The organism is Emticicia aquatilis, from assembly GCF_014644295.1.
Taxonomy (GTDB): Bacteria; Bacteroidota; Bacteroidia; order Cytophagales; family Spirosomataceae; genus Emticicia; species Emticicia aquatilis.
Window position 1 is genome coordinate 115,344 of sequence record NZ_BMKK01000005.1, and the last position, 115,343, is coordinate 230,686.

Genomic DNA, 115,343 nt, shown 5'->3' on the forward strand with positions numbered 1-115,343 from the left:
ACCTCGAACTGGAAAAGAAAAGAATTGGCGAAAAATTTACTTTTTTTCAAGAAATTGAAGCCAATATCAAGACCGAGGCGATTCAAGTAAAACCTTTGTTTGCTTTCAAGCAAGTGGAAGAAATTATCAGAAAACAACAAAATCAGCTAAAATTATATCTGATTATCAAGCAAGTAGGCGAAAAGCTTAATTGTAAAGTAGAAAACGATGCTTCGAGTACAAGTTTTGTGATTGAGATTCCGAGTAAATGAAATTCAAGTTCGACTCTTTCAGAGTCGATTACTACGTTTCAAACATTTATTCCTCGAATTACATTCGAGGCTACTCAAGTTCGACCACTTCGTGGTCATCTAATCATACAAAACTCTTGACCATAAAGGTAGTCTTGATTCCACATTTTAATGAGACCACAAAGTGGTAAAACATGAATAGCCGTGAATGAAATTCATGGAAACTATTACGATGTAGTAAACGACTCTGAAGGAGTCGAACTTCAAATAATAATTTCTTCCTTATTTCTTCTTCGGACCAGCTTTATTCACTTGAATTTTCAATGAAGTTTCGGCACTTTCGCCTTGACTGTCGCTCGCTTTAAGTCTCACTTCATAATTACCTACTTTTGTAAATGTGTATTCGGGGTTTTGCTCTTTGATTTTTACAGTAGTAGTACCAATGATGCTCCATTCAAAACTCAAGCCATCTTTTGCATCATAATCGACCGAACCTTCTGACGATAATTTTACTTTCAAAGGTGCATTTCCCGACAAAACATCGGCCGAAGCAATGGCAATTGGCTTTCGGTTTTTCTCAGCGTAATCAATCTTCGATAAGCGACTATTTTCTAAAAGATATAATTCTCCATCTGCCCCAAAAGCCATGTCTTTGATAAAATCAAAACGAGTATTCGATAAAAACGGCTCGACGTTCTTCACATTGCCATCTTCATCAAGTGTCTCTACCACAAAACCTTGTTCGTTATCAAATCTGAATGATTTTCCTGCAAAATATTTGGGTAAACGATAAGCCTCGCTGTTATATTTATCAAATTCGTACGTAATACTCTTCGACAAAGGCGTAGTTGATTGACTCGAAAAATCGCTCATTGTCGCAATGCTGTCGCCCATGAGTTGCATTCTGCCGATTTTATATTCGTTAGCAACGGTTTCTGAAAAAGTATAAACATAACCATTTTCGGCAAATTCGGGGTCGAGTTTGATGGCTTTCAGATTCGTCGCATCAATTTTTCCGATTTGATTGGTTTTGCGTTTTTGAGTATCAAAAATCTTTACTTTACCATTTTGTTCAACCCAAACCACGTTTCGAGTGGGCAAAGTGGCCAAAGCCAATGGGTTTTCTAAATTATCAGATAATATTACTTTCAAAAAATTACTTTCTGACGGTAAAGCCGTATCAGCAATTTTGGCGTAATCAGGTAAGTTTTTAGAGGAAACTTCTTCAATACCTGACCAAATATGAGCCAATAAATTTGGATTCTGAAAGGCAGAAGGCTCGCCACCCAAAGCCGTATAAAACATTTTTCCGCCCTCTTCGGTCGTGTAATACCACGCCCAAGTCTTGCCCATTACATCCAACAAAACTGGCTTGCATCTAACAGGCACACTGCTCATTACCAAAGGTTTATCATCTATTTTCCAAAGTGGAGGCAGTTCGCTTTTTCCGATTGCAGCATTGGTAATGAGGCTCAATTGCACTTTATCGGTAAATTGATTTTCGGCCAAAACGCCACCAATCATTTTATTATACCAAAGCCATTTGTAGTTTTTTTCGATAGCTCCTCCTACTCCTACAAAACCGCCTCCTGCCTGCAAAAAACGCTGCAATTCGGCTGATTGTTGAAAACTGAGGGCATTTACCGAAGTATTTAAAAACACTACGGCATTATAACTTTTGAGGTTTGAATCGCTGATTTTTGCAGGATTTGAAGTAGTATCAATCAAGCGTTTTTTAATTTGGGCATCATCCCAAAGTGCCTTTGCTTCTGTCGAATTTGAAACTGGATAAAAAAATAAGGTTTTACTCTGCCCAAACACAACATAAGTACTCAGAAAAACAAAAGCTAATGATATAATTTTCTTCATTCTTTGGGCAAGCAAATTTAATACTTCAATATTTTCCCTTAAAATTAATCAAATTTGACTTTATTCCCTGCTATTTTTTTCATCGAAGCCTTCATTTCTTCAATTTTCTGCGGAAACTGCTTCGCTAAATTGTTTTTCTGAGCCAAATCTTTCGATAAATCATATAGTTGATATTCGGACGAATTTCCTAACTCTATTCCCTCTTCTTTCGATACCGCCGAGCCTTTGTACGGTGGAATCATCACGAAATTACCTTCTCTGAATGCCAATCTACCCGATGCTTCAAGCACTAAATTGGCTCGCCCTTGCTTCGATTTCCCGAGCATTACGTTGAGCAAATTTTGGCTATCGGTCGAATAACTTTCAGCACCAATCAATTGAGCAAACGATGACGCAAAATCTAACTGACAAAGCATCGCATCCGATACAGCAGGTTTGATTTTACCTTTCCAATAAGTAATAAAAGGTACTCTCGTACCTGCTTCGTATAAACTATATTTTCCGCCACGAAGTCCACCAGCGGGTGTATGATTACCCAGTTTTTCGGCGGCATCATCATAATAACCATCATCAAGCACAGGGCCGTTATCGCTCGAAAAAATCACGAGTGTGTTTTCGAGTAAACCATCCTTTTCTAACTTTTTTATGATTTCACCTACACACCAATCGGCTTCTAAAATGGCATCGCCACGAGGCCCCATACCCGATTTTCCAACAAACCGAGCGTGCGGAACTCGTGGCACATGTGGCTCGTGCAAGGCATAATATAAGAAAAACGGCTTACCAGTTTTGCTCGGTTGATGATTATCAATAAATGCTTTTGCTCTTCCAAAAAAAATATCGGCCATGTCTTCATCAACCCACAGTGCAGACTTTCCGCCTTTCATATAACCAATACGTGGAACGCCATTCGTAACGCTAAAGTTATGCCCAAAATGCCATTTTAGTTTGGTCATTAGTTCGGGATTTGTGATGGCAGTTGGTTCGCCTTCAAAGTTTTGTTTGTAATTGACATAAATCGGGTCGGCGGCTTCAAGCCCAACAACTTTTCGGTTTTCTACAAAAACAGTAGGTACTCGGTCGTTGGTGGCAGCCATAATATACGAATAATCGAAGCCAATATCATTGGGCGAAAACGTTATTGATTTATTCCAATCCAACGCCCCATTGCCAAGTCCTAAGTGCCATTTGCCAACAACTCCCGTTTGATAACCTGCTTTTTTGAGCATTTTTGGGAGTGTCATTGAGGTCGTATCTATCAATAATGGAGCATCACCGGGTAATACTTTTGTTCCTTCGGTTTTCCATGGATACTTGCCCGTCAGTAGTGCAAATCGGCTTGGGGTACAAGTGGCAGAAGTTGCATAACCATTCGTAAAACGAATTCCACCATTGGCCAATTTATCTATGTTGGGTGTTGGTAGCGTTCCTTTTTTATAAGCACTCACATCGCCGTAGCCCAAATCATCGGCATAAATGATTAGGATATTGGGCTTTGGAGTTGGCTTTTGAAAGCTGAATAGCCCAACCAGCAAAACTGACAAGAGGTATCTCATAACGAAGGCGTTTTTTAGTATCTACTTTTCTACTTACGAAGAAACAATAATTCTTCTACAAATTGTAAAATGATTCGCTGCAAAATTTAGTTTTTCGGGCCGAACCTGCATTTTATCATTGTTTCTTCGGCAAATTAGAATTTTCTTTGCAGAAAAAATCAGATTACATGCAAAAGATTACCATTGCCGTTGACGGCTATTCGAGTTGTGGCAAAAGTACGACCGCCAAAAAAGTAGCTGCACGTTTGGGATATAGTTATATTGATACTGGAGCGATGTATCGGGCTGTAACCCTATATTTTCATCAGCATTTGGTAACGCTTACCAACGAAAAAGAAGTAGCAAAGGCACTTGATAATATTCAGATTGAGTTTCGTAGAAACCCCAATGATGGCCGAAATGAAACTTTTCTAAACGGACTAAATGTAGAAGACGAAATCAGAAAACTTTATATTGCGAATCAGGTCAGTGAAGTGAGTGCGATTGCCGAAGTACGCCACGCAATGGTAGCTCAACAACGCAAAATGGGCAAAAAGAAAGGTGTTGTGATGGATGGCCGAGACATCGGCACGGTTGTTTTTCCTGATGCCGAACTGAAGATTTTCATGACCGCCGACCCAATAATCAGAGCGAATCGCCGACAAATTGAACTAAACGAAAGAGGTGATTTAGTTGATATTGAGGAGATTATCGAAAATATCAAAAAACGTGACTTGATTGACACCACTCGTAAAGAAAGCCCACTTCGTAAGGCCGATGATGCTATTGATATTGACACATCATATATGACTCTCGACGAGCAAGTAGAGATGGTTTGCCTTTTAGCCGATGAGGCTTTGAGCAAAGCAATTAGAAAATAAATTTTTACTTTAATAAAACCCATAAGGTTTTAACTTCGGATATTGAAAAATCTTGATTATATAGTTGTTGGACAAGGAATTGCGGGGTCGTTGCTGGCTTATCAGCTAATGAAAGCTGATAAAAAAGTAATGATTTTGAATGATGAAACTTTGCCTACTTCATCGACAGTAGCGGGTGGAATTTTTAATCCAATCACGGGTAAAAACCTTGATAAAACTTGGCTTGCCGACAAAATTTTTCCTTATTTAAGAACATTCTACACTTCGCTCGAAAAAGAATTTCACGCAAATTTTTATCACGAAACTAATCTTTATCGTCCGTTTGCCAACGAACAGCAGCAAAGGCATTTTATGAGATTGACGGATGAATATGATTTGGGGAATTACCTTAAAATTATTCAACCAAATCAATCTGATTATGAGCAAGTTAGCAATGAATTGGGTGGACTTTACACCTCATCAGCAGGTTGGGTAAATGTTCCGAAAATGCTTGATTGCTTTAGAGATTTTTTCAAAAAAAGCGAAACTTATCAAGCAGAAAGAGTAGATTTTACTGAACTGAAAACCGCCGAAAACAACGTTTTTTATAAAGATTTAGCAGCAAAAAGAATCATTTTTTGCGAAGGTTTCTATTCAACCCAAAACCCATTTTTTAGTTGGATTCCGTTTAATCCTGCCAAAGGCGAAACACTTTTGGCGGATGTAGAAGGCTACAAAATCAAAGAAATTATCAATCAAGGCTTTTGGATTATTCCACTTGGCGAAGGCAAATGTCGCTTTGGCTCAACCTACATTTGGGATAATCTCGACTGGCAAGCCACCGAAAGTGGCCGAGAATTGATTGCTTCTAAAGTTAGTAAATTCTTATCTCTCCCCTATCAAATCACTGGCCAAGAAGCCGGAATCAGACCTACCACCAAAGACCGCCGACCGTTTATGGGCAACCATCCGCACCATAATAACGTATATATATTTAACGGCCTCGGCACCAAAGGAGTATCGCTTGCCCCCTATTTTGCCGAAGAAATGCTCGGTTTTTTAGAAACTAATAAAGTTTTAATGTCAGAAGCTAACATTGAGCGTTTTTATTCGTTATATTCGTTGTAAGGTTTTGTGCATTTTTTTCTTTAAAATTGCATAAAATGCTGCAATCGACAGCGAATAAAATTCGTCTATGGTTTTGTGTACGTAAAACTGTTGATTCTTTTATCGTTAAGGTTGACTTACTGAAATCTGTATTCTTGGAAATATACAAAGGCATGGAAAATTTATTTACTCTTCGTCGAATAAGCACAGGAGCTTGCTTAATGCTTGCATTAGGTATGGGTCGTGCATCTGCACAAAGCTACTTTTCGTCAACCCAAGAAGAGTTTGGGAAAAGCCGTATTCAATACAAAAGATTTGAATGGCTTACGATTAGGAGTAATAATTTTGAGTTTAACTACTACAGAAGCGGCGATAAAATTGCCCAAAATGCCGCCAAAATAGCCGAAGGCGAATATGACCGCATTACGGAGTTGTTGGGTTATACGCCCTTCACGACTATGAAGATATTTTTGTATAATTCGCCACAAGAATTGGAGCAAAGCAACATCGGCCTTACGGCTCCGATTGATTTAGATGGGAGTATTCTGAACTTGGCAAAATCTCGTGTGCAGATAGCCTACACGGGCAACGAAGAGCAATTTAAGCAACAATTGATACAGCAAATTGCCCGTTTGTTTGTCTATGATATGCTTTATGGCGGTAGTCTGAAAGAGGTTTTACAAAGCTCGCTTTTGTTGACAGTGCCTGAATGGTACATGGCCGGAATCTCGGCTTATATTTCGGGTGATAACGATAATCCACTTATTTTGGACAGAATGCGTACAACGATTCTGAAAAATAAAGACAAAAAAATTGAAACCATTCAAGGCAAGGATGCCGAAATAATCGGCCAGTCAATCTGGAATTATATTGCGGTTCGCTATGGAAAAGATAATATTTCTAACATTCTGAATCTTACTCGCATCATTCGTACCGAAGAATCGAGCATTACAAGTACGTTGGGGATTTCGTACAGCCGATTTATGAAGGAGTGGCGAGAATATTATGCTAATAGCCAGTATGCTTCTGCTGAAGAGAAAACTCCTGATAATTCACAAAAAAAGCCTGAGATTTCTACTAATAATTCGTTGGTTGAAACCAAACAAAAACTCGAACTCCGACCTGGTGAAGTTGATACTGATAATTATGAATTTGATGCAGAAAACATTATCAAATCGTTAGCAGCCGAAACGGCAAAAGCCAAAGGCGAAACAACCGACAAAACGATTCCAAAACCAGGTAGATTTAAAGAAACATTAAAAATAAAAGGTCCTTTTGCTTACGAAAATATCGTCATTGCGAACGATGTAAAATCAGAGTTTTTGGTTGACCCAGTAAGAAGAATGGGTATGAAAAATACCCTCGTGATGAATGATTTGCTCGAAAATCACAGCATCAAATTGGGGCTTTTTATTACGCCTGTTTTACGCAATCATGATGTATATTTAGGATATAATAATAATGTACGACGAGTTGACTGGGGTGTAGATATTCAACGACGTTCGATTTCGCTTAGCGAATTAGACAATCGTAGCCTATATCTGTTCCGCCCATTAAACATCAATACACCACAAACAACCGTTTTGAGTATTGACCGACGCCTATATTATAATCGTTTTTCGGCATTTGCATCTTATCCATTTAGTCAATATTTGAAGGCCGTAATATCGCCAAACCTTACTTCTACCTCTGATATTGACGTATCGGATTTGGGCAGAAAGAACCTCCAATCTATCTATTTGGGTTTCCGTGGCGAATTAGTTTATGATAATACTACACCATTATTTAGTAAGGTATTGGTTGGTACTCGTGCAAAAATTCGTCTTGACCGCTCATATAGCTTCAAAACCAGCAGCGAAAACTTTAGTCGTATGGTAATTGATGCCCGTCATTACCGTAAATTATTTGGTAGCCTTATTCTTGCAGGAAGATTATCTTATAGCCGTTCGCTTGGAAAAGCTCCAAAAGTGACAATTCTGGGTGGCGTTGAAAACTCTATCAATCGTTCAATCGAGCCAACTAATGGCCAAGCCGTTGGTGTTCCGAGAGATTTAAGAGATATACTTTTCTATGATTTTGCTGGTAATCTCAGAGGTTTCAACTTTGCAAAACTTTATGGTACAAGCCATTTATTAACCAATTTAGAGCTACGTTTACCATTGGCACAATACGTATCGAAAGGCTCATTGACCTCTAATTTCCTTCGTAATTTACAGTTTGTAGGGTTTACGGATGTAGGTACAGCTTGGTATGGAAACAAAGGGCCATTTAACCGACAAAACAGCTTAAATACTGAAATCGTTGGTGGTGGTCAGAACCCTTTCAGAGCAACTGTTACCAACTTCAAAAATCCTTTTTTAGTGGGTTATGGTTTTGGTGTCAGAACGACTATTTTGGGCTACTTCGTAAAAGCCGATTATGCTTGGGGGCTTGAAGATAAAGAAGTTAACCCTCCAAAATTATATTTATCGTTGGGCTACGACTTTTAAAATCCAAAGCATATTTTGTATCGTATATAATAACGATTATAATAAATTTTTATCTACTAAACATCCGCCTATTAAGCGGATGTTTTTTGCTTTATAGACCAATTTGGCATAGTTTTAGTTATTCTATGCCAAACATTCTTCCAGAGTAAACATTTTTCTTTTTTTTCTGCTACATAGGCTCCTCTACCCCATTTTTTATTAAACGGCCACGCAAATAGTTTTGGCACAGTTTTGGATACTATCATAACTGAATATAGTATTTGTATGCCTAAACTAATTCAAGACGAAGATGATTTAGCTGAAAAATCATGTTTTTCGTGGATTTATTAAAAAAAGTAAGTACCCAAATACTACACGTGAATTATTTAAAATACTTGCAAATGAAATACAATTTTACCGAAAGTGGTGTCCCAATGCCAATAGAGGGGTATTCACAACAACGCCAATCAGACAAAGACACCAAAGTGTTGGAGTTTGTGCAGAAAATTGTCAGTGTTATTAGTCTATTTTTTAAGCCAAAAAATAGCCATAAGGCCGTGGATGTACCTCAGGTTCAAAAGAGTGTGGATACGAAGCCTCATGGAAAGCTATTCGCTGAAAGTAGTTTGCAAGAATATTTTGCTGACAAGTTTCCTCCACAATTAAGTACAAATAAAGTCAAATCTGTGCCTGATTTAATAACAAATCAAGATTTAACCATGAATAAGCTTTCCCTTAACAGCAGTTCAACGGTCAAGGAATACCATTTGGGTAGTCAATTTGATGAAAAGTTGAAACGATGGACTCCTTCATTCTCTTCTCCGAAAAAGATATATGACGGAGATGATGATTACCCTAAAAACTCATTTTTTAAGGGATTCGCAACAACAATTCTGTTGGTGCTTATTAGTGTTTTAGGGCTTACCGCTCAAACTCAAAGCTCAATTGATTTATCGCTACGCAAAACGATTGATAAGTCATTGCCAGCGTTGAACGAAAACGTCAAGTACACACTATGGTTGAAAAACTCTGGCCCTTCGGCAGCCAGTTCGATTGTAGTAAAAGATAATTTCCCGATTGCAGGTGCGGTGTTGAACACTCACACTGGAGGAGCAAATTTCACATATAGCCCATTGACGGGTATTGGCACGTGGAATGTTGCGACTTTGGCAGCGGGCGATTCTGTAAAATTAGAAATTACAGCAACCGTTACGCAACAAGGGGTATTCTTTAATACTGCCGAAGTATTTTCGGTTGGAGCAGGTCAAGAAGATTTAGACTCTACTCCAAACAACTCAAAACTTTATGAAGATGATATTGCAGCGGCTTGTTTCTCTGTGCCTCTCTACTGGTATCCAGGTGAGGAATACACAGTTTCGGTTCCTGCACCATACAAATATGGTTCGACTATTAAGTGGTTTAATGGTACAACCGAAATTAGTCCAAGTTCAAAGATTGCTGTTGTTAATGCCGATTCGTCATTAACGATTAAAGCTCCAGGTACATTTACTTTTACGACTAACGTAACTAATTGTCCTGCACAAGGTTGTTGTGCAGTTCAAGTTGTTGAAGGGCCTTACGGAAGTATTGGTGATTATGTTTGGAGAGATACAAACAATGATGGAAAACAAGGACCAACAGCTACCGAACCTCCAGTGGCGGGTGTGAAGGTATATTTGTTGAGTGCTTCGGGTACTAAACTTGATTCAACTATTACTGATGCTCAAGGAAAATATTTATTCGATAGCTTAACAACTGATAGTTATCGAGTACAATTCGTAAAACCTGTTGGTTATGACTCTTTCACTACTCAAAATTCGGGTACTGATGATACCAAAGATAGTGATGTAGGTGCAACGGGGCTTTCGCAGTTAATTAATATTGATACTTCAAAATTACCATCAGATACCTTACGTAATAATCTAAACATTGATGCAGGTTTGAAACCAAATTATGGTTCAATTGGTGACTATGTTTGGACTGATGTAAATAATAATGGTCAGCAAAATTCGGGAGAAGCTCCTATTGCGGGTGTGAAAGTTTACTTGTTAAGTGCCTCGGGTACTAAACTTGATTCGACTGTAACTGATGCAAGCGGAAAATACCTTTTCGATTCTCTTGCGAGCGGAACATACAAAATACAGTTTGTAGCTCCAGTTGGAACTATCGCTGCTAAACAAAATACTGGTGCTGATGTAACTGATAACGATGCTAACAAAAACGGTATTTCGCAGTTGATTACTATCGACACTGCTAAACTTCCAAGCGACACACTTCGTAATAATCTTAACATCGACGCTGGTTTCGTACCTGTTGGTTCGATTGGTGATTACGTTTTCGCTGATAATAATAGCGATGGTATCCAAAATACAGGTGATACTCCTGTGGCTGGTATTAAAGTTTACTTACTCGATGCTAACACAGGTGCTAAACTTGATTCTACCGTAACTAATGGTGCTGGTAAATATCTTTTCGATAGTTTATTGGCAGGTAGTTACAAAGTGAAGTTTGTACTTCCTACGGGTAGCGAAGCAACGGGTAAACTTCTCGGTGTTGATACTACTAAAGATAGTAATATCAACCCTGATGGTACAACTGATGCCATTGTAATTGACACAACTCAGCCAATTAATAGCACAGCTCGTAACAATACTACTGTTGATGCGGGTATCAAAACTGCTTTTGGTTCGATTGGAGATTACGTTTGGTCTGATACTAATAATAACGGTCAACAAGATTCAGGCGAACCTGCTATTGCAGGTGTGAAAGTTTATTTGTTGAGTGCTTCAGGTACTAAGCTTGATTCGACTGTAACTGATGCAAGTGGCAAATATCTATTCGGAGGCCTTGCAAGTGGTACTTATAAAGTACAGTTTGTAGCTCCAGTTGGTACTATTGCCGCTAAACAAAATACTGGTGCTGACGCTACTGATAGTGATGCGAACAAAACTGGTTTGACGCAAATCATTAACATTGATACTACTAAACCAGCGGCTGATACACTTCGTAATAATCTTAACATCGACGCTGGTTTCGTACCTGTTGGTTCGATTGGAGATTATGTTTTCAATGATAAAACTGGCGATGGTATTCAAAATACAGGTGATACTCCTGTGGCTGGTGTAAAAGTTTACTTACTCGATGCCAACACAGGTGCTAAACTTGATTCAGCTATTACTGACGTAAACGGCAAATATTTATTCGACAATTTGTTGAATGGTACTTATAAAGTGAAGTTTGTGATTCCAGTAGGAAGCTCAATCACGGGTAAAGCATTAGGTGGCGACCCTACGAAAGATAGCGATGCCAATCCAGATGGTACTACTGATGTGATTACAATTAACACATCATTACCTGTTGGCAATGTAGGCCGCAACAATACAACTGTTGACGCAGGGCTTAAAACTGCATTTGGTTCTATCGGAGATTTCGTATGGAACGATTCAAACAATAACGGTTTACAAGACTCTGGTGAAACTGGTGTAAGTGGAATTATCATAGAATTATACGCTTCAGATGCCATTGGAATGCCAATTGGTGCTGCCTTGAAAAAAGATACAACTGATGCAAGTGGTAAATATTTATTCACTGGTTTATCAGCAGGAAATTATGTAGTGAAAGTGATTACAACTTCAATTCCATCGGGTTCGCAGCTTACTACTAAGCAAGATGTAGGAAGCAATGATGCCATTGACAGTGATTTCAATCCATCTACTGGTTTATCTGACAAAATTGTAATTGACCCTTACGATGCTGCTAAGAAAGATATCTTAACAGTTGACGGAGGTATTTATAGCCCACTTGGTTCAATCGGAGACTTTGTATGGAAAGATACAAACAATAACGGTTTGCAAGATACTGGCGAACCTGGTGCTGAAGGTGTAAAAGTAGAACTTTATGCTTCTGATGCTTCAGGAAATCCAATAGGTGCTGCAATCAGTACTGTAACTACTAATGCAAGTGGATTCTATACATTTAATAATTTACCAAAAGGTGATTATGTTGTAAGAATCCTAACCAGCACATTACCAGCAACATACTCACTTTCAACTAAGGCGAATGCAGGCGATGATACTAAAGACAGTGACTTTAACTCAACAACTGGTTATTCACCAAAAATTAGCATCGACCCATTAGTACCAGCATTGAAAGACAATCCAACTATCGACGGTGCTATCTATGTCCCAGTAGTTTGCTCTGAGTTAGTAGCTATTGCAACTGATGCTGATATTTGTTCGGGAGATACTACTTACATCAAAGCAACTATTACTGGCGGCGGAAATGTAAGATGGTACTTAACACCAATCGGCGGTACACCAATCGCTACCGTAGCAAGTGGAGCATCTTATGCGATATTCCCAACAACAACGACGGTTTATTATGCAGAAATTGCTAATGCCCCAGAAGGTTGTCCGAATACTCGTCAACCAGTTGCGATTGTAGTGAATGTACGCCCAGCTAACCCAAGTTGTGTTGGTGCAGTTGAAGAATGTATTGGTAAAACAATCAATTTGAATGACTTCGTTATCAACGGTGTGACAACTCCAGGAGGTACTTTTGAATGGCATACAACAGCCAATCCAAACTCTCCTTTGGTTTCAAATACATCAGCAGTTGGTGCAGGTACATATTATTTATTTGAGAAATCAGGTGCTGGATGTTATAGCAACCCAACATTATTGAAAGTTACTTTGAAAAACTGTGATAAATCTATCGACTTAAGCTTGACAAAAGCTGCCGATAATATCACACCAAACGTAGGTGATAACATCACGTTTACAATCAAAGTAACCAATGCAGGCCCTGATGCAGCAACAGCAGTTGAAGTAACTGACGAATTACCAGCTGGATTACAATTTGTATCAAGTGCGTTCTTTACAAATAACAGCGGAGTATTGACCTCGACTATTTCAAATGTAGCTGCTAATCAAACTATTACTTTGACATACATTGCTAAAGTAACTGGTTCTGGTGCAATGACCAACTTTGCTCAAATAACAAAAGCAACAGAAAAAGATAAAGATTCAACTCCTGGTAATGGAAAAACTACCAAAGAGGATGACGATGATAAAGTAACGATTACACCTAAAGTAGTCGAGCTACTTGCTGATTTGAGTTTGAATAAAACTGTTAGTAACTCTACTCCTTATGCTGGTGACCAAATCACTTACTATGTAGAGGTTAAGAACAACGGCACATCAAATGCCACTAACGTTGAGGCGACAGACGTTGTACCAGCAGGTTTACAAATCATCAGTGCAACTGGTGGCGATGCTATCACTACAACTGGTAATACAGTAGTAGCGAAATTCAACCAAATCAACGTTGGCCAAACTGCAACATTCCAAATCGTTGCAAAAGTAACCGCTACAACGGGTACAATCAAAAACTGGGCTGAGGTTACGAAATCTGACCAAAAAGACCCGAACTCAACACCTAACAATGGTGTAAGTAAAAACGAAGATGACGATGATGATGCCGACATCACAATCAAACAACAAGTTTGTAACCCAACTACACCACTCATTGCTTGTGCAAACCCTTACATCTGTCTTGGTGAAAGTGTTTCTATCGAAGCAATCGGATGTAATGGTACAGTTGTTTGGTCTGATGGACAAACAGGCAACATGATAACTGTAACTCCAGGTGCGACTACGACTTATACAGCTCAATGTAAAATCAACGATAACTGTATCAGTCCTAAATCTAATCCAGTGCAGGTGGTTGTAAACGTGATTGCCCCTCCAACTATTACTTCAAATTCTACATCGAATGTAATTTGTAATGGTGGAAGCGTAACGCTCACAGCTAACAACTGTACAGGTAAAATCTTGTGGTCAACAGGTGCAACTACACCTTCAATCACAGTTTCGCCAACTACAACAACTTCTTATACAGCAACTTGTACTAAGTTGAATTGTGTAAGTAGCAAATCGAACGTAATTACTGTAACAGTAGGAACACCAACAACTCCTCCAACTATTACAGCTGATAATAATGCAATTTGTGCTGGTCAATCAGTTAAATTGACAGCCAACGGATGTACAGGAACAGTAGTTTGGTCAAATGGCTCAACTGGTTCGAGCATCACATTTGCTCCAACAAGCACAGGCACTTACTCAGCAGTTTGTAAAGTAGGCGAATGTTCAAGCAATGCTTCTACACCAATTACTGTAACTGTGGGAGCTGGTTCAACACCAACAATCACGGCAACTAAAGATGGTATCTGTGCTGGTGAAAGCGTAACATTGACAGCAAGCAACTGTACTGGTTCACTTGCTTGGTCAACTGGTGCAACTACTTCGTCAATCACTGTTTCACCAACAACTAATACAACTTACGATGTAACTTGTTCGGTAACAGGTTGTAGCGGTAAAGCTTCTAAAGCTATTACTGTAACGCCAAAACCAGCTACTCCAATCGTAACTTGTGGTAAAGAAAGAATCTGTTTAGGTGAATCACTTACATTTACTGCTCACGGTTGTGAAGGTACTGTAACTTGGAGCAACGGTGCAACTGGTGCTACAATGGTAGTAAAACCTACAAACCCAACTAACATTTACACGGCTATTTGTACGGTAAATGGTTGTGCAAGTAGCCCATCGAAAGATGCTGTTATCACTGTCATCAACCTCACTCCTCCTACTATCACAGCCTCAGCTGATGCAGTTTGTAGTGCTGGTTCAGCAACATTGACAGTAAGCAACTGTGATGGTACTGTTCTTTGGTCAACTGGTGCAACTACGGCTTCTATCACCGTCACACCAACTGCAGCTACAACTTATACAGTAAAATGTATTGTTGATGAATGTGAAAGTTCGGCTTCTAAAACTATCAATATTGGCGGTGGCCAAGCACCAAACGCTCCAACAATCTCTGCTAATAAAACAGCAGTGTGTGGAAACGAAACGGCTACACTTACAGCAACAGGCTGCACAGGTGGTACTATCACTTGGAGCAATGGAGCGACTGGCTCGTCAATCGTAGTAGGTGCAGGTACTTATACGGCTACTTGTAAAACTGATTGTGGTACAAGTGGTAACTCTAATGCGGTTGTTATTACAAACGGTGGTCAAACGCCAAATGCTCCAGCAATCTCTGCTAATAAAACAGCAGTATGTGGAAACGAAACGGCTACACTTACAGCAACAGGCTGCACAGGTGGTACTATCACTTGGAGCAATGGAGCGACTGGCTCGTCAATCGTAGTAGGTGCGGGTACTTATACGGCTACTTGTAAAACTGATTGTGGTACAAGTGTTAACTCAAATGCAGTTGTTATTACAAGTGGTGGAGCTGGTTCGACACCAACAATTACAGCAACTAAAGATGGTATCTGTGTAGGTGAAAGCTTAACATTGACAGCAAGCAACTGTACTGGTTCACTTACTTGGTCAACTGGTGCGACTACTTCGTCAATCACTGTTTCACCAACAACTAATACAACTTACGATGTAACTTGTTCGGTAACGGGTTGTAGCGGTAAAGCTTCTAAAGCTATTACTGTAACACCAAAACCAGCTACCCCAATCGTAACTTGTGGTAAAGAAAGAATCTGTTTAGGTGAATCACTTACATTTACTGCTCATGGTTGTGAAGGTACGGTAACTTGGAGCAACGGTGCGACTGGTGCTACAATGGTGGTAAAACCTACAAACCCAACTAACATTTACACGGCTGTTTGTACGGTAAATGGTTGTGCAAGTAGCCCATCAAAAGATGCTGTTATCACTGTTATTAACCTCACTCCTCCTACTATCACAGCTTCGGCTGAGACTGTTTGTGGTGGTGGTTCAGCAACATTGACAGTAAGCAACTGCGACGGTACTGTTCTTTGGTCAACTGGTGCAACTACGGCTTCTATTACCGTAACACCAACTGCAGCTACAACTTATACAGTAAAATGTATTGTTGACGAATGCGAAAGTTCGGCTTCTAAAACTATCAATGTTGGTGGAGGTCAAACGCCAAACGCTCCAGCAATTTCTGCTAATAAAACAACAGTTTGTGGAATTGAAACTGCTACACTTACAGCAACAGGCTGCACAGGTGGTACTATCACTTGGAGCAACGGAGCAACTGGCTCATCAATCGTAGTAGGTGCAGGTACTTATACGGCTACTTGTAAAACTGATTGTGGTATAAGTGGTAACTCTAATGCTATCGTTATCCAAACTGGAAACGTTACACCTCCAACAATCTCGGCTTCAACAACCGCACTTTGTGAAACAGGTCAAGTAACATTAACGGCAGCAGGTTGCACAGGTACAGTGGTTTGGTCTAATACATCAACTGGCTCAAGCATTACTGTTTCGGTGGCAACAACAACAACTTTCTCAGCAGCTTGTAAAACAAGTACTTGTGAAAGTGGTAAATCAAACGACGTAACTGTAACTGTTGGTAAACCAAACAAACCAACAATTACTTCAGATAAACAAACAATTTGTGAAGGTGACGCAGTTGTCTTAACAGCAACAGGTTGTACAGGAACAACAGTTTGGTCAAATGGTCTTACAGGTTCAACAATCAACGTTTCGCCAAGTACCTCAACTGATTACACTGCGGTTTGTAAATTACCTCAAGGTGGATGCACAAGCGACCAGTCGAATAAAGTAACTGTAAATGTTACAACAAAACCTGAATCGCCAGTTATCTCTTGTTCGGCATCAAGAATCTGTAAAGGTGATACCCTTACACTCAATGCTTTAGGATGTAGCGGAAGCATATTGTGGTCAACAGGTCAAACATCGGCATCAATCAACATTAGCCCTGCCGAAACCACAGTTTACACAGCTATCTGTAAAGTAGGTTCTTGCCAGTCAGCTCCATCATCGGCAGCAACTATTACGGTCGGAAATCCAATTCCTCCAGTAGTGACTTGTAAAAACACACAAATTTGTGGTGGCTCAAGCACACAAATCGAAGCAGCTGGTTGTACAGGTACAGTCAAATGGTCAGATGGTCAAATTGGTGCGGTTATTACTGTTTCACCAACAAGTATCACAAGCTACTCAGCAATTTGTGATGGTGGAAGATGCCAAAGCGAGAAATCAAATGTAATTACAGTTCAAGTAACTGGAAGTGGCTTGAAAAAACCAACAACTCGTGATTTAGTAAATACTTGTCCGTACATTACAGTTGACCTTACAACTGGTGTAACAAGTGCAGCTTCTTCGCAAGGTGGTGTATTTGTATTCCGCACAGGAACTACTCCAGGTTCACCAGCGGTAGCAAATCCATCAACAGCAAGTACAGGGACTTACTATGTATTTGAAAAAGCAGGTAACGGATGTTATAGCGAAGGTGCTAAGATTAATGTAAACATTACATCTTGCGAAACGCCAATCAACTGCTTAACAAATCCAGCAACTGCATTGGCAGGTAAAGATACCACAGTTTGTTTAAGTGCTGATTTCTTCACACTACAAGGCAAAATTGGTGGTTCGGCAACAAGTGCAAAATGGACAACTGATGGCAAAGGCACATTCGATAACGCTCTAAGCTTGAATACTAAATACAATTATTCAAACGACGACGTAGTGAAAGGAAGCGTGAAATTTACACTCACTACCAACGACCCAGACGATAATGGTTCTTGTGTATCGGCAACATCAAGCTTCACAGTTACACTCAACGGAGTGAAAACTGTTCCGACTATCGAATCAAGCAAATCGCCAAATATTTGCTTCGGCGACTCAGTAGTATTGACTGCAACAAATGCAGGTTCGTACAAATGGAGTACAGGAGCAACAACTAAGAGCATTACGGTGAAAACACCAGGTCGTTATACAGTAAAACTCATCAACGACAATGGTTGTGCATCACTTAGCTCAAACGAAATCGTAGTGAAACTTGGCGATGCTATTGCAGCTCCAACTGTAGCGGCACTTACTAAGAATAACTGCCCTGCAACTACTGTAAACTTGTCGAGTTCAGTTACAAGCCAAGTACAAAGTACAGGTGGAGTATTTGAGTTCCATACAGGAAGTTCGCCAAGTAGCCCAATGCTTGCAAACGCATCGGCAGTAGGCTCAGGAACATATTACGTAATTGAGAAGAGCGGTATTGGTTGTTATAGCCAAGCATCTCCAATCATCGTAACGATTGACCAATGTAATGTAACAACTGATACATCGAAAGTTGATGTAAGTGTCTTGATAGTTGGTTCACGTGTTGAATTGAAAATCGGCGACCCAGTTACCTATACAATCACGGTGAAAAACAACAATCCTGTAAAAGCCGCAACCAATGTAAATGTTGTAAACGTATTGCCTAAAGGCTTGACGGTTACTTCAACAACACCAGGCTTTACAGCATTCGGAACTGACTCATTATTAAGCGTAATCGGTAACTTACCAGCGGGTGCAACTAAAACTTATACCTATGATGCTAAAACAACAAAAGCTGGTCAGATTATCAATACTGCCAAGATTACTAAACTTGACCAAGTTGACCCAATCTTGAGTAATAATATCAGTCAATGGACGGTTGAATGTAAAACTTGCCAAGAAACTTGCGTAGGACTCGCTTTAGCAGCGGATACTACTCGCCAAGCAAATGGTAGCTACAATATCACGTTCAGAGCATTGATTGAAGCTTGCGGAAACGTTAAGTTGGAAGGTGTGAAAATTACTGAGAATCTCTCAACGATGTTCCCTCTACCAACAACATACACAATCGTTCAGAAACCAACAGCTGGCGTAGGTAGTCTATTGAAAACTAATGATAGTTTCAACGGTACAACCGACCTCAACCTAACAATTCCTGAAGGAAGTATCGTAGAAGCAGGAAAAGTAGATACCGTGAAGTTCGTAGTCAATATCGTACCTAACGGCAAAGAAGGACCATTCTCAACCAACGCATTTGTTGATGCAATAGGAAATACAGCTTTCGGAATTCCACAAGATGTATCTGATGTATCAAACAACGGTAAAACAGTAGTGAAAGAAAGTGCCGAGCCAACGGTAGTTCGTCTCTACAAATCGCCAAGTGTTGGTCTTGCGAAAATCGTATTGGATACAACTAAGAAAGCAAATGGCTCTTATGATGTAACTTATCAATTACTCGTGAAAAACAACGGTTCGTTGGTACTAAACGATGTAATTGTAAGAGATACACTCACGAAAGTATTCAAAGCTCCAGCTACATTCACAGTAGTGGCAGCACCGAGCAAGAATACAAGCAGCCAGTTGACAATCAACAGTGCATTCAACGGTACAACTGATACTCGTTTAACACTTGCAGGTGGCACAATCGCAATCGGTAAAACTGATACATTGAAGTTCACAGTTAATGTACAACCAGATACAATCAAAACATTTGCTAACACAGCGGTAGTTTCTGGTTCTGGTACACTCACCTCAGGAACAAAAGAAAATGTGACTGACCTATCAAATGCAGGTCTAAATCCTGATGCTCCGGGAAGCAACCCTACTAATCTGAATCTAAATGCAGATGGTAGTAGTTCAATCGAAGTACCATGTATCGGAATTGCACTATATGTGAAAGATACCGTAAGACAAGCCGATAGCAGTTATAACATTACTTATAAGGCTATCATCAAAAACTGTGGTAACTTGAATTTGACAAGCGTACAAGTATGTGATACATTATCAAGAACATTCACATCACCAGCCGTTGCCAAACTCGCAGTGAAACCAACAGTTAGTGCAGGAAGCCTCTTGAAAGTAGATACTTCGTATAACGGTACAACTAAAACTTGTATGTTGTTAGATGCAAGTCAGCTTGCACCTAACAAAGTAGATACCCTCACGTGGGTGGTCAATGTGAAACTCAACGGTAATAAAGGGCCGTTCAGAAATACAGTAATAGTTACGGCTAAAACACCAAGTGGTCAGGTTATAACCGATGCCTCAAATGCAGGAGTTGACCCAAGCCCATCTGGTAGTACACCAACAGTTATTAACTTCAATAGTTTACCAGATGCTCTCATCGGTATCTCGAAGAGTGCAAGCGAGCCTAAGTTAGTAACAGGTACAACTAATACTTACGATGTAACATTCACATTCAAAGTGAAAAACTACGGTAAAGTTGCATTCACAGGCGTACAAATTCAAGATAACTTGAGTGTGGCCTTCGGTGATAGCGTGAAGATTGACTCGGTGAAAGTAACAGCTGATGCTGGTCTAACAGCCAACAGCAACTATACAGGTCGTGGAAGTCTAATCAATCTATTAGTTGATTCGTTAAGTACCTTAGCTGTAAATGCAGAAAGAAACGTAACGTTGTTTGCTCGCATGACAACGACATCAAGCAAAGCAAACTTTGAGAACCAAGCATTAGTAATTGGTAAATACCCAAGTAATAAGTCAACCGATGACTTGTCAACCAACGGTAACGACCCAGACCCTGATGCTAACGGTACACCGAAAGATAACAGTATTGCTACACCAGTGAAACTCGGAGACGGTGGTCCTATCATTCCTTCGTTCAGCACAACACTCGGTATTGCTAAATCAGCCATACTTGATACAGTGAAAAACGCAGATGGTAGTTATAACTTAACCTACAAAGTGATTGTGAAGAATTACAGCACAAGTAAACTCACAAACATCCAGTTGAGCGATAGCTTGAGTAAAGTATTTGCCGACAGTGCCGAGTTCGTAGTAGTTGGTAAGCCAGTATTAGGCAAAAACAGCAAGTTCAAAATAGATTCAACCTTCAATGGTAGAACCGTAACAACAATGTTGATTGCCGATAGCAGTTCGTTAGCAGCAGGTGCATCTGATACGCTTACTTTCAAACTCAGATTATTGAGTGCGAAAAAAGGAGATGCTACATACTCTAACAGTATCACTGGTACAGCCAAAGATGGTACAAACGATGTGAGAGATATTTCACAATCAGGCTTGAACCCTGACCCTGATGCCGATAACAACCCTGGTAATAACAACCAGCCAACTGCTATCACAATCAAAGGTCAAACGGCAATTACCGATACAACCAACCGAGGCAAAATACCACAAGCGTTCTCGCCTAATGGTGATGGTACCAACGACTTGTTTGTCATCCAAGGTATCAACGGTAAAGAAAACGTACAAGCTGAAATCTATATCTACAACAGATGGGGTCAGTTAGTTTACCAAAATACTGACTTCGCAAAAGTAGAAGGTTGGAATGGTGAAGCAAATAATGGTATATTACTCGGAGGCAAAGGAGTTGGCGTACCAGACGGTACTTACTTCATCTGTGTGAAAGCAGTTGGCTTCTGGGAAAATAAACCACAGATTAACTTTATAACTATTGCTCGATAAAAGCCGATAGATAAAATAACTTCCCGATTGTGTTTTCTACAAAACGGAAAACCTTCGGGAAGTTATTAAAAACAACACCAAACAAACAAGCGGTAAATCAATCTTATAGCATAACTATTTGATATTCAAGCCCAAAGAGATGTCTTAACTCTTAGTAAAAAAATATTGACATTTCAAAATCTTAATGTAACTTTGTTTTGCTATTGAGTATAAAAATGCTTAAACGGTTACATTTCAAATTGATTGAACCTTTAAAAGCACTGTATCTTTACTATTTAATTTGGTAAAAAATGAAAAACTTTACAAACCTGAAAAACAGGTTAGCCGCACTTTTGCTCGTTGGGGCATTATCAGTAAGCTACCAAACCTTCGCTCAACAAGAGGCGATGTTCTCCCAGTACATGTTCAATACCCTCGCCATCAACCCAGCGTATGCAGGTAGCCGTGATGTATTGAGCCTTACAACTCTTGGTCGTTATCAATGGGTTGGTGTTGAAGGAGCTCCAAAAACTTTTACGTTTTCAATGGATTCACCTATCAAAAACGAGAAAATGGGCTTAGGTCTTCAAGTAACTCGTGATGAAGTTGGTCTCCAAAAAAACACTGGTCTTTACCTTACCTATGCGTATCGCATCAAAGTTGGCCCTCGCTCAACACTATCTTTTGGTGTGCAGGGTGGAGCAACTAACGTACGTTGGGCATTGTCAGATGCACAAAATCTTACAAACCCAAATGATTACGTATTCTTAGGAGCGAACGACCAAAACAATATACTTCCTAACTTCGGTGGTGGTCTTTATTTAAGTAATGACAAAGGGTATATCGGTATTTCTTGCCCTCAAATCATGCAAAATCCGATTTCTAAATTTACTCCAACTGATGGTAAAAGCTCAATTGGAAAAACACAACGTCACTACTTTGCGATGATGGGTTTTGTGGTTGGAAAAGGGTCTTTCAAAATCAAGCCTTCTACTATGGTGCGTTATACCCAAGGAGCTCCACTTGGCTTTGATGGAAACTTAAACTTCTGGATTAAAGACAAAATCGCTTTTGGTGTTTCTGGCCGTATTTCTCAATTCCAAGCAATGGGCCAAGATAGTAAAAACTTGTTCGATGCTGCTATCGGAATGATAGAACTTCAACTTACTCCACAATTCAAACTCGGATACGCTTATGATTTCACATCAAATAAGCTTAACGACACAGAAAAAACAGGTGTAAGTCGTTTCCTTGGCATTCCAACGCACGAAGTATTGCTTCGTTATGAATTTGGCTTCGGTAAGAACAAAATTCTTACTCCACGTTATTTCTAAAATTTTATTGCACATTCTGTTTGCTATGCAATCCGTTGGTACGAAGGTTGCTTAGAATCAATAAGTGTCTATTCAAGAAAATACAATTAATATTCTTGGAAAAGGATATGCTATTGCCAATTTTTCAAGAATAGCACCGTATCAAGTCCCATATACGAAATATAAATTTATAAATTCGTGAGTGAATTTTAAATTCTAATAAAATGATTGTCAGGAACAAAATAATTGGAGCGTTGGTTGTAGCAGCCTTGCTCGGCGGTAGCGTAAAAGCACAAGATGCTTTACTAAAAACTGGTGAGCATCACTACGAAAGTTTGTGCTACGTAAAAGCAATTGATGCCTTTGAGGCAGCTCTAAAGAAAAAAGGTCTTACTGACCAACAAAAGCTTGCCGCCAAGATTAAGCTCGGCGATAGCTATTGTAAGGTTAAAGATACTCAAAATGCCGAACGTGTTTATGCTGAAATCATGAGTACGGCAGGCGATTTGTCAGGAGAAAACATTACTGTATGCCTCAAATATGCACAAGTACTTGCCAGTAATGGTAAATACCGTGAGGCCCAAGAAATGTACGATAAGTACACTCGAAAAGTGGAAGACGACCCTCGTGGTAAAGGTTTCTCGAAACTCTACAACGATGTAAGCGTTCTTTCTAAAAACGCCAACTGCTACAAAGTTGATTACCTTTCAATCAATACAAATTCGGCAGATTTCTCGCCAGCATACTATAAAAACGGTATGGTATTCGTCTCAAACCGCCACAATACTGTCGGTGTTCGTCGAGTATTCAACTGGAATGAAACGCCATTTCTTGACTTATTCTTTTTAGATGATATTTCGGCCATCGGTGGTCAAGCGGCTGGTCTCGGAACAGGCTCTGGCGATGTTAAAGGCTCTCGCAAGCGAAGCTCTCGTGGGGGTGTAGTTGGTGCGGACGAATACACCGCTCCTACTGCCAACGATAGCCGTACAATCGGAACTTACGGAGGTATGAATGTCATGGCTGGTTTAGGCTACGGCGACCGCCCAGTTACTGAATCGGAGCGTTTTGGTGGTTCTATCAACTCAAAATATCACGAAGGTCCTGCTGCTTTCTTTAAAGATGGTTCTAAAGTAATTTTCACAAGAAATAACTTCAATAACGGTAAGGCAAAACGCAGTTCTGACGGTATCAATAAACTAAAACTATACATTGGTGAAGCCAATAAAGATGGTTGGAAAAACATCAAAGAATTACCTTTCAACAGCGACGAATATTCAACAGGGCACCCTGCCCTATCGGCTGACGAAAAGTTGCTTTTCTTTGCTTCAGATATGCCAGGTGGTTTTGGTGGAACAGATATTTATGTTTCTCGTTACGATGGTGGTAACTGGTCTGCTCCTATTAACTTAGGAAAAACGGTGAACTCAAAAGGCAATGAAATGTTCCCTTTTGTTGACGAAAAAGGCAATCTTTATTTCTCATCTGACGGCCACGCTGGCTTGGGTGATTTAGATATTTTCTTTGTACAGCTCGATGGAACTTCTTCAAAAGGTCGTGTTATCAATCTTGGAGCTCCAGTAAACTCAAGCAAAGATGATTTCGGTATCGTAACTGATGCTCTTCGTAAGGCAGGTTATTTTAGTTCAAATCGTAAACGTGGTGGTGCCGATGACGACATCTACAAATTCGATAGGGAGTGCGAACTCAAAGAGGGTTGTGACCTAATCATTGCCGTTTATGATGCCGAAACAAAAATGCCACTTGATAATGCAAAGATTGTTTACGAAGACAAAGATGGTAATATCAAAGAAAAAATGAGCGATGCTGATGGTAGTGTAAAACTCGAAGGTCTCGAACAAGATGTAGAATTTGCTTTTCGTGCTACTCGTGATGGTTATAGTGCCAATACTGTAAGCTTCTCGACTAAAGATTGTGATAACGAAGCTTCACGCTTAGAAATCCCGATGAGCCGTCCGAAACCAGCAGTTGATTCAACAGCATTGGCACAAAACGGTGGAGCGAACGGTACAAACACAGCAAATGCACAAAACGGTTACGCAGGTGAAACCACCACGCAAGGCAAACAAGGTACAAGTGGCACAGGCAGAAATGGCACCAGTGGCACAGTTCTTTCGGGTAATACTTGTATAATCCGTGGTCGTGTAATGACACAAGGCACTAAACAAGCCGTTGATGGTGTACTCGTAACACTCCGCAGCGAATGTGATAATTCAACTCAAACTGCTTATACTGATGCAACTGGTAACTACGAATTTACAGTAGCAGAAGGTTGTGATTATACAGTTGAAGGTTCGAAGGATAACCTCGGCTCGAAAGGTAAACGTGTACGCAAATTGAATTGTAAAAAAGGTGGTGTAACTGCCGATATATTTATGTTTGGTACGGGCGACATCGTACAGGTTGATAATATTTACTTCGATTATGGTAAATGTAACCTCCGCTCAGATGCTCGTTCGGAATTAGACAAATTGGTTGCTATGATGCGTAAGTATCCAAAAATGCGTATTGAGCTAAGAGCTCATACGGATAGCCGTGCCGAGTCTGATTTCAACCAAAAAATCTCTGAAGGCCGTGCTAAAGCTTCAGCAAGCTATTTATTCAAACGTGGCATTAGCCGCAGCCGAGTAGAGTTTGCGGGTTATGGCGAAACAATGCCAGTAAATGGCTGCGTTGATGGCGTAGAATGTACAGAAGAGCAACACGCTCAAAACCGTCGTACAGAGATTAAAATCTTACAAATGAATTAAACGCTCAGTACCCCAAGAAAGGAAGAAAGTCGTCTTGAGTAATCGAGACGACTTCTTTTTTTTACATCAACTTAAAATGTTGTGGGAATTAGCAGAAAAACTTCTTTACTGCTGCGGTTGTGGCTCTTTGACTTCTACTTCAGAAACTTTATAAGCCACGATTTCTGTGACATAGACGGTTTTATTTTCTTTATTCACATAGTTTCTGTAATTGAGTTTTCCCTGAATACTCACCAATTTGCCTCGACTCACTAAGTCAGCACATACTTCGGCAACTTTTCCCCACGCTACTACTTTATGCCACGTGGTATTTTTTACTTCTTCATTGTTTTTATTGATATAAACCTCATCTGTAGCAAGGCTAAAAGCAGCTTTCTTGGCATTATCAAAATTGAATAAATTTACTTCGTTGCCTACGTTTCCGATTAATTTTACTGTGTTCATTGTTTTGTACGTTTAAAAAATGATTGTTAAATAAATTTAGCCAACCACGCTCTATTTCCGATTGACAATGCAAATTTGCAGCATCTGCCCCACTCTATTCGGTTGATAGTCATTTATATACAGATAAAAACATTTGTAAACGTTTGTAAACGGATAACAAGTTTTGTATATTTGATGTATCAAATCAACGTAAAAACTATCCCGTAGGGATTAAATATCGGTAGTAAGGGTTTGCTTATTTTGTTTTTTCATTCCGTAGGTATGAAACATTGCTTTGTGTCATACCTACGGAATAAGATTGATTAGTGAAATTTTATTGCTAACAATATCAAATCCCTACGGGATAGTGCCTAAGACTAACAAAATGTTAGCCTTAGGCACTACAACTCATTATCCATTTTCAATTATTCATTATAATAAAATGCCACAAAAAACCTGCTTAGAATGCGGAGAACCCATCATTGGGCGGTCGGACAAAAAGTTTTGTTCGGACTTATGCCGCAATGCATATAATAATAAAGTAAACTCCGACGCCAATAATTACGTCAGAAACACAAACAACGCTCTCCGTCGAAACCGCAAGATTTTGGAAGATATTTGCCATGACGATAAAAACAAAACTACTCGCAACACCCTACTCGACCGTGGTTTTGACTTTAACCTAATCACAAGCGTACGCACAACCCAAAAAGGTGCAACGTATTATTTTGTCTATGAATACGGCTATCTCGAACTCGACAATGATTTTTTCTTGGTCGTAAAAGATAACAAAGCCAAAACCGATTAGATGCTGATTTAAACTCAATCTAAATTAGGGGCTTAAAAGAGCTAAAGCATGGTTTTCAGCACTTTTTTGCTAACTTTACATCGTGAAAGCATCTATTTCAAAATTTCTGATAATAGTTTATCTATTTTCGGCAACTGAAGCAAGTCAGTTGTTGAAACTCCCTTTGCTGTTTTCACACTTCGTTGAGCATCAACAAAAAGACCCTTCAATGTCGTTTGGCGGATTTCTTTATCATCATTATGCTATCGAACACGGCGACGATGGTGATGCTGCTACTGACAACAAACTGCCTTTCAAATCGCACGACCATTGTTGTTCGTTTATTTTCCCGATTAGTATCTTTCATACGATTCAACTTTCGCAGATAAAAACCATTATCATCGAAAAGAAAAACATATTTTTTGCTTCTTCTGGCAATATCATTTCGGCATATCTTGCTTCTATTTGGCAACCGCCAAGATTCTGATTTTTAGCATACATTCGTCGAGTTTCAAACTCGTTTTGTCTCATTTTTGGTACAAAACCCAAAAACGAGCCATATTTCTATAAAATTACGCCATAACTTACCCGTCGTATTTGGGTAATAGTTGTGCTTATCTTATTCTATTAAAATCATGCTAAATTCAATCATTGGGTTTGCTATCAGAAACAAACTCATCGTTGGACTTTTTACGATTGCTCTCATTGGCTATGGTAGCTATGAAGTAACTAAATTGCCCATTGATGCCGTTCCGGATATTACCAATAACCAAGTACAGGTAATCACGATTGCTCCCTCGTTTGGTGCAACCGACATCGAACGGCTCGTAACGTTTCCGATTGAGCAAGCCAATAATAATATTTCTGGACTTCAAGAAATCCGAAGTTTTTCTCGCTTTGGTTTATCGCTCGTGACCATAGTTTTTGATGACGAAACCGATATCTATTGGGCAAGGCAGCAAGTGGCCGAACGCCTCCAGAGAGTACAAACCGAAATTCCTGCGGGCATCGGTGTACCCGAACTCGGGCCTGTTTCTACTGGTTTGGGCGAAATTTACCAATACGTTGTACGTCCGAAAGAAGGTTATGAATCAAAATATGATGAAACCGAGCTTCGCACGATTCAAGACTGGATTGTCCGCCGACAACTACTGGGGGTAAAAGGTGTAGCCGAAGTGAGTAGTTTTGGCGGAAAACTAAAACAGTATTCTGTTGAAATCGACCCTCATAAACTTCAATCGAATGGCATTACCATCGACGATATTTTCAAGGCTCTCGAAAGCAATAATCAGAATACGGGTGGAGCATACATCGAAAAAGGCTCAACGGCTCTATTTATTCGTAGCGAAGGACTTATCGGAAACTCAGAAGATATTGGCAATATCGCTATCAAAAGTTTGAGCGGTGGTACTCCTCTATTCATCAGAGATGTAGCTGAAGTCAAAATTGGTCATGCAACCCGATACGGAGCCTTGACTTTCAACGATAAAGGAGAAGTTGCAGGAGCAGTGGTGATGATGCTCAAAGGTGCAAATAGTAGCGAGGTTATCAAAAATGTAAAAGACCGTGTCGCTCAGATTCAGAAAACACTTCCCGAAGGCGTAGTCATAGAGCCATTTCTTGACCGCACCAAAATGGTAAATAACGCCATCGGAACAGTAGAGAAAAACCTTTTAGAAGGAGCATTGATTGTGATTTTTGTGTTGGTGCTTTTTCTCGGAAATTTCCGAGCGGGTATTTTGGTTGCTTCGGTTATTCCGTTGGCGATGCTTTTTGCCATCATCATGATGAATCTTTTCGGAGTTAGTGGCAACCTCATGAGTCTCGGAGCATTAGATTTTGGATTGATTGTCGATGGAGCTGTCATTATCGTTGAGGCCGTCATGCACGTGCTGGCGGGTAAACACGCTCACGGTCGGGCAGCATATACGCAAGGAGAAATGGATGATATTACCGAAAAATCAGCAGGAAAGATGATGAATAGTGCGGTTTTCGGACAAGTGATTATCTTGGTTGTGTATCTTCCCATCTTTACATTACAAGGCATCGAAGGTAAAATGTTCAAGCCGATGGCTCAGACCGTAGCTTTTGCATTGTTAGGAGCGTTTATTCTATCATTGACCTATATTCCGATGATGAGTGCTGTATTTTTGAGTAAGAAGACCAAGCACGAACCCAATATTTCGGACAGATTGATGGCGAACATCGAACACGCTTATCAATCAGCTTTAAGCAAAATTCTTAGTTTTCCGAAAGTTGTTCTTGCTGCTACCATTGGTCTTTTTGTTTTGGCTCTTATTGTACTATCAACACTCGGAGGCGAATTTATCCCTGCTCTCGAAGAAGGTGATTTTGCCGTAGAAACTCGTGTGCTTACGGGAAGCAATCTCAATACAACCATCGAAAACACGCAAAAGACTGCTCATATCTTGAAAACTCGTTTTCCTGAAGTAGAAAAAGTGGTGACCAAAATTGGTAGCGGTGAAGTACCAACCGACCCAATGCCCATGGAAGCCTGCGATATGATGGTGATTCTGAAGGATAAAAGCGAATGGACATCGGCCGAAACTTTTGATGAATTGGCCGAAAAAATGACCAAAGAACTTGCCGAAGTTCCTGGCGTAACGGTTGGCTTTCAGTTTCCTGTTCAGATGCGTTTCAATGAATTAATGACAGGTGCGAGACAAGACGTGGTTTGTAAAATTTTCGGAGAAGACCTCGATACACTCACCAAATATGCCCATCATTTGGGCGAAATCATTAGTAGTGTTGAAGGGGCAAAAAACCTTTACGTAGAAACGGTTTCGGGAATGCCACAAGTATTGATTGAATATAAACGCAATATGATTGCTCAATATAACCTTAGCATTTCTGATGTGAACCGAATCGTCAATACTGCTCTGGCTGGCCAAAGCACAGGAATGGTATTTGAAGGAGAAAAACGCTTCGATTTGGTGGTAAGATTAGCGGGCGAACAAAAGAAAAACTTAGAAGATATTCAGAATTTGCTTGTTCCTACGCCAAATGGCACACAAATTCCACTTTCTCAGTTGGCCGATGTGGCTATCAAAGATGGCCCAAATCAGATTCAACGTGAAGATGCCAAACGCAGAATTGTGGTGGGTTTCAACGTTAGAGGTCGTGATGTTCAGACAATCGTAAACGAACTCCAAGATAAAGTTGATAAGAAAATAAAGTTTCCAACGGGCTATTACGTAACCTACGGTGGGGCATTCGAAAACCTCAATGCAGCCAAACAACGCCTCATGATTGCTGTGCCGGTTTCGTTGATTCTGATTTTTTTATTATTATTTTTTGCTTTCAATTCAATCAAACACGGCTTGCTAATTTATTCGGCCATTCCGCTTTCAGCCATTGGCGGAATTTTCTTTTTAGCTATGCGTGGCTTGCCTTTCAGCATCAGTGCAGGAGTTGGATTTATTGCTTTGTTTGGGGTAGCGGTTTTGAATGGTATCGTTCTGATTGCGGAGTTTAATCGCATAAAAAATGATGGCGAACATGACCTTCGGAAAGTAGTTTTGCAAGGAACAAATCTAAGACTTCGGCCCGTCTTGATGACGGCTTTTGTGGCATCATTGGGCTTTTTGCCAATGGCTTTGAGCAATGGTGCAGGAGCAGAAGTACAACGCCCACTCGCTACGGTTGTGATTGGAGGTTTGCTTATTGCTACGTTTTTAACGCTCTTCGTTCTCCCAATTCTATACATGGTATTTGAGGGAAAAACTAAGGTTATCTCGCCAAAAGCTGCTATTATTTTGCTTTTTCTGACTTTCTCGCTATCGGCTAACGCTCAAGCTCCAATAAGTTTGGAAGCAGCTATTGATATGGCTTTGAAAAATAACCTTGCTATCAAAAATGAAAAGATAAAGGCTGAGTATCAAAAAAGTATCATCGGAACAGCCAAGATGATTCCAAGCAGCACGATTGCACTGGAGGCTGGGCAAATCAATAGTGTTTATATGGATTCGAGGCTGAGTTTGGGACAAAGTTTTAGTTTTCCGAAGGTTTATGAGAGTCAGAAAAACTATTATACCGAACTTTGGAAAAACAGTACTTTGAGCATTGCCTCTACCGAACACGAACTCAAAAAACAAGTAAGTCAGGCGTACTATCATTTGGTATATTTACAACAAAAACGTCAACTTTTACAGTTTGCCGATAGCCTTTACGCTGCGTTTTTAAATCGTGCCGAACTCCGTTTGGCCAAAGGCGAAAGTAATATTTTGGAGAAAGTAACTGCCGAAAATCAACTCGGGCAAATCAATGTTCAGCTACGACAAATAGGCGAAGACATCGAATTGCTCAAACTACGTTTTCAGTATCTTCTCAATACATCGGCCAATCTGATACCCATCAATGGGCCTTATAAACTGCAATTAGCCAATAAAGCCAGCATTGATGTTTTGAAAGAACACCCCAGTTTAAAACTCCTCAGCCAACAGCAGCAAATTGCCGAAGCCAGCATTGATGTAGAAAAAAAGAAGCTTTTGCCTACTTTATCCTTGAATTATAATAACGGTAGCATCAGAGGAACAGGAGCTGATAATGTAGTTTATAATGGTTGGCACAGATTTCAGTCGGTACAAATTGGCGTAGGGATTCCGATTTTTGCAACGGCACAAAAAGCCAAAATCAATAGCGAAAAAGTAAATAAACTTGTGGCCGAAAGTAATTACGAAGTAGGTTTACAAAGCCTCAATAACGCTTATCTAACGGCCTTGGGCGAGTACAATAAGTTTCTGAAAACCGTAGAATATTACGAAAAAACAGCACTAAGTAATGCTAATTTGATTAATACCACGGCTCAGCAACAACTCATCAATGGCAGCATCAATTATCTCGAATGGGTAACGCTCACCAATCAAGCAACCAGTATTCGGAACGATTATGTGGAAGCCGTAAAAAACCTCAACGAAAGCATTATACAGCTAAATTCGTTGGTAAATTATTAAATAGTCCACGGTCAATAGACGATACTCCATAGATAAAATATTTTTTTTGCATTAAATCCTTTTTAGAAAACTATCGACCGTTGTCTGTTGACCATCGACTAATAAAAAATATCATGACAGAAAAAAAAGTAAATCCGATTCGGATGCAGCAAATTTTGGTGGCTGTTTCGGTAGCATTATTTGTTATCAAGTTAATTGCTTGGTGGCTCACTTCGTCGGTAGCGATTCTGACCGACGCCCTCGAAAGCAGCGTCAATGTGATTGCGGGATTTATTGGGCTTTATAGCATCATTCTTTCGTCGAAACCTCGTGACAAAGAACATCCCTACGGCCACGGCAAAGTAGAATTTCTTTCGTCGGCCATCGAAGGGGTGCTGATTTCGATTGCGGGTTTCATCATCATCTACGAAGGAATCAATAATTTCATTCATCCCCACGAGTTAAAACAACTCGATTTTGGTTTGGCGTTGGTTGCTCTTACGGGTGCTATCAATTATTTGGTAGGTTATTATTGCATCAAAAAAGGCCGTGAAGAAAACTCCCCTATCCTGATTGCCAGTGGCTCACATTTACAGTCAGATACATACTCGTCGATAGGGCTTTTACTCGGTGTAGGTTTGATTTTGCTCACGGGTTTTGCTTGGATAGATAGCGTGGCGGCCATCATTTTCGCCTTCATTATTATTTATACGGGCTACAAAATCATCAGAAAATCAATTTCTGGAATCATGGATGAAGCCGATGGTGCAATTATCGACCAAATAGTGGGGATTCTGAATGAGCACCGCCAAAACGACTGGATTGACGTGCATAATATGCGAGTAATCGACTACGCAGGTTTCTACCACATCGACTGCCATCTGACAGTGCCTTATTATATCAATGTCAACGAAGCTCATGAGGTTTTAGACCGCCTTACCGAACTTTTCAAGCAACATTTCGATAATAAGGTAGAGTTTTTTATTCATGTGGATGGCTGTATTCCACAAAAACAATGCAGTATCTGTAATATTCCCGATTGTCCTGTCCGCCAATCGGCCTTCCTCAATCACGTTTCATGGACACACGACAATATTTTGTCTAATAAAAAACACTCTCTCAAAAATGAAAAATTTAGTTAAAATAAATAAAAATCTAATCGTCTTAGCTGCTGTTCTGCTTACCGCCTGCGGAAAGAAAGACAACACCGAGGAAACCGCCTCAGACTCAACAGCTATTGAGTCGCCGATTGCGAATTTGACCGCCAAACAAATTCAAAACATCGGCATCGTAACTGCCCCGATGGAACAAAAGACATTTTCGACAATTTTGAAAGTAAGCGGGAAAATTGATGTACCACCGCAAAATCTTATTTCGGTGAGTGTACCTATGGGCGGATATTTAAAATCTACACACCTGATTCCTGGAATGTTTGTGCGAAAAGGCGAAAGTATTGCGGTAATCGAAGACCAACAATATATTCAACTTCAACAAGATTTCTTGACAACACAATCGAAAATCAGTTTTCTTGAGAACGAATTCCAACGCCAAAAAGAACTCAATCAAAGCAAAGCAACCAGCGATAAGGTTTTTCAACAAGCCGAAATGGAACTAAAAACCCAACGAATTTTGGTTAAATCTTTGGCCGAAAAACTCAAATTGGCAGGCATAAGCCCCGATAAACTTACCGAAAATAATATTTCAAAAAGTATCAATATTTATTCGCCTATCAATGGCTATGTGAGTAAAGTAAACGTAAATATTGGTAAGTACATTGCCCCTACCGAAGTGATGTTTGAGCTGGTCAATACCAGTGATATTCACTTGGCTTTGAAGATTTTCGAGAAAGATTTAGATAAACTCAGCATCGGACAGAAAGTAACGGCTCATACCAATACTTACCCTGATAAAAAATACCCATGCGAGATTTTATTGATAGGAAAAAGCCTTAGCGAAGAACGAAACACTGATGTGCACTGTCATTTTGAGGCTTATGATAAAGCCCTCATTCCAGGCACTTACATGAATGCCGAAATAGCTATCAATAATGCTAAAGCATACGTCTTACCCGAAGATGCCATCGTGAGATTTGAGAACAAACACTATGTTTTTGTGAAAAAATCCGAAACGCAATTTGAGATGGTAGAAGTACAAATCGGAAATACAGAAAAAGGTTTAACTGAAATCATCAAAACAGAAAACCTTAATAATCAGACCTTTGTGGTAAAAGGAGCTTATTCGTTGTTGATGAGTTTGAAGAATAAATCAGAAGAATAATTTTAATTGACCACGGAGGTACGGATTACATAGATTTTCACAGAATCGTCCTGTGCTAATTCGTGTAATCCGTGCCTCCATGGTAACTATAATCTTACACCTTAACTTTATATCCTCGTAAACCAAAGTATAATACAACCACAAAGCACGCTAATGGCACAACGTAGGCCGTTTGAATATTGCTCACGTCTGAAACACGGCCCATAATTAAAGGAAAAATTGCTCCACCTACAATCGCCATAATCACCAACGACGACCCCAACTTTGTTTCTTCACCCAACGATTGTACGCTCAAAGAAAAAATGGTCGGGAACATAATCGACATGAAAAATTCTACACCAATTAAACCATAAACCGACATCATTCCGCCATTCAGTACAATGATTGTCAACAACACAATACAAAGTGCCGAATAAATAGCCAAAAGTCGATTCGGACTAATAAAACGCATCAAGAAAGTACCCACAAAACGCCCAATCATAAAGCCCAACAATGCAATGGCCAAATAATCGGCCGCAGATTTTTCGTCAATTTTGGCAGTTTGATAAAGATAGCGAATGAAAAAACTCGACACACACACTTGAGCTCCCACATAAAAAAATTGAGCAATTACTCCCCAAGTTAGGTGGCTGTGTCGCCAAATAGACTGCGAACCACCCGACATATTTATTTCGTGAGCATCATCGGTCACTTCGGGCAAATTGGTTTTATACAAAATAGCCGCCACAACCAGCACAATCACACCAATGACGATATAAGGCATTTTTACGGCCGAAGCTTCATTATCTAAATAAGCATTGAGTTGCTCAACTGACATTCGAGCAATCTCGGTATCAGAAAGCGTCACGCCCGACAAAATGAACATTCCGCCAATTTTCGGAGCGATTGATGCCGCCAAACCGTTGAAAGACTGAGCAAAATTCAGGCGTTGAGTTGCACCTTCGGGTTCTCCAAGTACGGTCATGTATGGATTTGCGGCTGTTTCCAAAAATGTCAAACCCGATGCAATCACAAAAAGGGCTGTCAAGAAAAACGCAAAAACACGAGTATTGGCAGCAGGAACAAATAAAAATGCCCCAATCGCAAAAGTGATAAGCCCCGCAATGATACCAATTTTATAGCCGTATTTTTTCATGACCATACCTGCTGGTATAGCCATTACGAAATACGCAACAAAAAACGCACTATCAATCAAAGCCGACTGAAAATCAGTGAGTTGACAAGCTTTTTTGAGATGTGGAATCAGAATCGGATTGAGATTATGGGCGAATCCCCACAAAAAGAACAACGATGTAAGTAATACAAAAGGAACAAAATACTTGTTTTTCATAGAGAGGCAACTGAATAAGTAATGGTATAAGGTTGGAATATGGGCGAATATAACCGAAAAAAGATTATTGGTGAAATAAATTTCAAAGTATCCATTTGAGAGACTGGCTAAATTCTTACGCAACACAATTATCCAACTCTTAGTTATTTCATTTATTTTGAATAAATTTACCTTCTATTCAACCTATACAAATGCCAAACTTTAACATTGACGATATAAAATCTCGTACTTTTGATGCCATCGTGGTTGGCACAGGTATGAGTGGAGGGTGGGCAGCCAAAGAACTTACCCAAAAAGGCCTACGAACATTAGTTTTGGAGCGTGGGCGAGACGTAAAACATGTAATCGATTACCCAACAACACTAAAACAACCGTGGGAATTTGAACATCTGGGTCAAGTACCGCTCGAAATCAAGAAAGATTACCAGATTGCGAGCAAAAACTATATTTTCAGTGAAGCAACTGCTCATTTCCTGACCAAAGATGCCGAGCAAGAATATATCCAAGACCGCCCCTACGACTGGATTCGTGCCTATCATGTTGGTGGCCGCTCGCTCCTGTGGGGACGCATGACCCAGCGTTGGAGCGATTTCGATTTTGAAGGTCCTGCCCGTGATGGCTTCGCAGTAGATTGGCCAATTCGCTACGCCGATATTGCTCCGTGGTATAGCTACGTTGAGAAATTTGCTGGCATTTCGGGCAATCGAGATGGCCTCTCTACCCTACCCGATGGAGAGTTTCTTCCGCCCCACGAAATGTCGTGCGTAGAGAAGCATTTCAAATCTAAAATTGCCACAAAATACCCCGACCGCCACGTAATCATCGGTCGAGTGGCACACCTTACTCGACCTAAAGATATTCATTATAAACAAGGTCGTGCTGCCTGCCAAAACCGCACGATTTGCGAGCGTGGTTGCCCTTATGGTGGTTATTACAGCAGTAATGCTTCTACGATTCCGTGGGCCGAGAAAACTGGCAAAATGACACTCCGACCACATTCGGTCGTGCATTCGGTGATTTATGATGAAACCAAAGGCCGAGCTACTGGCGTGCGAGTGATTGATACAAATACCAAGCAAATGATAGAATACTATGCAAAAATCATTTTCTTAAATGCTTCGGCACTAAATACAAATTTGATTTTGCTCAATTCTACCTCCAATCGCTTTCCGAATGGGTTGGGTAATGATAATGGCATACTCGGAAAATTCATGGCTTTCCATAGTTATCGTGGAAGGATTTCAGCCGAATATGAGGGACTTCTTGATTCTACAACCGATGGCCGACGCCCAAATGGTAGTTATATTCCGAGATTTAGAAATGTTTTTAAGCAGGAAACCGATTTTCTGAGGGGCTATGCAACTTCGATTGCGGCTTCCAGAATCGAAGTCACCGATAAAGATGGTTTTGGAGAAACCCTTAAACATAATTTATTAAATCCCAAACTGGGTTTATGGGGAGTCAATGCAAGTATGATGGCCGAGACTATTCCGAAAGAAAGCAGTGTGGTAAAGTTAGACAAGCAACTGGTCGATAAATACGGAATTCCGCAATTACGAATATCCATCGGCTATGATGATAACGATGAGAAAGTTTTGAAGGATTTTCACGAGCAATTTTCGGAGATGTATCACGAAGCTGGATTTAAAAATATTCATCCGATTGATACCAAACGTCTTCCTGGTAACGAAAACCACGAAATGGGTGGCGTAAGAATGGGAAAAGACCCAAAAACTTCGCTGCTAAACAAATGGAATCAATTGCACGCTTGCAAAAACGTTTTCGTGACCGACGGAGCTTGCATGACCTCAACCTCAACTCAAAATCCATCGCTTACCTACATGGCTCTTACGGCTCGGGCAGTTGATTATGCGGTGAAACAACGGTTTTAATGAATCGAATTTCTGAATAATTGGTAGCCTAATTATTCAGAAATTTCGTAAAACTTTGCTGCGTTTTCGCCAAAAACCTTGGCTTTTTCTGAAGCAGAAAAATCTTTTGTATAAGTGTCAATAATTTCCTTTACTTGGCTGTATTCACCCGCCACTAAGCATACTGGCCAATCGGAGCCAAACATAATTCTGCCTGTCCCGAAGGCATCAAAAACTACCTCTAAATAGGGCTTTATTTGCTCGTAAGTCCAATTTTCCCAATCGGCTTCGGTAATGATGCCCGACACTTTGCATTGCAGGTTTTCAAATTTCGACAAAGCTTTAATATCTCTTTCCCATTCATCAATCAAACCTGCTTTAATGTAGGGCTTGGCGATATGGTCAAGCACAAAAGGCTGGTCAGGAAACTGAGCCACAAATTTTTGAGCCGTAGCCAAATGTTTCGGAAAAATAAGGACATCATAGGTAAATCCATATTTTTTTAGCTTCGATATGCCACGCAAAAAATTTGGGCGAAGCATATAATCAACATTGGGTTCGGCTTGCAAAACGTGCCTAAAACCCGCCAGTTTTTTCTCTGATTTCCATTCACTTAACTGTTCATCAATGTCATCTGCTTGTAGGTCAATCCAACCCACAACTGCCTTTACGAAATTATTTTTAGCGGCCAAATCGAGTAGAAATCTTGTTTCTGCTAAACTTTGGTCGGCTTGCACGGCTACGCAAGCATCAATACCATTTTGCTGTAAAGTGGATTGTAAATCTTCGGGATAAAAGTTTCGTTGAATAACCGACATATCATCAGTAATCCACGAGTCACGGATAGGGTCGAAAGTCCAAAAATGTTGGTGAGAATCAATGGTCATTTAATAAAATTTTTCTCAAAGTTATTGAATCAAATTGGCAACTGACAAGCAAAGCTGAATTTTTATCTACGCACCATTTAGCGAGTTGAAAAGCCATTTTTTAATCAAACAAAATTAGTTATTGTGCTAAATAAAGACAATGATAGTATAATATAAACAAAAAATTGTACTAATTTTATCTATTGTCTAATTTTTTACTAATAAATTCTTGCATAATTCAATTAAACTCTCTATTTTTGGGTTAAAGTTGTGTGGATTTAGTAGTAGAAAAGGCTATGGGAGCTTTACCCATAGCCTTTCTTTATTTTTATCGGTGGCAATTCACAAAAAAAATCCTTATTTTTAGGCTGCATTTTTAGTTCTTCCCTTCAAAACAAAAAACTCTTTTTTATTCCTTTAATGAACGAATCGAAGCTTCGTTCCACAACAAATATGAGTACAATTACTGATGACTTACAAGCTATTGCTACGCCCCAACGAGCCGAAACTTCTGCGTGGTTTTTCAAAACTGGCAAAGGCCAATATGGCGATGGCGATGTTTTTATTGGTGTAACAAATCCTGATTTACGAGCAGTTTGCAAGAAATACGTTTCGTTGAAATTTGATGAATTACAAGAATTACTGGATAGCGAAATTCATGAATATCGAATGGCCGCTTTGATAATTTTAGTTGAACAAATGAAAAAAGCCAAAGCAGCCGAGAAACGTAGCGAAATTTATGATTTTTATTTAGATAATGCGTACAGAATAAATAACTGGGATTTGGTTGATTGCTCGGCTCGAGATGTTGTGGGATTTTATTTATTCGATAAAGACCGTAGCATTTTATACGATATGGCTCGCACCGACCACCTCTGGACTCAGCGTATTGCTATCATTGCCACACACTATTTTATCAATAAAAAACAGTTTTTGGACACCCTCAAAATTTCCGAAATTCTGCTTTCGCACAAGCATGATTTGATTCATAAAGCCGTTGGTTGGATGTTGCGTGAAGCTTGGAAAAAGGGAGCAGAAGAAGCAGTGGAGGCATTCTTGGAGCAAAATATTGGCAGAATCCCTCGTACAGCTCTTAGATACGCCATTGAAAAAATGAGTGATGAGCGAAAAAAGTATTTCATGACGCTACGATAAATATTGCTTGACTGATTTTTGAGTTACAACATCATACTTAAAGGTTTTTTATATCCCGCAGACTTCGCAGAAAACCGCTGAAATTGTGGAATCTTTTCTGCGAATATCTGCGGTTTCAGCGGGCAATTACGATATACTGAAAACTAAAAATAGAATTATTATCTTCATCAAACACCTAAACCGTCTTTTCCAATGAACAAACGTCAATTTATCAAAATCCTAACTGCTACAAGCCTTACGCTACCTGCTTTTGGAAAAAAACTGGACAAAACACTGACGAGATTTGAGCAACAAACGCCCGAAAATCTGGCTCAAAACGAAGATTTTTGGGCAGAAATCAGAAAAGCTTACCGCATCAAGCCTGATTATATCAATCTCGAAAACGGTTATTACTCGTTTGCTCCACAAGAAACCTTAGAGGCATTTATTGGCAATGTACGAGAAATTAATTTTCAAGCATCTTACTATATGCGTACTCGACAATTTGATGATAAAGCCGAAGCACGCAAAAAACTGGCGGCATTGGCGGGGTGTTCGGTAGAAGAATTGATAATTACAAGAAACACGACCGAATCGCTTGATACGGTGATAGCAGGATACGATTGGAAAGCAGGTGATGAGGCCGTGATGGCCATGCAAGATTACGGTGCAATGCTTGATATGTTTAAGCTACAAGCTCGTCGCTATGGTATTGTAAATAAAATTGTGTCGATTCCGAATCATCCAAAATCTGACGAGGAAATTGTAGAAATCTACGAAAAAGCCATTACGCCTAAAACTCGCCTACTGATGGTTTGTCACATGATAAATATTACGGGGCATATTTTACCTATCCGAAAAATCTGTGATATGGCTCATGCCAAAGGTGTGGATGTGATGGTTGATGGAGCTCATGCCTTGGCACACATTGACTATAAAATCAGCGATTTGGGCTGTGATTATTACGGAAGTAGCCTGCACAAATGGCTCAGTGTGCCTCTCGGTGCGGGACTTTTGTACGTAAAAAAAGATAAAATTAGCAAACTTTGGCAAATGTTTGGCGATATGGGTTATCAGGATGATGATATTAGAAAATTGAATCATACGGGTACACACCCTGTGCATACCGACCTCACGATAAGTCACGCCATTGATTTTCACCAAAAGATTGGCATTCAACGCAAAGAAGCAAGGTTGCGTTACCTACAAGAATATTGGACAAAACAAGTACGAGATATTCCGAATATCGTGCTGAATACTCCAGCCGATGATAAGCGTGCTTGTGGCATTGCGAATGTAGGAATAAAGACCATAAAACCAGCCGATTTAGCAAAAATGCTATTGAGTAAATATAAAATCTGGACGGTAGCCATAGATTACGCCAACGTACAAGGCTGCCGAATTACTCCAAATGTTTATACCTCAACGGCCGAATTAGATAAGTTTGTTGCGGCATTGAAAGAATTGGCGGTTTAAGTTGCCCTGTCATAAAAACGTCGGCAAGGGTCAAAACCTTGCCGACGTTGAAATATCCTTAAATATAATATCGAAAATCCAGATTGGACGTTCTTACGAAAAAATCATTTTACTTTCAAAACAACTTTCGAGTCAACATCTTTTACTGATGAACTCTGAACCGAAATTTGATTTTCACTAACGCCTCTTTCAAGTAAAACTTCTCTGATGGCATAGGCACGGTCTTCGCCGAGTGTTCCTTTCGAGCTTTGTGAGCCACCCGCAATCGTGATTTTTGATTTACGGTTAGCTTTCAAGTATTTCACAACTGCATCTAAATCGCCTTTTGAACTAATTTCTGCACTATTATTCTTAAAGTTAGTATTCAAAATTATCCACGCTTTTGTATTTTTAAGCTGCTCTTCGATTGGATGATTAGCAAAAACATTATCGAAGGTTACTTTTCTCTCCTCTTTTTTGGGTTCTTCGGCTTTTTTCTCAACTGGCTTAGTAGGTTCTACCTTTTTCGGCTCTTCAGCTTTTGGCTTTTCTTCGGTCGTTTTTTCTGGAGTTTTTACTTCCTTAATCGGCTTAGCTACTTCAGTATTTGAAAAACCACTTGTAGTATCAACAGAAGTTGCTGTAGCCGAAATGCTACTATCCGAAAATGTCGAATCTTGTTTTGGTAGCACCCCAACTTCGGCTGTTGGTTCGACAGGTTTAACAGTTTTACGGTATTTCCAAAAATAAGCTACACCAGCCAAAAACAATAGGCCAACCAAAACCCACGGAATCCATGACCAAATACCCTTACTTTCGGTACTTTCTTTTTTGAGTTCTTTTGGTTTTTCTTCACTTTGTGGTTTAACCGCAGCACCCGAACTTTTAAAATTAAGTTGATTGGCAATAGCAGGTGGTAAAGCCCCAAAAACAGACTCTCGTTGGTCGGCCAAAAGCCTTGTCAGACCAGATACGCCGAGACCTTCTTTGTTCACGACTTTGCCCAATGCTCCCAAAACGAGTGGAGCCGCCAAACCCACCAACGAAGAAGCAGAAGTTTTGCGAATACCCGTGAGCGTAGATAATTTTTCTACGATAGAATTGCTCTTACTGCCTGTAAAGTGGTTAAAAATATTAGAGCCAATTGTGATTAATAGCTGCGTTTTATCAAAATTACTGAGCAAATTCGGCAAATCGTCGAGGATTTCGCCAGTATGACCGCCATCTTTCAAGACATCCATGACCTTGCCTGTCTCTTCGTCGTTAGAGGCATTTCTCATAATTCCGCCTAAAACAATCGGCACTGAGCTGTTTAAAGCCGAGCCGATATTCTCTGGGTGTTCGCCCAGAAAGTTACTAACTTTCTCTATGACAGAATCAGTCAATTTGTCTTTGATGAGTCCAAGTATGTCCATAAAGCTACGAATTCGTGATTAATAAATAGTTTTCGGGAGGCGTTTTACATTTACGCTGAAACCCTCAAAAACTATGCCCAAAGTAAGCCGTGCCTAAAATATTATGTATCCGCTTGATAACAAAACGAAGGAAATTGGGTGAATATTTTAGATTGAAATAAGTTGAAAACGGCTCACTTTCAACAATAAATGGTTAAGAAAAATATCTTTAGATTACTATGAAACTGCTAATCAATAATGTAAACATTCGTACTTAATAATATTTGCAATAAAAAAAATGCAGAAATGTGTTGCAATAAAAAAAATGCAACTTATTTTTGCAATAAAAAAAATGCAAAATTATGAAACTGAGTATTGGTAAAACCGCAACTGGTGATAATTTTTTCTTGAGAAATGATGTAGTGCATGAAATTTATGAAGCACTCGAAGAAGGTAACAACTTATTGCTATCTGCTCCAAGACGAGTTGGAAAAACTTCAATTATCCATTTCATTAAAGATAATCCTGCTGAAGAATATTACTGTGTATATGTTGATACTGAGGACGTTAGTGATAGTCAGACGTTTTTCAAAGTTTTACTAAAAGCTATTTTTGATGTTGAAAATAAGAGTCGATTTTTGAAAAGCATGGCGAATGCTGGCAAAAAAATTAAGGGATTCTTAGAAAAGATTGATAATGTAGATATTGGTGGAGTGTTTTCGATTGATTTCAATGAAAAAGCAGATGATAAGCAAGATTATTATGAGAAATTTAAAGAGTTTTTAGAAAAAGTAGATTTAGATAATCGAAAAATCTTGCTGATGATTGATGAATTTCCTGTTACGATTGAACACATTCGAGATGAACAAGGCGAGCAAGCTGCAAAAAACTTTCTGAAACAAAACCGAGCAATCAGACAAAACCCTGCTTTGGCTCAAAAAATAAAATTCATTTATACAGGTTCAATCGGCTTACTTTCGGTCGTAAAAAGGCTCAATGCTACGGCCGATGTAAATGACATTCAGACTTATAAACTTCGTCCGCTTTCGCTGAAAGATGGTCTTCAACTGGCCAAAACCTTACTTCAAAACTATCAGATTGAAGCCTCGGACGAGATTTTAAAACATCTACTACAAGATAAAATCGAGTGGCTGATTCCATTTCATATTCAATTGGCTATCAAAGAAATCCGTGATTTATATCGAAATGAGCCAAGCGAAATTGATGAAAAATTTATTGAAAAGGCATTCAATGAGTTGATTCTCAATGGCAATATTTACCTTGACCATTATCGTGGCCGACTTAACCAAGTTTTCAATAGAAACGAACTGGATTTGGTAAAAGAAATGATGAGCAAACTCGCTGATAATCAATCGGTTGATGAATTAGTTTTGTATGATTTAGCGGTCAAACATCAACTCGAAAATTCTTTCAAAAATATACTTCTTACGCTCGAATATGACGGTTATATTGCCGAAGTAGCCGACAAAAAATGGCGGTTTTATTCTCCAATTCTTAAAAAATGGTGGTCGAAAAATGTCTGACAGAAAACTAAAATACTTATTTAATCCTGACCAAAAAGACCCCAAAACGCTTAAAGCGGAGTTTGTGGTTAGGACTGCCATTTTTGAGCAGATTTTCGCTGATATTCAGGAAGATACGATGCAAAATCCGCCTCAACATTATATGCTGCTGGGGCAACGTGGCATGGGAAAAACCACCATGCTTTTGCGGCTGAAATATGCAGTATTAGATGACGAAAAACTGAGTAAATGGCTTTTGCCTATTTTATTCAACGAAGAGCAGTATTCTATGCCCGATTTGGCTTCATTTTTTGAGCATATAGCAAAACTTTTAGCCGAAGACCACCCAGCTTATGAAAGCCTTTTGGAAGAAATGCGAAAACATGAATTTGAGGCAGATTACGACCAAAAAGCATTTGAAGTTTTGGTGGAATATCTGAAAAAAAACGAACAGAAAATCATTGTTTTCCATGATAATTTTGGTCAGTTTTTGGAGAAAATCGGTAAAACCGCTACTCATCGCCTGCGAAATATTCTGATGAATTCGCCTTATATCAGGCTCATTGGTGCATCAGCTACGCTACTTGAGCATACTTTCGACTATAAAGAGCCTTTCTTTGACTTCTTTTATCAGATTAGGCTCAAAGGCATGACTGCTGATGAAACAATTTTGCTTTTTGAAAAATTAGCCGAAAACGAAGGAAAAGCTGAGTATTTTGCCGAAATCTTGAAAACCGAACGCCCACGCATTGAGGTAATGCGGAAGCTATCGGGTGGAGTGATACGCACAATGGTGATGCTTTTTGATGTCTTTATAGATAACGAAAAGCAAGATAGTTTCAAAGATTTGGAGGCGATTTTAGATAGAGTAACGCCACTTTACAAGCACCGAATGGACGATTTGAAACCCCAACAACAACTCATTGTTGATGCGGTAGCGAGAGCTTGGGATGCAGTAACGGTAAGCGAAATTGCCGAGCTGGCACGCTCAGAAAGACAAGGCTTGAAAACCAATCAAATATCGGCTCAACTCAAGCAATTAGTTGATAACCAAGTGATTGAAATAGAACCACGCACCACAGGACGCACGCATTTATACCGCCTACAAGAGCGTTTCTTTAATATTTGGTACTTGATGCGTTACTCAACCCGACAAGATAAACAGCGGGTGATTTGGTTGGTGCGTTTCTTAGAAGGCTGGTGCAATACCAAAGATTTAAAACAACTTTTTGAACGCTTTGATAATAATTTAGAAAAAGGCACTTACGAACTAAGTACTGTTTTTGATAGAGCTTTGGCTTATTCGATGGTGGAAAATGATGAGGTTTTAGGCGAAAAAATAAGAGTTTTAAGCAATGCTATCTTTTATCTACTTGAAAAGCAGGGAAATGAAAGCGATATTTTTATATTAAAAAATAGATTTGATGAGATTAGTACTGATATTGAGTTAAAATCTTTTTTTGGAATAAGAGAAGGAGTTAAAAATAACATTATGCGTATTTATTCTTTGTACAGTGTTGAAAAAGATTCCTTCATCAAAGAGTTTTTATCAATTATTGTCTTTACCATATATGACTATTTAAATGATGAGTATTCTCCTAAAAAGGAAAATATCCAAGAAGTAAACTTTGAATTAGTTCTATGCGATTCAATAATAAATATTCTAATTAATAATATTGAAGAGGGAATAGAGGATTTAGAGCATATTATTCATATTTATCAATATAACTATAGTAAATTAAGTGAAATATTAATCTCTCAATTGCTATTATTGCTAATTGCGAAAAAGCAATTACACACACCTTACAAACTATTTCGAGAGCATCCAGAATTGACGCAACAACTCAAACCCATCTACTACCTAACAATGGAATATTTAAAAGATGAATATCCAAATGATTATTTGAAGGCTGGTGAAGAATTGAGAGAAACTATTGAAGAATTGAAAGAAAGAGTGAAATGGTTTGAGGAGAATTTGAGTTGATTTATGGGATATTTTCACTATTAAATTATTCAAATTCTTAGTCCATAGGACTTCCATATCGGTAGTAAAAGTGGTTAGGCTATTTTTCAGAATGCCGTAGGTATTCAACCCTTTTGCTTATTTGTTGAATACCTACGGCATTCTTGTTATACTCTTCGGTTTTATGCTACCGATATAAAAGTCCTACGGACTATGTAGCTTTGGATGTATATCAGCTTTTTAAAATTTAATTGGGAAATTTCTGTTAAATAATTTCGATAGGATAGATTTTACAAAACCTATCCTATCGAAAATCAATTCACTCCACCTTCAAACTCTTCACAGGATTCATCAAAGCGGCTTTTAGGGTCTGAAAACCTACTAAAAATAAAACTACAAGCGTAAACAAAAGCCCAACCGTAGCAAACATAAACCACGTAATATCAACTCGATACGAGTAGTTTTCTAACCATTTTTGCATACCCATGAGCGTAAACGGCAATGAAATAATAACCGCTATAAGCATCAAAACCAAGAATTCTTTCATAAACAAAAGCATGATGCTCCAACTTGATGCACCAAGCACTTTTCTGATGCTTAATTCTTTGGTTCGTTTTATGATATTGAGTGAAACCACACCCAAGATTCCGAGTAAAACTATGATGATTGATAGTACAGTGGCTACTCGTGAGGCTTGTTTAAGCTGAATTTCGGACTGATACAAAGTCTGGAGAGTATCATCAACAAATGTGTATTCAAAAGGAGCATTTGGCATGAGTTGTCGCCATTTCGACTCGATGGCGGTCATTGATTCGCTCAAATTTTGTGATTGAATTTTGAAGGATAAATAGCGATAAAAATTATTGTCTCGCACGTGCATGAAAGCTATCGGCCCAATGGTTTTGTGCATCGACTCGAAATGAAAGTTTTTGCAGATACCAGCAATCGTAAAAACAGCGGGCGAAGCGTGCATTCTAATCTTTTGCCCTAAAGCATTGGCTGGAGTTTTAAAACCCAAAGATTTTGCTGCTTCTTCGTTTAAAACTATCTGATTTGCTTGAAAATTGCTATTTTTTGCTTGAAAAAACTGTCCTTCGAGCAATGGAATTTGGTAAGTTTCGGCATATTTTTCGTCGGTTACGAGCGTGGGTGTATAAACTGCGAGGGTAGAATCTTGTCCCATTTTATAGATTCCGCTACTAAAGCCAAACGAACCATCGGGAATAATATACGATAAACTCACTTGTTTTACTTCTTTCAGTTTTGCCATTTCGTTGCGAATGGTTTCCATTTTTTCGACACCCGCAGGCGACCAATCTCGTGGTACTTTTATCGAAAAAACTGAGGCTTTGTTATAACCCAAATCTTTATTGAAAAAGTAATTGACTTGCTTTGAAATCACTGCCGCTCCACCAAACACAAAAAGTGCCACCGCAAACTGTGAAACAATGAGCATTCGGCGGAAAAAAACATTTTCTTTGACTGATTTTAGCTTGCCTTTCATCGAATCGACCGAGGGTAAAGTAGCCAACACAAAAGCAGGATACGCTCCTGATAATAAACCAATTACGAGAGCCAACACGAATGCAGCAAAGAAGAAAATCGGTGGTGCGGCAAATATCGAAATGATTTCTTTTTGTAAGATTTTTTCAAAAGAAGTACGTAGAATTTGGTAGAAAATCAGCGAAATAAATAGGCTGAAAACCGAAATAATGATTGATTCGGCCAAAAACTGACGTAAAACTTGCTGTTTGCTGCTTCCAAGCACTTTTCGGACACCAATTTCTTTGAGTCGTGAAGAAGATGCTCCGATAGAAATATTTACAAAATTAACAATCGACATCAGCAAAATAAACACGCCCACGAGCGAAAGCGTACGGATGGTTTTCTTTACGACTCCGTTGTTGGCTTCTCGATATACATCTTTGAGTGGCACTAAATAAGTCGTCAGATTTTGGCTGATTTCGCTTGGCACGTTGGCCGCAATCAATTTGGCCAAAGGCTTTTCTAAATCTTCTTTCCGAACACCTTTTTGAAGTTCGAGATAATTGACAATGTAAGGATTATTCCAAGAATTATACTGCGTTCGTCCGAAGAAGTTGGCGTTGTTGAACGACATCAAAATTGGTTGTTCTTTGCCCGAATTTGTAAGATTTGTTATCGAATTATGGCGTAATTTGTCCAAAACGCCCGTAATCATAAATTCTTGTTTACCTCCAGAAAACGACTCAACCGTGAGCGAATTGCCCACCACATCGAGCATACCAAAGTATTTGATGGCTTGTTCAGATGAAATAACCATCGAATTGGGTTGTTTGAGAGCCGTTCGAGAATCACCATGCAGGAGAGCGAAACCGTACATATCCAGCATCGTAGAATCTCCCAACTGAACACTTTCACGGAAAACTTTATCGCCTTTCGAGACAACCGTAGTAACGCCATCGAATCGGTAAAAGTTGGCCACTAAATTGGGATAATTTTCTTTTATTGCTTGCCCCAAAGCTCCCAATGTAGCAATCTCAACTCCCATGTTTTCTTTCTTCCACTTACTCTGAATCATGTATTGGTTTTCTACATTTTTCAAAGTGGAATTGACCTTCAATTCGCCCCAAACATAGCTGCCGATGAGCAATGCAAAGGTGATTCCGACCGATAGGCCAAAGATGGTTATTGCTGAATAAAACTTGCGTTTGGCGAGGTTACGCCAAGCTATTTTTAGGTAGTTTCTTAACATTTTCGTAGCGTATTAGAATGAAAATATTAATTTACGATGTTATCGTGAAACTACTGTTTTGTTTAACCATTTTTAACATTTTTGGGGCATTGCGAGTAGCCCACAATTTCCCAATAACTAATCTCTCTCTTTATTCTATTTTCAAGCTTTTTACTGGGTTAGTCAAAGCGGCTTTGATTGCTTGATAACTCACTGTAAGTAAGGCGATTGCACAAACCAATAATCCAGAAACAGCAAATATCCACCATTTCATTTCGATTTTATAGACAAAATCTTGCAACCACTGGTTCATAAAATAATAGGCAATAGGTGCAGAAATAATAAAGGCAATAATGATTAGTTTTAAGAAGTCTTTTGATAGCATGGCTGCAATACTGGTGACTGATGCTCCCAATACTTTTCGGATACCGATTTCTTTGGTACGAACCTCAGCCGAAAAAGTGGCCAAGCCAAATAGCCCCAAACAAGCAATCAGAATAGCAATGCCCGACGTAAAATTGAGTACTTGTTTCCATCTGAGGTCATCGGCATATTTTTCCATTCTGAAATCTTCCAGAAACTGATACTCAATTGGTAAATAAGGCACAAATTTCTTATAGACTTTCTTGATACTCTCTACGGCGGCTTGTTGTTGATTATCAGCTATTTCTACATGAATACAACCAGCTTGCCCACGAGTATCTAAACCCCAGACAATAGGCTTGATGTTTTCTTTGAAAGAGGCATAATGAAAGTCTTTCACAATGCCAACGATATTCATAGCAGTACCTTGTTGAGTAATTTTTACCGTAAAAGGGTCTTTGCCTTTCGGAACATATTTTTTCACAAAAGACTCATTGACAATAATATTTGAAACTGTATCTAAAGCATATTTTGATGATAAATATCGGCCTTTGAGCAAAGGGATTTGCAAAAGTTGAAGATGATTTTCGTCAATGTGTTCATAATAAGTATATTCGGTTTTTGTACCTTCTACTTCATACATTGTGCTGTTCCAATCACCAGATTTTGCTGAAACTTTCTTAACCAACGGAAGTTGACTTAGCTCATGTTTAAGTTTTGGCGAAAGCGTTGCTATTTGTTCCCAAGGCAGCCAAAAACGTAGAATATTGTTTGTTTTATAACCCAATTCTTTATTGGCGATATAATCAAACTGCCTTGAAACTACAATGGTGGCTGTAATCAGCACTCCTGCCATTACAAACTGAAAAACAATGAGGGCTTTTCGGAAAGTTTGTCCACTCGAAAACTTCAATTGACCTTTTAGGCTTTTTATGGGTTGAAAACGTGCCATTATGATGGCGGGATAGAACCCCGCAAGCACCGAAACCAAAATAATGATTCCGACAAAAATAGAAATCGACTGAATAGAAAATAGATTTCTTAGTTCGAGATGCTTGTTGGTAAGTTCGCTAAAACTTGGCAAAAATGCTTGAGCAAAAAATACAGCAGGAATAGCTGCCAAGAACGTTAGTAAAAACGATTCGCCTAAAAATTGTAATAATAATTGTTGATTGGTACTCCCATTAGTTTTGCGGATTCCGATTTCTTTGGTGCGTTTGAGCGAGCGTGCAAGTGTAAGATTAATAAAGTTGATGCAGGCAATAATCAGCACCAATAGTGCTACTGCTGAAAGAATTTTGGGATACCGAATATCAGACCAATATTCTAAGCCATTGGTGGCATAATATTCGGGGTCGAGGTGCATTCGGTAGAAAGGTTGAAGCAAAAACTTAGCATCATATTTCGATAAATGAGGTGAGTCTTTTTTCGATTGAGTGATATACTTTTCGCTAACTTTAGCCATTTTCTTTTCTACTAAGTCAATATTAGCCTTTTCATCGACCCATAAAAAAGTGTTTAGGCTGGCATTATACCAACTTTCTTGGTTGGCTCTTTGTTGAGGGTCTTTAGGTATGATATGCTCAATAGATAGCAGTAAATCGAACTGTATTGACGAATTTTGAGGAATATCTTTCAACACGGCAGCCACCACAAACGGCTTAAAATCACTGCCCTCATCTCCGATATTCAGCACTTTTCCGATAGCAGATTCAGCACCAAAATATTTTTCTTTTACTTTCTGACTAATTATTACGTTGTTCTGGTCGGTCAATGCTTGGCTTTTACTACCTTCTATTACTTCAAACGAAAACATTGAGAGTATCGAAGGGTCGGCGTACATAAGTTTTTCTTTTATACCTTCATTGCCTTTCTGCACGAGGGTATTCCAGCCATTTTTAAAACGACAAAAATCTTTAATTCCTGGCACTGCATCTTTAAAGGCTTTTCCTTGTGGTAGGCCTGTATTGCCCATTTTCCCTTCATTTCCATCTGCATCTTTTACGTTTTGTACCAAACGATAAATCTGATTACCTTTTTCGTGGAATCTATCAAACGATAAATCATCACTCACATACAGCGATACCAATAGCATTACGGTCAAGCCGAGCGTTAGGCTGACAATGTTTACTAATGAATAAATCTTGTTTTTTACAAGACTTCTGATGGCGATTTTTAGGTAATTGCGTATCATATCGTCGAGTCGCCCTTACTGGGAATTTAGGTGAATAATATCTTTAGAATCTGTATATTCAATCTGGTTTCAAACTCAAAAAATGTTAATCCGCCCTCAAGCTCTTCACTGGATTCACAGCAGCGGCTCGCATAGCGTAATAACCGATTGTGAAGGTGGCAACAGCAAATATCGAAAGAAAAAATACGCCCATCAAACCTGCATTGAGTCCTGCATAAAAGGTAAATAAATTATCCAAAGCCCAGTTTTCGGCAAGGCCAATTGGAATCGCTATAACACCCGCCCAAATGAGCAATTTCATAAAACTCCACGACAAAATTTTCACAATTTCCCAAACCGATGCTCCCATTACCTTACGAATCCCGATTTCCTTGATACGTTTTTCGGTGCTATACGTAACCATTCCCAGTAAGCCCATTACGGCAATGACAATGATTACCAGTGCTGCCATGCCCATCATTTTCATGTCTTCGGCTGGATAGTAGCGTTCGTAAAGGTCTTGTTCAAACCACGAATAACCCATTTGCTGATAAGGATAGTGTTTCTTCCAAATGCTTTGCATTTCGGCCAGAAATGTTTCTTTGGGGGCCTTAGCATTGGTTCTGATTGCCATTACAGCAAACTGAGCAGGGTTATATTGAAAAACTACAGGTTGTTTTTCAAATTGATAATTGAAATGACAGAAATCTTTGACAATCCCCACAATTTGCGATGCCGTAGCCGAATTATTCAAAAAAACAGCTTTGCCAATGGCCTCTTGTGGTGTACCTAAACGCAGCCTTTCGACGGCACGCTCATTGAGCAAAACAAAGTTTGTAGCAGAGTCGGACTTAGAAACCGGTAAGTTATTTCCTGCCAAAATCGTTAGCTGCATATTGTCAATAAAATTGGCATCGGCAGCATAATAATACGAAGCTATGTTTTCGTCTTTGGGTTTTGATTTAATGGCATATTCGGTCGAGATTCCGCCAAAAGGCACAGAGACCATTCCTATTTTTTCGACATTTTTATTGGCTGCAATTTCATCTACCAGCAGAGCATGGTTTTTATCGGAAAGTGACATGTTGAAAATGCCTTTTCGATTAAAATTATCGTTTTCGGTAGCCATGTACTTAAACTGATTGTAGAAATGCCCCATAAAAAAGATGAAGCCCAGCGATACCACAAACTGTATGACTATCAACACTTTACGAAAACCTATTTTCCCAAATGTTGCTGGCAAAATGTTTCCTTTCAATACTTTTACAGGCTGAAAACTTGATAAAATCCAAGCTGGCAAACTGCCCGCCAAAACACCCACAAACAACGTAAAGACTATAAAAGCACACCAAATGAGTGTTTGATTTTCTACCTCCCAAGTTACCCAATTGATATGAATGGATGATTTCAGTATTTGTAAAATTGCAACCCCAACCAAGAGTGAGAAAAAGGCAATCAGAATTGCTTCGGCAATAAATTGGAGTATTATTTGGCTTCGCAAAGCTCCCATAACTTTACGCACACCTACTTCTTTAGAGCGACTCAGCGACCTTGCCAAAGTAAGGTTGGTGTAATTGAAACCAGCCAAAAGCAAAATCATGAACGGAATAGTAAAATTGAAGTAAATCTCCTGTAAATCATCTACATAAGGGTTGTAGCGGAGGTCTTCGGTGCTGGGTGAAATATCGGCTAAGGCTTGCTTACGAAAACTATTGGTCTTTTTGGCTGATGAAAGAAAAGTATTGGTTTTCTTCGAGATTTCTACCAAAGCTAAATCGAGTGCTTGTGGTTGGGCATTAGGGGCAAGTTTTACGAATGTGTGAGTTTCTAATTTTGCCCATGAACTTGGTTTTAGTTGGTCGGCATTGAATTTTTCGTAAGTAGCCATTGATACCATCACATCGCTACGAAACTGCGTACCTCTTTTGAATGGCTTTAAAACACCTGTAATCTTGAACGAACCATAAGTTGGGTGTGTCAGGAATTGCCCGATTGGATTGGCATCATTAAAAAACTTTTGGGCAGTTTCTTGGCTCAAAATCAAGCTATTAGGCTCGGTAGGAATAGAACCTTTGGCCAAGCGAAAACCAAACATCTCAAAAAAAGTTGGTTCAACGTAAATCGTGTTTACATGAATATTCTTCAGTCGATTATTTAATTCCCAGCCAAATTGACGCACGACTTTTGTTGATTTTTCGACCGAAGTATAGTTATTTCGCAAATTATCAGCCAATAAATAAGGCGATGAAGCATAATGCGACACACCATTTTCGTTGCTTTTTTCGTCGGTAATGATTCTGAAAATTTTATCAGAATTTGGGTGAAAATTATCAAACTCAAACGACCCTTGTAGCTGCATCAAAGCCATGAGAGCAAATGGAATAGCCAAGCCCAAACCCATGATGTTGATGAATGAAAAAAGCTTGTTTTTCCAAAGATTTCTGAATGCTATTTTTAAGTAATTGCGTATCATAATTTTATCGTTTTTGGGCCAAAACCACTAATCCTCGGTCGGTATCTTTTTCCTTATAATCTTTGTACATATAAATCAACTCAAGCCCGTTTTCTTCGAGCAATACCTTGATTTTTTCTTTAGGAATGGCACTGTAATAAAATTCCTCTCCCCTCATTGGGTTGGTGTGTTCGTCGTCAACATCGCCATGAGTAAAGAGCAAATAGCCACCCGAATTGAGCATTTGAGCTACTTTTGGGTAAATTAATTCTTGACTTTTTTTCGGAAAATGGAAGAAAGAATCCCAAGCCAAAATGCCATCGAAAGTTTCTTGTGGCTGGAAATCAAAAAAATCTGAAACCATAAACTGAGCATTCGGAATTTGATGCGAAAGAGCAATCTCAATCATTTTTTCAGCCGCATCAATTCCCGTAACGAGGATTTCTTTTTCGGCTAAAAAACGTGCTACTGGTACGCCCGTTCCGCAACCCACATCTAAGACTTTCGCTTGTGGATGTAGCTTTTCAGCAAAATCAATAATGAGCTGACTAACAAACGATTCGTTGCGGTAGTCAGCCCAAATATTGGCTATTTTATTATATGATTCTTTATTCACTTTTTAGACTTTTCACTGGGTTCATCAAAGCGGCTCTTATTGCTTGATAACTCACTGTCAATAAGGCAATTATCACAGCTACGCAACCAGCCAGTGCGAAGATTTGCCAGCCAATATCAATGCGATATTCAAAATCTGTGAGCCATTTATCCATTGCGTAATAGGCTATTGGTGAGGCAATTACGATAGCGATTGCCACCAAAATCAAAAACTCTTTTGATAGCAACATCACTAAACTCGGAATACTCGCACCCAACACTTTACGGATGCCAATTTCTTTGGTGCGGCGGGAAATCATCATGATAGCAATCGCAAACAAGCCCATGCACGAAAGTACAATAGCCAAAACTGCCGCACTCATAATTATCTGTGAAAAACGCTCTTCTTTTTTATACTGATTATTGGTGTTTTCGTCTAAAAATGAGCCTTGAAACTCAGATTTTGGGGCAATTTCTTTGAAAGTTTTCGCCAATAAATCCATTGTTTCTTTTGGTGCGGCATTAGGTGCTATTTTTACGAATACATAATTATATCCAAAATCGTTTTGCAAGAAGAAAGTCATTGACTTGATTTTATTTTTAAGCGACTCGAAGTGATAATCTTTCACAACCCCCACAATTGTTCGGCCTAAACTATCACCCAGCGGAATATTTTTACCAATCGCAGCGGCTACCGTAGGCTTATTGAAACCCAGTTCTTTGGCCATTGTTTCGTTAATGACAATACTACGTGATTTATCAGAAGGAAATTCACGGGCGAAATCTCGACCAGTTTCCAAAGTCAAACCCAGCGTTTTTATATAATCATAATCAACATTTAAGCCACTTGTGTGATAGGTTTTTCCTTCTAATTCAAAACCATAACCCGACTGCGACATTGAATTATCTTTTCCTCTACCTACATTAATATCAGCCCCAGTTATACTGACAATTTGTGGTTGATTAGCCAATTTATTACGCATGAAATCAAGCACTTTGGTGCCTTGATTTCCATGCCCAACAGGAATACTTATCACTTGTGTTTCGTCGAAACCCAAAGGTTTATTTCGCAAGAAATCAATCTGATTCCAGATAATTATCGTACTGCTAATCAGCATAATAGCTATACTAAACTGCACGATAATGAGCGTATTTCGTAGGCCGCCCGATTTGGTGTTTACTTTCAGTTTTCCCTTCAAAACCTCAATAATATTAAACTTCGACACAACTAAAGCAGGATAACCACCCGCAATGAGCGTAATGCCCAGAAAACTGGTAATCAGTACGAGAGCCGTGGCTGGATTTAATAAACTTTGTAGTGAAATAGTGCTGCGGAAAAGGGAATTGTAAGTCGGCATCGTAAGTGTTGCCAACAAGCTACCAATCACAAATCCGATAATACAAAGAATGAAGGCTTCGCCCCAAAACTGCCCCAAAATCTGGTTTTTGACAGCTCCAAGTGCCTTACGCATACCCACTTCTTTCGCTCTTTCAAGCGAGCGGGCGATGGATAAGTTAATGAAATTGATGCAGGCAATTAACACAACCAAAACGCTGATAATCAATAACATATATGGATACATTTTATCCATCACCAACAAGCCTCCTGTGTGTTTCATAAAATGTTCATCAAGCAAAGGCATGGTTTTTATACTAAAAACCTCGGCACGCTCATCGGGTTTGCCACCTTCTTTTTTGATTTGGTCAATTGTACTTTTATAATATTTTTGCGTAAAAGGCTTGAGTTTTTTCTCGAAAGTTTCTTGGCTGATATTTTCGGCCAACTGAATATACAAATGATGGTTTTGATTATCCCATTCTTCTTTATTTTCTTGATACGAAGGATTGTTTTCAAAACGAATCATCATTTCACTTTCAATTGTCGAATTTTCGGGGGCATTTGCAATTACCCCTGCCACTATAAAAGCTTCTATTTTTTCACCAAAATTCAGATTTATTGTTTGTCCAAGTGGCTCACTGCTACCGAATAGCTTTTCGGCGGTTGATTGATTGATAACAACACTTTTCAAATCATTTAAGGCCGTGTTAGGATTTCCTTTTAGCATTTCAAACGAAAACATTTTCAGGAAATCAGCATCGACATAATTGAGGGATTGGTCTAAGGTTTTATCGCCCTGCACCACCTGCACACCGCTATCCATGATGCGAGAAATATGCTTGATTTCTGACTTAAAATCGGCTTTTAAAGCTGGGGTCAATGGTGCGGGCATTGATGTACCCATGCGTGTGCCATCGGCCAAATTTAGTTTGAAAAACACCTTATAAAGATGCTCTTTGTTGGCTTGAAAATCATCGAACGAAAGTTCGAATCGGGCAGTCAGAAATAGCAACATCGCACTACCAAATGCGACAGAAAGTCCCACGATATTGATGAGGGCGTAAGCCTTGTTTTTCCAGAGATTTCGAAATGCGATTTTGAAGTAATTTCTTAGCATAGCTTTTTCATAATTTTGATAGTAATTCACTAATCTTGTGCCAAATTTGTAAATATCTAATAATCAAATAATTACAGTTGATTAAATCTAAAAAACTGTCCGAAAATGGACAGTTTTTGTACGACTTTGGACAAGTGTTGAATTAGATTTTCATTCATTATAGGTAAGTTTCAGCGGTTAATTTTCAGATAACAACTCTATTTATTTAGGAGTTACGCAAATTTTTTGAAAGAAGGTCATGGCTGAAGCCAATTAAGGTATCTAATTTTCTAACCCAGACTTAAAGCCATAAAAAGCAACTTAGGCTTCAGCCTTGACGTACGTTTAATCATAAAAAGATATTAAAAGAATAATATTTTTAAACGTGTCAAAAATACACTATATTTGAATTTTCAACTTTTAATTATATTTTATGTCAATAAAATTCAAAAAAATGAATAAAGCATTTTATATGCTTTGCCTTATGCTGTTTTCGACGGTTGTGATAGCTCAAGATGGCACTATTTACCCATTAGAAACACCCAAAGAACCCAACGCAATTCCGCTCGGAACTGGCGGTGTTGAAAATCAACCAGCCTCTGAAACTTGGTTTAAGCAATGGGGAGACCCTATGGCACGTAACATTACTAAGGCTACACTTACACCATTTTTACCAGCACCTGGCAAGGCAAATGGTGCGGCAGTAATAGTAGCTCCCGGTGGTGGATTTAGTTGGTTATCTTTGGGAAATGAAGGCTGGGAAGTAGCCGAAGCACTTGCCAAGCAAGGGTTTGCGGCTTTTGTTTTGAAATACAGACTAAACCCAACACCAGAAAAACTGGAAGATTTTACGGCATGGATGAATCGTCCTCGTACACCCGCTCCTGCTGCTGCTGACGCAAAACCTGCTGCTACTCCACCAGCACCGCAGCGTAACCTAAACAACCAGTTGGAAGATGCTGAAGCAGCTTATGCCATGATTCTTAAAAGGGCTGACGAATGGGGAGTTGATACTAAAAGAATTGGTATGATTGGTTTTTCTGCTGGTGCAGGATTAACCATGCACGCTACGCTGAATTCTAAAACTATGAAATTGGCATTTATTGGACCAATTTATGGTGGAATGGGGCCAGTGGAAGTACCTAAAAATGCACCACCGATGTTTAATGTGATAGCTTCCGACGATTTTCTTTTCAGAGGTCAGTTTGGCGTTATTGACTCATGGTTCAAAGCGGGTATTCCCGTAGAATTTCACCTTTATCAAAATGGTGGACATGGTTTTGGCCTCGGTAATCCAAATCGTACCAGCAATAAGTGGTTCGACGCCTTTATCCATTGGTTAGACGTGAACAAATTCACGGCGAAGCAATAATACTAAATAATTAAAATTTGGTAGGATTCAGAACAGATTCTACCAAATTTTAATGTTTGAGGTTGCAATTCTTATTAATCAATAAAATTAAAACCCGACATTTACATATCATTTAATTAAATCACTCCGTTTTCAAACTCTTCACAGGATTCATTGATGCTGCTTTGATGGCCTGATAACTTACAGAAACGACCGTGATGATAACCGCTAAAAGCCCCACTACCACAAAGTACCACCATTGAATGTCAATTCGGAATTTGAAATCTTGCAACCACTGGCTCATCAGATAATAGGCCGTCGGAAAGGCAATGAGCATCGAAAACAAGACCAATTTGATAAAGTCTTTTGATAATAGCCCAGTGATATTGGCCATTGTCGCTCCTAAAACTTTACGAATGCCGATTTCTTTGATACGTTGTTCGGCCACGAATGTTGCCAGTCCGAAAATTCCTAAACACGAAATAAAAATAGCCAGTATAGAAGAAATTCGATATAACAAACCAAGTTGTTGTTCGGCTTTATAGAAACCTTTGAGTTTATCTTCATAGAATGTGCCACCAAAAACCACTTCTGGAAAAACTTCATTATAAACTTTCTCGATTTTCTGCACACTCGCCGACAGATTTCCTGACGATAGTTTTACACCGCCTCGCCAATAGAATTTCGGCCCGATGGTTGTCAATAATGGAGCGATTTCATCTTTAGCAGAACCAACCTGAAAATCTCGCACCACAGCCACAATCGGATAAGGGTCCCAACCTCCAACTCGAATATTTTTCCCGATAGCTTCTTCGGGGTTTTTCACGCCCAACTTGCGTAGAAGAGTTTCGTTAACTACTATTTTTCGAAGTGTATCGGTACTGCTATATGGCTGACCAGCAATGACTTTAATACCATAAGTACTAAAATAATCGCCATCGGCAAATTTCATATTTACATTAAAATCGGCATCTTTTGGAGAATTATCATAAGCAAAATTTGCTTGCCAGTTATTATCAGATGAAGGCTCATCGTTTGATAAACTTACCGATTGAACTTCGGGAATTTGCTTGAGTTTTTCTTTGAAAGTCTGAAAACGGTTTTTGTATTCGGTATCGGTTCCAAACGTAAAGACGCCCTCTTTTTTATAACCAGTTTCCATTTTATCAATAAATCGCATCTGCTCGAAGTTGACCAACGTACCCAACATCATAATAATTGCGATAGAAAACTGAAAAACGATTAGCCCCTGACGAAGCGAAAGGCCTTTTGTCCAGCCCACTTTTACTTTTTGTCGAAAAGCATCTAAAGGTGTAAACGACGAAAGCACCAATGATGGATAAATACCCGAAAGCACATTGATAGCAACAAAAATAGTAAGCACGAACACCCATAGCATAGGCTCAGCAAATGGTTGAGCAGCCAATGGGTAATCAAACATGGTGTTTAGTAACGGCAATGACAAACGAGCAATCAATAAACCAATACTTATGGAGATACCCACCAAAACCATCGTTTCGGTCATGAATTGCTTGATTAGTTGACCATTGGCCGACCCAAGCGTTTTTCGTACACCAACTTCTTTGGCTCGTTTGCTGGCAATGGCAGTGCTGATATTAATAAAATTGATACAAGCCATGAAGATTATCAGTAGGCCTATCAGAGCAATACCTAAGATTTTCTTTTTCGAGACGATTCGGTCACTGTAATTACTGTATCGTTCATCGTAGTGCATATTTGAAATTGCACTGAGCGTATGTATTTTTTTATCATTGTCTTTTCTTGCTTCCCAGTGTTTTTTCGTAAAAACCTCCAGTTGCTGATTGGCTTGCTGTTCGGTGTAGTTTTCGGGTAAAACCACAAACAAATTATCCATGCTGCTTGTGCTTCCCCAATCATCGAATCTTCCGAAACCAAAATTGGCCGAGTTGCTTCGCTTGCTTGCATACGAAAACACCAAATTGGCAGGCAGGTCGGTATTGAGCGGAATATCCTCCAACACACCGACAACTTTTACTACTGTATTATTATTGTACTTTAAATATTGCCCAACGGCATCCTCATATTTATTGAAATACTTTTCGGCGTATTTTTTTGAAAGAACCACTACGTTTGGTTCGGCCAAAACTTTGGGCGAGCCAACGAGCCATTTAAAATCAAAAACCTCGAAAAACTCAGGCCCTGCACAAATCCCTTGGTTATCTTCGGTGTATTTGGTGCTGTTGGTATTGTTATTGGGGTCTTTGCCGAGTACCGTAATTTGTGGCTCAAGCGTACCACAAACAGGTACGATTTTCTCAAACTGAGGAATCTCTTGCTTGATGGCATCAATCATGGCCAATGATACACCAGAAGTATAATCAACGTTGCCATCATTCATTGTTACTTGTCGCACCACACGGTAAGTTCGGCTGGCTTTTGCGTGAAAACCATCAAAACTTAATTCGTAATGAATCAAAGCAAACAACAAAACGGCAGCAGCAACTCCCATAGCTAAACCAATGATATTGATTCCGCTATAAATTTTGTTTTTGAGGAGATTTCGAATAGCAATTTTAAAGTAATTTCTTAGCATAGCTTTTTCATAATTTATTATTGATTATCTAATGCTATGCCAAAATCATAATTCATTAATAATCAAACATTTATATTCTATATAGAACAAGAAACTGTCCATTTTCGGACATTTTTTGTACGACTTTGGACAAGTATTTTTATTAAAAAACACTTATAAATTCAAATTTGTGTGAAGCTTTTTTCTCTGTAATAAATTAAAGCTGAGAAAACCGTAAAAAAATTTGTGTTTTAAAATTTTTTTATTCTACATTTGTAGAATAAAATACACAAACATAGAATATGCAATTATCAAAATCAGAAGAGCAACTCATGGAGTATATCTGGCAGCATGAAGAAATATTCATGAAAGACCTATTGGAAATACTTCCTGAGCCTAAGCCTGCCCAAACCACCATTGCCACGCTATTGAAAAGAATGCAAGAAAAAGGCTTTGTGGGTTATAAGACCTTTGGCAATTCTCGACAATACTACCCAATCATCAAAAAAGATGATTATTTTTCAAAACACGTCAATGGTATGATTCAAAATTTCTTTGGCAATTCTGCCTTACAGTTTGCTTCTTTTTTTACGGCAAATACCAATTTGTCGGCCACAGAGTTGGAAGATTTAAAGAAAATGATTGATGAACAAATCAAACAGCAACAACAATGACAACTTACTTAATCAAAACGGTACTTTGTTCGGGTATCTTTTTGGCACTTTATGTATGGCTATTCGAGAACGAAAAAATGCACCAATTCAAGCGATTTTATTTGCTTGGAAGTTTAGTGATTTCGTTCTTGATTCCATTGATTGAAATCGAAACAGAACGCAGTATTTTGCCCACACAAATCATTGAGAATACGTTACAACTATCTGCTATTCAACAAGTTGAAGGTAACTCAACGAACTTACAACCAATTCAACCTGCTACTAACTACTTCACAAAAGAAAATATTTTTTTTGAAATCTATGTGCTTATTTCGGTGGTGATAGCGATTCGTTTTTTTAGAAATTTACTACTCATATTTTCCAGAAAAAACAATCAACAATTTATTGAATATCAAGGTATTAGAATAGCTTTAACCAACGATACCCAAACACCACACAGCTTTTTTTCTACTATTTTTCTGAATAAAAACGCCTATGAAAACGGCGAAGTTGCAAGCGAAATAATTGAACACGAATTGGCTCATATTCGGCAGAAACATTCGCTCGATATTTTGTTTTTTGAATTGTTATTTACAATAGTTTGGTTTAATCCATTTCTGTTTTTTTATGGTAAACTCATTCGCCTAAATCATGAATTTTTGGCTGATGAGGCAGTTTTGAATAAGTATAAAAACAAAACAAAGTACCAATATTTGCTGCTAAATACCATCGGTTTAAATCTATCAACGCCACTCACAAGTCAATTTAATTATTCATACACAAAAAAACGTTTCAAGATGATGAACATGCAACCAAACAAGAAAAAAGCTATTGTGCTACAAGTAGCTATTCTTCCATTTTTAGTGATTATGTCGTTGATGTTTGGCAAAATTAGTTTTGCTCAACAACCCAAAATCGAGCCGAAAGCTGCCATTCATAGCCAAAATGAGGCTTCGCAAGCTATTGTGAAAGAATATGAACAGCTTGTGAAAAAATATATGTCAACCTTTAAGAAAGACGAAACAGATAGAGCGAGATTAGAATTTCTTTTTCTAAGTATGAGTAAGGAGCAACAGGAAAAACAAGAGTTTATAATGATTCCGCCATTTCGACCTTTTGAAAAAAACACACCCACCGAAGCAGAATTTGAAGCTTATAAAAACCCAAAAGTTTATGGCATTTGGATGAATGATAAAAAAATAAAAAATTCAGATTTAGATAAATACAAAGCATCTGATATTTCTCTTGTTCTTGTGAGTAAACTTTACCCTAATGCCCAAAAAACGATTGGCTATAAATATAAATTTCAGGCAGATATGATGACAAACGAGTATTATGAAGCCTATAGAAAAGAAAGATTGGCAGATAAAAAGTATCGACTTGTAGGCAGTAAAACGTATATGAAAAAGAAGTAATAATGTAAAAATTAGGAATAGATGTTGTGCCATAACGTCTATTCCTAATTTAAAAACTCACTCACTCTTCAAACTCTTAACAGGATTCATTAAAGCGGCTTTATTAACTCTTGCATTTTACACTGGATACATAGAAACTTGCTACATCATTGAAAATACCTTTAAAATTAATCTTTAGAGTTTTTGATTAATGGCCAATAATCATTGGCTTTTTTGATTCGATTCGGAATGTCTTTTGTCCATAATTCCTTGACTTTTGGATTATAATTCAGATAAAGTTTTTCATCTACGATTGTCCAAGCATTGGGGTCGGTTGGGGATTTATGGTTTTCGCTGACACCATAAGCACAGAAACCTCCATACTGCGGGGCATACTTTTCAGGATTTGCCTTAAATAAAGCCAAATTTGTGTCGGAACTAAATTGCCATTTCACACCATTCCAATCAAAACTAAGGGTTTCTTTTCCTTTTACTGGCATATTATCCGTAAAATAAGCTACGGGGTCATAGCCATTGATGGCGACACCATTTTTTTGAAAAATTGTTTTTTCTTGAGCAAAAATACTTCCCGAAACAAAAACAAAGAGAATAATAAACTGACTGATTTTACTTTTCATGTTGAAGAATTAAAAATGTTTTACATGCCACAAAGTTGAGGTTTTTGAATAAATCGAATTGTCGGCTTTATGACACTTTACTAATCATTTATCAAAAACATTTCAACAAAGACATGAAGCAATCATCTTCATGATGAAAGAATAAAAATTAAGTCAAAAGTATGAAAAAAGGAAATCACACAAATACTGCATTGTGCAAGTAGATTTGAAACCTCTTTCTTGAAATTTTTATTTATTCTGTTTTTAATGATTTTACAGGGTTCATCAAAGCTGCTTTTATTGACTGATAACTCACTGTTAGTAAGGCAATTGCAACAATAAAAACACCCGATAATACAAAAACCCACCATTCGATTTCGACTTTGAATGCAAAACTATTGAGCCATTGGTTCATAAAATAGTAGGCAATAGGCGAGGCAATAATGATTGCTACGAATACCAATTTTAGAAAATCCTTCGAGAGTAAAAATGTGATACTCGAAACACTCGCCCCAAGTACTTTTCTGATACCGATTTCTTTGGTTCGCTGCGAAACCGTCAAGTTTACCAAACCCATTAGGCCCAAACACGAGATAAAAATAGTGAGCAATGCAAACGAGATTATGATATTTCGAGTGATTTCTTCTCGTTTGTAAAGTTTGGCCAATTCGTCATCATAAAATGAATATTCAAATACTTCGTTTGGATAAATGCCGCTCCAAATTCCCTTCAATTCGGCAAGAACTTCGCTCGAATATTTGTTTAATCTGATGGCCGCAAAACGGTATCTTTGTTTCAACGAAAAAATAACGGTTGGCTCAATAGGCGTGTATAAATCAGCATTGTTGAAATCTGCCACTACACCAACAATCACTCCTGTGCCATTGGCATCGCCCACCAGTAAGCGTTTATTTAAGATTGATTCGGGTGTTTTTAAGCCTAAATCTTTGACCAATTTTCGATTGACCAAAATTTCTCTTATCGTGTCAGAAGCCACGGGTTTTCGGCCAGTTAGAAGTTTGATTTGGTAGGTATTCAAATAATTTTCATCCGCAATTTTCGACCTTGCCACAAATTTCTCCCAATCACGATTTTTAAATTTTATCGTGCCACCCGAACCACCTTTTTCGGCCGAAGGAGCTCTTCGAGCAAACGAAACACTTTCAACAAACGGTTTCTGGGTTATTTGATTTCTGAGGGTTTCAAGATTCTCAGTATTGGGTACTTGGACATGAATTATCAAATCTTTGGTACTGCCGATGTCTTTGTTATGAAGAAACCGAATTTGCCAAACCACCAAAATAGCAACTGCTACCAAAACGATTGCTACACTAAACTGACTGACAACCAAGCCTTTTCGGAGTGAAAGTCCAGTTTTTGAACTTTTGGAAATTCCTTTGAGTACATGAATTGGATTATAACCCGAAACGACCAATGATGGGTACAGTCCCGCAACGATTATCGTAAAAATGATAAGAATCGGCAGGAAAAACAACATTTGTGTATCAAAAAACTGTCGGAAAGTAATATTGATATTCAGCCAATTATTGACCAATGGTGTAGCCAAATAGGCGAAAATAACTGCAAAAAACACCGCCCAAAGCGTAATTAAGGACACTTCAACGATAAACTGCCAGATAATCTGAGTTTGCGAACTCCCCAGCGTTTTTCGGACTCCGATTTCTTTAAAACGTTTGAAAGATTGAGCCGTGGAAAGATTAATGAAGTTGATACAAGCCACCACCAGCAACAAGATTCCGATGGCAGAAAATAGATAAATGTTTGATTTTGAGATTTTTCCACCAAAATCTAAATCAAAATGCACATCCGAAAGTTCTTGTAGCTGAAAGCGATAATATTTTGACATTTCGCCATAATATTTCTTTGAAAATGCGGGTAATTGTGCTTCAAAAGCGGCCTTTGCGGTATTTTCTTTAAGCCTAATGTAAGTTTCACGCTGCTTCATGAACCACGCCCATTCGGTAAAACTATCGTCGTTTACAATGGTTTTGAGCGTGGGTAAGGAAACAAAAACTTCGGTTTTTAGGTCGGTAGTTTCGGGAATGTCTTTTAAGATACCGGCAACTTTTACGGGCGTTGTGTTATTAATTATCAGCACTTTGTTTATTGGGTTTACCTCACCAAAATATTTCTTGGCATATTTTTCGGTCAGTATAACGGTGTTGGGGGTATTCAATGCGGCAGATTGCCCAATAAGCCACTGATAATCAAATACTTTGAAGTAATCGGCTCCAATAAAAGCAGCAGCTTCTTTTTCGAGAAACTTGGTAGAAGAACCATTTTGGGTAGGAATACTGAGCGTAAGTTCTTGCTGACCAAGATAAGCTACGTTTTCAATGCTTGAAAAATCGTTTTTTAGTGCTTCGTGTAAAATATACGGACTTCCTTTTTCGTGTTCTACACTTCCATCATCTAAGTGCAAATTCATCACCACTCGGTAGATATTTTCGGCCTTATGATGGTGCGAATCAGTCAGTAAATGAAACTTTATCAACTGAAAAATAACAAGGCTACCGAAGATTCCCAACGATAAACCCAGCACATTGATAAGAGTATAAACCTTGTTTTTGGTAAGATTCCGAAAAGCGATTTTGAGGTAATTTTTAAGCATTGGTGGTAAGATTTTAATTTCAGAACTAAAGATAATCTATAAAACCACCAATGCTTATTCACTTAACTTTATTTAACATTTATTCCGTCTTCAAACTCTTCACAGGGTTCATCAAAGCAGCTTTGATTGACTGATAACTCACTGTCAGTAAAGCAATTGCAATAGCCATCATTCCTGCCAAAGCAAAAAACCACCACTGAATTTCGATATGATACGCAAATTCTTGCAGCCATTTGTCAGTTGCCCACCACGCAATCGGAAAAGCTATTCCGTTAGCAATCAATACTAATTTCAAGAAATCTTTTGAAAGCAAAGTCGCTAAATTTACTACACTTGCTCCCAATACTTTTCTCACACCTATTTCTTTCACACGCTGTTCGGCGGCGTAAGTTGCCAATCCAAAAAGCCCCAAACATGCAATCAGAATTGTGGCTAAAGCTGCCCAAATGAGCATGGATTGGCGGCGAGCATCTTCGGCATAAAATAGTGCCAATTGTTGGTCGAGAAAATGGTATTCAAACAAATTTTCAGGGTCAATTTTTGTTAGAATTTGCTCCATCTTTTTCAAAGTAGCATCTATATCTTTGGCTTCTACTCTTGACGTATAATAATCAATATTGTGAATAGGGTTTTTCTGATAACCCAATACTAAAGGTGCGATTTTCTCTCTTAAAGTCTGAAAATGAAAGTCTTTTACGATTCCGATTACTCTCGCTCTGAATACTTGATTGTTGGACAGCGGTCGGAAATTTCCGCCCATTGCTCTCTCTGGAATTTCGAGCATTTGGTCAGATGGCTCACTGATATTCAACATTTTAGCGGCCGTTTCATTAATAATAACCGAAGCTGAATCATTGATTCCTGCAAAGTTTTTGCCTTTCAACAATTCAGTTTCAAAGGTTTTTGAGAAACTTTCATCCACCCCCAAAAAGTAAGCGATTTTATGCACATCAATCCCGCCCATTGGCTTCACTTTTATGGTAGGAATATTTTTCCACTCGCCTGGCACTCGTGAAGTTGTTGATACATTTTTTACATTCGGAATTTTAGAAAATTCAGAAATAATGGCTGGGGCTGCTTGTCGGATTTTTCCACTATTAATATCAACCACCAGCAAAAGTTCTTTATTGAAACCCAAATCTTTATTATTCACGAATCGCACTTGGAAAAACAGCACAATGGTAGCTACTATCATAACCACCGAAATCGTAAACTGAAAAACAACTAAGCTTTTTCGGAGAGAAAAATCTGATTTATTTGGAATTTTTAGGCTTTTCAATAATAGCATCGGGCTAAAACGAGAAAGCATAAAGGCAGGATAAGTCCCTGACAATAAACCAGTTAGCAAAATCACTGAAAGAGTAGCGAGCCAAATCTGATAATTAGTAGAAAAGCCAAGTGAAAGTTCTTTATTCACAAAATCATTAAAAAAGGGCAATATCAAATTGACCAAAAAGACCGACAAAACAAAAGAAATAAAGGTTACTAAAACCGATTCGGCCAAAAACTGTGTAATTAGCTGCCCTCGTACGGCACCAATGGCTTTTTTAATGCCAATTTCTTTGCTACGATTGGAGGCTTTTGCCGTCGTGAGATTCATGTAGTTGATACACGCAATGAGCAACACAAAGAGAGCAATGATGGCAAAAATTCGGATATAAAACATCGAACCCGTACTTGCCGAGCTTGCATTTGAATTGACGACTCGGTTGATAATATTCTCGGAATGCAGGTGCATATCTTTTAAGGCTTGTAGCGAAAATACCATCGAAGTACCTGTTTCGGGTTTAAAATTAGCTTCGAGAAGGCTCTTCATTTTAGGCGAAACACTTTCGGGAGTGGCGTTTTTCTTCAACATCGCAAAAACCATGTACGAATTAGACGACCAGTCTCGATTGATATCGTTGACGTAGCTTGAATCAGACAAATAAGTACTTTCAGAATTAAGCGAAGTAAAGCTAAAACTCGAATTTCGAGGATGATTTTTAATAACCGCCTTTACCGTAAATGGCTGCTCTATGCCATCCCATTTGATGGTTTTTCCCGCAACTTTAGTGCTTCCAAAGAGCCGCATCGCTAAATCTTCCACAATAACCATTGAGCGTGGTTCTTTCAAAGCTGTTTTTGGGTTTCCATCAATGGCTTCAAAATCAAACATTTCCATCAACTCATTATTGACAACCGTTATATCCTCCAGAAACTTCTTCTGACCTGTCATGTTTCCGAGGTTATCTCGCCCAAATTGGGTTATTCGAGCCATTTTTTCGATTTCAGCAATGTTTTTTGGCGATTCTTCCGATAATTTATAGCTTATTGCGGCAGTACTTCTATTTTCGGCAGGAGTTTTTCGGTGTTCGATTACCCGAAAAATACGGTCAGCGTTGTTGTGCTGTTGGTCGAAAGTAAGTTCATCGAACAGATAAAGTCCAATCAACAAAAAACAACTTAGTCCAAATGTCAAGCCCAATACATTGAGCGTAGTATAAAGTTTGTTTCGCAGTAGATTGCGAAAAGCGATTTTAAAGTAATTGCGTATCATAATTTTGTATTGGTTTTAACGTCGGCAGGGTTCAAAACCCTGCCGACGTTGATAAGTCATTCTGTTTTCAAACTCTTCACAGGATTCATCAAAGCCGCTTTTATTGACTGATAACTCACTGTTAGTAAAGTAATTAGCAAAGCTCCAGCACCCGAAGCTACAAAAATCCACCACGAAATTTCGGTTCGGTACGTATATTTTTGTAGCCAATTATTCATGAAATAGTAGGCGATTGGTGCAGCGACTAAGCAAGAGATGAGAATCAAAACCACGAAATCTTTTGATAATAATTGCCACAAATTGGCTACCGAAGCTCCCAAAACTTTCCGAATGCCGATTTCTTTGGTGCGTTGCTCGGCTACAAAACTGGCAAGTCCGAAAAGGCCAAGACAAGAAATAAAAATGGCAAGAATAGCAAAAAGGCTTATTAGGCTCGACATTCTTTTTTCTCTAAAAAACTTTTTATTGAAGTCTCTATCAGCAAAAAGATAGTTGAAATTGCCTGCTGGGTCGTAGGTTTTCAAGACCTTTTCCATTTTGGCGATAGATTCTGCAGCACTTAGTTCGGGTTTTAGTTTGATGGTTATGAAAGGAGCGTTGGCTTTTATCATTTCAAAAACCGTTGGTCGAACAGGGTCGAAAGGGGAATCCATGACGATATTTTTCACCACGCCCACAACCGTGAGCGGTTTTCCATCTTTTCTGATTACTTGATTGATTGGATTTTTCAGCCCCATGAGTTTTACGGCTGCTTCATTCAAAATCACAGAACTGGTATCGCTCGAAAAAGTCCTTGAAAAATCTCGTCCTGTCATCACTTTCCAGTCGATGGTTTTGCCAAATTCGGGCGTTACTCTCAGCGTGACTAAATCTTCAGCGGTGGCGGTTTTAGTTGGCCATGTGTAATGGCTCGAATAATGCCAAGTTTCCGACATTGGACTGTTGGTTTCGGCCATTTCTACGACCGCCCCCGAGTTGAGCAAATCTTGTCGCATGGCATAAAAATGCCCTCGCAATTCTTCATTATTCTTGCGTATTTGCACCAAACCTTTGGTATCGTAGCCCAATGGGCGGTTTTTGGTAAATTGTATTTGCTTATAAACGACCGTCGTCGAAATTATTAAAACAATAGAAATACTAAACTGAAAAATAACGAGTCCTTTTCTTGAAAATAACTCAAACGAGCTACTTTGTACTTTTCCTTTCAAAACTTTGATTGGCTGAAAAGAAGAAAGATACAATGCAGGATAACTGCCCGCAAAAAGTATCAGAAGTCCCGAAAAAAGCATATTTGCCAACCAAAAAACTGGATTTTTCCACGGGAAATCAATTTGTTTTTCGGCCAATTCGTTGAAAAACGGCAAAGCAATTTGGGCTAAAAGTATGGCAAGCAAAGCACTTAAAAGTATCGTCAGCAGTGTTTCGGCATAAAATTGTCCAATAATTTGTCCTCTGCCCGAGCCAATTGCTTTTCTGACTCCGATTTCTTTGGCACGCTTTTCTGACCTTGCTGTACTCAGATTCATAAAATTGATGGCTGCCAAAAGAATCGTCAGAATACCAATTAAGCCGAAAATCAAGATATTGTCTTTTCCAGTAGAAACAGGCAAACCATTTTTGTATTCGGGATACAAATGCCAACTATCCATCGGATACAAAAATAAAGCAGGCTTTGATGGGTCTTGGGTAGCTTTAAAAATTTCATCTTTTATCAAAGCAGATGCTTGCTCTGCCGACACATTTTTTGCCAATTTTACATATATCGGAAAAGAGTTTTCATCCCAAAGTTTTTTGGCATCTAACCAGTCTTCTTTTTGTAAGTACGAATCCATCGACGAATAAAATGATGTACTGCGATACGTAGCATTTTGTGGCAAAGATTTGAACACACCCACAATTTTGAAAGGCGTATTTTTATCAAGATGCACGGTCTGATTTATCGCATTTTTATTCTCAAAAAGAGCCTCTTTTGTTTTATCCGAAATCAATATTTCAAAAGGAGCTAAAGGAAATTTCGGAGAGCCTTCGAGAATTTTTAAATCCAGAATTTTCTCGCCGCCCGTTTCCATAAACAAGCCTCTTTTTGTGATGGTTTTATCATTGACAGTCAGGCTTTTTTCACCACCATAACTCGATGCTACGACTTCTTCAAAATAGTTCCCGTAAGATTCTCTCAATTTGGCAGCCAGCGGAATCGACATGGATTGCTCGGTAATAATATTGCCATTAAAACTGCGGTTTTTCTGCAATAATGCAATGCGTTCATGCTCAGAATGGTATTTATCAAAACTCAATTCATCGTAAATCCAAAGCCCGATGAGCATCGCCACGGTAATTCCTACGGCCAGCCCACCGATGTTGATGAATGAATAAACCTTGTTTTTTACAAGATTTCGGAAGGCGATTTTGATGTAATTTCGTAACATAAATTTGTGATTTGTGACTGGTTATTGGCAACTGGTGTTTTAAAGCAATTTCCAATAAAAATCAACCAATAACTATTTTCTATTCCGTTTTCAATGATTTCACAGGATTCATCAAAGCGGCCTTGATGGCTTGATAACTCACTGTTAGTAAGCCAACTAAGAGCAGCCCACCAACTGTTATCAAAAACATATCGACGCCTTGTGTGATACGATACGGGTAGTTTGACAAAAGCTGCTCAGCTACGTAATATTCTATCGGTGCTGCGATGACGAAAGCTATTAGAATCAGTTTCAAAAAGTCGAAAGAAAGTAAACCTACGATACTATTAACGCTCGCTCCAAGCACTTTTCTGACGCCAATTTCTTTGAAGCGTTTCTCGGTAGCCAGTGCAGAAAGTCCGAAAAGACCAATGCACGAAATAAAAATGGTTATCCAAGCCGACCAGCCAATTATTTGTTTCATTTTTACTTCTTTTTCGTAGTTTTTGGTGTTAGTTTCGCTCAAAAATTCATATTCATAAGGCTTCGTTGGCATTGATTCTTTGAATTTTGCTTTGATATACGCCATCGTTTGCGGAATATTTTGCCCTGTTAGTCGAAGATAAAAAGCTCCGTAGCCACCTTGACTTGGGTCGGCCAAAAGCACTTGTGGACGTACTTTTTCGTAGAGTGAAGAATAATGATAATCTTTAACCACTCCCACAACTTGATAATTTTTCTTGTTATGGAAAGCCAGCGTTTGCCCTATCGGAGTTTTCCAACCTGCTTCTTTCACAAAAGCTTCATTCACAATAATAGATGAGGCTGTATCTGACGGAAATTCCGATGAAAAATTGCGGCCTTGTGTCATTTTTAGTCCCATTAAGTCAATAAATCTTCCATCGACCAAATCCATAGCATGATTCATTTGTTTATCGCCGTTTACGGTCGAAAGCGTAAACCAAAAACCTTGTTGGCGTGGAGCGGTCTTTACGATATTCGGATTTTTGAGGAGTTCGCTCATAAAAACATTGGCTTTCGAGTGGTCAGAGCCACCTACATTTATTATCATGATGTTTTTATCATCATAGCCCAAACTTTGATTCATAAAAAGATTTACTTGCTTAAACTGCATGATTGTCAATAATATGAAAAACGTAGCCAAGCCAAATTGCAGCACCGTGAGTGATTTTTGAAGGATATTTTTGCCTCCAAACCTGAATCTTCCGTAGAGTGTCTCGACAGGTTTGAAACCCGATAGCACCAATGCAGGATAAAAACCCGCCATAAAGGCCGTACCAATAAATATCCCGAAATAGAGTAAGATGAGTTTTACATCAAGTAAATAACTGAAAGACAGTGCTTTATCGGACAGAGCATTGAAAGTTGGTAAAGCCAAAACTACCAAAATAAGAGCCATCACAAATGCCAATAAACTCAAAAGAGCCGACTCGGTCAGGAACTGAATAATGAGTTGCTTGCGTTGGCTTCCCATTACTTTTCTTACACCAATTTCTTTGGCTCGTTTCATTGAGCGAGAGATGGCAATATTGACAAAATTTATACAAGCAATGAGCAAAATAAACAAAGCAATTCCTGACAAAAAATAAGAAAACAACTTATTGCCTGAATTTTTTATGCCATTTTGAGCTTGATAATCTCGGCTCAAGTGCATATCAAGAAATGGCTGCAATTTCCAAACAAGTTGGCTTTTATAATTCCATTCTTTTGCTGCTTGAGCAATTTGTTCTTTAGCATCGGCAGCGTAGATTTTAGCAAATTTTTGTTCGATAGCCGCAAGATTCGCACCCGGCTTTATCGTGAAAAATGTATTCATGTAGAAATTAATCCACTGGTCATCTTGCTGTTTGTCGTGATGCAGTGGCATTAATAATTCAATCTGAATGGTAGAGTTAATAGGCATTTTTTTTGTAACACCCGTAACTGTAAAATTTTGGAATCGATTATCGTAATCAATGGCCAAAGTTTTTCCGAGAGCTTTCTTTTTTCCAAAAAAACGCTCTGCTACTTCTTCTGAAATAACAATTGATTGAGGGTCAGATAATGCCTTGAATGGCGTTCCTTCTACAAATTCGGCATCGAAAACATTGAAAAAACTACTATCTACTTTCGAGGCTTCTTGCACGAAAACTTCATTATTGTGCTTGATATTGAAGCGTTCGCCTTGAATGCGTACTAAGTTTTCGATTTCGGGAACCTGACGCTTAAAAGTTGCCCCTTGCACCATGCCCGAAATACCCATTTTGTGTATTTCGCCCGATGGTGAAATTTCGTCCGAAATCAAGCGATAGATTTCGTGCTTTCGGCTCTGAAATTGGTCATAACTCAGCTCATCTTTTACATAGAGTGTGATGAGTAAACACACCGCTAAACCAAGACTCAGCCCCAATATATTGATAACTGAATAGAGTTTATTACTGACTAAACTCCTAAATGCGATTTTGAAATAGTTTCGTATCATAATTTTGTTGTTGATTGTATTAGACAACGCATGCGTTGTCTCTACATAGGTTATTCCGTTTTCAATGATTTAACAGGGTTCATTAGTGCCGCCGTGATGGCCTGATAACTTACTGTTAATAAAGCAATTAATAAAGCTCCAATGCCTGCCAGCACAAAAGTTAGCCAAGATATTTCTGTATGATATGTGTATTTATTTATCCAATCGGACATCAAATAGTAGGCTATCGGTGAGGCAATAAAGAATGAAATCAAGACCAAAAGCACAAAATCTTTCGAGAGTAAAGTCCATAAATTGGCAGTTGTAGCACCTAATACTTTTCGTACGCCAATTTCTTTGGTGCGTTGTTCGGCAACAAAACTTGCCAAACCAAATAGCCCCAAACATGAAATAAAAATAGCTAAAACAGCAAAAACGGCCGAGAGTTTGCCGATGCGTTCGTCGGTATTAAATTTTTTGGCAAATTCTTTATCGACAAATTTATAATCGAAAGGAGCTGATGGATTTAGCTTTTTGAACACCTCTCCCACTTTTGCGAGGGCTGTACTTGTTGGTTCAGTTGATTTTAGTCTAATATTTATCACATATCGCTGGTTATTATCAATCGCATAAATTTGCGGAAAAGCATTGCGATATGGCGAATTAAAGAGAGCATCTTTCACAACTCCTACTATGTGCAAGGTCATGCCATTTCGGCGTATAACTTTTCCGATGATATTTTTTCTACCAATCAGATTCGCCGCCGTTTCGTTGATTAGAATGGCTGAAGAATCAGTGCTGAATTTTTCGGAGAAATCACGGCCTTCAACGACTTGTAAACCTACGGTTTTTGCATGATTGAAGGTGCTAAGTAAGACCTCAAATAAAACATAGTTTTTTTGGTCCATGCCATCCCATTTAAAATCTGACCCCAACGAACCTCCGCTTGTTACAGCATAGTCAGACTGGCTCACTTCTTCTACGACATTAGTAGCCAATAAGCTGTTTCTTAAAACATCATATTTTAGATTAGATAGCTCAGCAGTGTTAGCTAAATGATAAATCAAGTTATTTCTTTCAAATCCTATCGGGCGGTCTTTTACGTGGCTAATCTGCTGATAAACAATGGCTGTACCGATAATGATAGTGACCGATACCGTGAACTGCACAACTACTAAGACTTTGCGAGGAATAGTAGCAAAACGCCCCACTCTGAAAGTACCTTTTAAGGTTTGAATAGAATTGAAAGAAGAAAGATATAATGCAGGATAACTCCCTGATAACAAACCTATTAATAAAACCACAGTAAGGCTTGCACCTATAAAGAATGGATTAGAAACAGGTAGTTCTATTTGCTTATTTGCCAAATCGTTGAACCAGGGTAACATAACCAACACGATAAGCATAGCAACCCAAAAAGCAATAAAAGTAGCCAATAACGATTCACTTAGAAACTGGTAAATCAATTGTCCACGAAGCGACCCTACTGCCTTTCGGATACCGACTTCTTTAGCTCTTTTTTCGCTTCTGGCCGTACTCAAATTCATGAAATTGATACAAGCCAAAAGCATCACAAAAACGCCTATAATGCCAAATAACCAAACCATTTCTATTGCTCCACCTTGATTAACTCCCTTTACGAAGTTATCGTATAAGTGCCACTTTGCCATTGGATGAAGTAAGAGTTCGGGCTTACTTGCTTTTTCTGATTCCGAAACTTTATTCAAAATCAGGTTTTTAATTTTGGCTTGTACTTGCCCTAATTGTGCATTTTTTTGCAGTAAAACATAGCATTGTTCATTGTTCCTGCCCCAATTGGAAATCTCATTTTGGTAATTATATAGCGATATGTAGTTAGTAAACGGAGCAATCATCGAAACATCAGAAAATGCCGTATTTTTAGAAAAGTCTTGAAATACGCTTATCACTTGCAGCGAAACCTTATTATCTAACTTTATGACTTTACCAATGGGGTCTTCAGTACCAAAAAATGTTTTTGCCATTGACTCCGAAAGCATCAATGAATTGATATTTTTTAGCTCTTGACTGGCACCTTTTGTTGTTTGGACACTAAAAATATCTAAGAAATCAGGTTCGGCAAAAACTATTGTTCGATTGAGTTTTTTGTCTTGATACAGAAAATTATGTTCTTCGGTTTGAGCCAAAGCTACCTTCTCAAATTCAGGGTATTTAGTGCGAAGTTCTTGTCCAATAGGCATTGCCATAGATGGATAAGTACCTGTTTCGCCATCAAAAGTACGATTCTGATAAAGCTGTCCAATACCATCATAATTTTTGAATGATTTATTGAAACTCAACTCATCCCAAACCCATAAACCTATGAGCATAGTAACGGCCATTCCCATAGCTAAACCAAAAACATTGATAAAGCTATAGAGCTTGTTTTTGAGGAGATTTCTCCAAGCGATTTTTAGGTAATTGCGTATCATAATTTTGTGATTATTTTGTAGAGACGTTTCATGAAACGTCTCTACGTGGGTTATTCCGTTTTCAATGATTTGACAGGGTTCATTATGGCGGCTTTGATGGCTTGGAAACTAACAGTTAGTAAAGTAATTGCCAAAGCCCCAATACCCGTTAGAGCAAAAATCCACCACGAAATATCAGTTCGGAAAGTATATTTTTGCATCCACTGGCTCATGAAAAAGTAAGCCATTGGCGAAGCAATAAAGAATGAGATGATAACCAAAACCACAAAGTCTTTTGATAATAAAGCCCAAATATTGGTGACGGTAGCCCCCAAAACCTTACGAACACCAATTTCTTTGGTACGTTGTTCGGCCACAAACGATGCCAAACCAAAAAGACCCAAGCAGCTAATAAAAATGGCCAAGATTGCAAAAAACGTAGCCAGTTTGCCTACTCTCTCTTCGTTGCCAAATTTTCTGCCATATTCTTCATTAACGAATTTGTATTCAAAAGGCTGGGCTGGATTATATTTTTTCAATACTTCTTCTATCTGGCTCAGCGATTCGCTGGCATTTTTGTTTGGATTAAGCTTAATGATTAACACATTTTCTTCTTCTCGAGATAAATGAAAAAGCGATGCACGAGATGGCTCATAAGGCGATTGAACAATCATGTTTTTTACAACTCCAATGACTTTATAAGACTTTCCATCCCATTTGATGATTTCATCGATGGCAGCCATCGGATTTTTATAGCCAATGTATTTTGCAGCCGCTTCATTCAGTACAAACGCTAACGAATCTGATGTGTATTGTCGAGAAAAATCTCGGCCAGCCACAAATTGCCAACCAATCGTTTTTCCATATTCGTGCGAAACTGGGTTGTTAGGAAAATCAACAGCTAAATTGGGGTCTTTTCCTTTCCAATCGAAACCACCATTGCTATTCCAGTGTTCGGTAAGTGGACTTCCAGATTCGGCTATATCGACCACTGCTCCCGACTTCCTTAATTCATCTCTCACTACATCAAAGTGTTTATGAATATCTGATGTTTGCATATAAATATTGATTAACCCATCTTTCGTATAGCCCAAAGGGCGGCTTTTTGCAAATTCAATTTGTCGAAAAACTACGATTGTGCCTATAATTAATGTAACCGAAACCGTAAACTGAATAACAACCAATATCTTACGTGGGACAGACGCAAAACGCCCTACTCGAAAAGTACCTTTTAGCACTTTGACTGGCTGAAAAGATGATAAATAAAGTGCTGGATAGCTACCCGCAATCAATCCTGTGAGCAAACTAAATGCAACACCGAGTATCCAAAAGACTGGGTTCATCCATAAAACACTCATTTTTTTATCGGCCAAGTCATTGAAGAGGGGTAAAATTAATAGCACTAAAATAATCGAAAGTACAAATGCTAAACTAACCACCAATAATGACTCGCTGAAAAATTGACTAATAAGTTGGCCACGTACCGAACCGATTGCCTTACGAATACCTACTTCTTTAGCACGTTTTTCGCTACGTGCAGTACTCAAATTCATGAAATTGATACAAGCCAAAAGCAATACAAAAACCCCAATAATGCCAAAAAGCCACACAAATTCAATACGGCCACCTACGTTAATACCATTTTTAAATTCACCGTATAGATGCCAATCTGACATCGGATGCAAGAAAACTTCGGGTTTATACCTTGCTTCCTCTTTGTCAAGTCTGTTTAATTTAACGTTCTTTATTTTAGCCGAAACTTTTTTCATATCGGCGTTTTCGGCAATTTGAGCAAATGTCTGAGTAAAGTTACTGCCCCACGGGTTTTCCATTTTTTTTATCCAATCATTGGTAATCAGATATAATTCCCAAGGCATGAGATACGAAACATCTTTTAAGGTCGAGTTATGCGGTAAATCTTCATAAACACCCGTTACTTTTACATCAGTTTTATTATCAATTTTCATTATTTTATCCATAGGGTCGGCATCGCCAAAATAGGCTTTGGCCACCGACTCCGACAGTAAAATAGAATATGGTTCTTTCAGTCCATCACGAGTACCTTTGAGCATTTTCAATGAAAGCATTTCAGTTACTTGTGGCTCAAAGTAGCTTCCACTCTTAGTAAACTTTTTCTCGCCAGCGGTCAGAATATGGCTCGAATTCCACGAAGATTGTAATACATATTTGAAATCACTACCATAATTATTCCTGATTTCTTCGGCCATCACTGCGGGGTTCGACATCTGAGTCTCTCTCTTACCGTTATACAAATTATGCTGCATTACTTGAGCAATACGGTCATAATTTTCGTGGTTTTTATCGAAAGTAAGTTCATCATAAATCCACAGACCTATGAGCATGGCCACCGCCATCCCAGTGGCTAAACCAAAAATGTTAATAAACGAGTAAACCTTGTTTTTGACAAGGTTACGGAGGGCGACTTTGAAATAATTTTTTATCATAGTTTTTTCATAATTTTGTAATTAGTTTCGGGGTTTCTACGCTCAGCCACCAATTTTAACGGTAACTGAACGTAACGGCCCACCGATGCCGCAGAAGTTACTCCGTTTTCAGGCTCTTTACGGGGTTCATCAAGGCAGTTTTGATTGCTTGATAACTAACCGTCAGCAAAGCCACCAAGATTGCCGAAATACCCGCCAATGCAAATATCCACCACGAGATTTCGACTTTATATTCAAAATCTTGCAACCATTTCTCCATCAAATAATAAGCAATCGGACTGGCGATGATGATGGCAGTCAGCACGAGTTTTAAGAAATCTTGGCTCAATAATGCGGTAATACTAAAGGTACTGGCTCCTAAAACTTTACGAATAGCAATTTCTTTTGTACGGCTTTCGGCAGTGAAAGTTGCCAAACCGAAAAGCCCCAAACACGCAATAATTATCGCCCAAACCGAGGCCGTAGTAAAAATTTGACTGTATTGCTGCTCTGATTGATACTGTTTATTGAAATTATCATCTACAAAAAAGTATTCGTAAGGATTTCCCGTAAAATAGGTTTTATAGATTTTCTCAAGATTAGCCACTTTCTCTTGAATATTCTCGGGCGTGAGTCTTACTGTTATATAAGCAGAATTATTTTGAGGATAAAAAATAATGGGTTGAATAGCTTGTTTTACGCCCACATGATGATAGTTTTTTACAACTCCGATAATTTCGAGTTGGCGTTCGTCCCACTGGATTCGAGTACGAATCGCTTCTTCAGGGGTAGCAAAGCCCAATGCCGCAATGGCAGTTTCGTTGAGCAGCACTTTGCTATTATCATTCCACTCTACATTACATTCGGCTTCGGTGAAATTTCGGCCTGCTTTTAATTCAATCCCGTAAGTTTTCAAATACTTTTCTCCAATAATTGCAAATGAATACGTTTTTTGTTCGTCGCCAGGTTTTGAATTTGGTTGAGTAAAACCTCCTGTCATGAAATTAAACCAACGACTCGGCACCGACCCCGAAACACAATAGTCTTGCACAAAACTCTGCTGATTTACGGCATTCATAAAAGCCATTTTTCGAGTTTTAAACGTACTGTCTTTGCCTACTTCTGCCCCTTGAATCACCAAAAGTTGGCTCGGATTTAAGCCTAAATCTTTAGTTTGCATGAAGCGTAATTGTCTGTAAATCAAGACCGTACCCAAAATCAACATAATTGAAATTGTGAACTGCGATACAACTAATGATTTACGTAAGAAAACTCCTTTCGAGCGTTTATTGAATTTTCCTTTAAGGGTTTCGATTGGGTTGAAATTCGATAAAATATAGGCAGTTAAAGCTCCCGAAAATACCGACCCAAAAAGCAGCAAAACCACTCCTACTAACCAAACTGGTGAAAGACTGATATTCGTAAAAGATAAGTTTTTACCGATTAACTCATTGAACACAGGTTGAAGCCCCACAACCAAAACAATGGCAAGAGCAAAACCAAGCAAATTAACGAGCATCGACTCGCCCAAAAACTGCCAAATCAAGTTCGATTGTGTAGCCCCAATGGCTTTTCTTACGCCTACTTCATTGGCTCGTTTCAACGAATTGGCCGTTGAAAGATTGATATAATTAAACCACGCAATAATCAAAATCAAAAAGGCAATTCCGCCCAGCATATACACATATTTCAGATTACTTGTGGTTTGTAAATCATCGGCGAAGGATTCGCCCAAATGAAGGTTAGCAAAGGCTTGTAATCGAAACTTCGTTCCGTCATTTTCTCTACCCAACTTATTTCTGAGTTGAGTAAGTTTTGTTTCAAAGGCTTTTGGGTTTACATCATTATTGAGGAGAAAGAAAGTATTGATATACTGCGAGTCGAGGTTATCGAGCCTTGCCCAGCCATTACCATTTAAGTTTGCAGGATTTTTGAGGGTTTCGAGCGAAAACACCATATCATACCTGATGTCCGAATTTTCGAGCATATCGGCATAAATACCTTCGACGGTATAAGCGGCGTTCCCAAACTGGTTATCGAGCGTAAGTACTTGACCTATAGGATTTTCTGAGCCAAAATATTTTTTAACCGAAGACTCCGACAAAAAAACTACGTTTGGTTTTTGTAATGATTTCGCACTACCTGCAACTAAAGGAAAACTAAAAAAATCAAAGAAATTTGCTTCGGCAAAGCCAATACCTGACTCACGGAAAGGTTCGCTTCCTTGTTTAGTACGTTTTACAACTCCTTTAGTTACGCCTTGCTCGAAACGGCAAAAATCTTTGATTTCGGGAAAAGCTTCTTTGGCTTTCATGGCCCACCCCGGCTCAATATCTGGCCAAGTTTCGCCTTTCGGGTTTTGATTCAAAAGTCGATACATATTTGGCAAATTGGCGTGAAAGCCATTGACACTCTGCTCAAGGCTAATGTATTCGAGAATGAATAAAAAAGCCGAAATACCCATAGCCAAACCAACAATATTGATAAAGCTATAGACCTTGTTACGAACAAGATTCCGAAATGCGATTTTTAGGTAGTTGCTTATCATGATTTTATATAGTTTTATGTTCGACTAAGCAAACTGCATCATTTCTTTTTGTTTTACCCAATCGTCTTTTTTTACGAATGTGATTGGCACAAAGGTTTCGGTTGGCGAACCGATATAATAGAGTGTCCAGTCTTGGTCGTAATTCGAAAGCATCTGACGGATACATTCGGCACGGTCAATGGTCGGAACCTCGCAATCAGCCCAATAAAAAAGCTCAACTTTATAATGTAGCTGTTGGCGTTCGCCATTAATAGTTACTTCGATTTCTACTTCTTGTTTGCCACTTCCCAAAGGCAATGGAATTGCGATATGTGCCATAGTTATACAAGTTTTAGGTTTTCGGTATAAATTACTCTGTTTTCAATGATTTCACAGGATTTACGGTAGCTGCTTTGATAGCTTGATAACTGACCGTCAGTAAGGTGATTATGACAGCCAAAAACACAACTACTATGAAAATGCTAAAATTGATACTGATTTTATAATCGTATTGCTTTAGCCAATCGTTCATAAAATAATAGGCAATCGGAATGGCTATGGCACAAGAAATTAAGACCAAAACCACAAAATCTTTTGAAAGTAACTGCCACAGATTTAGCACACTTGCACCTAAAACTTTTCTTACACCGATTTCTTTGGTACGTTGTTCGGCCATAAACGATGCCAAGCCAAAAAGCCCAAGACACGAGATAAAAATGGCCAAAACTGCAATAATTGCCGCCAAATTGCCTACCAATTCTTCGTAATTAAACTTTTTAGAGTATTCGTCGTCGGCAAATTTGTATTCAAACGGAAACCCAGGATTGTATTTATCGAAAATTGGTTTCATTTTACTGATTGCCTCCGAAGCCGAAACACTCGGGTTGATACGAACGCACAGATATGATACCCACCCTTTCTGAAAAATGATTGTCAGTGGAGAAATTTGGCGAAACGGCGACTCCATTTGCATATCTGGCACTACACCAACTACTCTTCTTATTCCGCCATTCCATTTCAAAATTTCGCCTACTGGATTTTTCAAACCCATACGTTTTACGGCAGCTTCGTTTAAAATTACTCCTATTGAGTCTGTCGAAAATTCTCTTGAAAAATCTCTACCTTCTTTAAGTTTAATACCCATCGTTTTGATGTAGTCGTACTCGGTAGCTATCGTTGAAAAAATAACTCCTTCATCGTTGGGTTGGCTATTTTTCCACGCCCAGCCCCTGTTGTTCGACCAGATTTGGGTTGGTGGCGAATTGGTTTTCGCAACCGAACTAACCATGCCCGAACTCAGCAGTTCGTGTTGTAGAGCATCAAAGTTTTTGTCAATATCATTTGTCCATTCAACCGAAATGAGTCCTTTCTGATTAAAGCCTATTGGTCGATTTTTGCCGTGCTGAATTTGTTGGTAGATAATAACTGTACCTATCATCAAAATTACCGAACAAGAAAACTGCATCACTACCAATATTTTGCGTGGTAATGAGCTACTTTTTCCTACTCGAATGTTACCTTTGAGTATCTTTACAGGATTGAAAGAAGACAAATAAAAAGCAGGATAACTACCTGACAACAAGCCTGTTATGAGAGTAAAAACTACTAATATGCTCCAAAACATTGGATTGCTTAGTTGTAAACTCATTTCTTTTTCGGTCAGCTTATTGAAGAAAGACAACGAAATAGCAACCATAATTAAGGCCAAAACAAAAGCCAAAACAGTAGTTAGTAGCGACTCGCTCAGAAACTGCCCAATGAGTTGCTCTCTACCCGAACCAACTGCCTTACGAACACCTATTTCTTTGGCTCTTTTTTCAGACCTTGCCGTACTCAGGTTCATGAAATTAATACAGGCTATCAGCAAAACAATAAAGCCCAAAATACCGAACATTCGTACATATTTGATGTAGCCACCAGTATTTACACCATTCTCAAAATCGCCATATAATCGCCATTTCGACATAGGATGAATAAGCAATTCTGGCTTTACTACATTGAGCATCAACTGATTATCTGAGAAGTGTTCTCTTACTACGTTTTTAATTTTTGCATTGATGCTTTCAGGGTTTGCCTTTTCGTTTAGCTGCACATAGACCTGCCAAGAGTTATTTCCCCAATTGGTTTTATGGTATTTTTTGATGTAATCGAACAAACTCTCTTGAAGATGAAAGGGTATCAAATAATCGAACGTAAGCGTACTATTTTTGGGTTGTTTAGCAACCACCGCCGTAACCTTCAAATTATGCTCATTATCCATTTTTATGATTTTCCCGATTGGGTTTTCGTTGCCAAAAAAAGACTTGGCTGTTTCGTCAGTCAGCACAATTGAGTATGGCTCATGCAACGGATTTTTATCGCCATTTAAAACCTCCAACGAAAACATATCAATGGCTTCTTCGCCGATATAATGCCCAAACTTATTGAATTTCCTATCGCCATAAATCAAAGAGTGATTACTGCCCCAGTCGCACATCGCAACGGCCTTAAAATCAGGAAATTTATTCTTCAGTTCTTCTCCAATCGGATAGGGCAAAGCCAGCTGCGTGCCACGATGCCCATCAAAGGTTTGGTGCATCATTACTCGGTAAAGTGAGTCATAGTTTTTATAGTGCTTGTTGGTCGAGAATTCGTCGTAAATCCATAGACCTATGAGCATAGCTACGGCCATTCCTGTAGCCAAGCCTAAAATATTGATAAATGAGTAAACCTTGTTCTTGACAAGATTTCGGAAGGCGATTTTTAAGTAATTGCGTATCATAATTTTGTGGGTTTTATATTTCGATTGTAGAGACAAGTGACAAGTCATACCTTGTCTCAACGTGCGTTTATTCCGATTTCAATGATTTCACTGGGTTCATCATGGCAGCTTTTATAGATTGATAACTTACTGTAAATAAGGTGATTAGCAACGCACTAAGGCCAGAAGCCACAAAAACCCACCAGCTAATTTCCGTTCTGTACGTATATTTTTGTAGCCAGTTATTCATGAAATAGTATGCGATTGGTGCAGCGATAAGGCAAGAGATTAAGACTAAAAGCACAAAATCTTTTGAAAGCATTTGCCAAAGGTTAGCAACAGAAGCACCTAACACTTTTCGAATTCCGATTTCTTTGGTGCGTTGCTCTGCCATGAAACTTGCCAAACCGAAAAGTCCCAAACATGAAATAAAAATGGCCAAAACCGTAAAAACAGTTGCCAACTTTCCAATTCGTTGTTCGGCTTTGAATTTTTGTCCGTATTCATCGCTTGTAAATTTGACCTGAAACGGAGCAGATGGTACTAATTTTTTCTGAATTGATTCAATTTTTGTCAATGCCTCATTTGCCGATAAGTTTGGTTTGATTTTTATTAGCATTTGTCCTAAATCATTTGGATTTTTTACATACCAATAAAACCCCATTTTTACAGGCTCAAACGGCGAGTCGGCCACTACGTCTTCTACCACTCCAATTATTTGTCGGCGTTGTTTGGTGTCATCATTGGTTATATATTCGCCAATCGGATTTTTCAAACCAAGATATTTTGCGGCCGATTCATTGATAATTACGGCTGCAGTATCGGTGCTAAAATCAGTCGAATAATCTCGCCCTTGTTTGAGTTTCCATTGAATAGTTTTACCATAATCTTCGTTTATCCATGTTACCGAAAAAGATGACTCCGATTCGGGATTTTTCCCTTTCCAAGTAAATCCTCCCCAATTGTCCCAAATTGCGTTTACAGGGCTATTCGAAAAAGCCACTTTTTCTGCTACCCCGTTTCTAAGAATCTCTTCTTTCATTATCAATTTATTATTATTGAAATTTGGGTCGTCCATCGGAATTCTTATCAAACTCTCTTTATTATAGCCAATGGGGCGATTTTGAGCATGTTGAATTTGTTGATAAACGATGATTGTACCTATGACCAGAATTATTGAAACTGTGAATTGCACTACCACTAATACTTTACGTGGCAACGAAGCATATTTGCCCAGTCGGATTGTGCCTTTAAGCACTTTTATAGGCTCGAATGACGACAAGTAAAATGCGGGATAAATACCTGATAATAAAGAAGTTGTTAGTAAAAAAAACAAACAAATTAACCAAAAATAGAGGTTTGATATTGGCAATTGGATATTCTTATCAGTCAGCTCATTGAATGGTGCAATAGAAAGCAAAACCAAGATAATTGTAATAATAAAAGCAAAAAAAACAACCAAAAACGACTCACTCAAAAATTGATTAACTAACTGGGATTTTACGGAGCCAATGGCTTTGCGAATTCCTACTTCTTTGGCTCGTTTTTCGCTACGAGCGGTGCTTAGGTTCATAAAATTGATACACGCCAACAACAATACAAATAACCCAACAATAGCAAAAAGCCATACAAAAGTTATACGCCCCCCAGCTGGGTATCCATCTTTGAACTCAGAGTAGAGATACCAGTTTTTCATTGGGTTTAAATAAAGAATTGCTTGGTATTTTTGGGCAAGTTCTTTAAAATCATCGGGGGCATCTTTGAAATAGAAATCCTTGATAACCGCATTTGCTTGTTCGATACTTACGTTATCGTTGGTTTGTACAAAAAGACGTTGTGAACTATTGTGCCAATTGGTTTCATTGGCTTTAATGTCTGGGAATGTTGCCTTGATGTTCTCAAAATTTCCGATGAATTGTACATCGCCCAGAAAAGAGTTCTTGACAATATCTTCATAGACTCCTGTAATTTTACAGTCTATCTTATTATTTAGCTTAATTGCTTGACCAATTGGGTCTTTTTCGCCAAAAAGTGCTTTCGAGGTCGATTCCGAAATAACGATTCCTTGTGGGTCGTTTAGGCTTTCTTTGTTACCTTTGAGCATTTTCACCGAAAACATGTCAAGCACACCATTATCGAAAAACTGCCCATTTTTCACAAAGTTGTTCTCACCAATTTTTATCGAATAATTGCCCGCCCATTGCAGCAAGATTACATGTTTGAAAAGATGTCCGTATTTTTGACGCAATACCGTTGCCACTGGTTGTGGCATAGTGGTTGCATAATCAGCTTTTTTTTCTAATGGCTCAATTACGTGGTTATGTACGTGTCCAATTCGGTCATAGTTTTGGATATTACGGTTATAACTTACTTCGTCATACACCCAAAGCCCAATGAGCATCGCCACAGCCATACCTACGGCAAGCCCACCAATATTGATAAATGAGTAAACCTTGTTTTTTTGAAGGTTTCTGAATGCGATTTTTAGGTAATTGCGTATCATAATTTTGTGGTTAAAAACTTACTCAGTTTTTCTTATTTTTATAGTCAGCCAAAATACTTTTGAGACCATAATAAGTACCTGGAAAAACGATTGTTCCGTGCGTTTCATTGGGTAGTTCTAAATAACTATACTCCAATGATTTAGGCCGTTTTTTATCTAAATAATCAAGTAGCTCGACGTTTGCTGGAAATCTGACAGGGATTTTTATATCTTTCCGACATTCAAATATTTTACCTTTGAAATCTGGGTTTTTATTCAAAAAGTCAATTAATTCTTTGCCAATTTTGCCTTTATTCCACCATGTACTACCATCAATTGAAATGATAGCCTGAAAAAGATTGGGCTTTTTATACAAAGCATAATAGGCCAGCAACCCTCCTGTTGAATGTCCAATGATTACTCTATAAGGCTGCGTTCGGTACTTTTTTTCTACGTTTGGAATCAATTCTTTTTCTAAATACTCAAGAAAATTATCAGCTCCGCCCGCAGTTTTCAAGTCTTGTGCCTGTCCAGAATCTTCATCGACTTTTGGCGAAAAATCTCGGCCTCTATTATTTGTCGTAATGCCTATAATAATACAATTTGGTGCGATTCCGCTCTGAGCCAACAAACTTGCGGCATCGGTGGTCAACGAAAAATAATATTCACCATCTAAGACATACACAACAGGGTATTTCTCTGAATTTTTATCGTAATCGTCGGGCAAATAGACAAACGCCTTACTTTTTTCTTTCAATACTTGAGAGTCAATCGTAAAATCAGTCATATTGCCCTTAGTATAGGCAAATTGAGCAAATGCCGTATTCAACGAGAGCAATACTACTAAGCTAAATTTAAAAATTAGCTCAAGATTTCTGTTGATTGTTAGTCTCATAGTATTAGTTTTTATTCCGTTTTCAAACTCTTCACAGGATTCATCAAAGCGGCTTTTATAGCCTGATAACTCACTGTTAGTAAAGCAATTAGTAAGATAACAATGCCTGCTACCACAAAAACCCACAACGAAATATCGGTTTTAAATGCAAAATCTTTCAGCCAAGTACTCATGGCATAATAGGCCAATGGCGAAGCTATCACAAAGGCAAGGCAAACCAGTTTTAGGAAGTCTTTTGAAAGCAACTGAACGATGCTCCAAATACTCGCTCCCAGCACTTTTCTGACGCCAATTTCTTTGGTGCGTTGCTCGGCTATGTACGTGATTAGCCCAAATAAACCCAAGCAAGCTATCAAGACCGTAAGCCCCGCAAAAATCAAAGAAATTTGACCAATTCGTTGTTCGGCTCGGTACATTTCATCGAACGATTCGTTCATAAAATGATAGTTGAAAGGCATTTCTGGAGCAAAAACCTTCCATTTTGCTTCTATTTGTTTGATAAGCGTTTGTGGCTCTTCGGTATTGATTTTGAAGGCCGTTACCCACGCACTTCTGCCATAACGGAAGCACAAAGGCCCAACTGCCTCACGCATAGATGAATAGTGAAAATTCTTGACAAGACCCACAACCGTCAGAGCTTCAACATCATTCGGATTGCCGTTATTGATGTATAGTTTTTTACCGATTGGGTCATCAAAGCCAATCAGTTTGGCGGCTTGTTCGTTTAAAATTATGCCCGAAGAATCGGTGCTGAATGCTTTCGAGAAATTTCTACCTTTCAAAATCTCCATATCAAGCGTTGGGATATAATCTTCATCAATTTCCCATGCTTGCATATTAAAGCTATTTTGGGTATTAAAAACCGCTTCGGTTGAAAAGGTATTATCGCTTCTTGAAGAGTTGGCTACTGGCAAAAATCCCGCAAAGGTGGCATTTTTTACGCCTGCCATTTTCTTTACTTCTTCTTTGAAAACATTATTGTTATCTCGCAGCGAAGATGTGCCTGTCACGACCAAGATTTGGTCTTTTGAGAAACCTAAATTTTTGTGTTGAATGTAATTGAGCTGGCGATAAATGATAAAGGTTGAAATAACCAAAACCAATGACGTGACAAACTGAAAAGTAACTAAAGCATTTCGGAAATTTGAACGTCGGAAATTAGCGTTGAGTTTACTTTTTAAAACCTCAATTGGTCGGAAAGATGACAAGAAAAATGAAGGATAATAACCCGCCAAAACACCTACAATTAAAGGCAAAAGCACCAAAAAAGGCAAATATTGCGGCTGAAAAAGCGATTGAGTGGTAAATTGTTTTCCAGCTATTTCATTAAAGGATGGAATCAATAAAATTGTGATTACCAATGCTATAACGAATGCCAAATAACTCGTAAGCACCGACTCAGACATGAATTGCATGATAAGGCTATTGCGTTGAGTACCCATTACTTTACGAATACCTACCTCTTTAGCACGATTGGCCGAGCGAGCCGTACTGAGATTCATGAAATTGATGCACGCAATGAGCAATAGAAACAAGGCAACCACCGAAAAAATATACACATACTGAATATCACTATTGGGGCCGATTTCATAAATTCGGTCAGATTTTAGGTGGATATCCAACAACGGTGTGAGCGAGTATTTTAAGTAATTGCCGCCTTTTTTGAAATCATCCATGCTTTTTATATCCATGAAAGCCTTCGCCTGTGGCAAGATATATTTATCAACAACTACATCGAATTTCTTCTCAAACTGCTTATAATCAACCCCTTCTCGGAGTTTGATATAGGTATAGAAATTATGACTCAAGAAATTATCGAACTTATAATCGTTGATATTCTTGAACGGAAAAAACATATCGGTCTGAAAATGTGCGTTGGTGGGCATATCTTCATAAACCGCCGTAACTTTATATTCGACAGGATTTTGCAACCCAACCGTAAGGGTTTTACCCACAGCCGAAGTACTGCCAAAGTATTTTTGTGCAGCCGTTTGACTGATAATAAGGGTATTTGGTTCGGCTAAAACTTTCTTGGAGTCGCCTTCGAGGATATTCAGCGGAAAAACATCCAAAAGCGTGGAGTCGGCGTGAAGACAGTTATTCTCAATGAGAAACTCGCTACCTTTTTTGATAAAACGGCGACTATTATTTGCATAAAGGCGAACATACTGCTCGACTTCGGCATAATCTTTTTTGAGTGTAGCACCAAACGGGTCAGAGCTAACGGCCATGCGTTGTTCGGCTCCGCCAAACTTAATATCAGAGTTGATACGATAGATTCGTTCGGCATCTTTAAACTGTCGGTCGTAGCTGAGCTCATCAACAACATAGAGTGTTATCAATAAAAAACAAGTAAGTCCAATAGCTAAACCAAAAATATTGATGAAGCTATATAGCTTGTTTTTGAGAAGGTTTCTCCAAGCGATTTTTAAGTAGTTTTGTAGCATATCGCCCCCTACCCCTAAAGGGGAGTTTTTGTTTAAGTAATAGTTAATTTTTCATAATTATTATCCCGTCTCACCCTTTAGAGGCTGGGTTGGTCTATCGCTGTGAATTACACATGGAAATTCTCGGTCACGACCTTTCCATCAAATAAGTTGATAATTCGGTGTGAGAAACCAGCATCGTAAGGCGAGTGCGTTACCATCACGATAGTTGTGCCTTCGTTATTGAGTTCTTGTAAAAGTTTCATTACTTCTTCGCCATTTGTCGAGTCGAGATTACCTGTTGGCTCATCGGCCAAAATCATTTTTGGCTTAGCTACTACCGCACGAGCAATGGCCACACGCTGCTGCTGTCCACCCGAAAGTTGTTGCGGAAAGTGATTGCGTCGGTGCATCATATTCATGCGTTCGAGGGCCAATTCTACTTTTTGTTTACGCTCGTCGGCAGGTGTTTTTAAATAAAGCAAAGGCAGCTCAACGTTTTCATAAACCGTTAGTTCGTCAATCAGATTGAAGCTTTGAAACACAAATCCGATTGAACCTTTGCGAAGCGAAGCACGCTGACGCTCCGACATCGTGGCTACTTCGTTGCCGTAGAAATCGTAGCTTCCACCTGATGGATTATCGAGCAAGCCTAAAATATTAAGCAAGGTTGATTTTCCACAGCCAGAAGGCCCCATGATGGCTACAAATTCGCCATCTTTGATTTCCATAGTAATGCCATTTAAGGCAGTTGTTTCTACTTCCTCGGTAGTGAAGATTTTCTGAAGGTTGGTTGTTTTTATCATAAAAAGCCCCTAACCCCTAAAGGGGAACTATTGCTGGGGTAGCAATTTATTTTTTAGTGATACATTCAATATAATAATTATCGAAACAAAAACTCCCCTTTAGGGGCGGAGGCTAAAAGCTTAGAACCTCATTATCCCCAAAATTCTCGTACGAACTTGTGATTACTTGCTCGCCTACTTGTAAGCCTTCTAAGACCTCGAAATATTCTGGATTTTTACGTCCCAAAGTTATCTTGCGTTTCTGAGCTTTTTTGCCCGATTTATCCACAACATATACCCAATTTCCGCCAGTATCAGAGAAAAATCCACCTACTGGAATCAGTACTGCTTTTGTTGCTTTGCCCAATTCTAAACGAATCGGTGAAGATTGTCCACGCTTGATGCCTTCGGGAACTCCTTTAGCAAAAACCATATCTACTTGGAAACGACCATTGCGTACTTCGGGATAAATCTTTGTGATTTCTAAGTCGAAATTTTTACCGTTAAACTCAAACGAACCACCCAAGCCAGCAAAAATTCTTGAAATATAATGTTCGTCAATATCAACTCGCATCTTAAAACCATTCAAATCATCAATTTGTCCGATGTTTTGCCCTTGATTGATGTTAGAACCAACCTCTACATCAATGCTCGAAAGTAAACCACCAACTGGGGCTTTTACCACCAAGTTTTCGAGGGTTTCACGCCATAATTGCACGTTTTTTTGCGTTCTTTCGAGCGTTCCTTCGAGTTGTTTTATCTGCATTGCCGCATTTTCTTCTTGGTATTTCGACGATTCAAGTGTGATTTCACGTTGTTTTACGAGTTTTTCATAATCACGTTTCGACTTCATAAAATCCGACTCGGCAATCACTTTATCGTTATTCAGCTTTTTATTTCTATCGTATAAATCTTTGGCTTGGTCAATCTGAAAATCGAGGTCGTTGAGAGTTTGGCGAATCGTAAATTTCTCTACTTTCAAACGTTGACGAGTATTTTGTAGGTCATTCACCAATCGGCTCGCTTCGGTTTCTGACTGCAAGAAATTAAGTTTGAGGTTTTGGTTTTCGAGTTTCAAAATTACTTGTCCCTGTTTCACCATATTTCCACCATCGACAACTTTTTCTTTCACATATCCACCCACAATGGCATCGAGTCTGATAGTTTTTAAAGGTAAAACTACGCCCGTTACGACGATGAATTCATCAAAATCGCCTTGAGTTACGGTCGAAACCGTTAGTTTATCTTTTTCAACATTGAGTTTTGAACGTTTATCAGCAAAGGCAAATTGCCATACCAAAAAAACGGCCAATAATGCACCTCCGCCAATCATTGCAATTCGCTGTGTGTTCCAAAACTTTTTCTGTATCTGTCTGTCCATTGTACTAAATGCTATTGTCTTTTCTAATTCATTTTTCTCAAATTTATTCCAAAGCTGTGCCAAAAAGGCAATTATCTGATTATCAATAACTTACAAAAACACTAAGATTTTAAACTGTCCGTTTTCGGACATTCTTTGTACGCTGTCGGACGATTTCTAAATATCGCCAAATTGCCCCAAAAATTTTTAAATTATAGACAAATAGCTAATAATCAAACGATTATAAAAAAGCTTTGGCAGAAGAATTTGTAGCGGAATAATTTTTGTCATAGATTAGCTAAAAGAAAAAGCTAAAAGAAAATGTCGAAACTCCTAATAATTGATGATGATGTTGATGTGCTAAGTGCCGCTAAATTATTCCTGAAACGCCACTTCACGCAAGTTGATATTGAGAAAAATCCCGAACGCATTCCGTTTTTGATTACAAATGGGGCCTACGATGTGGTTTTGCTCGATATGAATTTTACTCGTGATGTAAATACGGGCAAAGAAGGTTTCGAGTGGCTCGACCGTATTTTGGACATTGACCCACGCATTTCGGTGGTGCTTTTTACGGCTTATGGTGATGTAGAAATGGCTGTGCGAGCCATAAAAATGGGAGCAGTTGATTTTGTGCTAAAGCCCTGGGAAAACACCAAGCTACTCGAAACCATGCAGTCGGCCTATGAAATGCGATTGCAGAAAACTGGCAAAAGCGAAGAAAAGAAAAAGCCAAGTAGCAAAGTAGAAATCATTGGTAGTAGCCCCGCAATGCTCAAAATTTTTGAAACCATTGAGCGAGTAGCAGCGACTGATGCAAATATTCTGATTTTAGGAGAAAATGGAACTGGTAAAGATTTGATAGCGAGGTCGTTACACGAAAAATCGAATCGTGCAGAAATGCCATTTGTACATTCAGATTTGGGTGCAATTTCAGAAACTTTGTTTGAAAGTGAGCTTTTCGGACACGTAAAAGGAGCATTTACCGATGCCCGTGAAGACCGAACAGGCAGATTTGAAGAAGCCAACAGCGGAACGATTTTCTTAGATGAAATAGGAAATATTCCACTGCCGTTACAAGCCAAACTATTGAATGTTTTACAAAACAGAAGTATAACGAAAGTTGGCTCGAACAAACCAAAAAATATTGATATTCGTTTGATTTGTGCCACCAACGAGCCAATCTACGACCGAGTTGCTCAACGCACTTTCCGTCAAGATTTACTTTATAGAATCAATACCATTGAAATAAAACTTCCCGCCTTGCGTGAACGCCCCGAAGATATTTTGCCTTTGGCAGAGCATTTTTTGAAGATTTACCGCAAAAAATATAATCGACCTGTTAGTAGTATCAGTGCGGCTTTGGGCAAGCAATTACAGCGTTATCATTGGGCAGGAAATGTGCGTGAACTCCAACACGCAGTTGAGCGTGCCGTGATACTTTCGCAAGGAAATGCCCTACAACCAGAAGATTTTTTCTTCGAGACAAGACAAGAAACAGCACCTTCGTTCGACCAAACTTACCAATTGGAAGAAGTAGAGAAGATGCTGATTATCAAGACTCTAAAGAAATTCAACGGCAACATCACCGACGCCGCCCGAGAAATGGGACTCACTCGACAAGCTCTTTATCGGAGAGTGGAGAAGTATGGGATTTAAGAAAATATGTTTTCATATTCCTCAGCGTTGAAACCAATCGCTAAAATCTTGTCTGATTCTACAATTGGGCGTTTGATGACCGATGTTTTTTCGAGCATTAAAGTTATTGCCGAAGCATTATCGGTGATTTGTGCTTTTTCTTCGTCGGTTAGTTTTTTGAAAGTCGTACCTGCACGATTTATGAGTTTATCATAAGGCACTTGCGTGAGCCATTCTTCGAGTTTGGCTTCACTGATACCAAGTTTTTTATAATCATGAAACTCGTAGGCTACGTTGTGGTCTTTGAGCCACGTAATGGCTTTTTTTACTGTATCACAGTTCGGGATTCCGTAAACTTTAAGCATTTCTAAGTCGGTTTGCGAGGTTTTTAAGAATTTTCATTTCGCCCAAATGCTCGGTTTCGTGGTTATAGAAAAACCATAGCAATTCGGCATTCGTTCGAGGGTCTGGGCCTATTTTTATGGAAGATTCTTGCTGCAAGTATTCGTCAGAAGCTATCTCAATAAGTGCATTTATTTGCTCACCACGCTTCACAAAATGCTCAAGAATCAAGCTAAGTTCAGGGTAAGCGTCGTTGGCTTTTAATACTGAATCTTTTCCGAATAATTCTCTTTCGTTTTCGTAAACCTCCAATTGAGCCGATGGATTTAAGATTTTAATAATCGTATTTCGGACGGTTGTAGCGTGACCAAGATTCCAAAGAAAATTATTTACGGCATCGTATGGGCGAAAGAGGACTTCTTCTTGCGAAAGACCTTCGGCAAATTTTACTATTTTACGAGTATTCAACGAAAGTCCTTTTTGTAATTCTGTTAGCATAAATAGGTTTTAGTAAAGATTGAAAAAAATAAAAAGAGTCGAACACCAACTTGTGATATTCGACTCCTGAAACACAACATCATTTCAATAAATAATGTTCCCTTTGGATTTTTGTGTTTTATCGGCTGTAGCTAAGAGCGGATACTGGTCAAAAATATTTCTGACGATACTCTTAAAATAGTTTTTCTTCGATGATGCTTTATTAAAAATTCCGGTGGCATATCCACGCCAAACCACTTCGCTGGTTTCTGCTTCTATCATCGAAATCATGAGCGTCCCACGTCCTAATTCATATTTTATAGGGCGATACAAATAACTTTCATCTTCTGTCGAAACCCAATTCATCAACGATGGCTGTTCGTAGCCTTTGTACTTGAGTCGGTCGTAGTAGATAGAAAAGTTTACAAACACATTAGGTTTTTGGGCATTAAACTCATAACCCCTTGCACGCATCTGATACTGAATAGCTTGCTGCACATCTTCGCACAAGATATTTGTATCTCGTTCGCAATCAACAAACGCATAGGTTTGGTATTTTTTGAAGTGGGTCGAATAACGATAGTCGTTATCAACAAAAACTCTCGTACATCCACTCAGAAAAGCCAATAAGCTCAGAAATAATAGTAGTTTTTTCATACCCCCATCCGAATCGTCGGACCGTCCCCAAAGGGGAGTTTTGATATACATTTTTTTATAAAATGAAGGCTGATTGCTTATTAAAATTGCCGACTATAATTCTTCAATTTTACGTGGTTTTTCGCCTGCTGCAAAAAGTGGGTATTGGTCAAAGATATTTCTGACCACACTGCGATAATAATTGATTGGCTTATTGACTTGCTTATTGAAAACGCCCGAAGCGTATCCACGCCAAATCAGACGGCTACTTTCGGCGTCGAGCAACGAAACCAGAATCATTCCGCCACCAAAATGGAAATTTTGAGTTTTGTATGTATCATCGCCATCGAAGTGATTGACCCAACGGTCGAGCGATGGTTGGAAATAACCTTTGTAGTCAACACGGTCACGGATGATGCTATAGCTCACCAATAAACCTGGGTCGTCGGCTGCCACTTTGTAGCCACGAGCTTTCATTTGGCGACGAATGGCATCTTGGATTTCGGAACAAACAAACGATGTATCAATCTCACAATTCAAAAAATTGTAGGTTTTGTACTTCGTAAAGTCGGTTTCGTAGCTATAGTCGTTATCGACCATGAGCTTGATGGAATTACAGCTTGATAATGCTAAAACAACGAGTGCAGACAATAAATAGAATTTTTTCATAAGGCTTACAAATTGAACTGATTTAAAATACAAAATGACTTTATATTCATGGCATTGCCACGAAAAGACTTATTATCAACTATTTATAAATATTCCGATGGAAAGCATCTAACCATTGCAGTATATTCAAAACTAATTAATTGTTTCTAAAAAATCAAGTTTTTGTTGCTTTATCTCGCCTTTCTTGCAAACACATTTTTAGGTAGCAACCCTTCAGCTATTGTCTGCCCTCATCTCATTTTCTAACCTTTGTAGTATTCTAAGGCTTTTTTCATCTCATTTTTACTCACCACTATATCATATAAGCAACTTCCTGCGGCATTTATTAACGAAAAACGGACTTCCTTACCTTTATTTTTCTTGTCTTGAAGCGTCAGCCCAATAATTGTATCGAAATCGGCTTCTGCAATATCTACTTTTCCGTAAATCGAAAATATGAATTCTTCTACTTGTTCGAGCGTTCGTTCATCAATCAAACCTCGTTCATAAGCTATATACGACTCGCAGACCATTCCGGTTGCAATTGCTTCACCATGAAACAATCTTTTTTTTCCTTGATGCAGAAAAAACGTCTCAATGGCGTGTCCGAGCGTATGCCCAAAGTTTAAAATTTTGCGTAAACCTTTCTCGGTTGGGTCTTGTTCGACCACTTTTTTCTTGATTTCAACCGAATGAGCAATCAAATCGGGCAAATCTTGGTCGGCTAAATCTTTTCTTCTGATTTCTTGCCATTTTTCTCCGTCTTGAATCAAGCAATGTTTCAAAATTTCGGCAAAACCTGAGCGTTTTTCTCTTTCCGAGAGTGTTTCCAAGAAAACAGGGTCAATTAAAACTGCATTAGGTAGAGTAAATACGCCTAAATGATTCTTAAAACCTTGAAAATCAATACCTAACTTTCCTCCTACACTGGCATCAACTTGCGAAAGCAAAGTGGTAGGAATCTGAATAAAATCAATGCCACGCTTGTATGTTGCGGCACAAAAACCACCCATATCGCCGATTACTCCTCCACCCAAGTTAATCATCAAAGCATGACGGTCGAGCTGTGCTTCGGTCATGGCCGACCAAATCTGCTCGCAAGTTTGAAGGTTTTTGTTTTCTTCGCCATGTTTTACGGTAATAAGCGTATGCTTCGGCAAAGAATCTTTGATAACTGGATAACAAAAACGCTTGGTATTTGTATCGGTCAAGACAATGATTTTAGAATAACTTTTTGTTTCGAGAAAAGTTTTTAAACTTTCGGAAATTGGAGAAATAATAACTGACATTTTAACTTTCGTTGATTAAAATTCAAAGTTAATGAAAAAAAGGAAGTCTTCGCTCAAAGCGAAGACTTCCTTAGAAAAACTATATCGAAATTACTTCAACAAATCCCATTTAAAAATACCAAGATTATTCAAGAAATAACGAAATGATACTCTAAGTACCCCCAAACCGTATTTTGAGCTACGCATAAAATTGATAGAAGATGCCTCATCGAAATATTTGGTCGGGCAAGTAACTTCGGCAATTTCGTAGCCTTTTGCGAAGATTTGGGCAATCATTTCATTATCAAAAATAAAATCATCGTCGCATTTTTTGAATGGCACATTCTGCAATACTTCACGTGAGAATGCACGGTAGCCCGTGTGATATTCTGAGAGTTTTTGACTCATCAAAATATTTTGTGTGAGCGTTAGGAAACGGTTTGCGATGTATTTATAAAGTGGCATTCCGCCCTTTAAAGCACCTTTGCCCAAGATTCTCGAACCAAAAACAACAGGATATAAATCTTCACCGATGATACTCACCATTGCTCTGATTAGCTTCGGAGTGTATTGGTAATCGGGGTGAACCATCACCACAATATCGGCCCCAATTTCGAGGGCTTTTGTATAGCAAGTTTTTTGGTTACCACCATAGCCTTTATTTACATCATGGCGAATAACGTGCTGAATACCAATACTTTTAGCCACTTCGGCAGTGTTATCGGGACTATAATCATCAACCAAGATTACTTCGTCAACAATATCAAAAGGGATTTCTTTGTAAGTACGTTCAAGCGTTAGCGATGCACGATACGCTGGCATAACGATGACTACTTTTTTACCATTATACATGAATTATTCGAGTTTTCGGTGCAATTTTGCAAATCAATTCTATTGAAACTTTGTTACAAAATACAGCATGTTTCTCTTGAATTGCAAATCTATGATTGGGTAATTGGTTATTAGTTACTGGTTATTAGGAGAATACTTACAGGTAAAAAAACTTATTTATTAAATTTGGAATATAACTTTACAATGAAGATTGTCATACACCAATAACCAGTTCTCCAATAACAAATAACCAACAAACAAACAAAGTGCCAAGATTTTAAGCAATAATTATTTTAAATTTTCCTTTTATGACTTTTTCAAACGAAACAATATTTTTCATCTGTTTCTCGATTTTCGTGGGTTTAGTAATGGCTTTCGATTTGGGGGCTTTCAGTAAATCGAGCAGCCACAAAGTAAGTTTCAAAGAAGCGGGGCTTTGGAGTGCCGTTTGGGTGGCTTTGGCCATCGGTTTTTTCTTCTTCTTACGTCAATACGGCTATCTGATTCACGATATTAGCGATGCTTCGCACCTTGAATCAGTCAGACTGAAATACTATGACAAACTAAAACTTCCGACCGATTTCAATGCCGCCCTGCAAGCCTTTGAAAATAGCATGGCTATTGATTACCTGACGGGTTATCTGACCGAATATTCACTTTCGGTTGATAATATTTTTGTGTTTATCTTGATTTTTAGTTCATTTGGTGTTCACGAAAAATTCTATAAAAAAGTATTAGTTTGGGGTATTCTTGGCTCAATCGTACTGCGTTTTATCTTTATTTTTATCGGGGCGGCCTTGATTCAAGAGTTCGAGTGGATTCTTTATATTTTCGGTGGATTTTTGGTTTATACTGGACTGAAAATATTTTTTAATAAAGAAGAGGAAGAAGAGAAAATCGAACCTGCAAACCACCCAGTGGTGAAAGTTGCCTCGAAAATCTTCAACGTTTACAAAAGAAACGTAACCGATAATTTCTTGATTTATCACAAAAGATATAAGAAATGGTATATCACGCCGCTTTTCTTGGTGATGCTCGTTATTGCGGGTACAGATGTGGTTTTTGCGGTTGATTCTATCCCAGCAATTTTCTCAATTACGAAAGACCCTTACATCGTATTTTTCTCGAATGTTTTTGCCATTATGGGGCTTCGTTCGATGTTCTTTTTCCTATCGAGCATCATGGGTCTTTTCCGATATTTACCTCTGGGATTGGGCGTTTTGCTGACTTTTATCGGGGCAAAAATGCTTCTTCACCACCAAATGGAAGGCCTTGGCTTTACGAATACACACTCATTAATAGTGATTGTAGGAATCTTGGCAACCAGTATTCTTGCTTCGATTTTGATTCCTGAAAAGAAAGAAGTGAAGGCGTAACATTAAGGAAGGCTTCGCTTTGAGGGGGACGCCCAGTCCGAAGCCTTCCTTTTATTTCCTTCTAAAAATTCCGACTCCAAATACGCTCAAATTTCCAGCCTTTGGCTCGGAGATTCATGGGTAAATAAGCGTGAGATTCTTTCGGAGAAATGCCATCAAAATACAAATCATCATCAGTCAAAATCAAAGAATCATATTTTCCAGTAGCAGCTTTTACGGTCAAATCTGCAAAAGGTAATTCGCTGATATACTGGCTATTACGATTTTTCAATTGTTCTTTCAAAAACCAATCAATTCGGAAACTTTCGGGTAAATTTGGCTCGTGCAGGAACTCACCATTCGATACTTCAAGAGCGTACTCCAAATATTTTTTTAGTAATTTCGGACCTTCATTTTGGGCGTTTTCAACATTGAGTTGGACAGGCAAAATACTACACACTACATAGATTTTTTCTCTCGCACGAGTAACTGCCACATTAAGCCTATTTTCACCCCCAGTTTGATTCAAACTACCAAAATTCATCAATAATCGACCATTGACATCGGGAGCATATCCCACCGAAAAAATCACAATATCAAATTCATCTCCCTGTATATTTTCAATGTTTTTTACTGAAATTTGGCTAAATATTTTTTCCTCAACTCTAAACTCAGAATTCATAATTCTCAACTCTATCAAATCTGCTTGTTTATGATTGAAAGTCACAACGCCAATGCTTTTTTCGGGGGAAGTTCGTTGTAGTTCGGCCACCAACTCTACCACTTTTTGAGCTTCACGCTCGTTAGTATTTTTCTCCCAAATGCCTTCCACTTTTATATAATTTATGGCAGGTTGATTAAGGCTAATTTGCTCATAATGAGGCAATAAACGCAAAGAATTTTTATAGAAAAACTGATTAGAAAAACCAATCAAATCAAGCGATTGACTGCGATAATGACCCATCAATGAAGCCTGTGGCAAATATTGAGCAGCGAAATCGAGCAGCGAATCTATCTCCAGAATCGGTTCTTCGTCAGTCAAATCTTCTTCGTAGCGAATCTGGTATAAATCATTGGGTTGAAGCTGCTTCGAATCGCCCGCTACCACAATCTGTTTTCCTCTATAAATGGCAGGAATACCGTACTCGGCAAAGCACTGAGAAGCCTCATCGAAAATCACTAAATCGAATAAGCCTTCTTTCATTTCAAACATCGCCGAAACCGATTCGGGCGATGCCATCCAGCACGGAATGAGTTTAAAAAGCTCATCAGAATACGCCTCCAAAACTTTTCTAACCGACCATAACTTTCGTTTTTTAGTAGTCTGATGATGCAGCTCTCGGTAAGTAACTACGTTTTGTAAGCGATTGATTAGTAAGTCTTTATACGTTTGCTCACGTAATTTAAGTAGCACAATCTCTTGACTCAAAGCTTGTTTTTGCAAAACACTTTCTTGCAATTCATCTTCCATTTGCTGCATTTTGAGTGAACTCACACTTCGCAAAATCGGGTAAAGTGTCTCAATATGCTGAATCCAAGCCAAACGCAAAGAATTCTGAAAAACTTCGGTCGCATAATCGGGGTTTTCTGTCAGTTTTTCAATAATCTCAAGTTCGGTATGGCTAAAAGAGTTTTTAAGACTATCAGCTTCTTGTATGTAGTCAAAGAGTAGCCCCACCCACAACCCCTCAGCAACGGCTGCCGTCCCAATGGAGAGGGGGGAATTCAAAAGTCCTCCCCATCGGGGAGGGTTGGGTGGGGCTATCTGCCAATTACTCAAAAACACCTTCCATTGAGGCAGTTTTTGCTTTACTTCTTTGATGGTTTGTCTTAAATCTGCGTAATATTTTAGAGAAAAGTCGTCGTTTTGAAGAAAATTATTGGCCGTATAAAGAGCAAAAGCATCATTGGCTAAAATATAATTTTTCAAAGTTTGTAAGATTGATTCGGTATCTTCTTTTGCATCAATATAAATCTCTTTTTTTGCCAGTTTATCTTTCAAGTTCTCGAAGGTAATTCTATTATTTATTTTATCGACAAGCAATTCTAAATCAGCACTTTGCAATGATAAGCGATTCTGAAAAAGCAGTTGTTCGACCTCTTTCTTGTCTTTAGAAAATAACTTCCAACTAAACCAACTCAAACCCGATTTACTGGCCGTCCATGCTTGCTCAACTTGGCTTTTTCTGTGTAAAAGAAGCTCAGTTGGCAAGGTAGTTTCTATCCAATTTTGGTTGGTCAGATGGTTTATTTCGGTACTGATTTTCTTTAGGTCAAATTGTCGGTTTACTAAGTATTTTTTCTCGCTTTTTATTGCTTCAAAAATCTCGATGACTTCTTCATTTTCGAACAATTCGGAGAATTGTTGTACTACGTTTTCATCAAGATTATTTAGTTCGGTAATTGAAAAACGAGTAAAGTTTTTTGTCTGGAAATCGGCTACTTCGACAATGACATTTTTGATTTTTGGGACATCGGCAAAAGTAAAATTAGCAAACGAAACTCGGTTTTTCCAAAACTCATAGCCTTCGCTTGATTGCAACTTTTGTTCATACTGAAAATAACGTTTTAATCGACTCTCAAAATCAGTTAAATCATTGAAAGTAAAAACTTTATACTTATCTCCAAGTTCGATACACGGCTTTTCGGCACTACTTGTCAGATACAATTCTTTGACCGACATTCCGCAGATTGACTCATCAAAAAGGGCATTTTTGAAGACTTGCAACTCTTCCGAAAGTTTATCAATTCGGCGGCTGGTTTGTGTAAAATTTCTCTCCAGAAAAATCGCATCAAGGCTTTTATTCTTCTTTTGATATTCTTCAACTCGCTCAATCTGATTCGTAATTTTCTCAAAAAGCGATTTTCTGTCATTCTTGAAATCATGAATCAACGCCACAAAATCGGTCATTTGGGCGTTTTCCAATCGCTGATAAACAGTATCGAGTGCTACACGTTTTTGACAAACGACTAATACTTTCTTGCCTCTTGAAGTAAAATCTGCCACCAAATTAGCTATCAACTGAGATTTTCCAGTTCCTGGCGGGCCTTGTACAACTAACGACTGACCTGACTTAACTTGCTGAATAGCAAGCTCTTGCGAAGCATCAATGGAGAAAGGTAGGAAAGAACTTTCTTCTTTTACAATCGTTGTTTCGGAAGCATCTATTCTAAATAATTCTTCCGAATTTATATTATTATTATTATTTGTATCTTCTAACAATCTCTCATAATCAGGCACCAAATAAGAACCCGCCTGCGGGAAAATACCCAAAACTGCTTGCGGAAAAAGTTTGAGTTCGCCGTTGCGTTCGAGTTGTTCTAAATCTGATTTTGTAAACTTCTGAAAATCAGTGAGTTGTTCCGTAAAATTATCTTGATTAAAATTAATTTCAACGGGGCTATTTTTCAATAATTCATACAATTGAGTTCTGAAAACAAGGCTTTCTTTACTAAAATCATCAAACGAAGTTTCGAGCAAATCATCGTTGATTTTTATCTGATTAAAGTGTGAATAAGCCAGCAAAAAACTACGATTTAAGCTAATGCTTTCTTCACGTCTTTCGAGTAACCATTTTTTACCATCGCCACTGTTTTTGAGTGTTACTGGAAAAAATAACAGCGGACAACGCACCACCGTGCCATCTGAAAGCTTTCCTTTAACAAACGGATAACCCACATACAAATCCTCCGCCCCACGTTCTTGCTCAATAAATGCTTCGGTTCGGGCTATTTTTCTAAGAATTTTACTCGTTTCGTTTACTTTTTCTAAACGACTATCCATCACATCACAAAGCGAAATTTGCGATTTTTGAGCAATAAGTTGGTTGATTAACTCAAACGAAGGCTTATTATCCAGAAAATCAAGTTGGTGTAAATCAAGAAATTGTTCTTGGGGTAAATTAAGCAACAATAACGAACGATTCCGTGAAGTAAGATTGGTAAGCCGACGAAGATATGTTTTGAGGAGTTTTTGCATAGACAAATATAATTACAGAATACTCAGATTTGACAACTTTCAAAAAGTTGTCAAATCTAAATACTCCTTTCATCAACACTAAACGCTTTTTAACATTTTTTATTTGTAATTAATCATTCTAACTATTTTCTTCGTTATATAATGCAGGTTAGTAGTTTTTTACTCCTCGCCTATTATTTGCACAATTAATCCAACAAAAAATTATGTTAAACTATTACCGAAACCTGAACCTCAAGCAGTTCATCATGATGATGCTTGTGGGTATTTTCTTGATTGGTGGCGATGCGTTCGCTCAGAAAAAAGAAAAAAAGAAACGAAAAAAGAAACAAAAAACTGCTCTCGTAGAAGAAAAAGCTCCAATTCCTGCTCCAGTAAAAGTTACTTCGGTTGAAGGTATCACCGAATATTTGCTTGGTAATGGTCTTCGAGTTTTACTTTTTCCCGACCCATCTAAGCAAACGGCTACCGTAAACATCACGTATTTGGTTGGTTCTCGCCACGAAGGTTACGGCGAAACTGGTATGGCTCACTTGCTCGAACACATGGTGTTTAAAGGTTCGCCAAAACACCCGAATATTCCGCAAGAATTGACCGACCACGGTGCAAGACCAAACGGTACTACATGGCTCGACCGTACCAATTATTTCGAGACTTTTGCCTCAACTGAAGAAAACCTCCGTTGGGCCTTAGACCTCGAATCTGACCGCATGATAAACTCATTTATTAAGAAAGAAGACCTCGAAAAAGAGTTTTCGGTAGTAAGAAATGAGTTTGAATCGGGTGAAAACGACCCCGAAAGTGTGTTAAGTGAAAGAGTAATTTCGACTGCCTATCTGTGGCATAACTACGGAAACTCAACGATTGGTTCACGTGAAGACATCGAACGAGTGCCGATTGATAATTTGCAGGCTTTCTACAAAAAATATTATCAGCCTGACAATGCTATTTTGTTGGTTGCAGGAAAGTTTGATGAAGCCAAAGTGCTTAAAATGATAAATGAAGAATATTTTGGTGGAATTCCTCGCCCAACTCGCAAGCTACAACCAACTTACACAGTTGAGCCAGTGCAAGATGGCGAGCGTTCGGTTACGCTTCGTCGTGTGGGCGATGTGCAAGCCATTGGTGTTGCTTATCATATTTGTTCAAATAGCCACCCAGATTACCCAGCTTTAGATGTTTTGCAGGGGATTTTAACAAGCCAACCTGGTGGAAAACTCTACAAAGCATTAGTTGAAACCAAACTCGCTTCGAGCCTTTATGCCTATTCATTCACGAATAAAGACCCAACTTTCTTCTACTTCGGACTAAGTGTTTTGAAAGAAAAGAATTTAGATGAAACCAAGAAAGCATTACTGACGATGCTCGATGGCGTAGGCACAATGGAATTTACGAAAGAAGACGTTGAGCGTGCTAAAAACGAAGCCCTTAAAGGCCTTGAACTCACGCTTCGCAACAGTGAGCGTGTAGGCTTACAAATGAGCGAGTATATGGGTGCGGGCGACTGGCGTTTGATTTTCATCTACCGTGATGCCCTCGAAAAAATTACGGTTGATGATGTAAAACGTGTGGCAAAATATTATTTCAAGCCATCGAACCGCACGATTGGGGTATTTATTCCAGAAGAAAATCCTGACCGTGTGAAAGTACCAGAATCACCAGATGTTGATGCTTTAGTGAAAAACTATAAAGGTCGTGCAGTGGTGGCACAAGGCGAAGCCTTCGACCCATCGCCAGCCAATATCGAAAGCCGCACGAAGCGTGGACAAGAGCCAAATGGTTTAGAATATGCTTTGTTACCAAAATCGACTCGTGGAAACTCAGTACGAGCAAACATCACGCTACGCATGGGCGATGAGCAAAGCCTCCAAAACAAAGCTACGATTTCACAATACACGGCCTCGATGTTGAACAAAGGCACCAAAACATTGAGCCGCCAACAATTGAAAGACACGCTCGATAAGCTCAAATCACAAGTAAACATCGGTGGTGGTGGCAACAATGTGGGTATCAGCATTGAGTCAACCAAAGATAATTTGCCAAAAGTTTTGGCGATTGTTAATGACATTTTGAAAAATCCTGTTTTTGATGAGAAAGAATTTGAAACCATGAAACAAGAAATTTTGGCTCAAGTTGAATCTCAGAAAAGCGACCCACAGGCTTTGGCATTTACGGCGTTCCAACGCATGATGAATCCTTATCCGAAATCTGACGTACGTTATGTACCTACGATTGAAGAAAGCATCGAAAGCAACAAAAACGTAAAACTCGATGACGTTAAGAAATTCTACACTGATTTCTATGGTGCTTCGGCCGCTACGATGTCGGTTGTTGGAGATTTTGATGAAGCTGCCGTGCGTAAAAGCATCAGCACCAACTTCGGAACTTGGAAATCACCAGCACCATTCAAACGCATTCAAGCGGTTTTCCAAGAGATTTCTCCATCGAATAGTGCCATCAAAACTCCTGATAAAGCCAATGCTCTTTTCTTAGCAGGTCAAAACCTTCCATTACAAGAAACCGATGCCGATTATCCTGCATTATTGTTGGGTAACTATATGCTCGGTGGTGGATTTTTGAGTTCACGTTTGGCCGTTAGGATTCGTCAGAAAGAAGGTATCAGCTATGGTGTTGGTTCAAATCTTTCGGGAAGTCCGTTCGATAAGTCAGGTAGCTTCATGACTTATGCCATCTATGCTCCAGAAAATGCCGAAAAACTCGAAAAGGCATTCTATGAAGAAATAGAAAAGGTTGTAAACGAAGGCTTTACCGCCGACGAATTGAAAGCTGCAAAATCGGGTTGGTTGCAAAGCCGTAGTGTTTCTCGCTCGCAAGATAACGAACTTTCAAGTCGCTTGAACAACTACTTGTACTACGACCGTACGCTCACATTCGATGCTGACTTTGAGAAAAAAGTCGAGGCTCTTACGCCTGAGCAAGTAAACGGAGCTATCAAGAAATTTATCGACCCTAAGAAGATTTCAATCGTAAAAGCGGGCGATTTCGATAAAAAAGTGGCTAATCCTGGTACTCCTGCCGCTGGTGGGGTTTCGGGTAGCGGGAAGAATTAAGAAGCCCTCTAACTCCCCGATGGGGAGAATCCAAACCCCCTCTAATATTTTGATTATTAGAGGGGGTTTATTTTTATAGTTTTTTACCTTTGTAGTCTAAATTTTTAGAAAATGGACACTAAATTTCTACGTCATATTGTTATTTCGTTGGCCGTAACGGCTTTGGTAGTTTATATTATTTATCACAGCATTGGCTCGGGGGCATATTTGATGATGTCAGCATTGGCAATATCGAGCTTTATTATTGGCTACTTAGAGCCACACCGTGGATGGGTATTGGCTCTCATACAAGTAGCAATTTTGCTAATTGTACATTTCTTAAAACTTTTCACGCCCGTAAGTGCCGATATGGCTATGTTTGGCACATTTGCTGGATGCGGAATCTCGTTGGTTTTTAGCTTTGTAGCTGGGCGTTTAGCGAGGTTATTTGAGAAGTAAATTCATCGGCGAACCGATTTCCAATTTGTTTCTTATACAGCATATTCTTAACCAACTGACAGCTTACAAAGTTGTTCTGGACAAAAACAATTTAGAAATCGGACGGCAGCGGCCGACCGTCGCCGACACGGTTGTGCTACTTTTTGGCGTTGAGTTTTCTAAGTTCATCACGAATTTCGATTAATAAATCATCTACTTGTGGTTTAGCTTCGGTATTTTGCCCCAATGCTTTCAGAAAAAAGTATAGAATTGTACCAACTACCACAAAATCAAAAGTTGCTTGGAGGGCTTCTCCCCAACCAATTTTTACGGTCAATACCTCGGCATATCTATCTTTCAGATTGACACCACCAACCAAAACTCCCACAAATGGCATGAAGATTTTATCAATCATTGCCGAAATAATTTTCTGAAAAGCCGTACCGATAACTACTCCCGTAGCAAGGTCGATGATGTTGCTACGCATCAAAAATAGCTTGATTTTCTTCACCATAATTACTGTTTATATTTTCTTTGGTTTGTCAGTTTTTAAACGAATGACTCTTTTTCAATCAGCACATTTGATAGTTTAATTACTTTATCAATCGCCATGATTTTGATTTAATCGTTCGTCTCCAAAACTTAGATTTTATTAAAGTTTTTATGTGAGCATATTCATTTTTGCCCAAAACTATTATTGAAATTAAGTTATTGGAGGAAAATACAAATATATAGGCAAAACCTTTAAAGACAAGTGGAAGAATTGCGTGGTATTTCTATAAAAATCAATGGGCGTACTAAAATAGCACGCCCATGAATAAATAATCCTTAATCATTTTTATTAATCAAATCTACTTTACATCCCAAAACAGCTTAGTGCTTAGGTTATCTTTCGTTCTTACTGAACTATAATTTGTTGAATTATAAGTTTGCTCACTCGATGGGTAGCTCCAACGGAAAGGTGGTTGTTTTTGTGCGTTAGCATCATCTACTTGGAAAGTAAGTTTCGGTAAATCCAGACGACGGATTTCGGCCCAACTATCTACTGGCTGCACTACACTGAAATGAATCCATTTTTGGGTAGCAATAAGATTGAGTTTATCAGTTGCTTTATCCCAGTTTACATCGGCACTGGCTAAATACTTCGTAATTTCATCTTCGGTAACTGCTGTCAATGCAGGTGCGGTATTATCGTTGCTGAGTTTTCTTAGATTATAATAAAACTCTATTGACTGGCGAATACCTTTCTCATAAGCCATTTTGGATGCGGCATTGTTGTTGGCTTTCAAGTAATATTCAGCCGCCAAGAAACTCGCTTCGGCAGCATTTATCAAAACACCTGGGAAGAACTGATTACGGCTCAAAGTCGAGCGGTTATAAATGGACAATGTACCACCTGCAATCAAGGCTGTTTGTGCTTGACCATCTAACATTGGGTCTAAGCCATTGTAAACTCCTTTGGCATTTGCACCAGCTTCAAACATCGCTCTTAGGCGTGGGTCAGTGTTTTTATTCATGTGGTCAATCATAGCTTTACCAGCAATGTTACCATCCCAATCTTCTAAGCCAGTACGGAAGTTTTTAGCGTGAATGTCGGTATTCAAATCATATACATTAATCTGAATATTATCGGTGTTACTTGTAATAGTTGGATATTTTGCTGGATTATTCAAAATATCAGCAATTTCAGAAGTAGCACGTGCCGAAAATGCCGATGCACCCGAAACTCTCGTCAGAATTCTTAAACGCAATGAATTGCAATATTTTTTCCAAAGTGTTAGGTCGCCTTTGTTTACAAAATCTTGTGTTTTGAAACCTGCCAAAATACCACTTTGCACGTTAATACTGTTCAATTCATCAGAAAATGCTTTTAAATCATCTAATATTTTCGTGTAAATACCTTCGGCAGTATCATACTTAGCGTATGATTTCTCATAATTACCGCCATTTGTACTCAATTTACCTGCCTCGGTCAACGGAATATCACCGTGCAAATCAACTACTTTTTGTGTATGGTCATAGAAATAGATTGTTGAAGCAATCATATAAATACGACGGTCAGTTTGGTCGGTAGTACTTAGTTTACTATAAACTTTTTCTAACTCACGGTACTGAGCCACAAAGTTATAATAGTTATTCCAGCGGTCATTTATACTGGCTGCTCCTGGAATATATTGATTAGCAGTATTTGCCCAGCCCACTGCTTGATTATAGCGGTTGATAGTTGTGCGAAGTACTACGAAGTAATTCCCGTAATCAGGCAAAACATACCATTTATTGGAGTTTAAAAAGCCAGTAAATTGCTTTTCAACAGTTGTATTGGATATTTTTGATGGGTCAGGATAAGCTCCTTCAAAATCAGATTTCTGACAAGCCGAAACAACTAAGGTTAAAGCTGCCATAAAAATTAAATATATTTTCTTCATTGTCTTATTTCTTAAATTATGGTCAAATTATCATTCATTCTTAGAAGCTTGCTCTTAGCATTACACCCATTGTGCGAGTCGATGGGTTTGTACCTGCATTCGTAAGCGTTTGAAACCATCTCGAACCAGCAGTTGTTTGTTCAGCATCCATATCTTTGATAGTACGGTAGAAGTACAATAGGTTACGACCAAATACCGAAACGTTGAGTCTCTTAGCACCAATCTTACTGGCAACTTTAGCTGGCAAAGTATAGCCCAAAGTAAGCTCTCTTAGCTTGATGTAAGAGTTTTTCTGAATGTACAATTCGTAGCGTGATGAGCTGTATTGTGGCCCACCCCAGTTATAGGTATTCCAGTAATAATAGGCTTGTGAAATCACGTTTGTATTTTTCTCTCCTTTGTCCGATACACCCTCCATGAGCATACCATCGTGATAAACCGTTTCTCCGTTAGGGCCTTTATCAGCCGTTGTTTGAATACCCTTTCCGTTAGCAACATAGTAACTCAAGCCACCACTTTCTTTATCCATAAACTTCGTACTCTCTTCTAACAAACCACGACTAATCATCCAGTTGATACCAGTAGGCATGATGTATCCACCAAAACGGAAGTCGGTTACGATGTCAAGCGAAATACCTTTGTAAGTAAGCGAGTTGATAAAACCACCTACAACTTTTGGCATTGCATTGCCAACTTTTATCATCTTGTCGGCATCCACTTTGTATAAGCCATCAGGATTTACGATTTTCTCTCCATTAGCATTAGTTGCAATCGGGTGGGCATAGAAATCACCCATTGGCTGTCCTACAACCGAGCGAAGTTGAGCCGCATTACCATCATAGTCAGCGTGAAGCAATTCAGTAGCTCCATTAGCTAATTTTTCTACAACGTTGGTATTTTTTGATAAGTTGAGGATAGAGGTCCACATAAAATTACGAGTTCTATACGGAGTGGCTGTGATAGCTACTTCGATACCTTTATTGCGGAGAGTTCCGATATTGGTCAAAACTGAAGTAGCACCCGAAGTAGCAGGAAGGGTTAGCGGCAAGATTTGGTCAACAACTTGTGCATTATAGTAAGAGATGTCGAAACCTAATCTATTTTTGAGGAATTTAGTTTCTAAACCAAATTCAAATTCACGTTTCTGTTCTGGACGGATACCGTCATTCCCAAAAGTTGTTGGAATTGTTGTGTAAAGTACTGGTTTTCCACCAATTGCTTGTACGCCTAAAGTATTTTGGTCATAAGCAATATTGGCATTATAAATGTCTGGATAATTACCCACGATACCCCATGAAGCACGGATTTTACCATAGCTTAATGCTTCTGGCATTGTAAAGGCATCAGTGAATACGAAACTTGAATTAACCGAAGGATACACAAAAGTATTGTTGTTTGGATTCATCGTAGAAGTACGGTCACGGCGAACAGTTCCTTCTAAAAATAAATAACCTTTATAATCAGCATTGATTGTAGCTAAAAGGGCATCCTTTGCTAATTTCGAACGACTTGAACTGCTTACAGGAGTATTGATTGAAGCCGCAATATCGAATAAGTTTTCAGTGCTAAGACCTACGCTTGTTTCACGACCAATTTTTGTTGCTAATTCTTTAGTAGCAGTATAGCCACCCATTGCATTTAGCTCTAAATTTGGTGTAACTTTTTTGGTGTAAGTCAATAACACATCACCATATACGATTGAATAAAGGTTCGAGCCAAGTGAGAAAGAACCTGAGTTATTGAATGCCAAAGGCACTTCAGTTGACTGACGGTTTTCAACTCTCTCAGAAGTAAAATCGGTTGATACTCTACCACGAAGTTTTAAATCTTTATAAATCTGGTAGTAGTTAGTCATGCTTGCAATCACCCTGTTGCTATATTCATCAAGGTTGTGTTCTTTCAAACGCCATACGTAATCAGCAATATCTCCTTTAAAACCATTGTAGATAATGTTTTCGTTTGGAGTTAGACTTTGTGCAGAACCAGTCACAAAACGGTAGCCTTTGCTGGTTTTGTATTTGTTTAAATACCATTCAGCATTATCGAAACGACCAATCATACCCGTAAAGTTATTAATCATACGGTCAATCGAATATGGGCGATTATGTGTGTATTGATTGATATAATTTACGATAATGTCAGTATTCCATTTTTGACCAATTTTGAAGTTACTATTGAAATTAGCGATATTCTTAGTGTTTTTCGCTCCTAAACTTATCCCTTGATTATCTTGGCGAGTCAATGAAAAACGAAGATTTGAGTTCTCATTACCTTGCGAAATCGCTAAATTGATATTTGAATTTTGTCCTTGTTGATACAAACCTCCATAATTATTTTTTTGTGCTTCGTACGGACGCACAACGCCATCCCAACTCATCGTTGGCTTTCCATCGAATTTCGGACCAAAATTGATACTAAAATTCAAGATTCCACGCGTATCTTTCACGCCGTCGCCATTGGTATCATAATAAATAAAACCTTCGGCGTCTTGCCCAGCATTATTTACGTTAAGTGGAGCACCAGCTCCTCTGATATTTTGGTATCTTGGCAAATAAGCTACGTTATCAACACTATAACTTGTGTTGAAATCTACCCCCAAACCTTTGCGGCCTTTACCGTTTTTAGTGGTAATTAATACAACGCCATTCACAGCCTCAGAGCCATACAAAGCCGCTGCCGAAGCACCTTTGAGGATTGAGATATTATCAACATCTTCGGGGTTGATATCCAACAAACCATTTCCTCTGAGGCGTTGGTCGCCCCAGTAATCATTATTTCTTACTTCACCATCACGAATTGGCACACCATCCATCACAATGAGAGGTTGGTTTCGGCCTGTTATAGAGTTTACACCACGAATCGTGATATTGACTGCACTGGTAGCTCCACCAGGTGTTGCAGCAATACGTACACCAGGGGCTTTACCATAAAGTGCCGAAGCAAAGTTTGGTGAAGCCGTTTTGATAAGGGCATCTGATTTGATAGTCACACTGGCATAACCTAATGCTCTTTGTTGCTTCGAAATACCTAAACCCGTTACGGCTACCTCCTCCAACTGAGTTGCATCTTCTTCTAAAGTAACATCAACAGTTGAGCGATTCCCTACTGGAATTTCAGAGGTTTTGAAGCCAATAAACGAAAACACTAACGTACTTTGAGCAGAAGCCTTGATTGAGTAGCTACCTTTATCGTCGGTGGTAGTACCCGCATTTGAGCCTTTAATTGATACCGAAACACCAGTCATCGGTTGGCCATCTTGCTTGGAAGTGACCCTCCCAGAGATTGTCTGTGCGTAGATTGTTGTACTTATTAGCACGAGCATACTAATAAGTGAAAGTAGTTTTTTGTTCATTGAGTAGAAAGGTTTTAGATTAAAAATATAAACAGTACTTAGTTACACATTTTAGGTTAATACTTGGATGCTTGACTGAATTGTCAATTTCCTTTCTGATTAATTTTTCGCCATAAACCTCTCACCACTTTTGCTCTTCAACCTTTCTTTCTTGGTTATTTTGAATTGTTCTTAAATTAAAATATTTCATTAAAAACGTTCAAATATAAAACTTTTGTAAATTAATTTTTAATTTTTGAATAAATTTTATTAATATTCTATTATTTATTAATTTATTTTAAAATATAAAATCATACAATTCACCAGTCATAAATGACTGATATTCAACAACTTATGTTTGAATAAATAGAAAAATAAATGAGAGATAAAAATTGTTAAATAAAATATAAAAATTATGCAATTTTGTATTTCCTAAAGAATGAAGACACTGAAAATGAAGAATACACCTATGATTCATAGGCTTATAGCAATCGCTCCGAGATAGAAAAAGTAGTAAAAAAATCAGAATATCAGCAAGTGAAGTTAGTTGCTGAAAGCAGATTCAAAGAGTTAGGACAATCGGTACATTAGAGTGTTTGAATGTTGTTGAAAACTGCGTAAAACCTCCGCACAGTTTTCATTGAGAAAAATACTATGCTTTGTCTTTCGTCCATTCCTTAATCATATTTCCACCCGTCGGAATCCAATCGGAAACTTTTGAGATAACGGTCGGAGCTACTTTTTTCATGACTGGGTAAGTCAAAGATTCTTTTGTGAGTTTTTCGGGAAGATTAATATCAATGCTCGACATCAACCACAAAAATGTACTGATTCCGAAAAGCCAAGTGAATACTCCAACCAAAGCTCCTGCAAAGCCATCAATCGTACCTAAAATCGTGAAACGCAAAGCACGGCGAAGCATCCAGCCCATTTTGTTTATTAAGAAAATAGTCGGGAAAAATATTACTGTAAAACTCAGATAAGGTAAAAAACGATTGGCCAAACTTTCACCAATAACGGGGGCAATGAGATTCATGCCATAACCCAAAAATTTAAAGCCAATAACAATAGCAACAATGAAAGCAGCAACTCCGATGATTTCGATAAAAAGCCCTTTTTGGTAGCCACGATAAGCCCCATAAAGTAGTGGAAGGATAAAAATAAGGTCAAGCACGTTCATAAAAATCGAATATTATTCTGCAAATGTACGACTATGTACAGAGAAGGCACAAAAATAGGGCAATTTTCATAATTGCCCTACGAGATATTATTTGGATGGTTGCAAAACTCAAAATTCAATCGGAATACCTTCAAGAGCGGTTTCTTCATCGGGTAAGATTTCGTTATTGTCCCAAATTCCTGTTAGTAGCGTTTCAGAATATGAAAATGGCAAACCGTTTTCGAGCATGAGTTGGTTTGCTTCAAAAGATTCATATTCGTAATTGTGAAATTTATACGAAAACTGTCCATCTGCATCGTCCAAAATCAAATACCAAACTCTTGCTGTACCATCATTGGCGGGCATTCCAATTACACCTGCATTGAGCCAATATTTTCCATCTTGCACATCAGCGAAAGGAAGTCCGCAATGTCCTGCTAAAATCACGTCGGCATCTGTTTGGTCGAAATTATGTTTTTTTATTGCCCAATCAGTTGATTTAAAGATAAATTCAGAGATATTATCGAAAGAACCGTGAATAACATCAATTTTTTTATCGGCATACTCAAAACTGATTTTCTCAGGTAATTGCCCTAAAAAAGTCATATTTCGTTCGGTCATTCGCGCCATTGCATACGGAAACCATTGTTTCGAGAAAATATCACAGCGACTGCCTTCCTCAAAATTGCAACCGCAGTCGTCCGTTCCGTTGATAAGATTCTGCTCGACATTCCCTTGAATCCCGTGGATTTTCCAATCTTCTATAAAATCTAAACACTCGCTTGGGGCTGCACAATAGCCCACAATATCGCCAGTAGAAATAATATTGCTGGGTTTTATTCCTTCGACTTGGGCAATTCGATATAGTTCTTCCAAAGATTGGTAGTTGGAATAAACTCCGCCAAAAACCAAAACTTTTCCGCTTAATCGACCAATATTTTTAGTTAGCTGATTCAATTTTTTTCTTGAATAAAATCGGTAATAAAAAAACAATAAAACAAGCAATCGTACCAAAGAGATTGATGCTCAATAAATCAGCATATTTGCCTTCTGATAAAAGCATAAACGTTGGTACTGGATAAAAAACTAACCAAAATCCAAACACTACGCCCAAGACTACTGACGCAAAATATGAAATTTTGGGTGCGTCGAGATTCCAAAATACAAATATAGGGGCTAAACCCATCACCATAGTACCGCTGATGGTTGTAGCCGATAATATTTCGGGATTAAAGAAAATCGGTATTGTACCAAAAACAGCAATCGCAATCATAGTGAGGCGAGCTTTTGAAACGCTAATGCCTTTTTCGTTGAGTAAATCTATATGCACCAATTTGGCGGTTGAAGTAAACGTAGAATCAATAGTAGCTGCCGCCGATGTGAGCATGATGGTATTCATAACCAAAAGCAAAATCGTGCCGAAAAACTTGGCTACGCCAATGGTTGCGGGAGCTTCTAAACCTCTCATTTTGGCAAAAATGCCTACAAAACTAAACAATATGATACAACTTGCCCCGATAACCGTTGCCCAAAGATAAGATTTGAGTGTGGTTTTCGGACTCGAAATAAAGCCTCGGTCGGTAAGAATTGGGTCGTGGAAAGGATAACTTAAAACTTGAATCAATGCCACCAAAAGTAGGTTAACTCCTTGAGCCATCGACCAGTCGCCGCTTTGAACGAATGTCTTTATGCCTCCATCGGTTTCTGGGATAATAATGCCTAAAATTATAACCATCAATAGCACAAAAAATGCCATTTGAATAAGGTCAGTAATGATAGAAGTTCGCATTCCGCCTTTAAGTGTGTAGGCGAGCGTGAGTAAAGTAAAAACCGTCAGTGAAGCGAAATAGGGCATACTACCTTTTTCGCCAAAATAACTCCCGACAATCATGGTATTCGACCAAATTTCGTTGAGTAATCGGAAACCTATCAGAATCGTGAATAAAATGATAGCCCCTTTGCCGTATTTAGTCTGTAAGAAATGATGAATGCTTTTGTATTGCCCTTTGGTTCGCATTCGGTAAATGATAACACCCGCCACCAAAAACGACAAATAATAACCAGCGTAGGCCACTCCGCCTACAATCCCAAACTGATAGCCTAAATCGGCAGCGTTGGTAATGGATTTGGCAAATAACCAACAGATAACCAAACTACTCGTGAGCAAAAAGGCACTCGGTGGCTTGTCGTTGTGGCTTCCTCTAAAAAAATCATTGACTTTATTCGACCACGGAGATACCCAAAACAGCACGACGTTGACCGCTATCAAGATTATCCATTGCCACGTAAGTGTACTCATAAGGTTTATATTTAACGGTGTGTTTTGAAAACCGAATCTCGAAGGAGTGAAAGGATTATAGACCGCCGAAGCGACATTATAAAATTATTTCATCCCTTCGGGATTCCTAATATCTGTGATTATTCCCCTTGTTATAATAATATCATCCCTTCGGGATTTTTGAACTTTCATTCTCAATTATCCCACCAAACTGGTGAATTGATGCTGTTTTTATTAGTTTTCTCGGCTGCTGCTTTGAAGTTTGCGTTGTTTAGGGCATCTTCGGTGGTTGGGTAAGGCATACGAACAGGTATCAGATTCTGATTCAAACTTGCCGAAATGGTTTTAAGTTTCGGGAAACCTGTGCGGCGATATTCGTTCCAGCCCTCGTATCCGTTGATGACGTTGGCAATCCATTTTTGCGTAATTATCTGCTCAATTGGGTTGGCGTTTGCCACTTTGTATGCCGCTGGAGCAGTTTTTAAGTAATTTTCTGGCAAAACCGAATACCAATAATCGAAGGCTTGTTTTACGCCTGTTTCGTAGAAAGTCTTAGCATCGACACTGATGAAGCCTTTTTCGGCAGCTTCGGCCAGCAAGAAATTCATTTCAAAACTTGTCAAGAAATTAGCCTTCAAACGCCCTGCATCTTCTCTGAAAATTCTTCCCGAAAAAGAAAAGTTTC

65 protein-coding genes (2 of these 65 cut by a window edge) are annotated in these 115,343 nt (G+C 38.7%); 24 read left to right on the forward strand and 41 right to left on the reverse strand.

Features of this window, described 5'->3' with window-relative positions; all coding sequences use genetic code 11:
• A protein-coding gene (locus IEX65_RS13185; RefSeq protein ID WP_188766549.1) for a histidine kinase crosses the window boundary here: on the forward strand, positions 1-251 show its final stretch. It extends 349 nt beyond the left edge of the window; only the last 251 of its 600 coding nucleotides appear in the window; the start codon falls outside the window, past its left edge; its stop codon occupies positions 249-251.
• A 261-nt stretch (positions 252-512) separates the two neighbouring features.
• Here the strand turns inward: IEX65_RS13185 and IEX65_RS13190 are convergent, their stop codons facing one another.
• Together IEX65_RS13190 and IEX65_RS13195 are read right to left on the reverse strand one after the other, a co-directional pair.
• Positions 513-2,099: a ThuA domain-containing protein gene (locus IEX65_RS13190; RefSeq protein WP_188766550.1), complete on the reverse strand. Its 1,587-nt coding sequence runs from the start codon at positions 2,097-2,099 to the stop codon at positions 513-515.
• A gap of 44 nt (positions 2,100-2,143) precedes the next feature.
• Positions 2,144-3,655 carry a sulfatase family protein gene (locus tag IEX65_RS13195; protein ID WP_188766551.1) on the reverse strand — a complete coding sequence of 504 codons (1,512 nt, stop codon included), beginning with the start codon at positions 3,653-3,655 and terminating at the stop codon, positions 2,144-2,146.
• 167 nt (positions 3,656-3,822) lie between these two features.
• On the opposite strand from IEX65_RS13195, the gene cmk reads away from it, so the two are divergent.
• The 6 genes from cmk (at position 3,823) to IEX65_RS13225 (ending at position 25,406) form a co-directional block, all read left to right on the forward strand.
• Positions 3,823-4,515 (forward strand): (d)CMP kinase, encoded by a 693-nt coding sequence (gene cmk / locus IEX65_RS13200; protein WP_188766552.1) that lies wholly within the window; start codon positions 3,823-3,825, stop codon positions 4,513-4,515.
• A gap of 42 nt (positions 4,516-4,557) precedes the next feature.
• Positions 4,558-5,622, forward strand: coding sequence for an NAD(P)/FAD-dependent oxidoreductase (locus IEX65_RS13205; RefSeq protein WP_188766553.1), 1,065 nt, complete (start codon positions 4,558-4,560; stop codon positions 5,620-5,622).
• Positions 5,623-5,774: 152 nt separating this feature from the next.
• Positions 5,775-8,090, forward strand: a complete 2,316-nt coding sequence (locus tag IEX65_RS13210) for a BamA/TamA family outer membrane protein (protein ID WP_229250668.1) — start codon at positions 5,775-5,777, stop codon at positions 8,088-8,090.
• A 380-nt stretch (positions 8,091-8,470) separates the two neighbouring features.
• Entirely contained in the window at positions 8,471-21,343 is a 12,873-nt protein-coding gene (locus IEX65_RS13215) for an SdrD B-like domain-containing protein (protein WP_188766554.1), read from the forward strand.
• Positions 21,344-21,633: 290 nt separating this feature from the next.
• Positions 21,634-22,656 carry a PorP/SprF family type IX secretion system membrane protein gene (locus tag IEX65_RS13220; protein WP_188766555.1) on the forward strand — a complete coding sequence of 341 codons (1,023 nt, stop codon included), beginning with the start codon at positions 21,634-21,636 and terminating at the stop codon, positions 22,654-22,656.
• Between the two features lie 203 nt (positions 22,657-22,859).
• Entirely contained in the window at positions 22,860-25,406 is a 2,547-nt protein-coding gene (locus tag IEX65_RS13225; RefSeq protein WP_188766556.1) for an OmpA family protein, read from the forward strand.
• A 105-nt stretch (positions 25,407-25,511) separates the two neighbouring features.
• Here IEX65_RS13225 and IEX65_RS13230 read toward each other — a convergent pair whose 3' ends face one another.
• A complete protein-coding gene (locus IEX65_RS13230; RefSeq protein WP_188766557.1) occupies positions 25,512-25,850 on the reverse strand; it encodes a single-stranded DNA-binding protein in 339 nt (112 codons plus the stop codon).
• Between the two features lie 421 nt (positions 25,851-26,271).
• On the opposite strand from IEX65_RS13230, the gene IEX65_RS13235 reads away from it, so the two are divergent.
• From IEX65_RS13235 to IEX65_RS13255, 5 genes are all read left to right on the forward strand, one after another.
• Positions 26,272-26,637 (forward strand): DUF2116 family Zn-ribbon domain-containing protein, encoded by a 366-nt coding sequence (locus IEX65_RS13235; RefSeq protein ID WP_188766558.1) that lies wholly within the window; start codon positions 26,272-26,274, stop codon positions 26,635-26,637.
• Positions 26,638-26,719: 82 nt separating this feature from the next.
• Positions 26,720-27,103: a hypothetical protein gene (locus tag IEX65_RS13240; protein ID WP_188766559.1), complete on the forward strand. Its 384-nt coding sequence runs from the start codon at positions 26,720-26,722 to the stop codon at positions 27,101-27,103.
• Between the two features lie 148 nt (positions 27,104-27,251).
• Complete coding sequence (locus IEX65_RS13245) at positions 27,252-31,589, forward strand: CusA/CzcA family heavy metal efflux RND transporter (RefSeq protein ID WP_188766560.1); 4,338 nt, start codon at positions 27,252-27,254, stop codon at positions 31,587-31,589.
• Positions 31,590-31,702: 113 nt separating this feature from the next.
• Positions 31,703-32,710, forward strand: a complete 1,008-nt coding sequence (locus IEX65_RS13250; RefSeq protein WP_188766561.1) for a cation diffusion facilitator family transporter — start codon at positions 31,703-31,705, stop codon at positions 32,708-32,710.
• Positions 32,694-33,845, forward strand: a complete 1,152-nt coding sequence (locus IEX65_RS13255; RefSeq protein ID WP_188766562.1) for an efflux RND transporter periplasmic adaptor subunit — start codon at positions 32,694-32,696, stop codon at positions 33,843-33,845. The genes IEX65_RS13250 and IEX65_RS13255 overlap by 17 nt, the downstream gene beginning before the upstream one ends.
• A 94-nt stretch (positions 33,846-33,939) precedes the next feature.
• On the opposite strand, the gene fucP is transcribed toward IEX65_RS13255, so the two are convergent.
• Positions 33,940-35,175 carry an L-fucose:H+ symporter permease gene (fucP, locus tag IEX65_RS13260; RefSeq protein ID WP_188766563.1) on the reverse strand — a complete coding sequence of 412 codons (1,236 nt, stop codon included), beginning with the start codon at positions 35,173-35,175 and terminating at the stop codon, positions 33,940-33,942.
• 191 nt (positions 35,176-35,366) lie between these two features.
• Here fucP and IEX65_RS13265 point away from each other — a divergent pair, with 191 nt between their 5' ends.
• On the forward strand, positions 35,367-37,067 hold the full coding sequence (locus tag IEX65_RS13265) for a GMC oxidoreductase (RefSeq protein WP_188766564.1): 1,701 nt from the start codon (positions 35,367-35,369) through the stop codon (positions 37,065-37,067).
• 32 nt (positions 37,068-37,099) lie between these two features.
• Here the strand turns inward: IEX65_RS13265 and IEX65_RS13270 are convergent, their stop codons facing one another.
• The gene (locus IEX65_RS13270) at positions 37,100-37,933 is read right to left on the reverse strand and encodes an amidohydrolase family protein (protein ID WP_188766565.1); all 834 of its coding nucleotides are present in this window, start codon (positions 37,931-37,933) and stop codon (positions 37,100-37,102) included.
• Between the two features lie 432 nt (positions 37,934-38,365).
• On the opposite strand from IEX65_RS13270, the gene IEX65_RS13275 reads away from it, so the two are divergent.
• A complete protein-coding gene (locus IEX65_RS13275; RefSeq protein ID WP_188766566.1) occupies positions 38,366-39,067 on the forward strand; it encodes a DNA alkylation repair protein in 702 nt (233 codons plus the stop codon).
• Between the two features lie 192 nt (positions 39,068-39,259).
• A complete protein-coding gene (locus IEX65_RS13280) occupies positions 39,260-40,522 on the forward strand; it encodes an aminotransferase class V-fold PLP-dependent enzyme (protein ID WP_188766567.1) in 1,263 nt (420 codons plus the stop codon).
• 104 nt (positions 40,523-40,626) lie between these two features.
• Here the strand turns inward: IEX65_RS13280 and IEX65_RS13285 are convergent, their stop codons facing one another.
• Positions 40,627-41,916: a DUF937 domain-containing protein gene (locus IEX65_RS13285; protein ID WP_188766568.1), complete on the reverse strand. Its 1,290-nt coding sequence runs from the start codon at positions 41,914-41,916 to the stop codon at positions 40,627-40,629.
• Positions 41,917-42,257: 341 nt separating this feature from the next.
• Here IEX65_RS13285 and IEX65_RS13290 point away from each other — a divergent pair, with 341 nt between their 5' ends.
• A complete protein-coding gene (locus IEX65_RS13290; RefSeq protein WP_188766569.1) occupies positions 42,258-43,439 on the forward strand; it encodes an ATP-binding protein in 1,182 nt (393 codons plus the stop codon).
• On the forward strand, positions 43,432-45,402 hold the full coding sequence (locus IEX65_RS13295) for an ATP-binding protein (RefSeq protein ID WP_188766570.1): 1,971 nt from the start codon (positions 43,432-43,434) through the stop codon (positions 45,400-45,402). The genes IEX65_RS13290 and IEX65_RS13295 overlap by 8 nt, the downstream gene beginning before the upstream one ends.
• A 298-nt stretch (positions 45,403-45,700) precedes the next feature.
• Here the strand turns inward: IEX65_RS13295 and IEX65_RS13300 are convergent, their stop codons facing one another.
• From IEX65_RS13300 to IEX65_RS13320, 5 genes are all read right to left on the reverse strand, one after another.
• Positions 45,701-48,115 carry an ABC transporter permease gene (locus tag IEX65_RS13300; RefSeq protein WP_188766571.1) on the reverse strand — a complete coding sequence of 805 codons (2,415 nt, stop codon included), beginning with the start codon at positions 48,113-48,115 and terminating at the stop codon, positions 45,701-45,703.
• A 130-nt stretch (positions 48,116-48,245) separates the two neighbouring features.
• Positions 48,246-50,651 (reverse strand): ABC transporter permease, encoded by a 2,406-nt coding sequence (locus IEX65_RS13305; protein WP_188766572.1) that lies wholly within the window; start codon positions 50,649-50,651, stop codon positions 48,246-48,248.
• A gap of 85 nt (positions 50,652-50,736) precedes the next feature.
• The gene (locus IEX65_RS13310; RefSeq protein ID WP_188766573.1) at positions 50,737-53,103 is read right to left on the reverse strand and encodes an ABC transporter permease; all 2,367 of its coding nucleotides are present in this window, start codon (positions 53,101-53,103) and stop codon (positions 50,737-50,739) included.
• Positions 53,104-53,107: 4 nt separating this feature from the next.
• Positions 53,108-53,698 (reverse strand): class I SAM-dependent DNA methyltransferase, encoded by a 591-nt coding sequence (locus tag IEX65_RS13315; RefSeq protein ID WP_188766574.1) that lies wholly within the window; start codon positions 53,696-53,698, stop codon positions 53,108-53,110.
• Positions 53,691-56,132, reverse strand: a complete 2,442-nt coding sequence (locus tag IEX65_RS13320) for an ABC transporter permease (RefSeq protein WP_188766575.1) — start codon at positions 56,130-56,132, stop codon at positions 53,691-53,693. Before IEX65_RS13320 ends, IEX65_RS13315 begins: the two co-directional genes overlap by 8 nt.
• A 433-nt stretch (positions 56,133-56,565) precedes the next feature.
• On the opposite strand from IEX65_RS13320, the gene IEX65_RS13325 reads away from it, so the two are divergent.
• Positions 56,566-57,483: an alpha/beta hydrolase gene (locus IEX65_RS13325; RefSeq protein ID WP_229250670.1), complete on the forward strand. Its 918-nt coding sequence runs from the start codon at positions 56,566-56,568 to the stop codon at positions 57,481-57,483.
• Positions 57,484-57,604: 121 nt separating this feature from the next.
• Here IEX65_RS13325 and IEX65_RS13330 read toward each other — a convergent pair whose 3' ends face one another.
• On the reverse strand, positions 57,605-60,037 hold the full coding sequence (locus IEX65_RS13330) for an ABC transporter permease (protein WP_188766576.1): 2,433 nt from the start codon (positions 60,035-60,037) through the stop codon (positions 57,605-57,607).
• Between the two features lie 281 nt (positions 60,038-60,318).
• Here IEX65_RS13330 and IEX65_RS13335 point away from each other — a divergent pair, with 281 nt between their 5' ends.
• Both IEX65_RS13335 and IEX65_RS13340 read left to right on the forward strand, forming a co-directional pair.
• Complete coding sequence (locus IEX65_RS13335; protein WP_188766577.1) at positions 60,319-60,690, forward strand: BlaI/MecI/CopY family transcriptional regulator; 372 nt, start codon at positions 60,319-60,321, stop codon at positions 60,688-60,690.
• The gene (locus tag IEX65_RS13340) at positions 60,687-62,084 is read left to right on the forward strand and encodes a M56 family metallopeptidase (RefSeq protein WP_188766578.1); all 1,398 of its coding nucleotides are present in this window, start codon (positions 60,687-60,689) and stop codon (positions 62,082-62,084) included. The genes IEX65_RS13335 and IEX65_RS13340 overlap by 4 nt, the downstream gene beginning before the upstream one ends.
• A 167-nt stretch (positions 62,085-62,251) precedes the next feature.
• Here IEX65_RS13340 and IEX65_RS13345 read toward each other — a convergent pair whose 3' ends face one another.
• The 15 genes from IEX65_RS13345 to IEX65_RS13415 all read right to left on the reverse strand — a co-directional run bounded on the left by IEX65_RS13345 (position 62,252) and on the right by IEX65_RS13415 (position 90,826).
• Positions 62,252-62,701 carry a YHS domain-containing (seleno)protein gene (locus tag IEX65_RS13345; protein ID WP_188766579.1) on the reverse strand — a complete coding sequence of 150 codons (450 nt, stop codon included), beginning with the start codon at positions 62,699-62,701 and terminating at the stop codon, positions 62,252-62,254.
• Positions 62,702-62,933: 232 nt separating this feature from the next.
• On the reverse strand, positions 62,934-65,312 hold the full coding sequence (locus tag IEX65_RS13350; protein WP_188766580.1) for an ABC transporter permease: 2,379 nt from the start codon (positions 65,310-65,312) through the stop codon (positions 62,934-62,936).
• Between the two features lie 79 nt (positions 65,313-65,391).
• Positions 65,392-67,851 carry an ABC transporter permease gene (locus IEX65_RS13355; protein ID WP_188766581.1) on the reverse strand — a complete coding sequence of 820 codons (2,460 nt, stop codon included), beginning with the start codon at positions 67,849-67,851 and terminating at the stop codon, positions 65,392-65,394.
• Positions 67,852-67,907: 56 nt separating this feature from the next.
• Positions 67,908-70,277 carry an ABC transporter permease gene (locus tag IEX65_RS13360; RefSeq protein WP_188766582.1) on the reverse strand — a complete coding sequence of 790 codons (2,370 nt, stop codon included), beginning with the start codon at positions 70,275-70,277 and terminating at the stop codon, positions 67,908-67,910.
• Between the two features lie 79 nt (positions 70,278-70,356).
• Entirely contained in the window at positions 70,357-72,738 is a 2,382-nt protein-coding gene (locus tag IEX65_RS13365) for an ABC transporter permease (RefSeq protein WP_188766583.1), read from the reverse strand.
• Between the two features lie 50 nt (positions 72,739-72,788).
• Positions 72,789-75,167, reverse strand: a complete 2,379-nt coding sequence (locus IEX65_RS13370) for an ABC transporter permease (RefSeq protein WP_188766584.1) — start codon at positions 75,165-75,167, stop codon at positions 72,789-72,791.
• Positions 75,168-75,217: 50 nt separating this feature from the next.
• A complete protein-coding gene (locus tag IEX65_RS13375; protein WP_188766585.1) occupies positions 75,218-77,611 on the reverse strand; it encodes an ABC transporter permease in 2,394 nt (797 codons plus the stop codon).
• Positions 77,612-77,708: 97 nt separating this feature from the next.
• On the reverse strand, positions 77,709-80,138 hold the full coding sequence (locus tag IEX65_RS13380) for an ABC transporter permease (protein ID WP_188766586.1): 2,430 nt from the start codon (positions 80,136-80,138) through the stop codon (positions 77,709-77,711).
• Positions 80,139-80,162: 24 nt separating this feature from the next.
• Positions 80,163-80,456: a hypothetical protein gene (locus IEX65_RS13385; RefSeq protein ID WP_188766587.1), complete on the reverse strand. Its 294-nt coding sequence runs from the start codon at positions 80,454-80,456 to the stop codon at positions 80,163-80,165.
• 31 nt (positions 80,457-80,487) lie between these two features.
• Positions 80,488-82,878: an ABC transporter permease gene (locus IEX65_RS13390; RefSeq protein WP_188766588.1), complete on the reverse strand. Its 2,391-nt coding sequence runs from the start codon at positions 82,876-82,878 to the stop codon at positions 80,488-80,490.
• A 67-nt stretch (positions 82,879-82,945) separates the two neighbouring features.
• A complete protein-coding gene (locus tag IEX65_RS13395) occupies positions 82,946-85,360 on the reverse strand; it encodes an ABC transporter permease (protein ID WP_188766589.1) in 2,415 nt (804 codons plus the stop codon).
• Between the two features lie 22 nt (positions 85,361-85,382).
• The gene (locus IEX65_RS13400) at positions 85,383-86,234 is read right to left on the reverse strand and encodes an alpha/beta hydrolase (RefSeq protein ID WP_188766590.1); all 852 of its coding nucleotides are present in this window, start codon (positions 86,232-86,234) and stop codon (positions 85,383-85,385) included.
• A gap of 11 nt (positions 86,235-86,245) precedes the next feature.
• On the reverse strand, positions 86,246-88,681 hold the full coding sequence (locus tag IEX65_RS13405; RefSeq protein ID WP_188766591.1) for an ABC transporter permease: 2,436 nt from the start codon (positions 88,679-88,681) through the stop codon (positions 86,246-86,248).
• A 107-nt stretch (positions 88,682-88,788) separates the two neighbouring features.
• Complete coding sequence (locus IEX65_RS13410; protein ID WP_188766592.1) at positions 88,789-89,466, reverse strand: ABC transporter ATP-binding protein; 678 nt, start codon at positions 89,464-89,466, stop codon at positions 88,789-88,791.
• Between the two features lie 112 nt (positions 89,467-89,578).
• Positions 89,579-90,826 carry an efflux RND transporter periplasmic adaptor subunit gene (locus tag IEX65_RS13415; RefSeq protein ID WP_188766593.1) on the reverse strand — a complete coding sequence of 416 codons (1,248 nt, stop codon included), beginning with the start codon at positions 90,824-90,826 and terminating at the stop codon, positions 89,579-89,581.
• Positions 90,827-91,126: 300 nt separating this feature from the next.
• Between IEX65_RS13415 and IEX65_RS13420 the strand changes: the two genes are divergently transcribed.
• Complete coding sequence (locus tag IEX65_RS13420) at positions 91,127-92,464, forward strand: sigma-54-dependent transcriptional regulator (RefSeq protein WP_188766594.1); 1,338 nt, start codon at positions 91,127-91,129, stop codon at positions 92,462-92,464.
• On the opposite strand, the gene IEX65_RS13425 is transcribed toward IEX65_RS13420, so the two are convergent.
• The 6 genes from IEX65_RS13425 to IEX65_RS13450 all read right to left on the reverse strand — a co-directional run bounded on the left by IEX65_RS13425 (position 92,461) and on the right by IEX65_RS13450 (position 96,666).
• On the reverse strand, positions 92,461-92,808 hold the full coding sequence (locus tag IEX65_RS13425; protein WP_188766595.1) for an ArsC family reductase: 348 nt from the start codon (positions 92,806-92,808) through the stop codon (positions 92,461-92,463). The two genes, IEX65_RS13420 and IEX65_RS13425, sit on opposite strands and share 4 nt — an antisense overlap.
• A complete protein-coding gene (locus IEX65_RS13430; protein ID WP_188766596.1) occupies positions 92,801-93,283 on the reverse strand; it encodes a DinB family protein in 483 nt (160 codons plus the stop codon). Before IEX65_RS13430 ends, IEX65_RS13425 begins: the two co-directional genes overlap by 8 nt.
• An 84-nt stretch (positions 93,284-93,367) precedes the next feature.
• Positions 93,368-93,919: a DUF4136 domain-containing protein gene (locus IEX65_RS13435; protein ID WP_188766597.1), complete on the reverse strand. Its 552-nt coding sequence runs from the start codon at positions 93,917-93,919 to the stop codon at positions 93,368-93,370.
• A gap of 93 nt (positions 93,920-94,012) precedes the next feature.
• Entirely contained in the window at positions 94,013-94,567 is a 555-nt protein-coding gene (locus tag IEX65_RS13440) for a DUF4136 domain-containing protein (protein ID WP_188766598.1), read from the reverse strand.
• A gap of 242 nt (positions 94,568-94,809) precedes the next feature.
• Positions 94,810-95,835: a 3-dehydroquinate synthase gene (gene aroB, locus IEX65_RS13445; protein ID WP_188766599.1), complete on the reverse strand. Its 1,026-nt coding sequence runs from the start codon at positions 95,833-95,835 to the stop codon at positions 94,810-94,812.
• Between the two features lie 90 nt (positions 95,836-95,925).
• On the reverse strand, positions 95,926-96,666 hold the full coding sequence (locus tag IEX65_RS13450) for a glycosyltransferase family 2 protein (protein WP_188766600.1): 741 nt from the start codon (positions 96,664-96,666) through the stop codon (positions 95,926-95,928).
• A gap of 287 nt (positions 96,667-96,953) precedes the next feature.
• Here IEX65_RS13450 and IEX65_RS13455 point away from each other — a divergent pair, with 287 nt between their 5' ends.
• On the forward strand, positions 96,954-98,021 hold the full coding sequence (locus IEX65_RS13455) for a TerC/Alx family metal homeostasis membrane protein (RefSeq protein WP_188766601.1): 1,068 nt from the start codon (positions 96,954-96,956) through the stop codon (positions 98,019-98,021).
• Positions 98,022-98,082: 61 nt separating this feature from the next.
• Here the strand turns inward: IEX65_RS13455 and IEX65_RS13460 are convergent, their stop codons facing one another.
• Positions 98,083-101,979 carry an AAA domain-containing protein gene (locus tag IEX65_RS13460; protein WP_188766602.1) on the reverse strand — a complete coding sequence of 1,299 codons (3,897 nt, stop codon included), beginning with the start codon at positions 101,977-101,979 and terminating at the stop codon, positions 98,083-98,085.
• Positions 101,980-102,182: 203 nt separating this feature from the next.
• Between IEX65_RS13460 and IEX65_RS13465 the strand changes: the two genes are divergently transcribed.
• Positions 102,183-105,047, forward strand: a complete 2,865-nt coding sequence (locus tag IEX65_RS13465; RefSeq protein WP_188766603.1) for a M16 family metallopeptidase — start codon at positions 102,183-102,185, stop codon at positions 105,045-105,047.
• 111 nt (positions 105,048-105,158) lie between these two features.
• Positions 105,159-105,485, forward strand: coding sequence for a hypothetical protein (locus IEX65_RS13470; RefSeq protein ID WP_188766604.1), 327 nt, complete (start codon positions 105,159-105,161; stop codon positions 105,483-105,485).
• Positions 105,486-105,621: 136 nt separating this feature from the next.
• On the opposite strand, the gene mscL is transcribed toward IEX65_RS13470, so the two are convergent.
• The 7 genes from mscL to IEX65_RS13505 all read right to left on the reverse strand — a co-directional run.
• A complete protein-coding gene (gene mscL / locus IEX65_RS13475) occupies positions 105,622-105,978 on the reverse strand; it encodes a large conductance mechanosensitive channel protein MscL (protein WP_188766605.1) in 357 nt (118 codons plus the stop codon).
• A 337-nt stretch (positions 105,979-106,315) separates the two neighbouring features.
• Positions 106,316-107,890 carry a SusD/RagB family nutrient-binding outer membrane lipoprotein gene (locus tag IEX65_RS13480; RefSeq protein ID WP_188766606.1) on the reverse strand — a complete coding sequence of 525 codons (1,575 nt, stop codon included), beginning with the start codon at positions 107,888-107,890 and terminating at the stop codon, positions 106,316-106,318.
• Positions 107,891-107,930: 40 nt separating this feature from the next.
• Positions 107,931-111,242 (reverse strand): SusC/RagA family TonB-linked outer membrane protein, encoded by a 3,312-nt coding sequence (locus IEX65_RS13485; RefSeq protein WP_188766607.1) that lies wholly within the window; start codon positions 111,240-111,242, stop codon positions 107,931-107,933.
• Positions 111,243-111,873: 631 nt separating this feature from the next.
• Positions 111,874-112,401: a CvpA family protein gene (locus IEX65_RS13490; RefSeq protein ID WP_188766608.1), complete on the reverse strand. Its 528-nt coding sequence runs from the start codon at positions 112,399-112,401 to the stop codon at positions 111,874-111,876.
• 108 nt (positions 112,402-112,509) lie between these two features.
• The gene (locus IEX65_RS13495; protein WP_188766609.1) at positions 112,510-113,337 is read right to left on the reverse strand and encodes a metallophosphoesterase family protein; all 828 of its coding nucleotides are present in this window, start codon (positions 113,335-113,337) and stop codon (positions 112,510-112,512) included.
• Entirely contained in the window at positions 113,321-114,679 is a 1,359-nt protein-coding gene (locus tag IEX65_RS13500) for an SLC5/6 family protein (RefSeq protein WP_188766610.1), read from the reverse strand. Before IEX65_RS13500 ends, IEX65_RS13495 begins: the two co-directional genes overlap by 17 nt.
• Before the next feature lie 173 nt (positions 114,680-114,852).
• Positions 114,853-115,343, reverse strand: partial view of a SusD/RagB family nutrient-binding outer membrane lipoprotein gene (locus tag IEX65_RS13505; protein WP_188766611.1) — the end only. The gene runs 952 nt beyond the window's last position; 491 of the gene's 1,443 nt are visible here — the last part of the coding sequence; its start codon lies off the right edge, out of view — the gene reads right to left on this strand; its stop codon occupies positions 114,853-114,855.

What these genes read in the sequence shown, in the direction of transcription:
- IEX65_RS13220 (WP_188766555.1), top strand. Translation starts at nt 21,634, where the DNA reads ATGAAAAACTTTACAAACCTGAAAAACAGGTTAGCCGCACTTTTGCTC.
- IEX65_RS13290 (WP_188766569.1), top strand. Translation starts at nt 42,258, where the DNA reads ATGAAACTGAGTATTGGTAAAACCGCAACTGGTGATAATTTTTTCTTG.
- IEX65_RS13450 (WP_188766600.1), bottom strand. Translation starts at nt 96,666, where the DNA reads ATGTATAATGGTAAAAAAGTAGTCATCGTTATGCCAGCGTATCGTGCA.
- IEX65_RS13270 (WP_188766565.1), bottom strand. Translation starts at nt 37,933, where the DNA reads ATGACCATTGATTCTCACCAACATTTTTGGACTTTCGACCCTATCCGT.
- IEX65_RS13465 (WP_188766603.1), top strand. Translation starts at nt 102,183, where the DNA reads ATGTTAAACTATTACCGAAACCTGAACCTCAAGCAGTTCATCATGATG.
- IEX65_RS13335 (WP_188766577.1), top strand. Translation starts at nt 60,319, where the DNA reads ATGCAATTATCAAAATCAGAAGAGCAACTCATGGAGTATATCTGGCAG.
- IEX65_RS13470 (WP_188766604.1), top strand. Translation starts at nt 105,159, where the DNA reads ATGGACACTAAATTTCTACGTCATATTGTTATTTCGTTGGCCGTAACG.
- IEX65_RS13235 (WP_188766558.1), top strand. Translation starts at nt 26,272, where the DNA reads ATGCCACAAAAAACCTGCTTAGAATGCGGAGAACCCATCATTGGGCGG.
- IEX65_RS13310 (WP_188766573.1), bottom strand. Translation starts at nt 53,103, where the DNA reads ATGATACGCAATTACTTAAAAATAGCATTCAGAAATCTTTGGAAAAAC.
- IEX65_RS13245 (WP_188766560.1), top strand. Translation starts at nt 27,252, where the DNA reads ATGCTAAATTCAATCATTGGGTTTGCTATCAGAAACAAACTCATCGTT.
- IEX65_RS13285 (WP_188766568.1), bottom strand. Translation starts at nt 41,916, where the DNA reads ATGGACATACTTGGACTCATCAAAGACAAATTGACTGATTCTGTCATA.
- IEX65_RS13500 (WP_188766610.1), bottom strand. Translation starts at nt 114,679, where the DNA reads ATGAGTACACTTACGTGGCAATGGATAATCTTGATAGCGGTCAACGTC.
- IEX65_RS13480 (WP_188766606.1), bottom strand. Translation starts at nt 107,890, where the DNA reads ATGAAGAAAATATATTTAATTTTTATGGCAGCTTTAACCTTAGTTGTT.
- IEX65_RS13345 (WP_188766579.1), bottom strand. Translation starts at nt 62,701, where the DNA reads ATGAAAAGTAAAATCAGTCAGTTTATTATTCTCTTTGTTTTTGTTTCG.
- cmk (WP_188766552.1), top strand. Translation starts at nt 3,823, where the DNA reads ATGCAAAAGATTACCATTGCCGTTGACGGCTATTCGAGTTGTGGCAAA.
- IEX65_RS13365 (WP_188766583.1), bottom strand. Translation starts at nt 72,738, where the DNA reads ATGATACGAAACTATTTCAAAATCGCATTTAGGAGTTTAGTCAGTAAT.
- IEX65_RS13440 (WP_188766598.1), bottom strand. Translation starts at nt 94,567, where the DNA reads ATGAAAAAATTCTATTTATTGTCTGCACTCGTTGTTTTAGCATTATCA.
- IEX65_RS13340 (WP_188766578.1), top strand. Translation starts at nt 60,687, where the DNA reads ATGACAACTTACTTAATCAAAACGGTACTTTGTTCGGGTATCTTTTTG.
- IEX65_RS13295 (WP_188766570.1), top strand. Translation starts at nt 43,432, where the DNA reads ATGTCTGACAGAAAACTAAAATACTTATTTAATCCTGACCAAAAAGAC.
- IEX65_RS13250 (WP_188766561.1), top strand. Translation starts at nt 31,703, where the DNA reads ATGACAGAAAAAAAAGTAAATCCGATTCGGATGCAGCAAATTTTGGTG.
- IEX65_RS13370 (WP_188766584.1), bottom strand. Translation starts at nt 75,167, where the DNA reads ATGATACGCAATTACCTAAAAATCGCTTGGAGAAATCTCCTCAAAAAC.
- IEX65_RS13425 (WP_188766595.1), bottom strand. Translation starts at nt 92,808, where the DNA reads ATGCTTAAAGTTTACGGAATCCCGAACTGTGATACAGTAAAAAAAGCC.
- IEX65_RS13230 (WP_188766557.1), bottom strand. Translation starts at nt 25,850, where the DNA reads ATGAACACAGTAAAATTAATCGGAAACGTAGGCAACGAAGTAAATTTA.
- IEX65_RS13305 (WP_188766572.1), bottom strand. Translation starts at nt 50,651, where the DNA reads ATGATACGCAATTACCTAAAAATCGCCATCAGAAGTCTTGTAAAAAAC.
- IEX65_RS13390 (WP_188766588.1), bottom strand. Translation starts at nt 82,878, where the DNA reads ATGATACGCAATTACTTAAAAATCGCCTTCCGAAATCTTGTCAAGAAC.
- aroB (WP_188766599.1), bottom strand. Translation starts at nt 95,835, where the DNA reads ATGTCAGTTATTATTTCTCCAATTTCCGAAAGTTTAAAAACTTTTCTC.
- IEX65_RS13355 (WP_188766581.1), bottom strand. Translation starts at nt 67,851, where the DNA reads ATGATACGCAATTACTTTAAAATCGCTTTTCGCAATCTACTGCGAAAC.
- IEX65_RS13225 (WP_188766556.1), top strand. Translation starts at nt 22,860, where the DNA reads ATGATTGTCAGGAACAAAATAATTGGAGCGTTGGTTGTAGCAGCCTTG.
- IEX65_RS13215 (WP_188766554.1), top strand. Translation starts at nt 8,471, where the DNA reads ATGAAATACAATTTTACCGAAAGTGGTGTCCCAATGCCAATAGAGGGG.
- fucP (WP_188766563.1), bottom strand. Translation starts at nt 35,175, where the DNA reads ATGAAAAACAAGTATTTTGTTCCTTTTGTATTACTTACATCGTTGTTC.
- IEX65_RS13405 (WP_188766591.1), bottom strand. Translation starts at nt 88,681, where the DNA reads ATGCTACAAAACTACTTAAAAATCGCTTGGAGAAACCTTCTCAAAAAC.
- IEX65_RS13375 (WP_188766585.1), bottom strand. Translation starts at nt 77,611, where the DNA reads ATGATAAAAAATTATTTCAAAGTCGCCCTCCGTAACCTTGTCAAAAAC.
- IEX65_RS13410 (WP_188766592.1), bottom strand. Translation starts at nt 89,466, where the DNA reads ATGATAAAAACAACCAACCTTCAGAAAATCTTCACTACCGAGGAAGTA.
- IEX65_RS13210 (WP_229250668.1), top strand. Translation starts at nt 5,775, where the DNA reads ATGGAAAATTTATTTACTCTTCGTCGAATAAGCACAGGAGCTTGCTTA.
- IEX65_RS13320 (WP_188766575.1), bottom strand. Translation starts at nt 56,132, where the DNA reads ATGCTAAGAAATTACTTCAAAATCGCATTTCGAAATCTCTGGAAAAAC.
- IEX65_RS13265 (WP_188766564.1), top strand. Translation starts at nt 35,367, where the DNA reads ATGCCAAACTTTAACATTGACGATATAAAATCTCGTACTTTTGATGCC.
- IEX65_RS13415 (WP_188766593.1), bottom strand. Translation starts at nt 90,826, where the DNA reads ATGGACAGACAGATACAGAAAAAGTTTTGGAACACACAGCGAATTGCA.
- IEX65_RS13490 (WP_188766608.1), bottom strand. Translation starts at nt 112,401, where the DNA reads ATGAACGTGCTTGACCTTATTTTTATCCTTCCACTACTTTATGGGGCT.
- IEX65_RS13275 (WP_188766566.1), top strand. Translation starts at nt 38,366, where the DNA reads ATGAGTACAATTACTGATGACTTACAAGCTATTGCTACGCCCCAACGA.
- IEX65_RS13325 (WP_229250670.1), top strand. Translation starts at nt 56,566, where the DNA reads ATGAATAAAGCATTTTATATGCTTTGCCTTATGCTGTTTTCGACGGTT.
- IEX65_RS13395 (WP_188766589.1), bottom strand. Translation starts at nt 85,360, where the DNA reads ATGATACGCAATTACCTAAAAATCGCATTCAGAAACCTTCAAAAAAAC.
- IEX65_RS13430 (WP_188766596.1), bottom strand. Translation starts at nt 93,283, where the DNA reads ATGCTAACAGAATTACAAAAAGGACTTTCGTTGAATACTCGTAAAATA.
- IEX65_RS13350 (WP_188766580.1), bottom strand. Translation starts at nt 65,312, where the DNA reads ATGCTTAAAAATTACCTCAAAATCGCTTTTCGGAATCTTACCAAAAAC.
- IEX65_RS13360 (WP_188766582.1), bottom strand. Translation starts at nt 70,277, where the DNA reads ATGTTACGAAATTACATCAAAATCGCCTTCCGAAATCTTGTAAAAAAC.
- IEX65_RS13380 (WP_188766586.1), bottom strand. Translation starts at nt 80,138, where the DNA reads ATGATAAGCAACTACCTAAAAATCGCATTTCGGAATCTTGTTCGTAAC.
- IEX65_RS13435 (WP_188766597.1), bottom strand. Translation starts at nt 93,919, where the DNA reads ATGAAAAAACTACTATTATTTCTGAGCTTATTGGCTTTTCTGAGTGGA.
- IEX65_RS13190 (WP_188766550.1), bottom strand. Translation starts at nt 2,099, where the DNA reads ATGAAGAAAATTATATCATTAGCTTTTGTTTTTCTGAGTACTTATGTT.
- IEX65_RS13455 (WP_188766601.1), top strand. Translation starts at nt 96,954, where the DNA reads ATGACTTTTTCAAACGAAACAATATTTTTCATCTGTTTCTCGATTTTC.
- IEX65_RS13300 (WP_188766571.1), bottom strand. Translation starts at nt 48,115, where the DNA reads ATGTTAAGAAACTACCTAAAAATAGCTTGGCGTAACCTCGCCAAACGC.
- IEX65_RS13485 (WP_188766607.1), bottom strand. Translation starts at nt 111,242, where the DNA reads ATGAACAAAAAACTACTTTCACTTATTAGTATGCTCGTGCTAATAAGT.
- IEX65_RS13420 (WP_188766594.1), top strand. Translation starts at nt 91,127, where the DNA reads ATGTCGAAACTCCTAATAATTGATGATGATGTTGATGTGCTAAGTGCC.
- IEX65_RS13385 (WP_188766587.1), bottom strand. Translation starts at nt 80,456, where the DNA reads ATGGCACATATCGCAATTCCATTGCCTTTGGGAAGTGGCAAACAAGAA.
- mscL (WP_188766605.1), bottom strand. Translation starts at nt 105,978, where the DNA reads ATGGTGAAGAAAATCAAGCTATTTTTGATGCGTAGCAACATCATCGAC.
- IEX65_RS13330 (WP_188766576.1), bottom strand. Translation starts at nt 60,037, where the DNA reads ATGCTAAGAAATTACTTTAAAATTGCTATTCGAAATCTCCTCAAAAAC.
- IEX65_RS13400 (WP_188766590.1), bottom strand. Translation starts at nt 86,234, where the DNA reads ATGAGACTAACAATCAACAGAAATCTTGAGCTAATTTTTAAATTTAGC.
- IEX65_RS13280 (WP_188766567.1), top strand. Translation starts at nt 39,260, where the DNA reads ATGAACAAACGTCAATTTATCAAAATCCTAACTGCTACAAGCCTTACG.
- IEX65_RS13460 (WP_188766602.1), bottom strand. Translation starts at nt 101,979, where the DNA reads ATGCAAAAACTCCTCAAAACATATCTTCGTCGGCTTACCAATCTTACT.
- IEX65_RS13195 (WP_188766551.1), bottom strand. Translation starts at nt 3,655, where the DNA reads ATGAGATACCTCTTGTCAGTTTTGCTGGTTGGGCTATTCAGCTTTCAA.
- IEX65_RS13255 (WP_188766562.1), top strand. Translation starts at nt 32,694, where the DNA reads ATGAAAAATTTAGTTAAAATAAATAAAAATCTAATCGTCTTAGCTGCT.